This is a genomic window from Enterobacter cloacae complex sp. P43RS (genome assembly GCF_014930585.1).
Taxonomy (GTDB): domain Bacteria; phylum Pseudomonadota; class Gammaproteobacteria; order Enterobacterales; family Enterobacteriaceae; genus Enterobacter; species Enterobacter bugandensis.
In genome coordinates, this window is record NZ_JADBRJ010000001.1 from 570,865 (window position 1) to 685,379 (window position 114,515).

Sequence of the window (114,515 nt, forward strand, 5' to 3'; positions counted from 1 at the left end):
TTGAACGACTGTCCAGCTTTTTGTTACACTCGTTTCGGTCTTATTGAGAGTAGAGAAAAAATGCGCTATTTGAGCAAGGAAGAGCGGCGGGAAGCGATCTTACAGGCCGCGATGCGCGTGGCGCTGGCCGAGGGGCTGGCAGCCATGACGGTACGGCGCATTGCCGCAGAAGCGGGCGTCGCGACCGGGCAGGTCCACCACCACTTTGCCTCCGGCGGCGAGTTAAAATCGCTGGCGTTTGTGCGCGTGATCCGCGAGCTGCTGGATGCCGACGTGGTGGGTGAAAACGCCGGCTGGCGGGAACGGTTGCACAGCATGCTCGGCAGTGACGACGGTGGGCTTGAACCTTACATTCGCCTTTGGCGGGAAGCCCAAATTCTCGCCAGCCGTGATCCCGAGATCAAAGCGGCTTATGTCCTGACCATGGAGATGTGGCATCAGGAAACCGTGGCGATTATCCGCGCCGGGGCTGATGCCAACGCGTTCACGCTTACCGATCGGGCGGAAAATATCGCCTGGCGTTTAATAGGGCTGGTTTGTGGCCTGGATGGGATCACCGTATTAAATATGCCTGAAATGGACGATGCGGCATTTAATAAACATCTCGACAAACTTATCACGCTGGAATTGTTTTAATACTCCTTCCGGAGTATAAATTACGGAAAATGTTACAATTAGTAACACATTAAGCGAGCCCTTATTTTCATTCTAATCTCGGGGGTTCGCTTTTTTATCTATCCTTTCAGATGTATCCCAAAGCATCCCAAAAAACCAATTACACTTCTTTAATCATCTTTTTGTTTTTACTTCATTTTTCTCTCAAACATGGTAAGCAAGAGGGCGATATGTCGCAACAAAGTGATAAAAGTAATCCCCATCTGTTGAGTAACTGGAAACCTGAAAACGCGCAATTTTGGGAGAATAAAGGAAAACATATCGCACGAAGAAACCTATGGATTTCTGTAGCTTGCCTGCTATTAGCGTTTTGCGTGTGGATGTTATTTAGCGCCGTTGCGGTCAATCTGAATAAAGTCGGATTTAATTTCACCACCGATCAGCTTTTTATGCTAACGGCATTACCTTCACTCTCTGGCGCGATATTGCGCGTCCCCTACTCGTTTATGGTGCCAATATTTGGCGGACGCTACTGGACGGTATTGAGCACCGTTATCCTGATTATCCCCTGCGTCTGGCTGGGGATAGCCATTCAGGACACCGCGACACCTTACTGGGTCTTTATCGTGATTGCCCTGCTCTGCGGTTTTGCCGGGGCCAACTTTGCCTCCAGCATGGGTAACATCAGCTTCTTCTTCCCGAAGGCCAGACAGGGCAGCGCGCTGGGCATCAACGGCGGGTTGGGAAATCTTGGCGTCAGCGTGATGCAGCTGTTTGCTCCGCTGGTGATTTTCCTGCCAATGTTTACCTTCCTCGGCGTGCACGGCGTACCGCAGGAGGACGGCTCAACGATGTGGCTGGCCAATGCGGCCTGGGTCTGGGCGCCGCTGCTGCTGCTGGCAACCCTTGCGGCGTTTTTTGGCATGAACGATATCGCCAGCTCTAAAGCCTCTATCGCCAGCCAGCTGCCGGTACTGAAGCGCTTTCACCTCTGGCTGCTGAGCCTGCTTTATCTTGCTACCTTCGGCTCGTTTATCGGCTTCTCGGCGGGCTTTGCCATGCTGTCGAAAACCCAGTTCCCGGACGTGAACATCCTTCACCTCGCTTTCTTTGGCCCCCTGATCGGCGCACTGGCGCGTTCGGCGGGCGGGATGGTCTCTGACAGGCTGGGCGGCGTGCGCGTCACGCTGATTAACTTCGTCTTTATGGCTATCTTCAGCGCCCTGATCTTCCTGACGCTCCCCGGCTCTGGCTCCGGCAGCTTTATCGCCTTCTACCTGGTCTTTATGGGCCTGTTCCTCACCGCCGGGCTGGGCAGCGGTTCGACCTTCCAGATGATCGCGATTATCTTTCGCCAAATCACCCTCGACCGCGTCAAAAAGCAGGGCGGCACGGAGGAGCAGGCGCAGCATGAAGCGGTGACGGAGACCGCCGCCGCGCTGGGCTTTATCTCCGCCATCGGTGCCGTTGGCGGGTTCTTTATCCCTAAGGCGTTCGGCACATCGCTGGCAATGACCGGTTCGCCGGTTGGGGCCATGAAGGTCTTCCTCGTGTTTTACATCGTCTGCGTGTTCGTCACCTGGCTGGTGTATGGCCGTAAATCCTCAAAAAAATAAAAACTACATCTTCGCCGGAGCGTGATGCATCGCACTCCGGCCATGCTATCGAAGCAGGAGAAATGTCATGAGCAAACTGCTGGACCGCTTCCGTTACTTCAAAACAAAAGGCGACAGTTTCGCCGATGGGCACGGGCAGGTGTATCACACCAACCGCGACTGGGAGGACAGCTACCGCCAGCGCTGGCAGTTCGACAAGATTGTGCGATCCACCCACGGGGTAAACTGTACCGGCTCCTGTAGCTGGAAGATTTATGTCAAAAACGGCCTGGTGACCTGGGAAACCCAGCAGACCGACTACCCCCGCACCCGCCCTGACCTGCCCAATCACGAGCCGCGCGGCTGCCCGCGAGGCGCAAGCTACTCCTGGTACCTCTACAGCGCCAACCGCCTTAAGTACCCGCTGGTGCGCCGCAGGCTGATTGAGCTCTGGCGCGAGGCGCTGGCGCAGCATACCGATCCGGTGCTGGCCTGGGATGCCATCCAGAACGATCCGCAAAAGGCGCAAAGCTACAGGAAGGCGCGGGGTAAAGGCGGGTTTATCCGCTCAAACTGGAAAGAGCTGAACCAGCTGATCGCCGCCGCTAACGTCTGGACCATCAAAAACTACGGCCCGGACCGCGTGGCCGGTTTTTCGCCTATTCCGGCGATGTCGATGGTCTCCTACGCCGCCGGAACGCGCTATCTTTCCCTGCTGGGCGGCACCTGCCTGAGCTTCTACGACTGGTACTGCGACCTGCCGCCGGCGTCGCCGATGACCTGGGGCGAGCAGACCGACGTGCCTGAGTCCGCCGACTGGTACAACTCCAGCTATATCATTGCCTGGGGCTCGAACGTGCCGCAGACGCGTACTCCGGACGCCCACTTCTTTACCGAGGTGCGCTACAAAGGCACCAAGACCGTTGCGATTACGCCGGACTTTTCGGAGGTCGCCAAGCTCAGCGACCAGTGGCTGGCCCCCAAACAGGGCACCGACAGCGCCCTCGCCATGGCGATGGGCCACGTCATCCTCAAAGAGTTCCACCTCGATAACCCGAGCGATTACTTCCTTAACTACTGCCGCCGCTACACCGACATGCCGATGCTCGTGCTGCTGGACGAGCAGGCTGACGGTCGCGTGGTGCCTGGGCGTATGCTGCGCGCCTCGGACCTTGTCGACGGGCTGGGGGAAGCCAATAACCCAGAGTGGAAGACCGTCGCCTTCGATATCGCCGGTAACCTGGTGGTGCCAAACGGCTCGATCGGCTTCCGCTGGGGGGAAAAAGGCAAATGGAACCTGGAGCCTCAGGCTGCGGGCCATGAAACAGAACTCACACTCTCCCTGCTGATTACCCACGACAGCGTGGCGGACGTCGCGTTCCCCTACTTTGGCGGCAACGAAAACCCGCATTTTCGCAGCGTGAAGCAGGAGCCGGTGCTTACGCGCCGCGTGCCGAGCAAAACCCTGACGCTCGCCGACGGCAGCCAGAAACGAGTGGTCAGCGTTTACGATCTGGTGCTGGCTAACTACGGTCTCGATCGCGGCCTGGAAGACAGTAACGCCGCAGACAGCTATGACCAGATCAAAGCCTACACGCCCGCCTGGGGCGAGCAGATCACCGGCGTGCCCGCATACCTGATCGAAAAAATTGCCCGCGAGTTCGCCGACACGGCGCACAAAACGCACGGTCGCTCGATGATCATTCTGGGTGCCGGGGTGAACCACTGGTACCACATGGACATGAACTACCGCGGGATGATCAATATGCTGGTCTTCTGCGGCTGCGTCGGGCAGAGCGGCGGCGGCTGGTCCCACTATGTCGGCCAGGAGAAGCTGCGCCCGCAAACCGGCTGGCTGCCGCTGGCCTTCGCACTGGACTGGAACCGCCCGCCGCGCCAGATGAACAGCACCTCGTTCTTCTACAACCACGCCAGCCAGTGGCGCTACGAGAAGCTCACCGCGCAGGAGCTGCTCTCCCCGCTGGCGGACGCGTCGAAGTTCACCGGACATCTGATCGACTTTAACGTTCGCGCCGAGCGCATGGGCTGGCTGCCGTCGGCCCCGCAACTCAACCTCAACCCGCTGCATGTCAAGGCGCGTGCGGACGCGGCGGGCATGACGCCGCAGGAGTACACCGTTCAGGCGTTGAAATCGGGCGATATCCGCTTCGCCTGCGAACAGCCGGACAACGGCAAGAACCACCCGCGCAACCTGTTCGTCTGGCGCTCTAACCTGCTCGGCTCGTCCGGGAAAGGCCACGAGTACATGCTGAAATACCTGCTCGGCACCGAGAGCGGCATTCAGGGTGAAGATTTAGGCTCAACGGACGACGTGAAGCCTGAAGAGGTGGAGTGGCAAACCGCCGCCATCGAGGGCAAACTCGACCTGCTGGTGACGCTCGATTTCCGCATGTCCAGCACCTGCCTCTTCTCCGATATCGTCCTGCCGACCGCCACCTGGTATGAAAAGGACGACATGAATACCTCGGACATGCACCCGTTTATTCATCCGCTTTCCGCCGCCGTTGACCCGGCGTGGGAATCGCGCAGCGACTGGGAGATCTACAAAGGCATCGCCAAAGTCTTCTCCGAGGTGTGCGTTGGCCATCTGGGCACAGAAACCGACGTGGTGCTCCAGCCGCTGCAGCATGACTCCCCGGCGGAGCTGTCGCAGCCGTTTGATATTCAGGACTGGCGCAAAGGGGAATGTGACCTGATCCCCGGCAAAACGGCGCCGAACATTGCCGTGGTCGAGCGTAACTACCCGGAAACTTACGAACGCTTCACCGCCCTCGGCCCGCTGATGGACAAGCTCGGCAACGGCGGGAAAGGCATTTCGTGGAACACGCAGAACGAGGTCGATTTCCTCGGCAAGCTGAACTACGTCAAGCTCGACGGCCCGGCGAAAGGCCGCCCGCGCATTGAAACCGCCATTGACGCCTCGGAGGTGATCCTCGCCCTCGCCCCGGAAACTAACGGACAGGTGGCGGTGAAGGCCTGGGAAGCGCTCGGGGAACTGACCGGGCGCGACCACACCCATCTGGCGCTGAACAAGGAAGACGAGAAAATCCGCTTCCGCGACATTCAGGCGCAGCCGCGCAAAATCATCTCCAGCCCGACGTGGTCCGGCCTTGAGAGCGAGCACGTCTCCTATAACGCGGGCTATACCAACGTCCACGAGCTGATCCCGTGGCGCACCCTTTCGGGCCGCCAGCAGCTGTATCAGGATCATCCGTGGATGCGCGCCTTCGGGGAGAGCCTGGTGGCCTATCGCCCACCGATTGATACCCGCAGCGTGACCCACATGCGCGAGATCCCGCCGAACGGCTTCCCGGAAAAAGCGCTGAACTTCCTGACGCCGCACCAGAAATGGGGCATCCACTCCACCTACAGCGAAAACCTGCTGATGCAGACCCTGTCGCGCGGGGGGCCCATCGTCTGGATCAGCGAAACCGACGCCCGCGAGCTGGGCATAGAGGACAACGACTGGATCGAAGCCTTCAACGCCAACGGCGCCCTCACCGCCCGCGCGGTGGTCAGCCAGCGCGTGCCGCCGGGCATGACCATGATGTACCACGCCCAGGAGCGCATCCTGAACATTCCGGGGTCAGAAGTGACCGGACGGCGCGGCGGGATCCACAACTCGGTCACCCGCGTCTGCCCAAAACCGACGCACATGATCGGCGGCTATGCCCAGCTGGCGTACAGCTTCAACTATTACGGCACGGTCGGCTCGAACCGCGACGAGTTCATCATGATCCGCAAAATGAAAAACATTAACTGGCTGGATGGCGAAGGTCGGGATCAGGTACAGGAGGCGAAAAAATGAAAATACGCTCACAGGTTGGCATGGTTCTGAATCTCGATAAATGCATCGGCTGCCACACCTGCTCGGTCACCTGCAAGAACGTCTGGACCGGGCGCGAAGGGATGGAGTATGCGTGGTTTAACAACGTGGAGACCAAACCGGGGATTGGCTACCCGAAAAACTGGGAAGATCAGGAGGAGTGGCAAGGCGGCTGGATCCGCGGCATACATGGCAAGCTGACGCCGCGCCTCGGCGGCAAAATGGGCGTGCTGTCGAAGATTTTCGCCAACCCCGTCCTGCCACAGATTGACGATTATTACGAACCCTTCACCTTTGACTATCAGGATCTGCACCGCGCGCCGGAGGGGGATCACCTCCCTACCGCCCGCCCCCGCTCGCTGATCGACGGTAAGCGGATGGACAAAATCGTCTGGGGGCCAAACTGGGAGGAACTGCTGGGCGGCGAGTTCGAAAAGCGCGCCCGCGACCGCAACTTCCAGAAGATCCAGAAGGAGATGTACGGCCAGTTTGAAAACACCTTCATGATGTATCTGCCGCGCCTGTGCGAGCACTGCCTCAACCCGAGCTGCGTGGCCACCTGCCCGAGCGGCGCGATCTACAAGCGCGAAGAGGACGGCATTGTGCTAATCGACCAGGATAAATGTCGCGGCTGGCGTCTGTGCATCAGCGGCTGCCCGTACAAGAAAATTTACTTCAACTGGAAAAGCGGCAAGTCAGAAAAATGCATCTTCTGCTACCCGCGCATTGAGTCCGGCCAGCCGACTGTCTGCTCGGAAACCTGCGTCGGACGCATCCGTTATCTCGGCGTGCTGCTGTACGACGCGGACCGTATTGAAGAGGCCGCCAGCACCGAGCATGAAACCGATCTGTACGAGCGCCAGTGCGACGTGTTCCTCAACCCGAACGATCCGGCGGTGATTGAGGAAGCGCTGAAACAGGGCATTCCACAGAACGTGATTGATGCCGCCCAGCGTTCGCCGGTCTACAAGATGGCGATGGACTGGAAGCTGGCCCTGCCGCTGCATCCGGAATACCGCACCCTGCCGATGGTCTGGTACGTGCCGCCGCTGTCGCCGATTCAGTCCTACGCGGATGCGGGCGGCCTGCCGCAGAGTGACGGCGTCCTGCCTGCCGTGGAAAGCCTGCGCATTCCAGTGCAGTACCTGGCAAACATGCTCAGCGCGGGCGATACCGGCCCGGTGCTGCGCGCCCTGAAGCGCATGATGGCGATGCGTCACTATAAACGCTCCCAGACCGTGGAAGGCGTGACCGATACCCGCGCCATTGAGGAAGTGGGCCTGACCGAAGCGCAGGTTGAGGAGATGTACCGCTATCTCGCCATCGCTAACTACGAAGACCGCTTCGTGATCCCGACCAGCCATCGCGAAATGGCGCGCGACGCCTTCCCGGAGAAAAACGGCTGCGGCTTCACCTTTGGCGACGGCTGCCACGGCTCCGACACCAAATTCAACCTCTTCAACAGCAGCCGCATCGACGCGATTAACATCACCGAGGTGCGCGAACACGGGGAGGGAGAATAATGCAGATCCTTAAAATCATCGCGCTGCTGATTGAATATCCCGATGAGCTGCTGTGGGAAAATCGCGATGAGGCGCTTTCCCTGGTTGAGCAGGACGCGCCCATGCTGCTGCCGTTTGCGCAGCAGCACCTGAGCGCCCCGCTGCTGGATAAGCAGGCCGAATGGTGCGAGGTGTTTGAGCGTGGTCGCGCGACGTCGCTGCTGCTGTTCGAGCACGTTCACGCCGAGTCCCGCGATCGTGGTCAGGCGATGGTCGATCTGATGAGCCAGTATGAGAAAGCCGGGCTGCAGCTGGACTGCCGCGAGCTGCCCGACTATCTGCCGCTCTACCTGGAATACCTCAGCCTCGTCACCGACGACGAGGCGCGTGAAGGATTGCAAAATGTCGCGCCGATCCTGGCGCTGATTGGTGGTCGCCTCAAGCAGCGCGGCGTCGCGCATTACCAGCTGTTTGACGCCCTGCTGACGATGGCCGGTACACGGCTTTCCAGCGACAGCGTGGCGAAGCAGGTGTCCGGTGAAAAACGGGATGATACCCGTCAGGCACTGGACGCCGTGTGGGAAGAGGAACAGGTGAAGTTTATCGAAGACAACGCCACATCGTGCGACAGTTCGCCGATGCAGCAATATCAACGACGCTTTAGCCAGGACGTCGCGCCGCAGTACGTGGGCGTCAGCGCCGGAGGCCCAAAATGACGCATTACCTGAACGTGTTTTTCTATGACATTTATCCCTACATCTGCGCCACCGTCTTTTTCCTCGGCAGCTGGCTGCGCTACGACTACGGGCAATACACCTGGCGGGCCTCATCGAGCCAGATGCTCAGCAAGCGCGGGATGAACTGGGCCTCTAACCTGTTTCATATCGGGATTCTGGGGATCTTCTTCGGGCACCTGTTCGGCATGTTAACCCCGCACTGGATGTACGCCTGGTTTTTACCCGTCGCGGTTAAACAGCAGCTGGCCATGATTGCGGGAGGCATTTGCGGCGTACTGACGCTGATTGGTGGGTCAATGCTGCTGATCCGCCGCCTCTTCAACCAGCGGGTACGCGCCACGTCCACCACGCCGGATATTATCATCATGAGTATCCTGCTGCTTCAGTGCATCCTCGGGCTGTCGACCATTCCTTTCTCCGCGCAATATCCTGACGGAAGCGAGATGATGAAACTGGTCGGCTGGGCGCAGGGGATCGTAACGTTTAAGGGGGGCTCGTCGGAGATGTTGAGCGGCGTCGCGCCGATCTTCCGCGTGCATCTGGTGCTGGGGATGACGATCTTCCTCATCTTCCCGTTCACCCGTCTGGTACACGTGTGGAGCGCGCCGTTTGAGTATTTTACCCGTCGGTATCAGGTGGTGAGATCGCGCCGTTGATTTTGTCGGGTGGCGGCTTCGCCTTACCCGACCTACGTTCACACTCCCGTAGGCCCGGTAAGGCGTAGCCGCCACCGGGCTATTTCCCTGCCTGCGGATGCGTATCAAACCCCGCCATCACTGCCGTCAGCTCGGCCAGTGTAAAGCCGTGCTTCGGATCATCAACGCCAAGGCCAAACCGCTCCTGCATCAGCTTATACAGCGCCTCCGCATCCGGCAAATGGATCTGCTCCTCCACGTGACCGTTCTGCCAGTGGGTAAAGTTGAAGTTAGTCAGCGTCAGCTTGCCGCCGTCCGGCAGGTGGCGACACATCAGCAGATGATGACGAAAATGGGACTGCGGCCAGTGCGCCGACCAGAAGTTCCCCATCACGTAATCGCTGAAATACTGCGTCGTCAGGTCAAAGTGGTACATCGACTGCCAGTGCTCGTGGTGACGGAACTGTAGCACCCAGTCGTTGCCCTCGCTCAGCAGTCGGTACATACCGTGCGGCGTCCCCTGCTCCTCGTTGGCGAGCAGGCGAATCGGCGCCGTCAGCGTCTGTCCACCAAACCCCACGTCGGCAATCCAGCGCTCGCCGTTCAGCTCAACCAGCAGCAGGCGGTGCGTGCGCGGCGGCATTTGCGGCGGGCTCGCTAATACCACGCGTCCCAGCACGCTGCGCACGTTAAACCCGACTTCACGCAACACGCGCTCGAAAAGGCCGTTTTGCTCAAAGCAATATCCTCCGCGTCTCGCCGTCACCAGCTTGTCGACCAGACATTGATCGTCAAGATGGATTTCGCGCGGCAGGACGACATCAATATTTTCGAACGGGATCGCACAGTTGTGGTGTAAATGCAGCGCGCGCAGGGTGTCTATATCAACCCGTGTCGGTTGCGCCCACCCAATGCGGGCAAAATAGTCAGTCAGAAAGGGGGACATACATCATTTTCCTTTGATTGTGATGTTCTGTTTATAAACTAATTTGACGCACTCACTTTGATTTACGTGCTTTTTCGTCATACTCATCGTTACAGATGAGGAGATCCTATGAGCCACTTTCGCCCTGTTGAATTACGTCATGCCAGCCGCCTGTTGAACCACGGCCCTACCGTGCTTATTACCAGTCGGGATGAAAACCTCGACAGACGCAACGTGATGGCCGCCGCGTGGTCCATGCCCGTTGAGTTTGAACCGCCGCGCATCGCGATTGTGGTGGACAAAAGTACCTGGTCACGTGAGCTGATTGAGCATAGCGGGAAGTTTGGCATCGTCATCCCCGGCGTGGCGGCAGCTAACTGGACATACGCTGTCGGCAGCGTCAGCGGGCGCGACGAGGACAAATTCAACTGCTACGGGATCCCGGTAGTGAACGGCCCTGAGCTCGGGCTGCCGGTGATTGAAGAAAAATGTCTGGCGTGGATGGAGTGCCGATTACTTCCCGTCACCTCTGCGGCAGAGAAATACGACACGCTGTTTGGAGAAGTGGTTTCAGCGGCAGCCGATGAGCGCGCGTTTGTCGCCGGGCGCTGGCAGTTTGACGGGGATAAACTGAATACACTGCATCATCTCGGCGCGGGGACATTTGTGGCGAGCGGGAAGATGGTGAAGGCTCTGGATTGATTTCCTAAATTATATCCTCCTGAATTATAGTGAATTTCTATGGCATTTTATGTTTACTATTGCGTTCTAAAACGGAGGATATTTCCTGAGTTGCAGCATTAGCACTCTCGCGTTAAGGAAATATCAATGACATGGAATAAAGATGGCGCAATCTCATATGCTAAATCACACGCCCAACCGAAGAGCACGGGGTATTGTGCTCACTACGTCACCGAAGCGATCAGAACGGGTGGAAGATTAAAAATCCCCAATACGCGTCTGGCAAAAGACATGGGGCGGACATTGGTTAACGCTGGATTCCGCCTTGTATACGATCAACCCCATGCAGGCGACGTCGCAGTTATTCAAAATATTGTTGGTCATGATAGCGGGCACGTTTGCATATACGATGGTCAGCAGTGGATCAGCGATTTTGTTCAACGCACCATGTACCCAGGGCAGGCTTACCGCAACATACAACCACATTACGAACTGTTCAGGCATGACTAATGAAAACACTTTGGTTTTTTCTTTTTGCCCTTTCTCCTCTCGCGGCCGCAGAAAATGTTTATGCACCGGGCCAGGCGGCGCTTAAATTCAATCAATGGTATATCGCCCAGTTAGACCAGCACAAACCGCCCGTACTTAACCCAGATATTATGAATGATTACGTTGCCTCGGAGACAATTGCAGCAATAAAAGAGTTGTATTCAGGTGACAGTAACGAAAAAGATATGCCCGATACGGATATGTTTATCAAATCACAGGATTGGGATGAGGACTGGAATCAGATAACCATCCTGCACTCTGATTTTGACGCCGTTTGCACAAACGTTTATATCGCGTTTGGTAAGAAGCAAGATCACGTTGTTGCAGATTGTCTTATTGAAGAACAAGGGAAATGGAAAGTCCGCTCGGCAACGCTAATTAAGTAACATGGATAATCTCCGTGTCGTAAAAAAAGCACATGGTAGCCCACCGACTACCATGTGCAATTAATTAACTACTTCGCACGCCGCGCAATAATCTCATCCGCAACATTCCGCGGTGCCTCCGCAAAATGATGGAACTCCATCGTATACGTCGCGCGTCCCTGGGACATCGAGCGCAGCGTGGTGGCGTAACCAAACATCTCGGCCAGCGGCACATCGGCGCGGATAATCTGGCTTCCGTACTGCTCCGCCATTCCCTGCACCATGCCGCGGCGGGAAGAGAGATCGCCCATGATGTTCCCGGCGTACTCTTCCGGCGTTTCCACTTCCACGTGCATGATCGGCTCAAGGATCACCGGATCCGCCCTGCGAGCGCCCTCCTTGAAGCCGAGGATCGCCGCCATGCGGAACGCCATCTCCGAGGAGTCGACGTCGTGATACGAGCCAAACGTCAGCGTCGCCTTAACATCGACGACCGGATAGCCCGCCAGCACGCCGCTGTTCATCGCTTCCCGCAGCCCTTTCTCCACGGACGGGATATACTCGCGCGGTACCACGCCGCCCTTGGTAGCATCTTCAAATACAAAACCACTTCCGGGCTCCAGCGGCTCCAGGCTCAGCACCACATGACCGTACTGCCCTTTCCCGCCGGACTGTCGGACAAATTTCCCTTCAATATCCTTCACCGCCTTGCGCAGGGTTTCCCGGTAGGTTACCTGCGGACGACCAATGTTCGCCTCGACGCCAAACTCACGCTTCATGCGGTCGACGATAATCTCGAGGTGTAGCTCACCCATCCCGGAGATAATCGTCTGACCGGACTCCTCGTCAGTATGCAGGCGGAAAGACGGGTCTTCCGCCGCCAGACGCTGTAGCGCAATGCCCATTTTCTCCTGATCGCCTTTGGTTTTCGGCTCAATCGCCAGCGAGATCACCGGATCCGGGAACTCCATGCGCTCAAGCGTAATGACGGCGTTCGGATCGGTGAGCGTGTCACCGGTGGTCACGTCTTTTAACCCGACACAGGCCGCGATATCCCCGGCGCGCAGTTCATCCACCTCATGGCGATCGTTGGCATGCATCAGCACGATGCGCCCGATGCGCTCTTTCTTCTCTTTCACCGGGTTATAGACCGCGTCGCCTTTGCGCAGCACGCCAGAGTAGACCCGGATAAAGGTCAGCTGCCCGACGTACGGGTCGCTCATCAGCTTGAACGCCAGCGCCGAGAACGGCTCATCATCACTCGGATGACGCTCCGCGTGCTGCCCTTTTTCATCCACGCCGTCAATGGCCGGCACGTCAAGCGGCGACGGCATCAGCTCAATCACCGCATCCAGCATGCGCTGCACGCCTTTGTTTTTAAAGGCGCTGCCGCACAGCATCGGCTGGATTTCGCCCGAGATGGTGCGAATGCGCAGCCCCTGGATAATTTCCGCCTCCGTCAGGTCGCCCGTTTCCAGGTATTTGTCCATCAGTTCATCGCTGGCTTCCGCCGCCGCGGAGACCATTTTTTCCCGCCACTCCTGGGCGGTACTGACTAAATCGTCCGGCACGGGGGCATAGGTAAACACCATACCCTGCGTCGCATCGTCCCACAGAATGGTGCGCATCTTGATGAGATCCACCACGCCGGTGAAATGATCTTCGGCACCCACCGGGATGACAATCGGCACCGGATTGGCCTTCAGGCGCTCCTGCATCATCCGCACGACGCGGAAGAAATCGGCACCCGGACGGTCCATTTTGTTGACGAAGGCCAGACGCGGTACGTGATATTTATTGGCCTGACGCCAGACGGTTTCCGACTGCGGCTGCACGCCACCCACGGAGTCATACACCATCACCGCGCCGTCGAGCACGCGCATGGAACGCTCCACCTCAATGGTGAAGTCCACGTGCCCCGGGGTATCGATGATGTTGATCCGGTGCGGCTCAAAGCCTCTGTCCATGCCTGGCCAGAAGCAGCTGACCGCCGCGGACGTAATGGTGATCCCGCGCTCTTGCTCCTGCGCCATCCAGTCGGTGGTTGCCGCGCCATCGTGTACTTCACCCAGCTTGTGGCTCATCCCGGTATAAAACAGGATGCGCTCAGTGGTGGTGGTTTTACCGGCATCGATATGCGCGGAGATACCGATGTTGCGATAACGTTCGAGAGGAATGGGTCGGGGCATGATATTTCCTTAGTCACTATGACGTGTTTGTGACGACCGGGATGGTCGCGCATTGGTTCGTTTGCTATAATAGTCCTATTGTACGAGTATTATCGAACTATTTTTTAAGGGTTGACCTATTGTTGATATAGCTCAATCTGACATCACGCGCAGGAAAACGATGATCCCTAACCACCCTGAAACTGAACAAATACTGCTGGAAAATGTGCTGTTTGCCCTCGGCAACCCGCTCCGGCTATCGATTATTCGCCGGCTCGCCGACGGCAGCGAACTCAGCTGTAACGCGCTGCGCCCGGAGGACGTGGTGAAATCCACGATGACCCACCACTGGCGCGTGTTGCGCGACAGTGGGGTCATCTGGCAGCGTCCGCAGGGACGAGAAAATATGATTTCACTGCGTCGGGAGGATCTGGATGCCCGTTTTCCCGGGCTGATGGAAATACTGCTAAAGGCCAAAAGCGCTGCCGGAAACTAGCTCCAGCAGCCTTTTGCGTGGCGTTTTAGTGCTGCATGCCCGACTGCTGCGAGAATTCATCGTCGGTTAAGCCAGCCCGAGGGGGCGCGGAGATTTTTTTACGGGCATATCTGTCCGGCACGCCCTCAGGACGCGTCTTGAAGCGACGGTGCAGCCACATATACTGCTCCGGCGCCATCAGCACCGCGCGCTCGATCGCCCGGTTCATCTGGGTTGCGACAGACTCTTTATCCGCACCCTGCAATGACGCGCTGATATCTTCAAGAATAATCAGCTCGTACCCTGTACCGTCCTCTCTGCGGCGCGGCACAAACGGAATAACGGCAGGCTTAGCGCTTTTGACCAGCATATAGCTGCCCGCCGTCGTGGCGGCATCCGGGACGGCGAAGAATGGCGCAAACACGCTGTTGGCTTTGCCATAGTCATGATCCGGCGCGTACCAGAGAATTTCATTCTGCTTCAGGGCACGGATCATGCCTTTTAAATCATGACGATCCAGCATGGTTTTATTCGAACGCAGACGACCGCGCGTTTGTAGCCAGTCCAGGAGCGCATTATTGTTGGGACGATAAACCCCAATACCGGGGTTAAGCATGCCAAATATCCGCGCGCCCAACTCAAGCGTCAGAAAATGCATGCCAACCAGCACCACGCCCTTCCCCTGCGCCCTGGCCTGCTCCATATGTTCGTAACCGCGCACGGTAAAGCATTTACGCACCCGCCATTCAGGCCAGAACCACGCCATGCCGGTTTCGATTACCCCCATTCCCACGGATTCAAAATTTCGCTGCAGCAAAGATTCACGCGCTTCTGCTTCCATCTGCGGGAAGCACAGTTCCAGATTACGGCGGGCAATCTCGACACGGCGCGGTAGAAGGCGCATGGCTAACCGGCCCAGAACGTGTCCGAGTCTGAACAACAGCGGGTAAGGCAGCAGCATGATAAGCCACAGGGCGGCGATGCCTGTCCAGCTTAGCCAGTATCGCGGGTGGAAAAAAGCAGGTGAAAACCGGGGTAATTTTGTCATGAGAAAATTATCCTTTAATGTGACTGTCCTTAATTGATTCTGTTGTCGATCTTTCCTAAGGATTGATGAAATGTCGGTCGTGAACGTTAAGTGTAACGGATCAGATAAAACTTATTTTTATCGTTTTTTGCGAAAAGAAGGCGTAAGCGGCAGGAGAAACCGGGTAAGACGATGACCTCACCCGGCGAAAGATTACATTGAATACCCGGGCTTTTTAATCAACTCGTCCAGCTTCGGTCCGATTTCGGTATCCCAGACCTGTGCCTTCCAGTCTTCCGGGTTTACCTGGTTCAACGCCACCGATACTGAACCGTCTTTGCTGTTGAAATGGCGAATTATCACCTCGGCGATATCTGCCGCCAGCGCGTTTTTTTGCTCGTCGTTAAGATCGCGGGGAAAACATTTGATATCTACGTGTGGCATATGCAGGCTTCCTGTTATGTGTGAGCATTCCACGTTATCAGATAATGTTGTTTGCCTTTAACACCTTGTGCAGTTCCGGCAGCTGACACACGGTATCCGCAATCGCCGTAAGCTTCGGCGTATTTGTCGCAAACCACTCATGGCGAGGCCCCCAGGTGCGCGCCACCGCAATATACACATCCAGCAGCGTCAGCCGTTCACCCAGCGCAAACGGCGCGGCCTTAAGCTGATTTTCAAACCACAGATAGAGGGATTTCCGGTACTCAATGCAGTTTTTCTGCAGCTGTTCCGGCGCATCAGGCACCCAGCGTTCGGGATAATCGGCATAGGTAAAGGTGGGATAGACGTTCGCCACGAACCAGATAAGCAGACGCTGAAACTGCTGACGCTCGGCCTGCCCCACGGGAGGGGCGAGATCGGGACAACGGTCGAGCACCATCAGAGCAATCGCCGCCGTTTCGGTCATGATGGCGCCATTTTCCAGCGCCAGCGTGGGCACCTGGCACAGCGGGTTGAGTTTTTGCAGCAGTTCACGCTGCGGGCCGGGCTGGTCAAACCCGTCAACGTTCACAAATTGATAAGGGATATCGGCCAGGGTCAGCATCACTTCACTGATTGCCGAGCCCCAGCCGGGTACGCCATAGAGTTTCATCATGTTGCCCCCTCAGGAGTGAAAATCCTAAGTGTAGAGCACCATTAGTAGGTTATCCCAGGCGGGTTGACCTCCGATTGCGCCACCGCTTCGCCCTGTTCGCCCCAGCGCGCCAGCACTTTCTGGTACTCTCCGCGCTTAATCGCCCCGTCCAGCGCCGCCTGCAACGCGTACACCAGCTCATTGCCTTTTTTGGTCGTGGTCGCGACATAAGCTTTTTTCGGACCTAAACCGACCACGCGGGTTTTGCCGGTGAGCGCCGCTTTGTAAGCTGAAACCGACTGAGGGCCAAAGAACACGTCCGCCCTGCCGGACTGGATATAGAGATTGCCCGAGGCATCGTCGTGGAGATAGACCGGCAGCGCAGGCGCTCGCCCCGCCTTTTTATTCTCTTCGTTCCAGCCCAGCAGGATGCGCTCCTGATTGGTGCCCGAGCCGACAATCACCTTTTTCCCGGCCAGATCTTCCGCGCTTTTGATTGATTGAATCTCGCTGGTGGACTTCACCGAAAACGCCAGCGAATCGACGCGGTAGGTCGCAAAATCAAACTTCTCTTTACGCTGTTCGGTCACCGCAATGTTCACCAGCGCCACGTCGTAGCGCCCGGAAGCGATGCCCAGCGGCCAGTCTTCCCACGCCGTTGGCACCAGCTTTAGCTTCAGCCCCAGGCTGCCCGCCAGCAGGCGGGCGATATCCGGGTCGCTGCCAATCCGCGTGCGGTTATCGCTGGCCAGCAGCGCCAGCGGCGGGGAGTTCAGCATCGAGACGGCGACCGTCAGCGTACCCGGCTCAACGAATTTATAACCGGCGGGGATCTTCGCCACGGCCTGCCGATCAACCGTCACCGGCAGCGGCTGCTCGTTGGCTTTCAGATCGATGCTGGCGTGGCTTGCCGTTGTGAAGACCAGCCCCGCCAGAAGTCCGTATTTCATCTGCGCTCCTTACAGCACTTTTGACAGGAACTGGCGCGTTCGCGCGTGCGACGGACGGTTCAATACCGCGTCGCTGCTGCCCTGCTCCACGATTTTCCCGTCGACCATAAACACCACCTGATCCGCCACCTCGCGGGCAAAACCGATCTCGTGGGTGACCACCACCAGCGTAGTGCCGGACCGGGCCAGTTTTTTGATCACGTCCAGCACCTCTCCCACCAGCTCCGGATCCAGCGCCGAGGTAGGCTCATCAAATAGCATCACGCGGGGGCGTAGCGCCAGCGCGCGGGCAATCGCAATGCGCTGCTGCTGCCCGCCGGAGAGATGGCGAGACCAGGCGTCGGCCTTATCCCGCAGCCCGACCACATCCAGCAGGCTGTATGCCCTTTCCACCGCCTCTTTTTTGCTGAGCTTCTTATGCGCGATGGGCGCCTCGATCAGGTTTTCCAGCACCGTGAGGTGAGGAAAGAGATTGAAGTTCTGAAACACATAGCCCACGTTGACGCGCTGCCTGAGGATCTCTTTCTCCTTCAGCTCATAGAGCTTGTCGCCCTGACGACGGTAGCCAATGTAGTCCCCGTCGATCTGAATAAAGCCTTCGTCGACGCGCTCCAGATGGTTAATGGTGCGCAGCAGCGTCGATTTACCCGAGCCTGAGGGCCCGAGAATGACCGTCACGGAACCGGGCGGGATCTCAAGCGAAACGTTGTCGAGCGCCTTATGGCGACCAAAAAACTTGCTGACACCGGTAATCGAGATATGTCCTTCAGGAGAGGCTTGCATGGATAGGCTCCTGTGCTGGCGTGGTGGTGACGGAACGGGTGCGACGGGCGGCACGGTTCTGATTAACCGCAGAGCGGCGTTCGCTGCGGGCGAGTGCGCGTTCAACACCGTACTGGATAGCGGACAAGACGGTGGTAATCACCAGATACCAGGCGGCACCGACCATCAGCAACGGGATCACCTCCTGGGTACGGTTGTAGATCATCTGGATGGTATAGAACAGCTCCGGCATTGCCAGGACGTAGACCATCGCCGTTCCCTTGGCGAGGCTGATAATTTCATTGAACCCGGACGGCAGAATGGTGCGCAACGCCTGAGGCAGGATTATACGCACCGTACGTCGCCAGGCCGGCAGGCCAAGCGCGGCGGCCGCTTCATACTGGCCGTGATCCACCCCGAGGAACCCCCCGCGAATAATCTCTGCGGTGTAGGCGCTCTGCACCAGCGTCAGCCCCACCACGGCGGTGGAGAACTGTCCGAGCACGTTAATGGTCTCAAAGCTGCCCCAGCTAATGCTGGTGAACGGCACGCCGAGGGAGAGCGTGTCGTAGAGATAGGAAAAGTTGTAGAGAATGATCAGCACCACGATCAGCGGCAGCGAGCGAAACAGCCAGATATAGCCCCACGCCAGGCTGCTCAGCAGCCATGACGAGGAGAGTCTCGCCAGCGCCAGCATGCCGCCCAACACCACGCTCAGCGCGGTACCGATCAGGGTAAGCAGCAGAGTCTGCCCTACGCCTTCGAGAATAACCGGGTCGAAGAACCAGCGGGCAAACACCGCCCACTCCCAGCGCGGGTTGAAAGCGACGGACTGGATCACGATCGCCAGGACAAACAGCGCCACCGCGGCGCCGACGGTCCGCAGCGGATAACGCGCCGGGACCACCTTAATGGTTTCAACGTTGCTCATCGTCGTTCCTCATGCGGTTTTACTGAACGCTTCGCGTACCAGCGTTTTAGTGAAGCGCAGCCGACCATCAAACGGCGGCTGGCTGTACTCTTCCGGATCCCGGTTCAGATCAAACTGTGGCTGGTAGCCCTGGCTGAGATAGAGCCTGACCGCTTCCGGCTGGCGAAAACCGGTTGTCAGGTAGATCTGGCTGTAACCTGCCAGCACCGCCCTGCGCTCCAGCTCCTGCACTACGCGTCCGGCAAGCCCCTGCTGACGCAGGGTTTTGTCCGTCCAGATGCGCTTGATTTCCGCGGTGCGTTCGTCGAAGGGTTTGTACGCACCGGTGGCGATGATTTTTCCGTCACGCTCCAGGACGATAAACAGCCCCTGCGGCGCTAAATACCACTCGGTGAGTTCCACTTCCGCGTCTTTAGAGAAGTAGTCACCGTAGCGGGCTGCATATTCACCGAACAGCCCCTCGATAATGGGCTGAAGTTCGGCATCTTCCGGTGAAACGTCACGAAATTGTTCACGCATAGCGCCTCCTTAATCACCCAGGCCATCAGGATTCACTTCTGACTGCGGAATACGCTCAACGCCCTCCCCCCAGCGGTTCAGCACTTTGTCGTAATCGCCGTTTTTGATGACGCCGTTCAGCGCGGTTTGCACCGGCTCAACCAGCCCGCTGCCTTTCTTCAGCGTCACCGCAATGTGCGCCGCCTTCGGCCAGCCGCCGTCGACGCTGCCCACCAGTTTGGTTTTCCCGTTCAGCGCCGCCTTCCATGCGCCAATCACGTTCGGGCCAAAGTAGGCATCCGCGCGCCCGGACTGGAGCGCCAGCGTTTGCGCCGCATCGTCTTTGGTGTAGATCGGCGTAAATGGTTTCAGCCCCTTCTTCAGGTTTTCAGCATTCCATGCCAGCAGGATGGCCTCCTGGTTGGTGCCGGAGCCGACGATAATCCGCAGCCCGGCGATGTCCTCAGCCTTCTGAAGCGATTCGATCGGGCTGGTCGATTTCACGTAGAAGCCGAGGGAGTCCTTACGGTAGGTGGCGAAATCAAACTTCTCTTTGCGCGCTTTGGTAACGGTAATGTTGCTGATGGCGGCATCGTATTTTCCGGACGCCACGCCCAGCGGCCAGTCTTCCCACGACGTTGGCACCACGTTCAACTCAAGGCCGAGGCTGTCGGCCACCAGACGAGCGACGTCAACTTCACTCCCGAGCAGCGTTTTGTTGTCGTCGGAAAATACCGTCAGCGGCGGTTGATTGAGGCCCGCCACCGCCACGGTAAATTTCCCCGGCACGGCGAAGCGATAATCTTTCGGCAACTGCGCCACTGCATCGCTGTTTCTGGCGGTATTGATCGGCGTTTTATTGGCCTCGACGCTCACGCCGGTGCCGTTAATGTTCACATTCTCTGCCCAGACGGCAGGGGTAAAGGCCAGCGCGAGCGCAAGAATAAGCGATGTTTTTTGCATAGCGGAGTTCTCTTTTATTGTTGTGTGAACTGGTTTTTCGGTTGGTCTAAGCCAAGGCTTTCGCGCAGCGTGGTTCCCGGGTAGTCGGTGCGGAACAGGCCGCGGGCCTGTAAAACGGGCACCACCTGGTCAACAAAGCGCGGAAAGGTATCCGGCGTACCGCCCTGGATGATGAAGCCGTCTGCGGCATAGCCTTCAAACCAGGCCTGCAGACCGTCGGCGACCTCCTCCGGCGTGCCGGAAAAGCGCGGGCGCGGCGATGCGGCCTCAAGCGCCACCTGGCGCAGGGTTAAGTTGCGCTCGCGGGCATTTCGCTTAATTTCATCGGTGGTGCTGCGGAAGCTGTTTTTGCCTAAGTCACCGATATCCGGGAACGGCTCGTCGAGCGGATACTGGCTGAAATCGTGATGTTCAAAATAACGTCCGAGGTAATTGAGGGCATCGGTAACCGACACCAGCGCCGCCGTGGTTTGATACTGGTTTTCCACGTCATCGGCGTCTTTACCCACAATCACGCTGACGCCCTGGAAGATATGTAAATCTGACGCGCGGCGGCCGTTTGTTTCCAGCTGCTGCTTCACGTCGCGGTAAAACGCTTTTGCCTCGTCGAGCGTTTCGTGATGAGTGAAAATGGCGTCGGCATGTTTTGCCGCCAGCTTTTTCCCGTCGTCCGACGCGCCCGCCTGAAAAACAATCGGACGCCCTTGCGGGGTGCGACCAATATTCAGCGGACCGGCGACCTGGAAGAAGTCACCGTGGTGATCGAGGGTATGCAGCCTGGCCGGGTCAAAAAACTGACCGCTCTCTTTGTTGCGGATAAACGCGTCGCCTTCCCAGGAGTCCCACAGCCCTTTCACCACGTCGAGATACTCATCCGCAATGCGATAGCGCAGCGCATGCTCGGGGTGTTTTTCGCGCGAGAAGTTCTTTGCCGACCCTTCCAGCGGCGAAGTCACCACGTTCCAGCCCGCACGTCCGTTGCTCAGATGATCGAGGCTGGCGAACTGGCGCGCCGTGGTAAAGGGTTCGCTGTAGGAGGTGGATAACGTTCCCACCAGCCCCAGCCGCGTAGTGATGCTTGCCAGCGCGGATAATACCGTTAACGGCTCAAAGCGGTTTAAAAAATGCGGAATGGATTTCTCATTTATATAAAGACCGTCGGCAACGAATAAAAAATCGAGTTTGCCCTCCTCCGCTTTTAACGCCGTCTCTTTTACAAATTCAAAATTAATGCTGGCATCCGCGACCGCCGCCGGATGACGCCAGGCGGACATATTGCCCGATGCACCATGCAAAATGGTCCCAAGCCGCAGTTGACGATGTGCAGACATATTTACCTCTCCAGAATTAAACGTGTTGCAGGGCTTTTTCCGCCAGCTGTGCAAAATAGCGGGCTGCGGGCTCAATCAGGGCTTCGTCAGGATTAAACGCCGGGTGATGTAAACCATACGGGCTGTTGCTGCCGATGCTGACAAACGCGCCGGGAACAGACTGCAGGTAGACCGCAAAATCTTCCCCGCCCATATGCAGCTCCGCGTGCCGGGTTTCATAACCGACCTCACGCGCGACCGAGGTGGCGAAGTCGGCCCAGCGCTCGTCGTTCACCAGCGCGGTGGGCCCGGCATACCAGGTGATGTCGATCTGCGCGCTGAAGGCGCTGGCAAACCCGGCGGCGATTTCGCCCACGCGGGCCTTCACTTTCTGCTGAACCTCCGTGCGGTGGGTGCGAAGCGTGCCCTCCAGCTCGACGCTTTCCGGCAGCACGTTCCAGGTGTTGCCGCCTGCGATGCGGGTGACGCTCAGCACCACCGAATCCAGCGTGTTGACGTTGCGGCTGGCGACGCTTTGCAGCGCCGTCACCAGCTGGCTCGCCAGCACAATGGCGTCGTTGCCTTCGTGCGGGCGGGCCGCATGTGCGCCCTTACCGGTAATGCGAATCACGAAGCGATCGACGTTGGCATAAAACGGTCCGCCGCGGGTGGCGAACTCACCGACCGGCAGGCCGGGCTCGTTATGCATGCCGAAGATGGCGCTGACGTCACGCAGGGCACCGGCACGCACCATGCTCTTCGCACCGCCAAAGTTCTCTTCGGCAGGTTGAAACAGGATACGCACCCGGCCGTTAAGTGAGGCTTCCCGCTCTTTGAGCTTTAACGCGGCGCCGAGGATCACGCTGGTGTGGATATCGTGTCCGCAGGCGTGCATCACGCCTGCATGCTGCGAGCTAAACGGCACGCCGCTGCGCTCCTCAATTGGCAGGGCATCAATGTCTGCCCGCAGCGCAATCAACTTGCTACCGGTTCCGATTTCCGCCACCAGACCGGTCGGCAGATCGTAAGGCTGTGGGGGAATACCGGCATTCGTCAGCCACTGGCGCAGGCGCGCGGTGGTCTCCACTTCCTGGCCGGACAGCTCCGGGTTCCGGTGCAGCTCACGACGCCAGGCTATCAGTTGTTCGCCGAAGCTCATACGGTGACCTCCCTGTTAAGACGCGCCTCAGCCAGCAGACGCAGAGACGCGACGCGCGTTGCCCCCTCCGCAACCGGCGTGTCGATGATAAATTCGTCAATGCCCCACTGTTCGTGCAGCGCGTTAAGCTGTTCCAGCACCGACTCAGCTGTGCCCGCCAGCAGCGACTGGGCCCGACGGGCAATGCGCACCGGCTCGCTCCCCGCCTGACGGGCAAAGGCGTAGGCCTGCTCCTCGCTGGCAACGGTTACGCGCTGGCCGTTTGCCAGCTCAACGCCCCACACTTCAACCTTCTGCGCCAGCGCGTCCGCTTCGGCCTGGGTCGGCGCGACAATCGCCTGCACCGCCACAATCACCTCCCGCGCGCTGTTCTTCCGCCAGATCGATACCACCTCGCGCAGCAGCTCCGGATCGCCGTTCAGGTGCGCGGCAAAGACGAAGTGCCAGTCGAGCGATGCGGCGAGCAGCGCGCTTTCGGGGCTGGCCCCCAGCAGGAAACCTTGTGCAGGGACCGGCGGCAACGGCGTGGCGCGAACGGCCTCTTCCGCCGACTGGTTTTCAGGACGGATCCAGCGGTCGAGCTGGGCCAGCTGTTCGGCAAAGCTGCCCTTTTCCTCTTGATTGAGGCCCTGCTGCAGCGCGCGGGTTGAGAGCGGTAGCCCACCGGGGGCTTTCCCGACGCCCAGATCCACGCGACCCGGCGCCAGCGCGGCCAGAACGTTAAAGTTTTCAGCGACTTTATAGGGGCTGTAGTGTTGAAGCATGACGCCGCCAGAGCCCACACGGATGCGTTTCGTTTGCCCGAGGATCCAGGCAATCAGCAGTTCCGGCGAGGGGCTGGCGAGCTGTGGTGTGTTGTGGTGTTCGGCAATCCAGAAGCGATGATAGCCTAGATTTTCCGCCTGTTGCGCCAGCGCTAACGTCCGCGCCAGCGCATCGGCAGCCGTTTCATTTTCAGCGATGGGGCTTTTATCCAGAATGCTGATTCGCCATGACATGTTGCGTTCTCGTTTGACTTAACATGTCGACATTATTAAAGGCGTATTTCACCACTGAGAAACAATTAATTTACATTTGGTTTGCCGGAAATCAGATATATAAAACCCTACTAAGAATAAGATTTTAAGGCGGCAATCAGCGTTTCCGCGTGCCCGCGGCGGGTAATATGGACGAAGCGGATATGCCCATATTGCGGGTTTTGCAGATCGGCTTCATAACGCGTGCGGTTGTTACGCCACGTTTTCATCGTCCAGATGAGAATCGACTCTTTACTGAAGAACGCGCGCCGGAAACTCTCTTTGTTCCCGGTTCCGGGCCAAAGCTCGTGTTTATGCCAGGCCCGTTTGATTGCCCTGTTGACGGCCTGCCAGAGGGTGCGGACAAACCCATAATCCACCCACACGACAACGTCTACATTACGCCATTTAACGGGCCGCGTGCGGTTATAGTTGCCGTCGAGTACCCAGTCTGGCGACGCCTGTAGCACCTGCTCAAGCTTTTCCTGAAACTCATCGTCCGGCGTTCCCTGCCATTCGGGTCGCCAGTAGAGTCTGTCCATCTCGATATAGGGAATAGCCAGTTCGGTCGCAATCTGCTTCGCCAGCGTGCTTTTTCCACTTCCGCTGGTTCCGATGACGTTAATTTTCACCTCAGCCTCCCTGTATTTACGAAAATGAGACCGAATCATAACGTTTTCATTCTGTTAACGAAATGCTTCCTGGTATTACCGCGGCGGTGTTACTCTCCTGTCTGGCAGTCTATTTATTCCCTGAGAAACGTCTGCAACTGGCCAGTCTGGTGCTGCTGTTTGATCAACCGCGCCTGCAGCAGGCGATTGCCGTTTTTGGCGGTTAGCCGTTCGGGTACTGTTCGTCGGTCACTTTTTCCAGCCACGTTACCGGGCTGCCGTTTACCGCTTCGGCGATGGCGATATGCGTCATCGCCGTTTGCGCACTTGCGCCGTGCCAGTGCTTCACGCCGGGTGGGATCCAGGCTATATCGCCCTGATTCAGGATTTCCGCCTCTTCGCCCCACGCCTGTAACCAGCCGCGCCCCTGCGTCACAATCAGCGTTTGTCCCAGGGGATGCGTATGCCAGGCCGTGCGCGCCCCCGGCTCAAAGGTCACGGTTGCCCCGCCGACGCTGGCAGGTTCGCTCGCCTGAAAGGGCGCGTCAATGCGAACAGCGCCGGTAAACCAGGCCTCCGGGCCTGTTGCTGAAGGTAATGAACCGCTGCGGATAATTTTCATCTTTTGCTCCTTGTTGACTGTTGCGTTAACAGTAGCGCAAAGCATTCTGGAGCATTAGGGTACATAATGAGATAGAACACATGACTGAAATTCATAAATAGAACCGCAATGCTAAAAGATAATTTCAACGACCTGCTCTCCTTTATGGTAGTGGCCCGCGAGCGCAGCTTTACGCGCGCAGCGGCGCAGCTGGGCGTCTCGCAATCGGCACTGAGTCATGCGATGCGCAAGCTTGAAGCGCGATTAGACGTTCGCCTGTTAACCCGCACAACCCGCAGCGTGGTTCCGACACCCGCGGGTGAGCAGCTCTTTTCGCGCCTCAGCCCGCATCTGCAGGAGATCGAACAGGAACTCACGGCGCTTTGCAGCACCCGCGACAAACCCGCAGGCGCTATCCGCATCGTCGCCGGCGAGCACGCGATGGACGCCGTGCTCTGGCCGGCACTGAAGGCTTTTATGCTGCAGTATCCTGAAATCAACGTCGAAGTGACGGTCGACAACGGCCTGACAGATATCGTCGATGGCCGCTTCGACGCGGGGGTACGCCTGGGTGAACAGGTGGCAAAAGATATGATTGCGGTGCGGATAGCGCCGGACATGCGCATGGCGGTCGTCGGCTCCCCGGATTACCTGGCTCGTTTTGGCGTGCCGCTCGTGCCGGAGCAGCTGGGTGAACACCGCTGTATCAATCTCCGCCTGCCCACCCGAGGGGCAGTGTATGACTGGGAGTTTGAGCGCGACGGGCGCGAGCTTCGGGTGCGGGTTGAAGGACAGCTTACACTGAGTAATCTGTCGCAGCGCATCGACGCGGCGGAGAGTGGCCTCGGATTAGCCTACGTGCCCGAGTCCTCGGTCCTGGACGCCCTTCAGTACGGACGGCTCGTCAGGGTCCTTGAGTCCTGGTGCCCCACGTTTGAAGGATATCACCTCTATTATCCAAGCCGTCGACAGCACACAACCGCGTTCAGGTTGCTTCTCGATGCCCTGCGGCAGTAAAAATTTATACCATCTGGTAATAATTAAGGGAATCTGATGATTAAATAAACAACGTCGCGATTGTTTTGACTAAAAACTCACCACGATTCAGCGCGTTGTAAACCTTGTCTGCTCTGACCACACGATTTCCTTCGACGTGCATCACTTTCGGCACGGTTATATTTTGCGTCGCTTATCAATTGCAGGTAGGATGCCTCGCCATGTTTCGCCTTATCCATACGCAGAATGACTGGGAAGGCGGCATGTGTTTGCGCAGAAGCAATCGTTTGTATTGCGCTCTGCCAGGCAGGACTATCACGATAATGGTTCAGACAGGCAAACAGGTAACTCAATGAAAACAAGCAATAAAAGCGCAGCCGATCATCACGCTGCGAAACGTCGCTGGTTGAACTCCCACGAAGAGGGCTACCACAAAGCGATGGGCAACCGTCAGGTTCAAATGATCGCCATCGGCGGCGCTATCGGAACGGGTCTGTTTTTAGGTGCTGGCGCGCGTCTGCAGATGGCGGGCCCGGCTCTCGCCCTGGTCTATCTGGTGTGCGGGATCTTCTCTTTCTTCATTCTTCGCGCGCTGGGTGAACTGGTACTGCATCGCCCTTCCAGCGGAAGCTTCGTCTCTTACGCCCGAGAATTCCTCGGTGAAAAAGCCGCCTACGTGGCAGGCTGGATGTACTTCGTCAACTGGGCGATGACCGGTATCGTCGATATCACCGCCGTTGCGCTGTATATGCACTACTGGGGCGCGTTCGGTGATGTGCCGCAGTGGGTCTTTGCCCTTGGCGCGCTGGCGATCGTCGGCACCATGAACATGATCGGCGTGAAGTGGTTCGCCGAGATGGAGTTCTGGTTTGCGCTGGTCAAAGTGCTCGCCATTGTGATTTTCCTGGTGGTCGGTACCGTCTTCCTCGGCAGCGGCAAGCCGCTGGATGGCAATGCTACCGGCTTCCACCTGATAACCGATAACGGCGGTTTCTTCCCGCACGGTCTGCTGCCTGCGCTGGTGCTGGTTCAGGGCGTGGTGTTTGCCTTTGCCTCTATTGAGCTGGTCGGTACCGCTGCGGGCGAATGTAAAGACCCACAAACGATGGTGCCAAAAGCCATTAACAGCGTGATCTGGCGTATCGGTCTGTTCTACGTCGGCTCCGTGGTGCTGCTGGTTCTGCTGCTGCCGTGGAACGCCTATCAGGCCGGCCAGAGCCCGTTCGTCACCTTCTTCTCGAAGCTCGGCGTGCCTTACGTGGGCAGTATCATGAACATCGTGGTGCTGACGGCGGCGCTCTCCAGCCTGAACTCCGGTCTTTACTCTACCGGGCGTATCCTGCGCTCCATGTCGATGGGCGGTTCAGCGCCGAAGTTCATGTCGAAGATGAGCAAGCAGCACGTGCCTTACGCGGGCATTCTGGCCACGCTGGTGGTGTACGTCTTCGGCGTTTTCCTGAACTATCTGGTGCCGTCTCAGGTTTTCGAAATCGTTCTGAACGTGGCCGCACTCGGCATTATCGCTTCCTGGGCCTTTATCGTGGTCTGCCAGATGCGTCTGCGTAAAGCCATTAAAGAAGGCAAAGCCGCAGATATCAGCTTCAAGCTGCCGGGCGCGCCGGTGACCTCCTGGCTCACCCTGCTCTTCCTGTTCAGCGTGCTGGTGCTGATGGCGTTCGACTACCCGAACGGCACCTATACCATCGCCACCATCCCGCTGCTGGCCGTGCTGCTGATCGCTGGCTGGTTCGGCGTGCGTAAGCGCGTTCACGAAATTCACAGCACCGCGCCGGTTCATCCAGACGATGAAAAACACGACGCGCCGCTGGTGGAAGAGACCTCGCGTTAAGCATCAAACAGGCATTAAAAAGGGAAGGCATATGCCTTCCCTTTTTTTATATTACAGCGCGATACGAATCACATCGTCAGGCTGGGTCGCTTCCTGCTGGCGGGTAGATTTTTGCTTCACCGTCACGTAAAGCGTTTTGCCATCCGCAGAGAGCGCCAGGCTGTTCGGGTAGACCGGCGTATCGAACGTTTTCGTCACTTTGTAGGTCTTCGCGTCAATCACGCTCACCTTGCCGGCCTCACGGTGCGTCACGTAGGCTTCATTGCGAGCCGGGTTAAACAGAACGGCCAGGGATTCAGGCGCGGCGATTTTCTCGATCACGCTGCCGTCTTTCAGGCTCACCGCCAGCACTTCCGGCTGTTTTGAATCGGTCAGGAACGCGCGCTGACCGGCGGTGTCCAGGCTCAGATTCAGATAGAAGTGCTCTTTTCCGTCGTCCTGCACTTTTTTGCGGCTCAGGATTTTGTTGGTGGCGGTATCAATGGTGACCAGTTCACCGTCTGCATTGGTGGTGTACAGGCGTTTCGCCTTTGCATCCAGCGCCAGACCGGTACTGTATGTGCCGGTGTTGGCAATGGTCTCTTTCAGCTTCAGCGTTGCGCCATCCACGACCCAAATCACGCTCTCTTTGCCGACACCGGTGATGTAAATCGTGTTGCTCGCGTCATCCGTCACCAGCTGGCGCGGCTGCAGCGGCTTGACGGTTTCACTGCGCTGGCGGCTATCAAGCACCAGTCGCCCTTTCACGTCGCCCGTTTTCGCATCAATGGCCGTCACCGCGCCGTTGATCGTATTACCCAGCCACAGGGTTTGCGTCGCGCCGTCGAGGGTGGCGCCAAACGGTTTGAGATCGCTATGAATGGCCTGCGTCACCTCCAGCGTAGCAGGATCGAGGCGATAGATAACGCCACCCTTGTCGAGTTTACGGCTTTGCGACGTCGCAACCCACAGCGCGTTCTCCTGCTGGCTGACCGCCATTTCATAGGCACCTTTACCCACCGCTTTACGCAGCATCTCTTCGGCGGCATGCGCCTGGAAGGTTCCGGCAAACAGTAAAGCGGCAGACAGCAGAGACGTACTCAGGCGTGGCGAGCACAGATGGCGTAAAGACATAACAATTCCTTTTTTGAAAATTGGGGGTACTGCTGACATCGCTTCCGGCTGGCAACGTCATGGCATTGCCGTTTTGATAATGAGAATAGTAATCATTAATAAGTTAAAAGTGGAGTTTTTCTTTTCCCTATTGCCTTTCATTAACGCAATGTGCGGTTATAGTTTTCAAAACATTTACAAAACCTTTAACATATATGGACATGTTCCATTTGGTTCGTTTATACATCACAACCGGTTTTACTCATGAAAATCATATCTGCCCGTAAGGCATCTCTCCCGCTGCTGCTGGTTCCCGTTGTTTTTGCGCCTCTAAGCGCGATGAGCGCAGAGGAACAGACCATGATCGTCAGCGCCACGCCGCAAACCGTATCAGAGCTTGATACTCCGGCGGCGGTCAGCGTCGTGAATGGCGAGGATATGCGCCACGCTGCGCCGCGCATTAATCTCTCCGAATCGCTTGGCAGCGTTCCGGGACTACAGATTCAGAACCGTCAGAACTATGCTCAGGATCTCCAGCTTTCGATGCGCGGGTTTGGTGCTCGCTCAACGTTTGGCGTGCGCGGCATTCGCATGTACGTCGACGGTATTCCAGCCACCATGCCGGACGGACAGGGCCAGACCTCCAACATCGATCTCTCCAGCATTGACAGCGTTGAGGTGCTGCGCGGTCCCTTCTCCGCCCTGTATGGCAACGCCTCTGGCGGCGTGATTAACATCAATACGCAAACCGGGCAGCAGCCGCCGACCATCGAGGCAAGCAGCTATTACGGCAGTTACGGGACATGGCGCTACGGCATGAAAGCCACCGGCGCAATGGGCGATGGCACCCATTCCGGGGACGTGGATTACACCGTATCCACCACCCGCTTCACCACTAAAGGCTACCGCGACCACAGCGGCGCGCGGAAGAATCTCGCTAATGCCAAACTGGGCGTACGCATTGACGATGCCAGCAAGCTGACGCTGATTTTTAACAGCGTGGATATGAAAGCCAACGATCCGGGCGGGCTGAGCTATCAGGAGTGGCAGGATAACCCGCGTCAGTCCCCGCGCGGCGATCAGTACAACACGCGCAAGACCATCAAGCAGACTCAGGCGGGGCTGCGCTACGACCGCCAGCTTAGCGCTCAGGACGATCTCAGCGTGATGATGTACGCCGGCGAGCGTGAAATGACCCAGTACCAGTCGATTCCCTACCAGCCGCAGCTGAGGCCTTCTCACTCCGGCGGCGTGATCGATATGCAGCGTCATTATCAGGGGGTTGATACCCGCTGGACGCACCGCGGCGAGCTGCTGGTGCCGGTCACCTTCACCACCGGTCTGAACTATGAAAACATGAGTGAAGATCGTCGCGGGTACGAGAACTTTGTGATGAATAACGGCGTGCCGGATTACGGCGTGAAGGGTGATAAACGCCGGAACGAACGTAACCTGATGTGGAACGTCGACCCTTACCTGCAGACCAGCTGGCAGCTGACGCAGAAACTGTCCGTTGATGCGGGCGTGCGTTATAGCTCGGTCTGGTTTGATTCTAACGACCATTACGTTACGCCGGGCAACGGCGACGACAGCGGTGACGCGAGCTATCACAAGTGGCTCCCGGCGGGCTCCGTGAAGTATGCGGTGACGGACGCGTGGAACCTCTACGCTGCCGCAGGGCGTGGGTTCGAAACGCCAACCATCAACGAGCTTTCGTATCGCGCCGATAACCAGGGCGGCCTGAATATCGGCCTGCAGCCTTCCACGAACAACACGTATGAGGTGGGCAGCAAAACCCGCATTGGCAATGGCCTGCTGACGGCAGCGCTGTTCCGCACCGATACGGATGACGAGATCGTGGTGGATGCCAGCTCTGGTGGCCGCACAAGCTATAAAAATGCCGGAAAGACCCGCCGTCAGGGAGTTGAAGTGTCTCTCGATCAGCAGTTTGCCGAGAACTGGAAGCTGAAAATGGCGTGGACCTACCTTGATGCCACCTACCGAACCAACGTCTGCGGCGACGCGGACTGTAACGGCAATCGTATGCCTGGCATTGCCCGCAATATGGGCTATGCGTCGTTTGGCTGGCAGCCTGAAGAAGGCTGGTACGCGGGCTCGGACGTGCGCTACATGAGCGATATCATGGCCGACGACGAGAACACGGCGAAAGCGCCATCGTACACGGTGGTCGGGCTGAATACCGGGTATAAATTCAACTACGGCAACTGGGGAATGGACGTCTTTGGCCGCGTAGATAACCTGTTCGACAAAGAGTACGTTGGCTCGGTTATTGTCAACGAATCCAACGGGCGTTATTACGAGCCAGCGCCTGGCCGTAACTACGGTGTGGGTCTGTCGGTGTCTTATCGATTCGAGTAACAAATAAGTAAAGTTTATTTTATACCGAAAATAACGATCCTGATGGCAAAATGCCATCAGGAGTTATTCACCAGATAAATAAATAGACGCGGTATATAGTCGCTCTGTTAAATTATCTCTCAGTTAAAATATTGTCGCTGTAAAAGCGTATTCGCTTCATCAATCGATTTTTCAATCGCCTTCTGGCTGGCGTCGACATCCCGGCGTTCCAGGGCTGAAAGCAGTTCGTCATAGTGATACGTCGCTTCCTTAATGTCATTAAGCTCCTGGTGCAGATAGTTAATGCAAGGCCCGATGCGCACCCAAAGCTGTTCAATTAATGCATTCAGCGTGGGCATTTCCGCGTACTGATAAAGCGTAAAGCGGAAGATGCGATTTGCCTGCAATGCCTGCTGAACGTTCCCGTTGCGCATGGCCTCATGAAACGCTTCCGACAATTTGCGCAACGTCTCGATCTTTTGGTCAGACATATTCTGACAGGCTGCGGCAACCGCCATGGGTTCAAGCTGCTTGCGAATAGCGTTGATTTCGTTATAACGGTCCAGCGTCACCTCCGGCACCAGAAATGCCTGTGCCGGCGTGGCATGTAATGCCCCTGCTGACACCAGACGCAGTAGCGCCTCGCGCACTGGGGTAATGCTGGTTCCTAATTTATCGGCGATCTCTTTCGTAATCAGTCGTGCACCCGGTTTAAGGGAGCCTGTAATTAACGCTCCTTTCAAACTGAGTTCAACTTGCATGGTAAGACTGATCCTTTGGGCTTTTTCTAAGTGATCCAAATCAAGCATGTTCAATTCCTGTAGCTAAAACTTAATGCTATTTTTAAACGCCAGTTTTAATAAAACGACGCTGGTCCGATATATCCTGTATCGTCATGCCTGGTGGTGGGAAGTACGTAAAACAGCAAAAAATGCAAAATGTGTTTTTTTTATCGGTTTCGGGCTCATCCGGGATGATGGCGCGAAAAGCCATGTCCGTTAATTAAAGACAATATATCGTATCTTCACAAATAAATATGGCGGGAAACCCCGCCATAGTGCCTTTTATTTATTGTCACCCGCGACGCGAATCACGACTTTACCGAAGTTTTTTCCTTCCAGCAGGCCAATCAGCGCTTCAGGCGCGTTTTCCAGCCCGTCCGTCACCTGTTCACGATAGTGAATTTTACCCTCCTGCACCCAGCGCCCCATCTCTTCCTGAAACTCATGAATGCGGTGGCCGTAGTCCTGGGCAATGATAAAGCCCTGCATCCGGATGCGTTTCTTCAGAATAGTGCCCATCAGAAGCGGCAAACGGTCTGGCCCCTCAGGCAAGCCCGTAGCATTGTAGCCGCTCACCAGGCCACACACCGGCACGCGCGCGGAGGTATTCAGCAGCGGCAGCACGGCGTCAAATACTTTCCCGCCGACGTTTTCAAAGTAGACATCAATGCCTTTCGGGCAGGCGCGTTTCAGCTGCTCAGCGAAATCCGCCGCGTGGTGATCGAGACACACGTCAAATCCAAGAACCTCAACGGCGTGGCGGCATTTTTCTGCCCCACCGGCTACCCCGACCACGCGGCAGCCTTTAATTTTACCGATCTGCCCGACGGTCGCCCCAACCGGGCCCGTCGCGGCGGCGACCACCAGCGTTTCACCCGCTTGCGGTTGTCCGATATCCAGCAACCCCATATAGGCGGTAAAGCCCGGCATCCCAAGAATGCCCAGCGCCCAGGAGGGATGGGTGGGATTATCGCCCAGCTTGACCAGGCCGCTGCCGTCCGAAAGCGCGTACTCCTGCCAGCCGCTGTAGCTCAGCACCCATTCACCCGCTTTAAAGTCGGGGTGGTTTGACTGCTCAACGCGGCTAACTGTTCCCCCTACCATCACCGCACCAATCTCAACCGGCGGAGAATAGGATGGCGCATCGCTCATGCGGCCCCGCATGTAAGGGTCCAGCGACAGCCATACGGTGCGAAGCAGCAGTTGCCCCGCCTGAGGTGCAGGAACGGGCTGCTCTTCCAGACGAAAATTCTCCGCCACCGGCGCGCCCTGTGGGCGAGAGGCCAGCACCCAGCGGCGGTTTTGCGAAACAGATTGATTCATCGGATTCTCCTTCTGGTACAAATGTCATTACAGCCTGGCTCACGATCGGCATTATCGCCTTAACATTACGAGGCAGACTGGTTAAGCCGGACCACAAGATAGATGCAGGTTTCGTTCGTCTCGTTGATAAAACGGCAGTCGTTTGGCGGCCCCAGCTCCAGACAGTCTCCGGCCTTCATCTCGTGGCGAGTATCGCCCTCCTGAAATACCAGCTCGCCGGACTGCAGCCAGATCAGCTGCCGCGCGAGCGCGTAGGAGGACGCCGGCATCGGGACGTCGCTCCCCGCGGGCAGCTCAATCTGAACGAGGTCGATAGGCAGATCGGTACGGGGAGAAACGTGGCGACGAAGGTAGTGGGTTTGCGGATCGCGCCAGACGGGCTGGTTCGCCAGGCGCAGGAGTTTTCCCTCCTGCATCTCGGCTCTGGCTATCAGGGTCGACATGCTGATCCCAAACGCGCCTGACAGACGGGCAAGCAAGGTTGCCGTCGGGCTGCTGTCGCCGCGCTCTATCTTGTGGATCATGGCGCGAGATACGCCTGCCCGCTCGGCCAGCTCGCTAAGAGACCAGCCGCGTGATTCACGTTCGAGGCGAATTCTGGCGCTAATACGCTGATTCATTGTGTCTGTTATTGTGTTCATAACATCATACTAAAGCGTATAAACGCCGTTTCAATGGGGCTCATAATCATTCTCACGTAGCGCTCTGACGATACAGTTGTGTAATATCATATCTATAGCGTAATACTATAGTAAACAACATACAGAGGTTTAATCATGATCGTTCGTCACGCCTGTAAAGAAGACTGCGCTGCGATAGGAGAGATCTATAACCATGCGGTGCTGCATACTGCCGCGATCTGGAACGATAAAACCGTTGATACCGATAACCGAATCGCCTGGTTCGAGGCCCGCACGCTTGCGGGTTACCCGGTTCTGGTGGCTGAGGAAAATGGTGTGGTTACCGGGTACGCCTCTTTCGGCGACTGGCGCGCCTTCGACGGCTTTCGTCACACGGTTGAGCATTCGGTGTATGTCCATCCGGAGCATCAGGGTAAAGGCATTGGCCGCACGTTAATGAAAGCGCTGATCAATGAGGCCCGCGCCATCGGCAAACACGTGATGGTGGCCGGCATTGAAGCGCAAAATAAGGCCTCGATTCACCTCCACGAAACGCTCGGTTTTGTGACCACGGGGCAGATGCCGCAGGTGGGAACCAAGTTTGGCCGCTGGCTGGACTTAACCTTTATGCAGCTGCAGCTGGACGAGCGCAGCGACCCGGACGCAATCCCATGAATCAGTCGCTGACGCTGGCGTTCCTGGTGGCGGCGGGGATCGGTCTGGTGGTGCAAAACACCTTAATGGTGCGTATCACCCAGTCCTCCTCCACCATTCTTATCGCAATGCTGCTGAACTCCCTGGTCGGCATTGTGCTGTTTGTCAGCATTCTGCTGCTGAAGCAGGGCTTCGCCGGGTTCAGTGAGCTGGCCGCAACGGTGCGCTGGTGGACGCTGATCCCGGGGCTCCTGGGGTCGTTTTTTGTGTTTGCCAGCATCAGCGGCTACCAGAACGTGGGCGCGGCAACGACCATCGCGGTGCTGGTCGCAAGCCAGTTGATTGGCGGGCTGGTCCTTGACGTGCTGAGAAGCCACGGCATTCCCCTGCGCGCGCTGATCGGCCCGGTATGCGGCGCGGTGATGCTGGTCGTCGGGGCCTGGCTGGTAGCGCGACGCCAGTTTTGATTACAGTATGGTGCCGCCCTTGGTCAGCTGTTCCTGGCGTGCGTCCATCTCCTCTTTGTGCTGCTTACCGTGGTGCGAAATCGCGGTACGCAGACGCTGCTGTTGGGCGTAACGGTCTTCACGGCTGAGATCGGCATCATCGCTCAATGCAATCAGCAGTTCGTTCATGTGGGCGATGACGCTCTCTTCGATGGCGGCATCCACGCGGGCGGTAACTTCGTTTAAATGTGACATTGTCACTCCTTGTTTTTGCCGGGTGGCGGCTTACGCCTTACCCGGCAATAAATGCTTAGTTCAGCTTCGCTTTAGAGAAATCGCTGCCCATCAGGCTCACGCTGTATCCGGTCACGTTGCTGCGGGTTGCAAAGAACGTTTTGCCGTTTGCCAGCGCGATCCACGGTGCCTGCTGGTAGAAAATCTCCTGCGCCTGGCCGTACAGTTTCGCACGCTCGGCCGGATCGCTGGTCAGCTTCGCTTTTTGCACCAGGGCATCATAACCCTTATCGCACCAGCGCGCGGCGTTTGATCCGGTTTTAATGCTGTTGCAGCCCAGCAGCACATCGGCGAAGTTGTCCGGGTCGCCGTTATCGGACATCCAGCCGAACAGCGCGGAGTCGTGCTCTCCTTTGCGCATCCCGGAGAGGTATTCGCCCCACTCGTAAGAGACGATTTTGGCCTTCACGCCGACTTTCGCCCAGTCGCTCTGGATCATCTCCGCGATACGACGCGAGTTAGGGTTATACGGACGCTGAACCGGCATTGACCACAGCGTGACCTCTGCGCCCTTCTCCAGCCCGGCCTGCTTCAGCAGCGCTTTTGCTTTATCAGGATCGTAGCTGTAGTCCTGCAGATCTTTATTAAAGCCCAGCATATTTGGCGGGATCGGCGATTTAGCCACCGTACCGGAGCCCATAAAGACCGCATTAACGATAGCCTTCTTGTCGGTCGCGTAGTTCAGCGCCTGACGCACCAGCACGTTATCGAACGGCTTTTTCTCGGTGTTAAACGCCAGATAGCCGACGTTCAGCGCATCGACAGAGTGCAGCGTCAGGTCTTTGTTCTTTTTAATCACGTCAAACTGAACCGGAGACGGCGCAGGAATAATCTGACACTCGTTGGTCTGCAATTTCGCCAGGCGGGTTTCCACGTTTGGCGTGATGGAGAAGATAAGATGTTTGGTCGGCACCTCGCCATCCCAGTAGTTCGGATTAGCGACGTAGCGGATCAGCGAGTCCACCTTGTACTGCTGGAGCACATAGGGCCCGGTGCCGATAGGCCAGGTGTCTACGTTCTCAGGCGTGCCTTTTTTCAGCATCACATCGGCGTATTCGGCGGAAAGGATCGACGCGAAATCCATTCCCCAGTCGGCCAGGAACGCGGCGTTGGGTTCACTCAGGGTGAACTGAACGTGATAATCGTCGACCTTTTTAACGTCCTGAATCAGCTTATCGAGCCCGACATCGTTGAAGTATTCGTAGTTGCCCTGGGACACATTATGGTACGGGTGCTTAGGGTCTTTCTGACGCATCACCGAGAAAATAACGTCATCGGCGTTAAAGTCGCGCGTCGGCTTGAAGTATTTGTTGCTGTTGAACTTCACCCCTTTGCGCAGGGCAAAGGTATAGGTCTTGCCGTCCGGTGAAATCGTCCAGGATTCCGCCAGTGACGGGACCGGGGTATTTTTCACCGGGTCGAAATTGATCAGGCGGTTGTACAGAACCTGAGAGCTGGCCACGAACGACGGGCCAGAGCTGGCGATTTGCGGGTTGAACGACTCTGGCGATGCCTCGGAGCAGTAAATAAGGGTGTCGTTATTTGCCGCACATGCGGCACCGGCTGGTAAAAGAGCGCTCAGCGCAAGGGCGAGCAGCGTTTTCCCTGTAGACATAGTTATAACCCTGACAGTTTTATTATATAGGTCAGTAATAACAGCACAGCCCTTATCACCTGGCAAATAACGAAACACTATCAGGTTATTCTAAAGCCGCGTTTTTTGCCGGTTTTGCCGCCAGTGCAGAAAAAGGTGATTTGCCTTAAGTGACTTTATTCGTCAAGCACAACCGTCACGATCTATGCCGCAAGAAATCGGCGCTTTTAGCGTCTCTTCCTCCGTTTGTTTGCTTCCTCGTTTCGTTAAAGTAACGGTGTGAAGAAGTATATGGGATCAAATCGTGGCAAAAACTCTTTTACGCAGCGGTAATCTGGATGATTTTCAGGCCGTTGGCGGCGGCGGACAGGCCGTTTTTGAATCAGCGTTACAAATCCGGGAAGCGCTTCGATTGCGCAAACAGCAGGCCATAGTGGACTGTCTGGCTATTCCTCAGGTCAACGACAGCGGCGACCGCGTGGACTGGTATTCCCCCGTTGAGGGAAGCGTCACCAGCTGGAAGGCGGCCAGTGAAGACGACCGCTACCGCGCCCTGCGCTATCTGGAAAACACGCTTGCCAGCGTTGAGTCGTTAAGCAAGAAATGCCTCCAGTCGCCCAAAACCGCGCAGCAGCTTTTCGGCTCGCTGCTGTCGAAAGCGTTTCAGTTTCCCGGCGAGAATTTTGTTTTCCTGGTCGCAGGAAAGCCGATTATTTGCTTCTGGGGTTTTGTAAACCTGAACGAAAATGCGCGTGACGATGTCCTCGACTGCCTGCGTGAAGCGTTGATCCCCGAGCCTGCCCCCGTTGTGATTGAAGAGCCCGAGCCAGAACCCGCGCCCGAACCGGCCATCACCTTTAAAAAAGCAGACGAGCCGCTGATTGCGCCCGTCACCGCCGTGCGTATTACGCCGGAAGAACTGTATGAGCCGGAACCCGCGCAGGTTGTTGCGCAACCCGCTCAGGAACCTGCGCCTGTTGCCGTCACGAAAAAACGTCGCGTTCCCCTGTGGACCCTGCCGGTTGCCGCCGTGATTGTGGCAGCCGTTGCCGCGCCGCTGCTGTGGCCAAAACAGGCCCCTTCGGCAGAGCCCGCTCCGGCACCGGCTCCTGAGCCCGTGGCTATTGCACCGCAGCCGATCAAAGCGGTAGAGCCGCTGGCTATGAATCTCCCCCTGCATCAGGCTGAGGTCGTCGCCAGTAAAGAAAAAGAACCCGCTCCTGCACCTGAAGCCGCACCGGTGGTAATTGTTCCGATCCCGAAAGATGCCATGGTGATGGAAGCCGGTCAGGTGAAAGCCGGGTCGACGCGCTTCCTGAACGGTACCTGGCGCGCGGTTCTCGACGTGAAAGATCCGGTCACCGGCAAGCCGCCCTCAATGCGCTATCAAATCCAGAACAATAAAGGTTTCGCCCGCGTCGTGCACGGCGACAACATTGTCTGCCGCGCGGAGATTTTCTCCGGGCTGCACAGCAATGGCGAGCTGATGATTAAAAGTCGCGGCAATGCCCGCTGCACCGACGGTTCCCGCTATCCGATGCCGGAAGTCGCCTGTAAAGCCGGGGCCAGCGATATCGCAGAATGTCGCGCTCGCTACGATGCCAACACCGTCGTCCCACTGACGTTCAAGAAAGCAGGTGCCTGATCCTATGCTGGTAAATCTTTGCGACTATAAACAAAGCGTCACGCTTATTGCCAACAGCGGCGTGCAGTTCCTGGATTTCGGCCTGACGCCGCAGGACACCGCCAGCAACGGACGCTTCGTACGTAAAACCGCGAACGGCCCCCTTTTGCGACTCGATTTCGACCTGGTGAACGGGCGCTATACCCTGCCGGGGACGAACGGCGGTCAGCCTGAAGTGGTTAAACCGGAAACCACCATTCCGCTGCATCAGTCCCTTGCCGTGCTGGACGGCGTCTGGCTTCCCGTGCCGTTCCTGCGCTTCAATCCACCGCGAACCTTTGTGGAAGGACCGGATAACTGGGCGCGCGTTCAGGTGCGCAAGCTCGAGAAGCCCGACACGGCAGGCAACTCGCACCGCGTCACCCTCGCGCTCGACAGCCAGATCGCGGAGCATGCCACTTCCGCCCTGTCGCCGGTTGAAAACGATATTCTGAATGGAACCCGCTTTGCGCTGGCGTGGCGCGACAGTGAGGTAGAAAGCTTCCTCGACCAGACCTGGATTGACGGCTGGCTGCGCGAGGCATTTACTCAGTATGCCGACGGCGTTGAAAACCGCTCTGAACGCGACCTGCAGCAGGCGATGCGCAGCTTCGAATACCAGGCCCACTGGCTCAACCTGCTGACCATGCTCGGTGAACAGCTCACCGTGCCGGAAGTGAAATTTGTCACCCATACGCTCAGCACGCCTGCCATTCCTGTCGACCTGATCCTCGACGTGGGCAACACCCACACCTGCGGCATCATTATCGAAGACCACGGTGATGCAAACGACGGGCTCCGGCAGACCGCCGAGCTGCAGGTTCGTTCGTTAAGCGAGCCGCAGTTCCTGAACGAGCCTCTCTTTACCAGCCGTCTTGAATTCTCCGAAGCGCGTTTTGGCAAACAGCACTTCTCGGTGGAAAGCGGTCGCGAAGATGCGTTTGTCTGGCCGTCGATTGTTCGCGTGGGCGATGAAGCCCGCAAGCTGGCGATGCAGCGCCTGGGAACCGAAGGTAACAGCGGCATCTCCAGCCCGCGCCGCTACCTGTGGGATGAAACGCCTGTCGTGCAGGACTGGCGCTTTAGCCAGATGAACGGCAAAACCCAGCGTGAACCGCTCGCCACGGCGTTTCCGCTGATGAACCTGATGAACGATGACGGTGAGCCGCTGTTTACGCTGCCGCAGGACGAGCGGCTGCCGGTCTTTTCGCCGCAGTACAGCCGCAGCACGCTGATGACGCACATGCTGTGCGAGCTGCTGGCGCAGGCGCTGGGCCAGATCAACAGCGTCGCCACCCGCCTGCGCCTGGGCTTCCCGGCCTCGCCGCGCCAGCTGCGCACCCTGATCCTGACCCTGCCCTCGGCCATGCCGAAGCAGGAGCGCGAGATTTTCCGTCGCCGCATGTTTGAAGCCATTGCCATCGTCTGGAAAGCGATGGGCTGGCACCCGCAGGATGAAGATTTTGCCACCCGCAAGCAGCAGGAAAAAAGCGTGGTGCCGGTCCCTGAGATTCAGATGGAGTGGGATGAAGCCAGCTGCGGTCAGTTGGTCTGGCTGTATAACGAAGCGATTTCCCGTTTTGGCGGCCAGACGGAAGCCTTTTTCGCCTCCCTCGCCCGCACGGATCGTGAACCTGAGCCAGGCGTGCAGCCGGGCCGCGCATTACGCGTCGCGTCTATCGACATCGGCGGTGGCACCACGGATATGGCAATAACCCACTACCAGCTTGATGACGGCTCCGGTAATAACGTCAAAATCACCCCGCAACTGCTGTTCCGCGAAGGGTTCAAGGTGGCGGGCGACGATACCCTGCTGGACGTGATTCAGCGCTATGTCCTGCCCGCCCTGCAAACGCAGCTGCAGAAATCCGGCATTGCGGACGCCTCACTGCTGATGGCGTCGCTGTTCGGCGACTCCGGGCGTATTGATACCCAGGCGGTACTGCGCCAGCAAACGGCGCTTCAGCTCTTTATGCCGATTGGCCACGCCATTCTTTCCGCGTGGGAAGCCAGCGATATTAACGATCCGCTGGCGGGCCTGCATGCCACCTTTGGCGAGCTCCTTGCGCAGAAACCAACCCGCAACGTGATGAACTATCTTCAGCAGGCAATCGATCATGCCCTGCCGGCGGGCTCAGAGGCGTTCGACCTGTTCGCCGTGCCGCTGCACGTGAACTTCCGCGAAATGCAGGATGCAATGCTGGCCGGTCAATTTACGCTGACCTCACCGCTCCACGCGGTGTGTGAAGCGATTTCCCATTACAGCTGCGATATTCTGCTGATCACCGGGCGCCCGGGCTGCCTGCCTGGCGTTCAGGCGCTGATTCGGCATCTACAGCCGGTGCCGGTCAACCGCATCGTCTGGCTGGATAAATATCAAGTTCACGAGTGGTATCCCTTCAGCCAGCAGGGGCGCATAGGCAACCCGAAATCGACCGCCGCGGTGGGGGCCATGCTCTGCAGCCTGGCGCTCGATCTGCGTCTGCCGCGCTTTAACTTTAAGGCCGCGGACATTGGCGCCTATTCCACCGTGCGCTATCTGGGCGTGCTGGATAACACCGTCAATACCCTGCGCGAGGAAAACGTCTGGTATCAGGATATCGATCTCGATAAACCCGGCGCGAAGCTTGACGCCCGTCTGCAATTCCCGCTGCGCGGTAACGTCACCCTCGGCTTCCGCCAGCTGGCGAACGCGCGCTGGCCCGCCACGCCGCTTTATACGCTCAGCATCAACTCGGCTGAACTGGCAAAAGCGATTGCCGGCGACGGCGTGCTGAACGTGCGGCTTAAGCTCTGCGGCGGCAGCAAATTAGAGGGCCCTGAGTCCTTCGAGCTCAGCGATGCCTGGCTGCAGGACGGCACGCCGGTTGCACCTGACGCGTTAACCTTCAAACTGAATACCCTGGCCGATCGCCGACACAGCGGTAGCCACTACTGGATCGACAGCGGGAGCGTATACCTGAAATGACAGCGACCACGACCACCACTCAGGCCTTAATCGGGTGGATTAATGAGACGCGCCTGACCGCCCCTGTGCTGGATAACGATGCTGATGCCCTGCTTGCTCGCATCAACGCGGCGCTGGCGCGGGAGCATGCCATTGAACGCGCCCTGACCCGCCGGAGCAGCATTGGGCTTTACGGCCATTCTCAAAGCGCCAAAGCGCACCTGCTACTGTCGCTGTGCGGCAGCGGTAACGGGCGCCTGAACGTGATGCCGGGCCAGCGCACCTTTGACTATTTTTCGCATATTAACCCAGGGCATGCCCTGACCAACATGGCCGTGCGCTTCACACGAGACACCCCGGAGGTAGCGGATGAGGCGTTTCCGCTGCGTCTGAGCCTGGTGACAGAGGCCGAACTGGTACAGCTGTTTATTGCCCGCACGACGCTGCACCCGCAGATGCGCGCGGTGGATAAGGCTGTCATTGAGACGCGTCTGGAGAAATGGCGTGGCCTTCGCCAGCCGCAGAGCGTGCCCGGCATCACGGCGCAGGATGTGGGTGCGATTTCGCGTTTCTGGCAAAGCACGGTACCCGCCGCGAGACAGCAAATTGATGACGCCCTGTGGCATGAGTTTGCCCAGCTGGTGCCATCGCTCGATCTCAGCACCCGCGCCAGCGTCTGGTCGCTGCTGTGGGGCGAGCAACAGGAGTTAACCCAGCAGTGGCTGAAGCTTGCCCACGTGCTGCATCAGACCAGCCATGCGAGCGAGCTGGCTGCGCCGCTGAGCCTGCTGGTGGACAGCTTTGGTCTGCCTGGTGAAGGGTTCCTGACGCACGGTACCTTAACCCAGCAGGAAACTCAGGAGACGCTGCTTCATCCGCTGAACAACGGTGAAATGCTCAACGCTATCAGCATCCCGGTCGACGTGCTTGCCTTCCTTACCCGCGAGCTGGTCTTGCCGGTTGAGAATGGCGCGCTGGATAACGTTGATATCATTGATATTCCGGTCTTTGAAGACGGCAGTGCCGATCCTTTAGTACAGGCTAAATGCCAGTGGCTGCTTGAACATTACCGCCAGCAGCTCCAGCCGGATGTGCTGGTTATCTGCAACGCGACAGCGCGGCACGAGCAGACGGCCCAAAAAGCAAAAGTGTTAATTAACTGGATTAAAGAGACCCAGCCTGCCGAGGAGTCTGCCCTGCCGGGGCTGGTGTGGGCGATCACACCGCATGACGCTCGTTTCACTACCCGACAGAATCTCGATGAAGCCGTACAGCATCTGCTGGGCAAGCCAGGCCTGCGCTGGGGAACTCTGCAGGCGCTGGACAGCCACAGCATGCAGCGCGTCATTGAGTGGTTGTCTCAGGCGACGCTCCCGGCACAGCGGCAGAAGCGTCTCGGCACGCTGAAAAACCTGCTGCGGCAGGAGATCGCGTCGCTGATGCAAAGCTATCTGGCGCCGCTGGTTGAGGAACCGGGTACACGACGTGCTCAGGCCGAAAACATGGTGCGCACGCTGCAAAGCAGCGCCGCCCGTCACGGCGAGCTGCTTGAGGGCCTGCTGCCGCCGCTGAAAGCCTTTGAAACGCTGCTCGCCGTTCAGCAGCCGCGCGAGGAGCAGGTGAACGGGCTGTTCACGGACACCATCGATCTGTTCGCCGATAACGCCCAGGAAAGCGCAGGACGATTCCAGACAAAAGACAAAGCGCGCCTGGAGCACAGAGTATGGATAAATCATCTGCGCCAGTGGAGCCGCAATGAAGCTACCGCCGCCCGTCTTGGTCTGGAGCCCGCGGTGCTGCAGCAAATCGCGGATGTGCTGGTGGTAACCAGCTACCGGCTTAATCTGCCGCAACAGCTTCAGCGCATTGTCGACGCGGATAAAAGCAGCGCGGCGCAGCTGCATGCGGTGATAGGGAATTTCGTTGGCTGGCTGGGTTACGACCAGACCCCGTCAGCAGAACGCCCCGCAAGCCGCATTCGCAAAGGTCAGGCAATCTTTGTTACGCCCGTCGTCAGCAGTGCCGCACCGCGCCTGACGCGTCTGGGGGAGCAGCCTGTTCATGCGGCCACCGCGTACGTTTATGACTGGCTGGTTGCCCTCTATAGCCGGGCAATCGAAAACATTGATTATCAGCACCCGCATGATGTTCAGCCTGACGCACGTCGGGCACTGCAGGCTTTAATCCTGTAGCGGCCTTTCTTGCCGGGTAGCGCTGCGCTTACCCGGCCTGTATTCCGCAACGATAATCACGCCGCCATACACTCCGCTAACGCCTGCGCCAGTGCCGACGGGTTTTCCCACGACATGGAGTGCCCCGCCGCAGGGATGATTTTGACCTCAACGCCCTTCAGCTTCAGATTATCCACATCGTCATCCGGCAGTGAGAGCTCACCAAAAATCAACGTCACCGGGCAAGGCAGCGACAGAAATTGCGCTTCCCAGTCCGGCTCAACACCGGCGACCAGGCTTGATGCGCCGCGCCAGACGGCATAGGGTGCATTGCTTTGCAGGCACCCGGCCCAGGCGGTGGTCTCTTTACGGAGCATGGCATTATAGCCCTGCGCCACAAACTGGTGTTCGGTTTGCGCCGCAATAGCGCGGCTAAACATCCCCCCACCGGCGTGAAAATTGGGCTCCGACACTATCAGTCCCTTCACGCGCGGTGCCAGCAGCCCCGCCGTTTCTATAGCAATGCTGCCGCCCATGCTGTGACCGTATAACCAGAAGGCATCCAGCTGAAGATGGTCAATCAACTCCGCCACGACGCGCGCCTGTTCAGTCGTTTTATAGCTGTAATGTTCAGGCTTATCGCTGTAACCGCTGCCGGGTAAATCGATGAGAATAGCTCTGCGCCCGCCAAACTGAGGGTCTCGGACGACGCGAGGATATTCATAGGAAGAGGCGCAGCCCAATCCGTGGATAAAGACTACGGGATCGCCTGAGCCGGGCAAATCATGCCAGCGCACGGTGCAACCCGCATGCTGCGAGTAAAAACTGTTCATAAGCACTCCTTTTACGATGCACTGTGTATTTATACAGCTATCGTAACTGGAATGCTATGTTCATCTTTCGAAATGGGAAGGATGCTTCAGAAAAGAGAAATCAGCAGCGCAACGGGGAAACTCATCGGCCAGGTCGACCCGACCAGAAACGCGCTAAGCAGGCGGATGCGCTTGCGGTCTTTAGAAAGGAACCAGGTAATCAATGCACAGATGGAAGCCATCACTGCGTAAAAAACCAACATCTTTTGATACAACGTCATTCTGTATACCAGAGCCGAAAAAATAACCGCACGCAATATGCGTCATATGTTGATACAGATCAAGTTTTTTCATTACATAATAACCACTTAAATATTAAGGCTAATAACAACTGAGTATTTTGTATTACAAACAGGGGGAGCCACCCATTATCTTTATTGATAACATGCATGTTAAATGCACTTTTTGATAAATCCTCTCTTCCGCATAGGCGTCTAATAAAGGCAGACATACATGGGAGGCAATATGCTACGCATTCCGCAAAGCTGTATTCATACCCGCTCTACCCCTTTCTGGAATAAAGAAATCGCCCCCGCCGGGATCTTTCAGCGTCATCTCGACACGGGTACCCGTCCGGGCGTTTATCCCCGCCTGTCCGTTATGCAGGGTGCCGTCCGCTATCTGGGTTATGCTGATGAACATGCCCCTGAGCCTGACAGCACACTGATTATCAGGGCCGGCCACTTCGGTGTTTTTCCCCCTGAGAAATGGCATCACATCGAGGTGATGAGCGACGACACGCTGTTCAATATTGAATTTTTCGTCGAACCAGAGGTGTTGAAGTCGCTTTAAGCGGCTTTTATTTACGAGGTAACCTTTATGCTACGTATCCCTGAGAATTTTGTTCATACCCGCTCTACGCCATTCTGGAACAAAGACACCGCGCCAAAAGCCCTTTTCACCCACCATAATACGAAAGCCAGCGTATATGGCCGTTTGTCGGTGATGCAGGGTGCGGTGCACTATTTCGGTTTCCCGAACGCTGACGCGACCGAACCGGATCTGGAGCTGGTGATTGAAGCCGGATCGTTTGGCATCTCGCCGCCAGAGAAATGGCACCGCATCGAGCTATTGACCGACGATACCTATTTCAATATCGACTTTTTTGCCGATCCTGACGTTACGCTTCAGGGTGCGGGCATCGGCAAAGTAGTCAATACACATAAGGAGTAACCGCGTGGGTAAAGCAACGTACACAGTGACCGTGACCAACAACAGCAACGGCGTCTCGGTGGATTATGAAACAGAGGCCCCCATGGAGTTGCTCATCCCCGACGTCGCCGCAGATGTGGTAAAAGATCTGGTGAATACCGTCCGCGCTTACGACACGGAAAATGAGCACGAGGTGTGTGGCTGGTAAAGCAAACGCCCGGCGATGCAGACCGCCGGGCATGATTTTCTAATGTTTTATCATCACATGCCGGACAACCGTATAATCCTCAAGCCCGTACACCGACATATCCTTTCCATAGCCAGACAATTTCATGCCGCCGTGCGGCATTTCGCTCACCAGCATAAAGTGGGTATTGACCCAGGTGCAGCCGTACTGCAGACGAGCGCTCAGGCGATGGGCGCGTCCCACGTCTTTCGTCCAGACCGACGACGCCAGGCCGTACTGCGAATCGTTCGCCCAGGCCAGGACCTGCGCTTCATCGTCGAATTCGGTGACGCTCACCACCGGTCCAAACACTTCTCGCTGAACGATGGCATCGTCCTGTTTCGCCCCGGCCAGCAACGTTGGCTGGAAGTAGTAGCCCGCCCCCTCTTTTTTGCTCCCGCCCGTCACCACGCGGATATGGCCAAGGGCTTTCGCCTCGTCAACCGCCTGACAGACGCGTGAAAGATGGGCAGCCGAGCTGAGCGGACCGAGTTCAGTAGACTCATCCTCCGGGGCACCCATTTTGAGGCTGGCGACCGCGGCACCGAGCTTTTCCACAAGTTGGGCATAGATCCCCTTCTGGGCATAGATACGGCAGGCCGCCGTACAGTCCTGCCCGGCATTGTAGAAACCAAACGTCCGCACGCCTTCTACAACCGCATCCAGGTCGGCGTCATCGAACACGATAACCGGCGCTTTACCGCCCAGCTCCATGTGGGTGCGCTTAATGGAGGACGCCGTGTGCCCGATGATATGCTCCCCGGTGGCAATCGAACCGGTCAGCGACACCATGCGCACTTTTTCATGTCCGGTGAGTGGGTCGCCCACCGTTTTCCCGCGGCCAAACAGCACGTTGAGAACGCCAGCCGGGAAGATATCTTTCGCCAGCTCCGCCAGCTTTAACGCCGTTAGCGGCGTGATTTCAGACGGCTTGATGACCACACAGTTACCGGCCGCCAGCGCAGGCGCCAGCTTCCATGCCGCCATCATCAGCGGGTAGTTCCACGGCGCGATAGAGGCAACCACGCCCACCGGGTCGCGGCGGATCATCGACGTGTGGCCGTCAAGATACTCACCCGCGGCCAGCCCGTTCAGGCAGCGGGCCGCCCCGGCGAAGAAACGGAAAACGTCGACCACTGCCGGAATTTCATCGCCCAGCGCACAGTGCAGCGGCTTGCCGCAGTTGAGGGATTCAAGCCGGGCAAACTCTTCGCCATGCGCTTCAATCGCATCCGCGAGCTTCAGCAGGCACTCGGCGCGGGTTTTCGGCGTCGTTTGTCCCCACTCAGCAAAAGCCCGGTCGGCGGCCTGAACCGCTGCGTCGACCTGTGCCGCTGACGCTTCAGCAATCTCCAGCAGCACCTCTCCGGTGGCCGGGTTATAGACCGACTGTTTCTCTCCCTCTCCGGCAACCAGTTCACCCTTTATCAGCAGATGTGTTTGCATAGCATTGTCCTGTTCAAATCAATGTTATTTCCCGCCGCCGGCGATGTTCTCGCCGTCGCGGGTTAGCCACCAGGCTCCCAGAATGGGGATGGTTGTTACCAGCATCACCAGCAGTGCAACGACGTTGGTGACCGGCACGTCGCGCGGACGGCCTAGCTGATTGAGCAACCACAGCGGTAACGTGCGTTCGTGTCCCGCCGTAAAGGTTGTGACGATAATTTCGTCAAACGACAGGGCAAACGCCAGCATTCCCCCGGCCAGCAGCGCGGAGCCCAGGTTGGGCAGCACCACATAGCGGAAGGTTTGCCATCCGTCGGCCCCGAGATCCATCGACGCTTCCACCAGACTCCAGGAGGTGCGTCTGAACCGGGCAATCACGTTATTGAAGACCACCACCACGCAAAACGTGGCGTGCCCAACCACGATGGTGAAAAACCCCGGCTCAAGGTTGATTGTTTTGAACGCTGTCAGCAGCGCCAGGCCGGTGATGATCCCCGGCAACGCAATCGGCAGCAGCAGCAATAGCGAGATCGCGTTCTTGCCAAAAAACTCGCTTCGCCAGAGCGCCGCTGCAGCAAGCGTGCCAAGCACCAGGGCTATCGCGGTGGATAGCGCGGCAACCTGAAGTGACAACGTCACCGATTCGATGATATCGCCGCGCCCCGCCGCCGCCGTAAACCACTTCAGCGTCAGCCCCTGAGGCGGAAAGCTGTAGGCAGCATCTTCGGTATTAAAGGCATAGACTGCGATAATCAGCAGCGGGAAGTGCAGGAAGATGACACCTCCCCACGCTGCCACTTTCAGGAACAGCGGTGCGCGTTCAGAGTGCATCGAATGCTCCCAGACGCTTCACAAACGCCAGATAAAGTGAAATCAGCACGATGGGAACCAGCGTGAACGCGGCGGCCATGGGCATATTGCCGATCGCCCCCTGCTGGGAGTAGACCATGTTACCGATGAAAAACCCCGGCGGCCCGACCAGCTGCGGTACGATGAAATCCCCCAGCGTCAGGGAAAAGGTGAAGATTGAGCCCGCGGCAATGCCCGGGATAGCCAGCGGCAGAACGACATAGCGGAAGGTCTGGCGCGGGCGGGCGCCGAGATCGGCAGAGGCCTGCAGCAGCGAAGCCGGCAGCCGTTCCAGCGCCGCCTGAACGGGCAGGATCATAAACGGCAGCCAGATATAGACGAAGACCAGAAACCGTCCCAGCCCGGAGGTGGATAAGGTGTTGCCACCTACCGCGGGGAGCGTAAGGATCGAGGTCAGGAGCGGCTCCAGCCCCAGGTGGTTGAGGAACCATTGTGCCACGCCGTCCTTCGCCAGCAGCAGCGTCCAGGCGTAGGCTTTGACGATGTAGCTCGCCCACATTGGCAGCATCACGGCGATATAGAAAAACGCTTTCCACTTGCCGCGGGTGTATCGCGCCATGTACCAGGCCATCGGGAACGCCAGAATTGCGCTGGCAATCGTCACCGCAATCGCCATCGTTAACGTGCGCAGGATGATGTCGTAGTTTGCCGGATTGAAGAGCGCCAGTATGTTCGCCAGGGTCAGATCCGGCGTGACCGCCATGGTGAAATCGTCAAAGGTGTAAAAACCCTGCCACAAAAGGGTCAGCAGCGATCCTAAATAGACAATGCCAAACCACATCAGCGGTGCAAGCAGAAGCAGGAACAGTCCGAGCGACGGTTTACGCCAGAACAGTGACGTAATGCGGCTTATGCGGCCGCGCGGGGCGGGAGGGTGCGCGACACTCATAGCCATTTCACCTCTCCTCCTGCAGGCGAATCATCGCCTCGCGCGACCACGACGCCGTGACGGCCTGCCCCGGCGCAATGCCGCTTAGCGGCGAGAAATCGCTGAGACTGGCCTGGCTCACCAGCAGTTTGGCACCGTCGGCGAGCCTGAGCTCAAGGCGCGTGGCAGCCCCCTGATACTGAACGGCCTGGACGATGCCCTGCACCTGAACCTCACCCCCCTCATTCAGGCGGATATGTTCCGGACGCAGGGAATAGCTGCCCTCCATGCCGCAGACTTTATGCGCCAGGCCTGCATCGAAGACGTTCGAGGTGCCGACAAAACCGGCGACAAACGGCGTGCGCGGGCGCATGTAGAGATCGCGCGGGGTATCGACCTGCTCGATGCGTCCATTATTGAACACCGCCACCCGGTCCGACATGGAGAGGGCTTCACCCTGATCGTGGGTGACGAAAATAAAGGTGATGCCGAGTTCCTGCTGAAGCTTCTTCAGCTCGAACTGCATCTGCTCCCGCAGCTTGAGATCGAGCGCGCCTAACGGCTCGTCGAGCAGCAGGACGCGCGGTTCATTCACCAGCGCCCGCGCGATGGCCACACGCTGGCGCTGCCCTCCGGAAAGCTCCGAAGGCTTGCGGGCGACGGCAAAGCTTAAGCCCACTTTTTCCAGCGCGTCGCGAGCCTGCGCGTGGCGTTTTTTCTTGTCGACGCCTTTCACCATCAGCCCGTAGGCGACGTTATCGAGGATCGACATATGCGGGAACAGCGCGTAATCCTGGAATACGGTGTTCACGTCCCGCTCCCACGGCGGCAGCGCGCTCGCCTCTTTGCCAAAGATAGATATCGTGCCGCCTGACAGCTGCTCAAAACCGGCAATCAGACGCAGGCAGGTGGTTTTGCCGGAACCCGAAGGCCCCAGCATGGAGAAGAATTCTCCGTCACGAACGGCAATGGTGACCCCATCCACCGCCCGCACGTCGCCGTACAGACGGGAAACGTCATTAAACTCTACCGCGTACGTCATGTTCTGCTCCCGGATGATTAACGGCCACCCATGATGGCGATGTAATCCTGCGTCCAGCGGCTGTAAGGCACATATTTTCCGCCTTCTGCGATGGGGGTTTTCCAGAACATGATTTTGTCAAAATAGTTATAGCCGTTGGTTTCACAGCCCTTGTCACCCAGCAGCGTGCTGGCCTTACACCCTTCAGGCACGACGGGCAGCGAGCCAAACCATGCCGCCAGATCGCCCTGCACTTTCGGCGTGAGCGACCAGTTCATCCACTTGTAGGCGCACATCGGGTGTTTTGCCTGCGCATGCAGCATGGTGGTATCCGCCCAGCCGGTCACCCCCTCTTTCGGGAAGACGGTGGCAACGGGCTGGTTCTCGCCCTTCAGGGCATTCGCCTGATACGGCCAGGCGCTGGAGGCCACGACGCCTTCATTTTTGAAGTCGCTCATCTGGACGGTGGTGTCATGCCAGTAGCGGTGGATCAGGGCATGCTGGTCGCGAAGTACTTTGAGCACGGCGGCATACTGTTCTTCAGTGAGCTGATACGGGTCGCTAATACCCAGCTGCGGCTGAGTGGCTTTGACGAACAGCGCCGCATCGGCGATATAAATCGGGCCGTCGTATGCCTGCACGCGTCCCTGATTGGTTTTACCGTCCGGCAGATCCTGCTTCGTAAAGACCACGCTCCAGCTGTCCGGCGGCGTAGGGAAGGTTTTGGTGTTGTACATCAACAGATTGGGCCCCCACTGATACGGCGTGCCGTAGACCTTGCCGCCCACGTTAAACCACTCGCCCTTCACGATGCGCGGGTCAAGGGTTTTCCAGTTGGGGATCAATTGCGGGTTAATCGGCTGAACGCGTTTTCCCATAATCAGGCGGAGCGAGGCATCACCTGACGCGGTGACAAGGTCGTAACCTCCCTTCGCCATCAGGCTGACCATTTCATCGGACGTGGCCGCCGTTTTAACGTTGACCGCGCAACCGGTCTCTTTTTCAAACTGGGTAACCCAGTCATAATTTTTATCCGTCTGTCCGCGTTCGATGTACCCCGGCCAGGCGATAATATCCAGTCGGCCTTCCCCGTCGCCAATGGCCTTTGGTGGTTCTGCGGCTTGCACGGTCATGATAGTCATGCCGAGCGCGCACAGGCTGCTGCGGGCAAATTTTTTGCTCATAAGAGTTACTCCTGTCGCAATGAAATTTAGCGGCAGCCGTGCCGTAAAAATATCTCCCTTATTAAACGTAGACCGCGCAAATGCGCCGCACCGTTCGGCTTAAGGAAATTTCATCAAGGTGTGACCGAGGACGCATTCCCCGTTAACTGGATTATAGACAAGGAGTTAGCCGCGAAAGCCGGTATGCAGATTTCATATGATACGGCACCGCAAAATATTTGCCGTGCCGTCGTCAGGATAAGAAATGATTATTTAAATAAAGGGGAAAAGTTATTCCATCATTGTGCTAATTAATTTACCTAACTGAATGACCGCCTGCTCTTCCCGCTCGCCCCACGCCCAGGACGTATTAAACCGGAAGAACGGCGTCCACGCGTCAGAGGTGGAAAACATCTTTCCGGGCGCAATGCTGATATGGTGCGTTAAGGCCTTTTCGCTCAGCAGCCCCGCGTCCAGCCGCGCAGGTAGCTCCAGCCATAAAAAGTAGCCGCTGTCGTTGTGGTGGATTTTGACACCGGCGGGCATATGGCGCAGAAGCGACTGCCACGCCTGTTGTTTTCGCTCGGCGAGGGTTCGTCGCAGGCGGCGCAGATGGGCGTCGTAGCGTTTTGTCGCCAGGTAGTCCACCAGCGCCAGCTGCATGGGGGAACTCGTTGAAAGCGTGCTCATCAGCTGCAGCTGCTGAATGCGGCGCGCGTGTTTTCCTGCCGCCACCCAGCCGATGCGAAACCCCGCCACCAGGCATTTTGAAAAGGAGGAGCAGTGAAGCGTCATATCTACCCGGTCCCAGGCTTTGGCCGGAAGCGGTTTTTCGCGACCAAAATAGAGCTCGCTGTAGACATCGTCCTCGATCAAAGTGACGTTGTGTTCCGTCAGGAGCGCGACCAGACGCGCTTTTTTTTCCGCACTCAGCGTAAAGCCAAGCGGGTTTTGGCCGTTGGTCATGAGCCAGCAGGCTTTTACGGGGTAGTCGTTCAGCGCCTGCTCCAGCGCATTCAGATCGATACCCTCCCGGACGTCTGTGGCGACCGACAGCGCTTTTAGCTTCAGACGCTCCAGCGCCTGCAGCGCGCCGTAAAAACACGGGTTTTCAACAATCACCCAGTCTCCTGGCTCCGTCACCGCCTGCAAACTCAGGTTGAGGGCCTCAAGGGCGCCTGCGGTAATGACGATCTCGTCTGGCGAGATGTTCATCCCCTGCTGCGCATAACGGCGCGCAATGGCGTGACGGAGTTCAGCGTTGCCGGGCGGCAGGTTCTCAATCACGCTCATTGCGGTAGCGGTTTTACTGACGTTTGCCAGCGAGCGGTTGAGCTGCTGAAGCGGGAAAAGCCGGGGGTCGGGAAACGCGGAGGCGAAAGGAACAACGGACGGATCGCGGCTGGCCTGTAAGACCTCGAAGATATAGGTGTTGATATCTACCGCTTCATCACGCATCACCTGGGCAGGCGGCGCAGGCTGTTGTGCGGTCGGGCGCGAGGCAACGTAATAGCCCGACTGCGGCCTGGCGACAATGCGCCCCTGACTTTCCAGCATCTGATACGCGTGGCCAACGGTCATAAAGCTCATGCCGCTGCTTGCCACCTGCTCTCGCAGGGAAGGCAGCTTATCGCCCGGCAGCCAAACGCCAAGCTCAATCTGCGAGATAATTTGTTGCGCCAGACGCTGGTATTTTTTCATCAGATTCTCCTTATTGCCGACAGTGTATATCAGCAGGAGAAAAAGAGAAGATTTTGCTAACTGTTATAGTTTAAGAAAAAATTACTTACGGTACTCGGTAACGTGGCTTTGCGCCTGACGCGCAGCGGCCAGGTGATCGAGCGTAATCATTGACGATTTGCAAAAGATGCATTTCGCACCGAGCGGGTTTTTTTCAGATACATCAAAGACTGAGGTACGGTACTGCGAGCCATGACAGCATGGGCAGCGGAAATGGATATAAGAAGTCATAGGATTCTCCTGTGAACGTAAAAACGTAAATTACTCATGAGCCGATCAGGCAATAATGGTTTTAAACAAAACTAATCGGAATGTAGATAAAGACCCAAGAGAGGCTGCGGAGAGGCACAACGTGATGAGAACTGCTTTATGAAACTACGTCAGATATTTTTTTGGACTCAAAACCAGAAAACCATTAACGCACGGCGATGACGACAAAGCAAGCGGTTTAATGCGGAAAATTCATAAAAAGAATGTTTTTATTCCTCGTTGGCGAGGTATATCTGATAGCTAAAGCATGCGTTTTATGCCAACTGTTATGGTTAAAAATCACTTTTCTGCGTCTGAAAGTCCGAACGTTGCCCCTATAGCATAACAGTACACCGTTTGACATTGAGGCTGTGCATGTTTGGTTTAGATGCTTTTCACCTTGCGCGGATACAGTTTGCCTTTACCGTATCCTTTCACATTATTTTCCCGGCCATCACCATCGGCCTGGCCAGCTATCTTGCCGTGCTCGAAGGGCTGTGGCTGAAAACAAAAAATCCGGTCTGGCGCTCGCTGTACCATTTCTGGTCGAAGATTTTCGCCGTCAATTTTGGCATGGGCGTGGTCTCCGGGCTGGTGATGGCCTACCAGTTTGGCACCAACTGGAGCGGCTTTTCGCAGTTTGCAGGCAGCATTACCGGCCCGCTGCTGACCTATGAAGTGCTTACCGCCTTCTTCCTCGAAGCCGGGTTCCTCGGCGTGATGCTGTTCGGCTGGAATAAAGTGGGGCCAGGGCTGCACTTCTTCTCTACCTGCATGGTGGCGCTGGGCACCATTATCTCAACCTTCTGGATCCTCTCCTCGAACAGCTGGATGCAGACCCCGCAAGGCTACGAGATCGTCAACGGACAGGTGGTACCGGTGGACTGGTTCGCCGTGGTATTTAACCCCTCCTTCCCCTACCGCCTGCTGCATATGTCGATTGCGGCATTCCTGAGTAGCGCCCTGTTTGTCGGTGCATCTGCGGCATGGCATCTGTTGCGCGGGAATAATACCCCTGCCATTCGGGCGATGTTTTCGATGGCGCTGTGGATGACGCTGATTGTTGCACCCATCCAGGCCCTGGTTGGCGATATGCACGGGTTGAACACCTTAAAGCATCAGCCCGCCAAGATTGCCGCTATTGAAGGCCATTGGGAAAACCCGCCGGGCGAGCCTACCCCGCTGCTGCTGTTTGGCTGGCCTGATATGGAGCAGGAGCGCACCCGCTTTGGACTGGCGATCCCGGCGCTGGGTAGCCTCATCCTGACGCACAGCCTGGATAAACAGGTCCCTGCGCTAAAAGAGTTTCCAAAAGAAGACCGTCCTAATTCCACCATCGTCTTCTGGTCGTTCCGCATTATGGCGGGTTTAGGGATGCTGATGCTGCTGCTTGGAGTAGTGGCGCTTTGGCTGCGTTATAAAAAGCGGGTTTATTCTTCGCGTCCGTTCCTGTGGTTTGCCCTGCTGATGGGGCCATCCGGGCTGATTGCCATTCTGGCCGGATGGGTCACCACCGAAGTCGGCCGCCAGCCGTGGGTGGTCTACGGACTCCAGCGAACAAAGGATGCGGTTTCAGCCCATGGTGACCTGCATATGAGCGTGAGCCTGCTGGCCTTCTTCGTCGTCTATACCTCGGTATTCGGCGTGGGCTACAGCTATATGGTGCGCCTCATCCGAAAAGGCCCGCAGCCGCATGAATCGTTCGCCACCGAGTCCGATGGACGCCCGGCGCGCCCGCTTTCTGCCGTCACAGCTGAACATAAGGAGCAGCCATAATGGGTATCGATCTTTCCATTATCTGGTTTGTCATCATCGTCTTTGCCACGCTGATGTATATCGTCATGGACGGGTTTGATCTGGGAATCGGTATTCTGTTCCCGGCAACACAAAACGCCGACGATCGCGACGTGATGGTCAACAGCGTCGCACCGGTCTGGGACGGCAATGAGACCTGGTTGGTGCTAGGTGGTGCCGCCCTGTTCGGTGCATTCCCACTGGCCTATGCGGTGATTGTTGATGCTCTGACCATTCCGCTGACGTTAATGCTGATTGGACTTATATTCCGCGGCGTGGCGTTTGAATTTCGCTTTAAAGCCACGCCGGCCCACCGTCCTTTCTGGGATAAGGCGTTTATTGGCGGTTCCGTTCTGGCAACCTTTACCCAGGGCGTGACGGTAGGTGCCGTCATTAACGGCTTTAGCGTCACTGGCAGAACGTATACCGGCGGACCGTTTGACTGGTTTACCGCGTTTAACCTGTTCTGCGGCGCGGGTCTGGTGGTGGCCTACGCGCTGTTAGGCTCAACCTGGCTGGTGATGAAAAGCGAAAATGCGCTGCAGCAGCGGATGCGTGAGGTGTCGAAAACGCTGTTAATCGTGCTGCTGGCGTTTATCGCAGCGATCAGCCTCTGGACGCCGCTGGCGCACCCGGCCATCGCGGCGCGCTGGTTTACGCTGCCGAATCTGTTTTATCTGCTGCCAGTCCCTGCCCTGGTCGTCATGTTTAGCTTCTACCAGTGGCGCTGCCTGAGTAATCCTGACAGCCATGCTCGGCCGTTTATTCTGACGCTGGGGCTAATATTTCTCGGCTTTAGCGGGCTTGGGATCAGCATCTGGCCGCATATCATACCGCCGTCGATCACCCTGTGGCAGGCCGCCGCGCCGACGCAAAGCCAGGGCTTTATGCTGGTGGGCGCACTGTTGATCATTCCCGTTATTCTGGTCTACACCTTCTGGAGCTACTACGTATTTCGCGGCAAAGTTCAGCCTGGGGAGGGTTATCACTGATGCAACAACCTGTCTGGAAAAGATTGCTGTGGCTGGCCATTATCTGGGGCGGCAGCGTTCTTGCGCTGGCAGCAGTCAGCATGCTCTTTCGCATGCTGATGACGGCTGCCGGGTTTAAATCGCATTAAACTTCATTCCGGGCAGCCCTGCGCTGCCCGGCACCACCCCGCACTTTCAGATAAACCCCATTAACGCACCGCAGAGTATCGTTACACTGGTAAAAGATTCACAGAATTTATTATTTGAGAAGAAAAATGAAAAAGCTCATCGCGTTAAGTGTTATCAGCCTTGTCCTCAGCGGCTGCGTTAATCCGGGCAAAGCATCCGTTCAGCCGGATCAGCTGAAGAGCCACCGTTTTGTTCTGGAAAACGTGGACGGCAAATCCGTGAAGGGCATGACAACGCAGCCTGAGATCGCTTTTAACGCGCTTCCCGACATTAGCCTCATTGATAACATTAGCGTTTCGGGCCAGATGTGTAACCGCTTCAACGGGCAGGGAAAGCTGTCCGAAGGTGAGCTGAAAGTGAAAACGCTGGCGATGACCCGCAAACTTTGTACCGAACCACAGCTTAACGAGCTGGATCAGGCCATCGGCGACATGCTGCGCAAAGGGGCGCAGGTCGACCTGACTGAAGACCAGCTGACGCTGGCGACGGCCGATAAGACGCTGATGTTTAAGCGAGCAGAATAATCAGTAGCTACCGCAGCTTCCAACGGCAAGCGACTGTTCACTGCAGCGTTTGCCGTTTGGCAAGGCGCACATCCCAATAGCCGAACCGTCAAGCTGGCGGGCAACAGACAGCGAGCCGCCAATCATGGCGCAGTTGGCCTGGCCTGAACTGGACATTGCCGCTTTCATTCCTGGCGCCACGTGGGCCGCCGTGGCCTGCTGCACAGGTTCACTGCTACATGCCGACAACAACAACGCGGCACACCCTACCCAAAATGCTGAACGCATGCTCTCTTCCCCGTAATTAGTGCGAAACCTAAGCATAATAGGCATCACATCCCGTGTCGTCGAGAGCGGAAGTGCGTATTTATGCGCCGCTGAAACAATTTCTCGCAATTTTTTCGCCCTAAGTTTGATCTAACCATTGATGGTGGGAATACCGAGGACACAAAAGCGAAAATCGTAAAACCCCCTGTTTGCTAGACTACACAGATAATATTCAGGGTTTGTCGCCTTATGACAGCCCCCTATTTTTTGCGCAATGTAAGGGTGTCGTCCTATGCAAACTATTGACGGTAATGGTGCAGTTGCCTCAGTCGCGTTTCGCACCAGTGAAGTTATCGCCATCTATCCGATCACGCCAAGTTCAACTATGGCCGAGCAGGCGGATGCCTGGGCGGGAAACGGGTTAAAAAACGTCTGGGGCGATGTCCCGAGAGTGGTTGAAATGCAGTCTGAAGCGGGTGCGATTGCTACGGTCCACGGTGCGCTGCAGACTGGCGCGCTTTCCACGTCGTTCACCTCCTCTCAGGGATTGCTGTTGATGATCCCAACGCTGTACAAACTCGCGGGTCAACTGACCCCCTTCGTCCTGCACGTCGCGGCGCGTACCGTGGCCACCCACGCACTTTCAATTTTTGGCGATCACTCAGACGTGATGGCCGTGCGCCAGACCGGGTGCGCGATGCTGTGCGCCAGCAGCGTTCAGGAAGCGCAGGACTTTGCCTTAATTTCGCATATCGCCACGCTTAAAAGTCGCGTTCCGTTTATTCACTTCTTTGATGGTTTCCGTACCTCTCACGAAATCAACAAAATCGTCCCGCTGGCGGACGAGACTATCCTTGAGCTTCTGCCGCAGGCGGAAATCGACGCGCATCGCGCCCGCGCCCTTAACCCGGAACATCCGGTAATTCGCGGGACATCGGCAAACCCGGATACTTATTTCCAGTCACGCGAGGCCACAAACCCGTGGTACAACGCGGTTTATGACCACGTCGAGCAGGCAATGAATGACTTTGCCGCCGCAACCGGACGCGAGTACAAGCCGTTCGAATACTACGGCCATCCGCAGGCCGAGCGCGTGATTGTGCTGATGGGATCTGCTATCGGCACCTGTGAAGAAGTCGTTGACGAGCTGCTGACCCGCGGCGAAAAGGTCGGCGTGCTTAAAGTGCGTCTTTACCGCCCGTTCTCGGCTAAACATCTGCTCTCTGCCCTGCCGGAAAGCACGCGTACCGTGGCGGTGCTCGATCGAACCAAAGAGCCGGGCGCACACGCGGAACCGCTGTATCTTGACGTGATGACCGCCCTCGCTGAAGCCTTTAATAACGGCGAACGTGAAACGCTACCGCGCGTTATCGGCGGTCGCTATGGCCTGTCTTCCAAAGAGTTTGGCCCGGACTGCGTGCTGGCCGTGTTTAACGAGCTAAGGGAAGCGAAACCTAAGCCGCGTTTCACGGTCGGCATTTATGATGACGTAACGAATCTTTCCCTGCCTTTACCGGAAAATACCCTGCCTGCGACGGCCAAACTTGAAGCGCTGTTCTACGGCCTGGGCAGCGACGGCAGCGTCTCGGCCACCAAAAACAACATCAAGATCATCGGCAATTCAACCCCGTGGTACGCGCAGGGTTACTTCGTCTACGACTCCAAGAAAGCCGGCGGTCTGACCGTTTCTCACCTGCGCGTCAGCGAGCAGCCCATCCGCTCGGCCTACCTTATTTCTCAGGCCGACTTTGTTGGCTGCCATCAGCTGCAGTTTATCGACAAGTACCAGATGGCTGAGCGCCTGAAGCCCGGCGGTATTTTCCTCCTCAATACGCCATACAATGCGGATGAGGTCTGGGCGCGCCTGCCGCAGGAAGTACAGACGGTGCTGAATCAGAAAAAAGCCCGATTCTATGTGGTTAACGCGGCGAAAATTGCTCGCGAATGTGGCCTGGCCGCGCGTATTAATACCGTCATGCAAATGGCCTTCTTCCATCTGACCAATATCCTGCCGGGCGACAGCGCGCTGGTGGAACTTCAGGGCGCCATCGCCAAAAGCTACAGCAGCAAGGGGCAGGAGCTGGTAGAGCGAAACTGGCAGGCGCTGGCGCTGGCGCGCGAGTCGCTGTTCGAGGTGCCGCTGCAGCCGGTCAATGACGCCAGCCCGAATCGCCCTCCGGTGGTCTCGGATTCCGCACCTGATTTCGTGAAGACCGTCACGGCCGCCATGCTGGCCGGGCTGGGTGACGCCCTGCCCGTCTCTGCGCTGCCGCCGGACGGAACCTGGCCGATGGGCACCACCCGCTGGGAAAAACGCAACATCGCCGAAGCGATCCCCATCTGGAAAGAAGAACTCTGTACCCAGTGTAACCACTGCGTCGCGGCCTGCCCGCACTCGGCCATTCGCGCCAAAGTGGTGTCACCGGAAGCAATGGAAGATGCCCCGGCCAGCCTGCACTCTCTGGATGTAAAATCCCGCGACATGCGCGGCCAGAAATACGTTCTGCAGGTCGCACCGGAAGACTGCACCGGGTGTAACCTGTGCGTTGAGGTCTGCCCGGCAAAAGATCGCCAGAACCCGGACATCAAAGCCATCAATATGATGTCGCGCCTTGAACACGTTGAAGAAGAAAAAGTGAATTATGACTTCTTCCTGAACCTGCCGGAAATCGATCGCAGCAAGCTGGAACGCATTGATATTCGTACCTCGCAGCTGATCACGCCGCTGTTCGAGTACTCCGGCGCCTGCTCCGGCTGCGGTGAAACGCCGTACATTAAGCTGCTTACCCAGTTGTACGGTGTCAGGATGCTGATTGCCAACGCCACCGGCTGCTCGTCTATTTATGGCGGTAACCTGCCCTCCACGCCGTACACCACCGATGCGAATGGGCGCGGTCCGGCATGGGCAAACTCGTTATTCGAGGATAACGCCGAATTTGGTCTGGGCTTCCGACTCACCGTTGACCAGCACCGCGCGCGTGTGATGCGCCTGCTTGAACAATTTGCCGATAAGATCCCGGCTGAACTTAACGCGGCGCTACACGCAGAAGCCACGCCAGAGGTTCGTCGCGAGCAGGTAGCTGCACTTCGCAACGCACTGAAGGGAATTGACGGCGCAGAACAGCTGATGACCGACGCTGACGCCCTGGTCGAAAAATCGATCTGGCTGATTGGCGGTGACGGCTGGGCCTACGACATCGGCTTTGGCGGGCTGGATCATGTGTTAAGCCTGACCGAAAACGTCAACATTCTGGTTCTGGATACGCAGTGTTATTCCAATACCGGTGGGCAGGCATCGAAAGCCACGCCGCTGGGCGCCGTCACGAAATTTGGTGAACACGGTAAACGCAAGGCACGTAAGGATCTCGGCGTGAGCATGATGATGTACGGCCACGTTTACGTCGCGCAAATCTCCCTGGGGGCGCAGCTTAACCAGACGGTGAAAGCCATTCAGGAGGCTGAAGCGTATCCGGGGCCGTCGCTGATCATTGCCTACAGCCCGTGCGAAGAGCATGGCTACGACCTGGCCCTCAGCCACGATCAGATGCGTCAGCTGACGGCCACCGGCTTCTGGCCGCTCTACCGGTTCGATCCGCGCCGTGCGGACGAGGGCAAATTACCGCTGGCGCTGGATTCACGTCCGCCGTCAGATGCCCTGGCAGAGACGCTGATGCAGGAACAGCGCTTCCGCCGTCTGAATGCGCAACAGCCTGAGGTGGCAGAACAGCTCTGGAAAGACGCCGCCGAAGATCTGCAAAAACGGTATGACTTCCTGGCACAAATGGCGGGTAAAGCCGAAAAATCAACCAGCGATTAACCCCACTGCCCGGCTTGTCCGGGCATTTTTTTGCCATAAAAAAAGCCCGATGTCTTCACATCGGGCTAATCCAGATAATTAATGAATCTCTCTTTAGTTTCCCAAATGACATTCACGATAATTATGGATAAATAATCTTAAAGGCATATAACGCCGCAGAGATTACCTGATTCAACCGCTGATTAATAATTTTTATTTAATATGAATCATTTTCAATCATTCACCACAACAATGATCATTTCCGCGGATTTATTCATTTGAGATTTTACTCAATTAGTAACAATTATATTTTATTACTCTTTCGCAGGAGTGATTTAGCATGGGACAACTTTCGGTTTCAGAAAGTTCAACAGGTAATCAAATAAAAACAACTGCAAAGGAATATCACGATGCAAAGAAAAGTACTGGCTCTGATGATTCCAGCTCTGTTAATGGCTGGCGCCGCACATGCGGCAGAAATTTATAATAAAGACGGCAACAAATTAGATCTGTACGGAAAAGTAGATGGTCTGCACTATTTCTCCGATGATGCCTCAAAAGACGGCGATCAAACCTACATGCGTCTGGGTTTCAAAGGTGAAACGCAGATTAACGACATGATGACCGGCTACGCGCAGTGGGAATATAACATTCAGGCGAATAACACCGAAGGGTCTGATAATCAGTCCTGGACGCGTCTGGCCTTCGCGGGTGTTAAAGTGGGTGACTACGGTTCCTTCGATTATGGTCGTAACTATGGCGTGCTGTACGACGTGGAAGGCTGGACCGATATGCTGCCTGAGTTCGGTGGCGACTCTTACACCTATGCGGATAACTTTATGACCGGCCGCGCCAACGGCGTGGCAACCTACCGCAACACTGATTTCTATGGTCTGGTGCAGGGTCTGAACTTCGCGCTGCAGTATCAGGGCAACAATGAAGATGCCAGCAACAATCAGGAAGGCACCAACAACGGCCGCGACATGCGTTATGAGAATGGCGACGGCTTCGGTATTTCAACCACCTATGATTTCGGCATGGGGTTCAGTGCCGGTGCCGCCTACGCCTCATCTGACCGTACAAATGACCAGGTAAGCGCAGGTACTGGCGCTGCGTCTCAATATGCGGGTGGTGATAAAGCGGATGCCTGGACTGCAGGCCTCAAATATGACGCAAATAATATCTACCTGGCGGCGATGTATTCTGAAACCCGTAATATGACGCCGTACGGTTCAGGTGATAGCAAATCAGGCGGTGGTATTGCCAACAAAACTCAGAACTTCGAAGTGACCGCACAGTACCAGTTCGATTTCGGTCTGCGTCCGGCCATTTCTTACCTGCAGTCTAAAGGGAAAGACCTGGGCAACGGTCAGGGCGATCAGGACCTGGTTAAATATGCGGACGTAGGCGCGACCTACTATTTCAACAAGAACATGTCCACCTATGTTGATTATAAAATCAACCTGCTGGATGAAGATGACAGCTTCTACAAAAACAACGGTATCAGCACCGACGATGTCGTTGCATTAGGCCTGGTTTACCAGTTCTGATGGTCAGAGCCCGCAGCGTCATGCGGGCTCTCCTTTTTTTGATGTTTGTCTCACAACAGCGCTTTATCGCGATATTGTTGAGGATAAGTTGAAAGAAAGCGGGTTAGACTGCGCCGATATCCCCCTCTTCATTAAGGATACCTGCGTTGTTTGGTCGTATATCCGTTACCATTCTGACACTTTTAGCATGCTTGTGGATGGCGTTAATCTTTGATTTTCGAGATATTGTCGGGCATCTCGGCACGCTGCTAAACCATCTGGATCACCATTAACAGTGATTCCCAGAAAAAAGCCACCAGCAGTGCCGGTGGCGGTCATACGCATTTCGAGCGTTATTTTTTCACGGGTTGAGGTTTTTTATCCCCTGATTCCGGGGCCTCACGCGGATCGTCTTTTTCTACACAGAGCATAATTTCTCCTGTTTTAGAAACCCACTTCCCACTATAGCCAGGCTGATAAAAAAAAGGCCAGGCGGTAATTAATCTTGATTGGTCTCTTTTTTGCGAAACGAGAGATAGCCAAAAACGCCGCTTTCGCCGTCGCTCGGATGGTTTACGCCATCCATCACCGTCACTTCTGGGAAATCAAACGGCGACACATTTTTAAAACAGGCCACATTGACGCCGTATTCATTTGGGTTAGAGCGACGCTGATGGAATGTGTAAATCCCGCAGACCGAGCAGAAGAAATGCCGCGCCGTCCCCGTGTTGAACCGGTACTCCGTCAGCTTATCCTCACCTCTGGTCACGGTGATACCCGACAGCGGTGCAGAGACCACAACCGCGCCCCGCATACGGCAAAAAGAGCAGCTGCAGCGCCGCGCGGTATTCAAGCCGTCAGTCAGTTCGACGGTAAAAGCCACCGCACCACAGTGGCACTGTGCATGACGAATGTCAGCCATTGGCTATACCCCTTTTCTTACCAGTTCGGCAGCTTTGAGAAAAACCTCATCTTCTACACCATCGCCTTTCTGCCTGCCCAGCCTGACAAGTTCGTTGACAATGCTGTCACGATCGATCGTTTTTTGCGATGAAACCAGCCCTATAACGGCGGCCCCAATCGCCAGCCCCACTAATCCTGTTTGTTCGTCTTTGTTCTTCATACTCATGCTCCTGATACAACAAACAAGCGTAGCAGGATTTTTCAGACCGTTTTCAGGCGTTTTACTATTTCGCCTGGATCGCTGTTATTCCGACACGCTGGCCGTATGAGAGCTCTAAGGTATTACCGTCAGGATCGGCAAAAAATACATAATAGCCGACGGGGTCACCCAGATCTTCCGGCGCTTTCCTCAACACCCCTTCTTTAGCGGCCATCGCAGTTTTTCTGTCAATTTCTTCGCGCGTGGCGCAGGCAATCCCAAGGTGGCCAAAATGCCCCAGCGGCGTATCGGTCACGGTGTCCGCCTGCACCAGAACCAGCGCAAAAGGACGCGTATGGTCAGTTAGCCACGCCACTTTACGGGCAGTTGGAAGATCGGGCTCACGCGAATGGATGACGTCCATCCCGGCATATCGGCGATAAAAAGCAAGGCTCTTCTCCAGATCCCTGACCATAAACGCAACATGAGTGAATCCTACATCAATGTCTTTCATTTTAAGATGTTACTCCTGTATCAACATGTCGTAGCCATCTTAAAAGCTCAAGTTAACTTGAGGTCAACGGTGAATTTGTGCGGTCCTGATGATGTTCAAAAAAGAATAAAGGGACAGAAATGATAAAGCGCCGCCGTGGCTGAAATATTCACGACGATGCTCAGCAAAAACCAGGTTTTGAAGGGTTGCTTCTGTGTTTTATGGCGAAAGAGCTGTTGGCCCAATATGGCGCCTGGCCACCCTCCCACAGTACCAAACGTCAGTAAAGTGACTTCCGGTATCCTGCGCATCGCTTTTCGTGCCGCCGTTTTGTCGACACCATAAATCGCTATCGTCAGCATATTAATCAGCAGAAACCACATGGCAAAAGGATACAAGGAAAAAAAGCTGCCGATCGCAGCGAAGATCAGCAGAACAAAACAAAAGCGATTCAATGTCATAGGGTCAGTCACGGAATATGTAAGGGTATGTCGGGAAAGCATTATACGCTATCTTACGCATGTATCCGGTCAGGTTCTATCAGCCCGCTTTTGCATGCGGGCCTCAAAATGAATGACCTCTTCGACGCACCGAATTGCATTTTGTGAAGCTTCGCATACGCGCCATCATGAGCAAGCAGTACCTTATGGCTTCCGCGTTCAACGATAACGCCAGTTTGTTTTGGTCCCCCCCGCCCGGATGGCGAACATAAAGCCGACTACGCTTTATTAGCTATTGCGCAGAGTGTAAAACGTGCTGGCATTCGCCGCCGGAATCCGTACCATACGCGGCATACTTTTGCCTGCTGGCTATTATCTGCCGGCGCTAACCCGTCTTTCGCCGCTACTGGCTCCGAAGGTAGTAATAAATGCAAGAAAATCAACCAAATACAAAGAAAGAGCAATACAACCTGAATAAACTGCAAAAGCGCCTGCGCCGTAACGTGGGCGAGGCCATTGCGGACTTCAACATGATTGAAGAAGGCGACCGCATCATGGTTTGCCTGTCAGGGGGTAAAGACAGCTACACCATGCTGGAGATCCTGCGTAATCTTCAGCAAAGCGCGCCAGTGAATTTTTCCCTGGTGGCGGTCAACCTTGACCAGAAACAGCCGGGTTTCCCGGAGCACATTCTGCCGGAATATCTGGAGCAGCTGGGCGTTGAGTACAAAATCGTCGAAGAAAACACCTACGGCATCGTGAAAGAGAAGATCCCGGAAGGGAAAACCACCTGCTCGCTTTGCTCCCGTCTGCGCCGCGGCATTCTCTATCGCACCGCAACGGAACTGGGCGCGACCAAAATTGCGCTGGGCCATCACCGCGACGATATTCTGCAAACGCTGTTCCTGAACATGTTCTACGGCGGCAAGATGAAAGGCATGCCGCCTAAGCTGATGAGCGATGACGGCAAGCATATTGTGATCCGCCCTCTTGCCTACTGCCGAGAAAAAGACATTGAGCGTTTTTCTCAGGCGAAAGGGTTCCCGATCATTCCATGCAATCTGTGCGGCTCACAGCCGAACCTGCAGCGTCAGGTGATTGGCGACATGCTGCGCGACTGGGACAAACGTTATCCGGGCCGTATTGAGACCATGTTCAGCGCGATGCAGAACGTGGTTCCTTCCCACCTCGCGGACGTAGAGCTGTTCGACTTCAAAGGTATCAACCACGGCTCGGAGGTGGTGAATGGTGGCGATTTGGCGTTTGACCGGGAAGAGATCCCAATGCAGCCTGCGGGCTGGCAGCCGGAAGACGAGGACAATCAGTTCGAAGAGTTGCGTCTGAACGTGCTTGAAGTGAAATAAGCGATGGGCGTCTCAGAAAGACCTTCTGAGACGCTTTATGCCTTATTTCAGCAGATGTACGCGGCAGGTTTTGCCTTTAATCTTGCCGTTTTGCAGCTGCTTCCACGCCTTATGCGCAACCGCCTGGCGAACCGCCACGTACACGTGTGCAGGATGAACCGCAATTTTCCCGATATCCACCCCTTCCAGCCCCACATCTCCGGTCAGTGCGCCCAGCACATCCCCCGGTCGCATCTTGGCCTTTTTGCCGCCATCAATGCACAGCGTCGCCATTTCGGCCTCCAGCGGCACGAGTTTGATGCTGCCCGGCGCGTTCACCCAGTTCAGTTTGATCTGCAACATTTCTGAGAGAATATTGGCGCGCTGCGCTTCTTCCGGCGCGCAGAAGCTGATGGCCAGCCCGCTGTTTCCGGCGCGAGCAGTGCGACCAATACGGTGGACGTGCACTTCGGGATCCCATGCCAGCTCATAGTTGACCACCAGTTCAAGGGATTTGATATCCAGGCCGCGTGCGGCCACGTCGGTCGCCACCAGCACGCGCGCGCTGCCGTTAGCAAAGCGCACCAGCGTCCGATCGCGATCGCGCTGTTCAAGGTCGCCGTGCAGCGACAGCGCGCTCTGCCCCGCCGCATTCAGGGCATCACAAACCGCCTGGCAGTCTTTTTTGGTATTACAGAACACCACGCATGACGCAGGCTGATGCTGGCTCAGCAGTTTCTGCAGGAGAGGGATTTTCCCCTGCTGCGAGGTTTCAAAGAACTGCTGTTCGATGGCCGGCAGCGCATCTACGCTGTCGATCTCAATGGTGAGCGGATTATTCTGCACGCGACCACTGATCGCGGCGATGGCTTCAGGCCAGGTCGCAGAGAACAGCAGCGTCTGCCTCCCGGCCGGCGCGAAGCGGATCACTTCATCAATGGCATCGCTGAAGCCCATATCCAGCATCCTGTCCGCCTCGTCCATCACCAGCGTGCTTAAGGCATCGAGCGAAACGGTGCCTTTTTGCAGGTGATCAAGCAGGCGGCCGGGCGTGGCGACAATAATGTGCGGCGCGTGCTGGAGCGAATCACGCTGTGCGCCAAACGGCTGCCCACCGCAGAGGGTTAAGATCTTGGTATTGGGCAGGAAGCGCGCCAGGCGACGCAGTTCACCCGCGACCTGGTCTGCCAGCTCGCGGGTCGGGCACAGCACCAGTGACTGGGTCTGAAACAGCGACGCGTCAATATGCTGCAGCAGACCAAGACCGAAAGCGGCCGTTTTCCCACTGCCCGTTTTCGCCTGCACGCGCACGTCCCGGCCTTCAAGGATAGCGGGCAGCGCGGCCGCCTGAACAGGCGTCATCGTGAGGTATCCCAACTCGTTGAGGTTGTCGAGTTGGGCGGCAGGCAGAACATTCAGAGTAGAAAAAGCGGTCACAATAATCTCTCGTGGTCATCTTTACGGTCAGATGGCGCGTATCCTCGCAGATCTCGGGGTTCGATGCGACAATTTAATCGGTTCTTCGTCCGGCGGCGGGTCTGGCATCGGCTGCGGACGCGGAATGGGATCGGGCATCGGCACGGGATCGGTGGGGACAGGATCGGACTGACGCGCATGTTGCAGTAGCAGAGCGAGTGAAATGCTCATCTTTCCCTCCAGGATTTGCTGTCATCCCTTTTAGGGTAGACGCTGAGAAACAGGAGGCAAAAAAAAGCCGACTACAAAGTCGGCGTCGTACGAATCAATTGTGCTATGCAGTAATTCAAAAAAGGAAGTAAGACAATATGGAGCGCAACGCCCATCGCTTGACGTTGCATTCACCTGCGGGAGTAATATTGCACCTTACGGGGGTGATGTTTATTGACTTCGCTCAATTAAAAGAGCGTTTTAATCCTCGAAAAAGGTGAAAAAACGTAAATTTACAGCCATTTACTACGATGCAACCACCATGCAACACCACCAATCAAAACAACTAACATGACGCAAAACGCGGTGAAGCCGTACCGATATTCGCCGCCGGGTATACCGCCCAGATTGACGCCAAAAAGCCCTGTCAGAAATGTGCTGGGTAAAAAGACCATCGCCATCAGGGACATCGTGTAGGTTCTTCTCGCCAGCGACTCCTGCATCACCTGCGCGATTTCATCCGCCATCACCGCCGTTCGGGCAATACAAGAATCGATCTCATCCAGACCGCGGCCCAGCCTGTCAGCAATGTCCTGCATCCGGCGGCGCTGATCGTCATTCATCCAGTTGAGTCTTTCACTGGCCAGACGGGCATACACATCCCGTTGTGGCGTCATATACCGACGCATCACGATCAGCTGCTTGCGCAATAGCGCCAGAAAGCCGCGCGGCGGGATCTGCTGATCGAGCAGATTATCTTCCAGGTCGATGATTTTATCGTGCAGCTCTTCAATAAATTCGCTCGCATGATCGGTCAGGGCGTCACAGACGTCCACCAGCCAGCTGCCGCAGTCAACCGGTCCGGTCCCCTCTTTGAGGTCGTTCACAATGTCATCCAGCGCCAGAACCTTACGCTGACGAGTGGAAACAATCAGCCCATCGTCCATATAAACGCGCATCGCAACCAGCTGATCGGGACGTTCATCCGTGCTGCCGTTTATACAGCGCAGGGTGATAAGCGTCCCGTCACCCATCCTGCTTACGCGAGGCCGCAGGCTTTCCCCCGCCAGCGCATCACGTACGTTGTTAGGCAGCAGCGGAGTCGAGGCCAGCCAGTCAGCACTGTCCGGGTGGGTATAGTTCAGATGTAGCCAGCAGGGATGCTCTTTATCAATGACATCATCATCTTCCAGCGGTCGGGCACCGCCGCGACCGTCCAGCACCCACGCAAAAACTGCGTCAGGAACGTTAAGTTCGGATCCTTTAATGCTCTCCACAGCGCCTCCCCTGTTTGGCTCTTTCGATGTCAGTCTAGCTTCCATCAGGGGTTAAGCAACAACTATGTTTCGCATCGCCCTGAAATCGCTCAGGAATTGTACACGCTATATTTTGAGAATAAAAAAGCCTGGCATGCCAGGCTTCGGGAAGCTGTCAATGAGAGTGCTCGGGGCGCGGATGAAACGAGACAGGGCTGGCTACGGGTGACGGGGGGTGCCCCTGGTCCAGCCTGAAATTTCGGGTCCGCGTCTGCAGTTCGATCACCTGATTACGCAGCACATCAGAGGAACCGTTGAGCTCCTCCGCCATCGCCACGTTGCTTTGCGTGACCCGCTCCAGTTCGGACAGCGCCAGCGTGATCTGGGAAATGCCCTTCTCCTGCTCTGCGGTTGAGGTAGAAATTTCGTCCATTAACCGGCTGACGTTGCCGGAGCCGGTCACGATGTCACGCATATTCTTCTCCGCTTCCGACACAACGCTGGCACCCTGGGTGACATTACTGCTGGTAACGTCAATCAGCGTTTTGATGTTTTTCGCCGCCTCAGCGCTGCGGTGAGCCAGGTTTCGGACTTCCTCTGCGACCACGGAGAACCCTTTCCCGTGATCGCCCGCCCGCGCGGCCTCGACGGCCGCGTTAAGCGCCAGAATATTCGTCTGGAATGCAATCCCGTCGATCAGGGAGATAATTTCCGTCATCTGCTGCGCGCACTCGGTAATGGATTGCATATTGCTGGCAACCTGTTCCATCAGATCTCCGCCCTTGCGCGCCTGCAACGTCGCGGCATTCGCCTGCTCGCTCGCCAGCCGGGTATTATCGGCATTGTTTCGGGTACTTGCCGCCATCTGCTCCATGCTTGCCGCAGTTTGCACCAGAGACGCAGACTGCTGCTCTGTTTTCACCGAGAGCTGGGCACTGCGGGAAGAGAGCTGATCCGACAAGGCCATGGCGTTTTGTGATGATGCCCTGATCTCACGCACCAGCGTAGCGATGTTGCTGGAAAGAGTATTAATCCCGGGAATTAATCGCCCCGCGCAGTTATTGCCAAACTCGGGGATAGAGACGCCTAAGTTGCCTGCGGTCACTTCTTCAATACTTTTTTTCACAGTATTGATCGGCGTCACAAGAAACTTCGTCATATAACTCCAGAGCAAAAATAATCCAACGAAATTGACCAGATTAATCGAAACGAAAAGAGGAAGATTGCTGGAAAATAGAACAACGATGCCTGCATTCACTAAAAACAGGCACAGCAGGAACCAGGCAATGAAGGTCCTGACACTAATATTTCTTAGCATGATTTTACCCACAACTTATATTTTGGTCGGCATTTAGATTTATAGCATTCACTTTTGCGTTTGTCCTCACATAATACGCTGGTTTCTCGTTTCGCCGTTACCCACCCTGTATTTAACTTAAGTCAGATAAAAAAGGTGTTTTAGTAGAAATGTCATACCCCATATGCTGTATTGCTGGTCCAAAGCCTCCTGAAGCGATACCATTATCTGCGGTAAAACGGTCCATATGCACACATATTTAAGACGCTTTGCTACAATCTATCGACTATGTTTAGCAGTACTCAATGCATTAACATAAAGAATATATTTTATATTTCGGGTAAGTTTGACCTTTTATATAAGTGGCTATTTTCCACGATAAATAACTAATATGGTTTGAATGCGCATGTTCGTTGCCAGATAAAGACGTGCCGGCCGGCAAAATCGGTAACCCTCTCAGGCGTGGGATTGCATAATGCTCAATATATCGTGGGACCCTGTGTTGATCGCTGTCTCTTATCTGGTGGCGTTTATCGCCTCCTTTGTGGCCCTGGACAGCGCCGGGAAAATTCCCCTTTCCAGCCGTAAAGCGGCTCTGTTCTGGCGCATTGCCGGCGGGATCACGCTGGGCATCGGGATCTGGTCAATGCACTTCATCGGTATGCTGTCGATGCAAATGCCGATGATGATGAGCTATGACCTATGGCTAACCCTTGCGTCTCTCGGCGTGGCTATCGTTGCCTCCACGATAGCAATAAATATTGCCGTTACGGGCAAACACCTCTCTCCCTTTCGGCTGTTCTTCGCCACGGTTATCCTCAGCGCTGGCGTGGTCGCTATGCACTATATCGGCATGGCCGCGTTGATGCTGGAAGGAAGCATCCTCTGGGATCGGCGAATTGTGGGTGTGTCCGTGATGATTGCCGTGGTCGCCTCCGGTGTGGCGCTGTGGCTGGCTTTTCGCCTTAGAGATAAGCACAAAGGGGTCTTTGTGACTCGCATTCTCGCCGCGTTAGTCATGGGCGCCGCCATTTGCGCGATGCACTATACGGGCATGAGCGCCGCGCATTTCCATGAGATGGCGCATACGCTCCCCGGCGGGGTCAGCGAGCTGGGGTTATCCATCTGGGTTTCCGTCACCACGCTCGCCCTGCTCGGCATGATGTTAATTATTTCGCTTATCGATTCGCACTGGCGGACCAGCCGGCTGACGGATAATTTGCGCCAACTCAACCGTCAGCTTGAGCTACAGGTTCGCTTTGACGCTCTCACCGGCCTCGCAAACCGCCAGCAGATGGATATCCGAATGCAGGATTGTCTGCACAGCGCCTTGTTGAGTAACAAACAATTTGCCGTGATTTTTCTGAATGTCGATCGCTTCAGACGCGTGAATGATACCTGGGGTCACAGCGTCGGTGATGAGTTATTAATTACCATTGCCCAGCGCATCACCGCCCTACTTACCCGTGAGATGACGCTGGCCAGGCTGGGTGGGGATGCCTTTATCCTGCTGGTTCCCGAATACGACGAAGAAAAGCTCACTACCCTGCTCACGACGCTGCTCGCGGATATGCGCCGTCCGCTATCCCTTTGCGGACATACGCTGAGTACCACCCTCAGCGCGGGTGTAAGCCTTTATCCTCAGGATGGCGAAACGCTGCATGAACTGAAGTTTAAGGCGGATGCCGCCTTACACCACGTTAAGCAAGAAGGTCGTAACGGCTGGGCGTTTTACCGCCCTGAGATGTCAACGGCGGTTCCGGCGCAGCCGGGTTTTCTGCAGGAACTTTATCAGGCGCTGGAAAGCGATCGGTTTGAACTGTGGTATCAGCCAACCTGGCATGCTAAAGATAAGACGATCCACGGTTTTGAGGCTCTTCTGCGCTGGCGGCATCCGGAGCAAGGCGTTTTGCTGCCAGGTCTGTTTTTACCCACTCTGGAACAAACGGGTTTGATTATTCCGGTTGGCAACTGGGCTATTGAAGCCGCGTGTCGGCAGCTTCATTTCTGGACTGAACAAGGTTTCAGCCAGTGGACGTTATCGCTCAATTTATCCCCTATTCAGTTCGAACAGCCGGATATCTTTCACATCGTGTCGTCCATGCTGGATAAATATAATCTGTCGCCCTCAAGGCTGATCCTGGAGGTCACGGAGAGTACCGCGCTAAAAAACCTCGACCGCAGCATCGAGCTGCTCAACGCCTTTAATCATGCGGGGATCACCGTCTCTATTGATGATTTTGGCACGGGCTATTCCAACCTGCTGATGCTGAGCGTTCTTCCGGCAAAAGAGCTTAAAATCGACAAGAGCTTTGTGTCCTCTATGCTGGGAAATGAAAAAAGCCGCAAGCTGGTGGAAACCATTATTAATATTGCCCGCACCATGGAGATGACTGTCGTTGCCGAGGGGATTGAAACGGACGAACAGCAGGCAATACTGACCAGCCTCGGCTGTGACTATCTCCAGGGCTACCTTTTCTCCCGCCCCTTGCCCGCTGAACAGGTTCCGTGGCTGCTGCTACAAAAAAACTCAGACAAACAAATTATACCCATAAGTAAAATTCAAACGGACCCCGAATTTATTTCACAAAAAAATCATGCCTGACGGGATTGAGTAGAGTATGTTTCAAGGGAGTACATGCGGGTCAGTTCTGCCATGATTACCAGCGTATCGTGCCGATGAACAGGAAAATACTATGTCGCAAAATAGTTTTGATGCGCTTAATGCAATTAAAACGCCCGTGTGGCTCATTTCTCCAGTTTCGGAACAGATTATTTTTGCAAATGTGGCCGCAATACAGCTAACGGGTAATAAAACGCTGAATGACCTGCGTAAAGGTTCCTGTTCTGCAAGTGCGCAAACCGTACTGTCGATGTATGTTCCCGAACTGAAGAACGATCACGATATTGTCGAGATCTGGACAGTTAGCCGGGGCGGGCAGGACGTACCGATAAGCTGTCGCCTCTCCCTCACCCACGTCACGCCGGATGGTGATGTTATCGTTTTCGAAGGAATCTCTTCGCACACCCCCTCAGGCCTGAAAGCCAGCCGTTCCGCAACCTATCAACGCAAAAAACAGGGGTTTTACGCCCGCTTTTTCCTGACCAACAGCGCACCAATGTTGCTAATCGATCCTGCCCGTGACGGGCAAATTGTCGATGCAAACCTGGCCGCGCTCAGCTTTTACGGTTATTCACATGATGAGATGTGCCGGAAGCACACCTGGGAAATTAACACGCTTGGCAGAGGCGTCATGCCCATCATGACGGAGATCGCTGCGCTGCCCGGCGGACATAAGCCGCTTAATTTTATTCATCGCCTTGCCGATGGCACCACCCGCCACGTCCAGACCTACGCGGGGCCCATTGAGATCTACGGCGACAAACTGATGCTGTGCATAATCCATGATATTACTGAGCAAAAGAGGCTTGAGCAGGAGTTGGAAAATGCTGCATTACGTGACTCGATGACGGGGTTACTCAACCGACGTCAGTTTTATAACGTTATCGACCAAACCAACCTGAGCCACCTCTCCGCCCAGCAGCAATTTAGCCTGCTGCTGGTGGATACCGATCATTTTAAAAACATCAATGACCTCTTTGGTCACCTGAAGGGTGATGAGGTGCTCATCGCCCTCTCCCGAACGCTGGAAGCCTGCAGCAGACAAGATGACCTGGTGTTCCGCTGGGGCGGTGAAGAGTTTGTCATCCTGTTGCCGCGTACGTCTCTCGAAACGGCGCTGAAGATTGCCGAATCCGTCCGTGCGGCGGTCGCCCATATTACCCTCCCAGGCTTACCACGCTTTACCGTCAGTATTGGCGTGGCTCGGCATGACCCGGAAGAGAGTATTGACGCGCTGTTTAAACGTGTCGACGATGCGCTCTATCGCGCCAAAAACGATGGGCGTAATAAAGTCCTTGCGGCATGAAACTGGAGTATCGTGAAAAGCCCCGCTACAATGCCCAGCTTAAGTAAATTAACGACGGGTGGGTTGTGGCAACAATGGGAAAGACAGAAATAATACTCACCTTAATTATTTTATTGCTTATTATATTTGGCTTATGGTTTATTTTCAGCGGTGAGATTTGGTTTTTCGTTGAATATCTGGAAAACAGTCTCTACCCCACTTTTGACGCACTGTAGTGCACGTTTAATTTATTGTTTCACCTACCGAATTTGTCAGGTATCTGCATTGCCCTCAGCCACGTAAGATACGCGGCGTTATCCTCCAACAATGTTGATAACGAATCACTAAATCATTTGCTTATTTCGCCCGTTCTCTGACGGGCTTTTTTTATTTCCGACTATTAAGCAAAATCAGGGTTTTCGCCCGTCAGTCACCATGTTGGTGTAGCACCGCTCTGCTCCAGTCATAAAAGGCGCGTACCGAAGGCGGGAGAAAGCGGTTTTGTGGATAGACAAGCGAAAGCGGTAAATCGAAAGAGACGTCCTCCATACAGCGAACCAACGCCCCGCTCTTCAGATACGGCTCAGCCAGATAGCTGGCCACGCGAATTAATCCGAGCCCTTGAATTCCGGCCTGGATATAGGCGTCGGTGTCATCGACGATCAGCGTCTCTTTCATGCGGATTGCACAATCGCCGTCATCACGCGTAAAAAACCAGTCAATGGTACGCCCGGTGCGGTGGTTCAGGTAGCCGACTGCGTAATGCTTTTCCAGTTGGTCGAGATTTTCCGGTTTACCACAGGCGGCTATATAGCCCGGAGAAGCCAAAACAACCCATCTGAAGTTCGCCAGAGGGCGCGCGACCAGCGTCGTTGAATCTTCTATCCTCCCGGTGCGGATCACGCAATCATACCCTTCCTGAATAATGTCCTCCACGTTATCGCTGGAACAGAGTATCAGCTCCAGCTCGGGATACTGGCGGAGAAATTCCGGGAGACTGGGAAGAATGCAATGTCGGGCGAGAGACTGCGGCATCCCGACTTTAAAACGGCCTCTTGGCTGCGCGGATCTGCCGGGAAAGGAAGACTCCATTGTCGCAATATCCGTCAGCAGCCGTTTGCTCTCGTCATAGTAACGTCGGCCTTCTGCGGTCACGCTGAGTTTCCGGGTGGTGCGTTGTAAAAGCTGAATGCCCAGATATGTTTCCAGCTCCTTAACGACCCGCGATACGGTAGAGCGCGGTAGCCCCAACACTTCTGCCGCCCTGGCGAAGCTATGGGTCTCGACCACACAAACGTATACCCGCATTGATTCCAGTTTATCCATATTCCCACCGCGCCTGAAAAGATCGATTATCCCATTTTTACGAACAGTCTAACTTATGCTTGTCGTCTTATCGAATGCAGCCATCTGACATAACCTTGCTCAAGTTGAATTAATCAAGCGATTTAACAAAGAGAGGCTCAGTATGAAAGAACGTGATATCACGACAGGCGAAAAAGTATTAGTGCTTGGTGCAGGACAATTGGGCGCTGCCGTGCTGGAGTATCTGGTTCCGGCAGTCACGCAGCGCGACGGCGCTGTCTCCGTTATCGTATCGCCCGGCTCCAGGGACAGCCGGGGTAAGCTTCTGTCCGAAACGCATCAAAAACTGGCTGATACAGGGGCCAAATTTATCTCTGTCGATGTCGCTGCCAGCACGATTGACGCGTTAAAAAACCACTTCGCGGATTTTGATACTGTTATCAACTGCATGGGGTTTGTCGCTGGCGCGGGAACACAGATAAAGATTACTCGCGCGGTACTGGAGGCTGGCGTTAAACGCTATTTTCCCTGGCAGTTTGGCGTGAATTACGATGTGGTAGGCAAAGGGAGCGGTCAGCCCGTCTGGGACGAGCAGTATGATGTCAGGACGCTACTGCGGGAACAGAACGCGACGGAATGGGTGATTGTTTCAACCGGCATGTTTACCAGTTTTCTCTTCGAACCGGCATTTGATGTGGTGAATTTATCCGAAAAAACCATCCATGCGCTCGGAGGATGGGACACACAGGTCACCGTGACATCACCTGCGGATATTGGCCGACTCACCACCGAAATTTATTTGCATCAGCCGCGGATCGTAAATGAAGTGATATTTGTCGCAGGTGAAACAACCTCATACGGAAAACTGGCAGAAACCGTTGAACGTGTGACCGGCCAAACGTTCACAAAAGACGTATTACCCCTCTCTGCGTTACTGGGTGAGCTGCGTTTGAAACCGGATGATACGATGACAGGCTATCGCACGGCCTTCGCCAGGGGAGACGGTGTATGGTGGCCGATGAAAGATACCTGGAATGTACAGAATAACCTGCCGACCCAGGATATAGCGTCATGGCTAAAAACCGTCATTTGAGGACATCTCTTTTCAGGACGCTAATGAAAACTGGCGCTGTCGGCCGCGCCAGCTCTGGTTTAGCTGTGCTGACCTGACATTCAGCCCGTTCATGCCCGGTTATGTACTCGTACTGTAACACCATGTCTGATAATGGTTTTTTCTTATCTGCAAAATATCTTTTTCGCCTGGCACAAAGCCGGGAGCGCCACCCGCTCGCTAACACTGAATGCATCTCGTTCACTGGCGCACCTTGTGGATGGTAAGCTGTTTCTGGTGTCACCGGACATTTTTAAGCAGTACCACAAAGAAACCCGCGGCGATGCGGGCGAAAAAGGGCACAGACGCAAAAAGACTTTCAGAAACTCAAACTTCTCCTGCGCGGCGTGGACGGTTCAATATCTGGAACTGAACTATCAAAAGTTCGGGAAGCACGAGAATTCTCCAGGGCTACCTGTTGAGCAACACCGCAACAGCTGAAATAACGGGATCTGCGCGGATCGCGGATAACCCCATTCTTCATCTTGATCTTGAAAATGCTTCCACTCAGAAGACACCAGGGCTGTGACCTGGCAAAAAAATCATATCTATCATCCCAAATTAATTCCCTACAGGCGTTCCCGTCCGGAATATTCAGGCCAAACTGTCAACTGCCCGGAAAAAATGATCTTCCGTCATGACGGCATTCTCTTTTGCACCCTGGTGCTCACGCCGGATAAACCATCCCTCTTCCGGCGCCATGCTCAGGTAAAACGCCTGGCTGATGCCGGGCGCAGCAACCCGCATTGTCACACAGCCCGTCTCCGGCCCACGGCAGAGTTGCTCCGGCATGATACTGACGCTGCGGTCTCCCTTCACCAGACGGATGGTGGTGATGTCATACCGGCATATGCCACTGCTGAGGCTGTAACCAATGGTGCTCAGGTCGTGGATGTGCTTTGTCGCGGTGATGACTTCAATCCCGCTCCCTTCAAACCACCCACAAATCTGCTGCGCCAGCACATCCATCCGCTGGCAAAAGGCCGTATTTCCGCCTCCGCTGATTTGTGACTGGGCGGCGGGGTACTGTCGCTGTTCTGCTGCACTTTCCTGAAAAAACGTTCTCTGGCTGACACGCTGTCGTCCCTGTTAGTTTTCACTCTCTGTTAAAACCAGATTCAGCGCGACATGCGCTGACCTGCTATTTTCTTTTTTTTCAACCGCTCCCGCGCTTTTTTTACTGACAAACGGCTCCGGTGCGGGAACAGTTTCAGCAGGTCCGGAAACAACAGATGGTCATTTCTGGCAAGGAGCACCCGCTCTTCCTCACTCCATATCCGCTGCCCGGCACTTTCGCCCCCCTGGTAACGGATACCCATATCGCAGGCCTTTAATTTCACCGCATCAGCAGTGCGCCCCGGCAGACGCTCTGCCACCGCAACCCCCTCCTCCGGATACCCGCTCAGCAAGGGCTTTGATCACCTCTTCCCGCTGAGACTGGCTGACTGAGCTCATGCTGTACAACCCGCGGAACCCCAGTGCTATTACCCGGTGGTAACAGGTCAGAACGGCCATATTCGGCGCAGGCTGACGTAATACTTCAGCGATACGATCCCAGAGAGCTTCGCCTGCATACAGGGATCCGAAATGACGCGCCTGCAATGGCGCTTTTCGCCAGGCAGCCTGACCAGCCTCAACGTCTGAGCTTTCACCGGGCTTTCTGCTCATTACCACTTCATCAAGCAACGCACACTGCGCGTAGGAAATATGCCCGATGCTGGCCTCGTCGTACCCCGCGCGATCCAGCGCCTCGCGTACGCTTTCCACGTGCTTACCGATATCTTTAATCGCAGCAACCTCTTCCATAGAGTCTTTCAGGAAGAACGCCGGGCCAACGGAGCCGATAAACGGCATATGCGCGGCGGCGGACACTTTCGAGATATTGCGCAGCAGCGCCACGTCCTGCGGGCTGGCGTCAAATTCGTAAGAAGAAATCACCGAGCCAATCGGCTCGCCGCCCGGGGTGTCGTATTCGGCGGTATAGGTGTGCCAGTAGAGGCCGCTCTGGATAAGTTCCGGTGCATCCTCAAAGTCCTGGCGCAGGTCGTCTTTGGAGACATCCAGAATTTCGGTTTTCACGTTCTGGCGGTAGTCGGTGCTGTCCACCAGCTGCTTCAGGCCACGCCAGAGAGATTCAACTTTCTGGAACGCTTCGTGGTGCATTACCGCATCCAGCTGACGGCTAATCTGGAAATCCAGCTCCGCGATATGGTGGTCAATCAGCGTCTTGTCGAGCTTCTCCACGGGCTCGCCGGATTTGCGGATGCAGTCCATAAACACCTGCATCGCTGCCGTCAGGCGCTCGCCTGCCGGGGCATCAGAGAGCGCCGCATCATCCAGAAACGCGTTAATATCACCCAGACTGGAGGCCGGGGTCAGGTTGATTTTTTCAAACAGGGAGGCGTAAACGCCCTCTTTTTCCAGTACGGTGGTCTGCCCCTGAGTGGAGGCGGTTTCGGTATTTACAGACATCAGCATATTCCCGGTTAATCCATTAAATAACGCACGCCGCTTATTTCGGGGCCAGTGCATTCATTTCGTCGCGTAATTCCCGGGACAGCGCCGGGTCTTTAAGAATTTTCTCAAGTTCTTTTCTGAAAGTGGCGTTATCAAGGAGATTAGATTTGAGATCGCGTAATAAATTACGCATCGCCAGCATGGCGCGGAGCTGAGGGATCTGGCGGGCAACCTGCTCAGGTTCGAAGTCTTTAATATCGGAGAAGCTCAGTTTCACATTTTCTTCGGAACCATCTCCCGCGAGGGTATTCTCAACATTCAGATTTACTTCCGGGTTAAATTCCGAAAGTACACTGTTGAAGTTGTTTTTATTGACGTTAATTTTTTTTCTTTCAGATAATGGGCGGGTCTCTTTGCCATTACTGAAATCACCGACGGTGAGGAGTTTAAGCGGCAGTTCGACTTTTTTCTGCGAGCCTCCTGTATGCAGGCTTAATTTAAGGTTTATGCGTGCCTTAGGCACCTCGTTCTGGAACGTATCGGCCATAGCGGTCCCTTCCCTTGAGGAGTGTTTGCTGGAAATAACGGCGTTTCTTTACAAAGCCGATGGTAGAACAAAACACCACTTAAGATCAATAAATTAGTGCAAATATCCTATATCGGATTTTTTTAAGCATTTTTCACCAAAACAAAACAACAAACGACACTACACACCAACCAATAACACGACACACTAACTATTTATTTACAAAAATGCGGAATAAATATCTACCGCTGCTGAAAACAGCAGTTTTATATCTGAATGCATTCATTTTATTGATATATATTAATACGTGACCACAGGGGTAGAAAGTCTTACATTAATATCTTTACCATTCATGTCATGAATTTGCTCATCAGACGCAGGCTAATCCGAATAATCATCGCACATCAAGGACCCCGTGAGTAATAGCTCACCCAGAGTCAAAGTTTTCGGAACAGGGATACAGGCTTGCACAATTAATGTACTGAGCTATTGCCTTCTTTTACTGGTGGGTTCCCTGCACCATTTTTCCTCAAGCCGACAACCAGCGTCAGTTCATTTATATCTATATCCATCAGATTACTACCTTTGTGTTCCATCAATATCGCTATCGAAAAAGCTAACGCTAGCATGTATTCATCTTCGGTAAGCCCAACATCCTCAGCGATTTTTTCTATTGTATTGACCATACCCTCAACAACATGAGTTCTCATTTTTTATACCTTGAATAATTATTTAATCTAATGGAAATAAGTTCGTAATCCCTGCTAAAGGTATCGTAACAAAGAGACCCGCGATACATCAAGCTGATCGACACTGACAGTACTAGTTTTTAGGATTTATTCATGAAAATTATTTTTTCACACTATAATAAATTTCCGTTGTATATATAAGATTATTTGTGCAATCGTGAATAAGCTTTGTTTTCATTTGAGACACTGTTGTGAAGATAAACTATCCAGTTAGATAGTCGACAGAAAAAGGATAGTAAGTTCTCCCGAACTTACTTGCTGGATACCATTCATCAGTTTCCTGCAGGTTCGCTTACGGGGTATTGGTACTATGATCGGCATCGCTCAGTCCGGTTGGTGATTTGTGATGTTTGGCGATTGATCAGAACGCAAAAATCGGACTGAGTTACCTTTAAAGTGATCTACTATTCGACGCAGCTATTTAGTGCAACTTCGCACCACTGTGGCCGCACTTTTCAATCAATGAGCTATCTCATCCGACTCATCTTAACCCAACATGTAAAAACATTCACACATCACCAACAATGCCAATATTTGCTCATAAAGCAAACGGGATAGAGCGCCAGTTTTGTTCCTTCCGTGCTAACATTTCGTATCGTCTTATCTAATTAATAGGCTGATCCGTCAGGCGTAAACATCACTGCATGTTGATTTAAACAGTACGTTTTGCTGCAAACTTTTGCCTGTGTATCTCCCATGTTTTTTCCAGACCTTTCATCATACCCTCATCACGCGCAATTAAGTCGGGGTGCTGCTGACGCGCGTCCAGCCAGGCTTCCACCTCATCCCGGTTCCAGGCTACAACCCGTGGCGTCAGTGAGAAACGTTTAGGGAAATCGCCGTCTTTTTCCAGCTTATCAATGGCATAAAAAGACAGAGGCACTAACTTTATCAATTTTTCTTTTCTGAGTGCTGCACGCATGATTATCTCCAGAAGTTGGTTATCTGTTGCCAAATTCTGTTAAATCAGGCTCACTGTTTTAAGCAACAATAAGCTTTTACCGGCTGCCGGATTCCTGACTCATTTAAATTTCTCAATTCACCTGTCGACCATATCCGCCCAGTCCTGCAACATTGATGCTCGTTGTTCTGCGTATTCCGCCTTGTTATACACCGCCCGAACGCCTCGCTGCTCATGCGCCAGACATTTTTCGATCCAGTCAGAGTTATACCCTGCTTCGTGCAAAAGCGTGCTGGCTGTCCGGCGCAAGTCATGGACAGAGAAGGACTCAAACTCCACGCCTTCTTCCGCTTATTGCTTTAACCCCGAACGAATAGCGGCATTAAGCGCAGCGTCGGAAAGTGGGAGTTTTGGACTAAAACGGCCTGGATGAAGGTACTCAGAATGCGCATACACACTATTCAGCGCAACCAGAATGTCCTTTGCCTGCCGGGAGAGATAAACCCGATGTGGTCGCGACATTTTCATGACAGAGGGCGGGAGCGTAAGCGTCTGCTCCTCCCAGTCCCCCAACTCCAAACGAGCCAGACGAAACTCCCGCTTTCGCAGTAACGTCAAAAGGACAAATTTAACTGACATCTGAATCGTCTGCGCAACTCCGGTACGGGCCAGCGCGTTAAAGAACACGCCGATCTCCCGTTCGCTTAATGCCCGTTCCTTTGGTTTAAACGTGGCAATCGACTTTGCCTTTACCGTCGATAAAACACCTGGCTGACGGTATTATGCGGAATTTACCGCAACCGTTTTTCGTTGAATACGTCAGCAATACCGTCAGAAAAGTCATGCTTTCTGCTGTGGCGGGAGAAGGTCAGAAGGATAAACTGGCGCGGTAAGCCGCGCCAGCTCGGGGTTTAGCGAGGGTTGCCTGACGTTAGCAGGAGCTCAGTACGCATCAGTGCTTTTCAATATATATCGTCCGGCTATATGCCACGTCTTCCGGGTTATTGATGGGGTAGCCCTTCACCCAGGGCTTAATCAGGCGACCGTTAGTGTACTGATAAATTGGCGCGATGGGCGCCTTCTCCATAAGGATTTTCTCCGCCATGTTGTAGTCCGCATTGCGCGCCTTCGCGGTGGTTTCCAGCGTCGCCTGCTGGACGATCTTATCGTAGGCAGGGTCATTAAAGCGGGAGATATTGCCGCTGTGAGTGGAGGTCAGCAATGACAGGAACGTTGATGGCTCGTTGTAATCGCCCACCCATGAGGCGCGGATCACATCAAAGTTGCCGGTGTTACGGCTATCAATGTAGGTTTTCCACTCTTGGTTTTGCAGTTTGACATCCACACCGAGATTTTTCTTCCACATGGAGGCCACCGCAATCGCGATTTTCTGATGGTTTTCCGAAGTGTTATACAGCAGGTTCAGCTTCAGCGGGCGCTGAGGACCGTATCCTGCAGCCTGCAGCAAGGTTTTGGCCTGGGCGTTGAGCTCCTGCTGCGACATCTGCTCAAACGGCGAGGCGTCCGGAGTGAACCCTGCCGTCACGTCTGGGGTGAAGTGCCAGGCGGGCTTCTCCCCCGTCCCTAACACCTTTTCTGCCATGATACGACGGTCGATGCTCATACTCAGCGCCAGACGAACCCGTGCATCCGCCGTCGGGCCTTTTTGGGTGTTAAAGGCATAGTAATACGTTCCCAACTGAGGCGGCGTATAAACCTGCCCCGGAATGTCCTTCATGAGCTTCTGATACATGTTTTTTGGGAACGATTCGGTAATATCAATATCCCCTGCCAGGTAGCGTTTGGTCGCCGACGATTCCTGATTAATCGGCACGAAGGTCACCTTCTGCAGTACCGTTTTGGCATTGTCCCAGTAGTGCGTATTGGGCACCACAACCAGTTTTTCATTCACCACGCGGTCCTTCAGAACGTAAGCCCCGTTCCCCACCAGTGCGCCCGGTCGCGTCCACTCTTTACCGCTTTCGACGTTAGCTTTTTGTACTGGATAAAAAGCAAAGTTCGCCGTCAGGTTGCTGAACCACGGCAGCGGTTTGTCCAGCTGAACGCGTAACGTTCTGGCGTCCACCGCCGTCACACCCAGCGTATCGGGCGCGGCTTTGCCGTCAATAATGGCCTGCGCGTTATTAATTCCCGCCAGCGCGGCAAACCAGGCAAACGGAGAGGTGGTTTTCGGGTCAACCAGACGCTGCCAGCTGTAGACAAAATCCTGGGCGGTGACAGGGGAGCCGTCGGACCATTTCGCGTCATCGCGTAAGGTAAACATCCAGACACGGTTATCGTTGCTCTGCCAGCGTGTCGCCACGCCCGGCGTCAGCTCCCCTTTCTCATTCTGATTAACCAGGCCTTCAAAGAGATCGCGAATCACCTGAATCTCTGGCAACCCCACGGCTTTCGCCGGGTCCAGCGAAGCCGGCTCGTCTTTAATATGCCTGACCAGCTCCTGTTTTTGCGCCAGCGCAGTGCCCTGCGGCACGTCAGCTGCGAAAGAAAGTGAAGAGAGCCCGCACAGGCACAGTGCGGCAAAAAGACGCGAAACAGGATGCTTCATAAGATCCCCTTTGATGAATTCAGGTATTAAGCAGATGCGTAATTATTTGTTTCGACAAAGAGAAATGCAAATAACTTACGCCTGAATAGTGATTTAAGGCAATTCTTAGCCATTACGGAAACTATTTGATTAACAGCGGGTTTTGCACAACACTGCCAGTAGTGACTTCTTTATCAGGATTTCGTATGGCAACCACCCGACCGAGAGCGGAACGCGGCGCCTTTCCGCCGGGCGCTGAGCAATATGGCCGCTCCTTTTTAGGCGCATCGCTGATCTGGTTCCCCGCCCCCGACGCAGACCGCGAAAGCGGCTTGATTCTTGCCGGCACGCACGGGGATGAAAACTCCTCCATCGTGACACTTTCCTGCGCGTTGCGGACGCTGACGCCTTCATTGCGACGTCATCACGTGATTCTGGCGGTTAACCCGGACGGCTGCCAGCTGGGTCTTCGCGCCAATGCGCGAGGCGTTGACTTAAACCGTAATTTTCCATCAGCAAACTGGCGCGCCGGGGAAACGGTGTATCGCTGGAACAGCTCCGCCGAGGAGCGTGATGTGGTTCTGCTAACGGGAGATAAGCCGGGCTCAGAACCGGAAACCCAGGCGCTGTGCCAGCTTATCCATAAGATCCACCCCGCGTGGGTGGTCTCCTTCCACGATCCGCTGGCCTGTATTGAAGATCCGCGTCACTCCGAGCTTGGCGCGTGGCTGGCAGACGCTTTCGCCCTGCCGCTCGTGACCAGCGTGGGCTATGAAACGCCAGGCTCGTTCGGTAGCTGGTGCGCCGATTTGAGCCTGCCCTGCATAACCGCTGAATTCCCGCCGATCTCCTCCGACGAGGCCAGCGAAAAATACTTAAAAGCCATGGTGGATCTTTTACGCTGGCAGCCTCAGAGATGAAGCACGCCGCTGGTAAAATGGAGCGCGGGAGAGACGTCAACCGCCAGCCACGTCGGGCCGTCCAGATCGGCGAAACGGACCTGATTGACAAGCGGTAGCGCCGCGCCGATTGCCCGGGATGTACAGAGCATGCAGCCCAGCATCAGTGAAAAACCTTGCGCCCGGGCTTCCGCCGCCAGGGCCAGCGCCTCTGTCAGCCCGCCGGTCTTGTCGAGCTTAATATTAATCATCTCGTAGCGGCCCTGCAGCTCGCTCAAGCTCGCGCGGGTGTGACAGCTTTCATCCGCACAAACGGGCAACGGATGGATAAAGTTCTTCAGCGCCGCGTCATCTTTTGCTGGCAGAGGCTGCTCCAGCATGGCCACCCCCAGGTCGGCCAGCAGCTGACAGCGGGCGGCCAGCCCTTCTGGATGCCATGATTCATTGGCATCAACAATCAGCGTGGCTGAGGGTACCGCCGCGCGAATGGCGACCATCCGCTCGCTAATCAGACGATCGTCGAGCTTCACCTTCAGCAGCCGGGCCCCGGCGTCATAAAGCGCTTTGGCGCTGGCGGCCATCTGTTCCGGCTCGCCAATCACTACCGTTTGCGCGGTAGCCACCGATTCCGGCAGCGCCACGCCCAGTAATGCTGTCAGGGTTTGCTGCTGTTTCGCCGCCTCGAGACTCCAGAGCGCACTATCAATGGCGTTACGTGCGGCCCCGGCGGGCAAACGATGCTGTAATGCCTCGCGCGTGAGCCCGGTTTGCAGGTCTGGCACCAGCGTCATGATATGCGCCATCACTGACGCGAGGCTTTCACCATAGCGCGGGTAAGGCGTACACTCGCCTACGCCTTTAAAACCGTCCTCTTCGATTTCAACGACCACCACGCTGGCTTCGCTTCGGCTGCCGCGGGAGATCACAAACGGGGTATGCAATGGCCAGGCTTCTTCATAGACCTTAACGCTTCTCATCACTGACTCCTTGCAGCCCGGAAAGGCGAAAAAATTTGGTTTGCCGTGTTATCCGCGGATGGCATACACTAGCCCCGACGTTAACTATATGTAAACAGGAAGATATCTATGTCACAACTCGTTCATTTCCAGGGCAACCCGGTTGCTGTTGCAGGTTCCATTCCGCAGGCTGGCAGCAAAGCGCAGGCTTTTACTCTGGTGGCTAAAGATCTGTCTGACGTCACACTGGCTCAGTTTGCGGGCAAACGCAAAGTGCTGAACATTTTCCCGAGCATTGATACCGGTGTTTGCGCCGCATCCGTGCGTAAGTTCAACCAGCTGGCAACTGAAATGGACAACACCGTTGTGCTGTGCATTTCTGCTGACCTGCCGTTCGCCCAGTCTCGCTTCTGTGGTGCTGAAGGCCTGAGCAACGTTATCACCCTCTCCACCCTACGTAGCCCGGATTTCCTCGAAAACTACGGCGTCAGCATCGCCGAAGGCCCTCTGAAAGGCCTGGCAGCACGCGCGGTACTGGTTCTTGATGAAAACGACACTGTCGTCTTCAGCGAACTGGTTAATGAAATCACTACCGAGCCGGATTACACCGCCGCGCTGGAAAAGCTGAAAGCATAATCATTACTTAGCATTCTATACCGCTTTTTCAAAACCTCGCTATGGCGGGGTTTTTTATTAACTACTCGCTGAATCGTTAAAGCAATAATGAGCTTGCGTCACAAAATTAACGCAATTCAGTTTCAAGAATTCACCAAAATAGCGATCAGATCCGCATATTGATCGTTAAACAACCCTGAATTTACCCTCAGTGAGGCGCATCACATTTCCCTTATCGCCAAAACATTAGATTTGCTTACGAAGTTAAATAATCGTTTCAGCAAAAAGGGATAAATATGAAAATAAAACTGGCTTTAACGCTCCTTTCGGTACTGGTTTCGGGCCATGCCGCAGCAAAAACCTGGGTGCTGACAAGCGCTGAAAGCAGCGTGGAAAAAGGAAACTGGAAGATTTCCAGCGATGAGCTGAAAATTAACGATCGAACGTTCAGCATTGAGCAAAAAGTGTTGCACGGCGGCAAGCAGGAAGGTAGTAAAGTGATCGTTATTAGCAGTAAAAACGGCCTGACCATCACCTTAAGCCCGACGCGCGGGATGAACCTTCTGCATGTGGAGGGCTTTGGCACCAGGCTGGGCTGGAACTCCCCCGTTAAAGAGGTCGTTAATCCGGCGTATATCAATCTGGAAAGCCGAAACGGACTTGGCTGGCTGGAAGGTTTCAACGAGATGATGGTCCGCTGTGGCTACGAATGGACGGGGCACCCGGTCACCGCTGATGGCCAGATTTACACCCTGCATGGCAAGGCGGGGAATACACCGGCATCCCAGGTGGAGGTAGAAATTGCGGATGCTGCCCCGCATGAAATTCGTATTCGCGGTCTCATCAAAGAAAGCACCTTTAAAAAAGCGGATCTGCAAACCATGACCGAACTGCGTTACGTTCCAGGAACCAACCAGTTCAGCCTGCATGACGTTCTGACGAACCATGCCGATTACCCTCATGACTATCAGATCATCTACCACAGCAACTTCGGGGCGCCTGTCCTCGAAGAAGGCGCGCGCTTCCTTGCCCCGGCGGCAAGCGTGAGCCCGTTCAATGATTACGCGAAAGCGGGCGTTAACGACTGGCAAACCTACGCCGGGCCGACAAAAGGCTTTGATGAGATGGTCTTTAACATCAAACCGCTTGCGGACAGCAACCATGAAACCCTCGCGGCGGTGGTGAATAAAGCCGGTGACAAAGGCGCGTCAATTCAGTTTGATACCCGCCAGCTGTCCGTGCTGACCCTGTGGAAAAATACCGATACGCCAAAACAGGGCTATGTCACGGGGATTGAGCCAGGCACCAGCTATGCCTACCCCGTCACCATTGAACGCGAGCAGAAGCGGGTTAAGCAGTTGCAACCAGGCGCCAGCGCTCAATTTGACCTGACCTATACCCTGCTACACAGCGCGCAGCAGGTGAAGGACGTCGAAAGCAGGATTGCGTCGATTCAGGGCGAGACAAAAACAGAGATCGTGACCACGCCGCTGGCGAAGGAATAAGCATTAAAAAAGCCTCTTTACAGAGGCTTTTTGTTATTCGTCACCTTTCTTATGATTCAATCCATACTCACGTAGCTTATTCGCAATCGCGGTATGCGAGACGCCAAGCCGTTTTGCCAGTTTGCGGGTGCTGGGGTAGCTGCGGTACAGCTGCGTCAGCACGGAGCGCTCGAAGCGGCTGGTGATATCATCCAGCGAGCCTTCCATCGCTTCTTCGCCTACCGATACCGTCCCGGCGTCGTAATCCGGCAACAGAATGTCCTGAGGGCGCAGTTCATACCCTTCCAGCTGGGTCAGCGCGCGATAAACGGCGTTTTTAAGCTGACGAATGTTGCCCGGCCAGCCGTAGCGCATTAACACCGTGCCGAGATCTGCAGACAGTTTCGGACGTGGAACGCCCTGCTCGTCGGCAAAGCGGGCCACAAACAGCTCCGTTAGCGGCATGATGTCCTGCGGACAATCGCGCAGCGGTGGAATGTTCAGCGTCAGGACGTTGAGGCGGTAATAGAGATCTTCGCGGAAAATCCCCTTTTGCACCAGTTCTACCAAGTTCTTCTGGGTGGCACAAATGACGCGCACGTCCACATGCACTTCGTGATCCTCACCGACGCGGCGGAAGGTGCCGTCGTTCAGGAAACGCAGCAGTTTAGCCTGCATACGCGGCGACATTTCGCCGATCTCGTCCAGCAGCACGGAGCCGCCGTTGGCCTGCTCGAAGAACCCTTTCTTGCCTTCCGGCGCGTGTCCAAACAGCTCGCTTTCGACGGCATCTTCTGGAATTGAAGCGCAGTTAAGCGCCAGATACGGTTTTGCCGCACGCGGGCTTGCCAGGTGCACGGCGTGCGCCAGCAGATCTTTCCCGGTACCGGTATCGCCGGTAATCAGCAGCGGCGCGGTCAGGCTGGCAAGCTTGCGCGCCTGGTCAACCACGTGGCGCATTTTCGGGCTGACGGCAATAATCTGGCTGAATGCGCCAACGTCCTGGCTGGAGAGGTTTTGCAGCTGGCGCCCCATGCGTAGCGTCGAGCGCAGCATGATCACCGCCCCGGTCAATACGCGACTATTTCCTTCTCCTTTCAGATAGACCGGTGTGATCTCCATCAGGAAATTCTGCCCGTTAATCACCACATGCTCGCTGTGCGTATTCTGCGGGTTGCTGTCCAGCCAGCGCTGGAAGTTAAAACCGGGGATCAGCTGCGCGGCGTGGTGGCTGCTGAGCTTCTCCTGGCTCTGCGCGAAAAGCTGGCAGCTCGCATGGTTAACGCGCTCGACTTTACTTTTCAGATCCAAAGAGAGGAACGGTTCGGGCATCGCTTCAAGCAGCGCGCTCAGGGCGAGGTGCTCACGTTCGGAGGGCATCCAGGGGATGGTGCGTACATCCGTAACGCCAGCGATACGGCGGATTTCCGCCATCAGGCTGCTGAAGGTGTTAAATTCAATTTCGGCAAAATTGAGGTAAATTCGCCCGACAGGATCGATCTCAATGCCACGTAAATCAATGCTACGTAAAACAAGAAGATCGAGTAATTCGCGGGTAAGACCGAGACGGTCTTCACAGAAGACTTCAAGACGCATGGGAAATTCACCGTTTTAAGCCAATAACGTTAAAATGATATGTCAGAACTCGGTGAACCGGAAGATGGCTGTCAACAAATATTGACAGCCAGCACGATTAGTGAACAACGCCTTAAGGAGACGGTTTTTTATTGAGCGTTTCTTTCAGCTGACCGATCAGTTCACGCCTGAAATCCCCCAGCCGCGGCTTATCGCCATCAATCCACGGCAGCGGACGGCACACCTCCATCGCTTTGATACCCAAACGCGCCGTCAGCAAGCCCGCGCCAATGCCCTGGGCTGCACGGGCTGAAAGACGCGCCGCCAGATCCTGCGACATCCAGTCCATTCCTACTTCGCGCACCAGCTCGCTCGCGCCCGCAAACGCGATATTGAGCAGGACCAGTTTGAACAGCCTGAGCCGACTGTAATAACCCAGCTCTATGCCGTAAAGGTTCGCGATACGGTTGATGAGGCGCAGGTTACGCCAGGCGATAAAGGCCATATCCACCAGCGCCAGCGGGCTGACGGCAATCATCAGCGTGGATTCCGCCGCCGAGCGGCTAATCTCACGCCGCGCCTGGGCATCCAGCACCGGCTGAACCATATGGGAATAGAGCGTGACCACCTCCCGGTCGTTCTGGGTTTCATGGATGGCGGCGTACCAGCGCTGGAGCGCCGGATGCGACTGATCGATACCGGCCTGGCTGGCCAGTTTTTCACAGAAGGCGCGGCCTTTGCCGGCGCCGTGGCTGTGGAGGAGATCCCGCGCTTCATCGCGCTCGTGCGCGCGCTGTCGCAAACGCCAGAGGCGGCGCCACTCGGTGGCAACCGACCCGACGCCCGCCCCCACGATGAGCGCGCCCGCGGCACATCCTCCCAGCGCAACCCAGTCCTGGGTTTGCCAGGCGTTCATCGCCCACTGGACGCCCTGCCCGACCACGCTGACGCCAAACAGCGCCAGACCAGCGGTGACCATCTTGCGCCACAGGCTGCGTTTAGGACGCAGAGCGGCTTCCACGACCGCCTCCGCCGGACCGTCTTCGACGGTGGGATCGTCCGGCAGCGCCGGGGCGAAGTTCTCCGCCTGCGCGCCGCTGAACGTCTGCGCCGTTTTAAAGGCGTCCTGACGCTCGGGCTCAAGCGTTCCGGTAAAGTCTATGCGCGGTTTTAAGGGTTCCGTCATCGCAGTTTATCTCCAATCAAAAACTCCAGCGCCGCATCCAGACGGATGTGCGGTAACGGCCGATCGACGCTCATGGTCTGAGGGCGGAAGGCTTCAAACTGGAAGCCCTGGCTCTGCCAGAAGGCCTGGCCCGGCAGCCGCGCGGGCACTTCGCCGGGATAGACGGTAAGCGGCTCGCCGTCACTGAGTCGATTCCCGCGTAATGCTGGTATTTTCTCGCCGTTAAGGTCAATCAGGCCGCTTTGGGTCGCCTGCACCGATGCGAGCCCAAGACAATCCATACTGATGCCTTCAAACGCGGCGTTTTGCCAGGCGTCCTGCACCAGCTGCTGCAGCAGAGAAACCATGTTGGCGTGCTGATCGACCGTAACGTGATCGGCTTTCGTGGCCGCAAACAGCAGCTTGTCGATCACCGGTGAGAACAGACGACGAAACAGCGTCCGCTGCCCGTAGTGGAAACTCTGCATCAGCTGCGTCAGCGCGAGGCGCATATCGTTAAATGCCTGCGGCCCGCTGTTGAGCGGCTGCAGGCAATCCACCAGCACAATCTGGCGGTCGAAACGTAAAAAGTGGTTTTTATAAAAACCTTTGACCACCTTTTCGCAGTAGTAATTGTAACGCTCGCGCAGCATGCCGGCATTCGTGTGTTTGTCGGTCTGTGCCAGCTTCGACTCGCCTGCGCCGTCCACATCCGGCCACGGGAAGAACTGCAGCGCGGGCGCGCCTGCTAAATCACCCGGCAAGACAAAACGGCCCGGCTGGATGAAGTGCAGCCCTTCCTGTTTGCACTGATGCAGATAGTCCGTCCAGGCTTCAGCAATGGTCGCCAGACGGTTTTCGTCCGCAGGCGCCAGCGGATCAAGGCCCTCGCACAGCTGTCGCCATTTCGTTGACCACTCTGAGCGTTGCCCTTGCAACAAGCCCGTCATCTGGCGGGACCAGCTGAGGTAGTCCTGCGCCAGCATCGGCAGGTCGAGCAGCCATTCGCCGGGATAATCGACGATTTCCAGATACAGGGTTGAGGTATCCTTAAAGTGACGTATCAGCGATTCATTAGAACGAAAGCGCAGCGCAAGGCGAATTTCACTGACGCCTCGCGTTGGCGTCGGCCACGCGGGCGGATCGCCGTAAAGCTGCGTCAGCCCTTCGTCGTAGGTAAAACGCGGTATGCCAAAATCACGCTGAGGGACGCGCTTAACGCCCAGCAGACGCTCTTCGCGCACGGCGCTGAGCAACGGCAGTCGCGCGCCGGCGTGCAGATTCAGCAACTGGTTTACCATCGCGGTGATGAACGCCGTCTTACCGCTGCGGCTCAGGCCGGTAACGGCCAGACGCAGATGTCGATCAACGCCGCGGTTCACCAGTGAATTGAGTTCGTTCTTAAATCGCTTCATCGCCATCCTTCATTGCCCGGAAGCCAGGAATGTATGGCTTCAGAATACAATAAATGGGGGCAGATCGTTGATTATCAATTCTTATTTATTGCTATTGCCGTTTTCTCTCCAGTAAGATGAACGACATTGCTGTCAGTCCGGAGTGAGTAAGGTGTATGTCACCCACCATCTATGATATCGCACGGGTTGCGGGCGTATCGAAATCAACCGTTTCCCGCGTTCTGAATAAACAAACGAATATTTCCCCTGAAGCGCGAGACAAAGTGCTTAAGGCGATAGACGAATTAAATTATCAGCCCAACAAACTGGCCCGCGCCCTGACCTCTTCTGGCTTTGATGCCATTATGGTTATTTCGACCCGCTCGACCAAAACTACTGCCGGTAACCCTTTTTTCTCCGATGTTCTTCACGCCATTACGGCAAAAGCGGAAGAGGAAGGGTTTGACGTTATTTTACAAACCTCGAAAAGCAGTGAGGACGATCTACAGAAGTGCGTGGGAAAAATAAAGCAGAAGATGATCAAAGGGATCATCATGCTGAGTTCACCCGCAAACGAATCTTTTTTCACCACGCTGGACGAATACGGTGTGCCCGTGGTGGTTATTGGAAAAGTAGAAGGAAAGTTCCAGAATATTTATTCTGTTGATACGGACAATTTTCACGACAGCGCTATTCTGGTCGATTCGTTTATTAAACATGGGCGAACAAAAATTGCCTGTCTGCATGCCCCGCTCGATTATCACGTTTCTATCGATCGCCTTGCGGGTTATAAATCCAGCCTTGAGAAGCAGGGTATCGCCATAAACCCGGACTGGGTCATTGATGGCGGATATACCCATGAAAGCGCGCTCCAGGCAGCCTGCAAATTACTCTCGTCTGACAACCCGCCCAATGCCGTTTTTGCTACTGACAGTATGAAATTGTTGGGTCTTTATCGTGCAGCGGATGAGTTAAATCTGGTGGTTCCCGAGCAGGTTGCAATGGCAGGCTACAGCGATCCGATGCTGTCTCTCGTTTTAACCCCTGCGCCAGGCGGGTTTGATATTCCGACGAGAAAGCTCGGCGAAGAGAGCTGCAACGTGTTGTTTAAGCGTATTGCGGGTAAACCTGCGCCGCATAAGATTTTGGTTGATACGCATTTTTCGGATGCGGCGTCCTTGCGCTAATAACCAGGGGCAATCGCCCCTGGTAAATCATGATCAGAACGCGTAGTTCACGCCGACACCCGCGTAGTGGAAGCGATCGCCCTCACCTTCGTCATGGTTTTCCCATTCATAGGCATATTCCAGCGTCATGGATAAACCGTTGTTAAAATCATAGGCGTACAGCATACCCAGACGGTTGAAATCATGTCCTTCACGCGTCGGATCGTCCTGCCAGTCCCAGTTTGACCAGCGATCGAGCCCCAGACGGGTATAAGGCGTTAACGTCGTCTGGCCTAACGAAATCGGCAGGTAGGCACGAATTTCCTGGGTAGAAAACTCGCCGTTATTACGTGAGCTGTCCATATTGAAGCCGCGCTCTAAATAATAATTTACTTTCGCAGAGAACGTTTCGTTGATGGTCCAGGTAAAACCGGTTTCGGTCTCGACGCGACTGTCAGAATAACCGGTTTTATCGAGATCGTTGGCAAACTGATACATGGCAAACCAGCCGCCAAAGCGCCAGTCGTCGGTTAATTTAATATCCCAGTCAGGCTGAACTTTATAGCGCTGCATATTAGCGCTGCCGTCTTTGGCACCGTGTTCATCTTTAAAGTGATAACCATAATTGCGGAAGCCACCGGTCAGACCGAACGTAAAATCATCGGTGCCGATAAAGCGATAGCGCAATTCAAATTCCGGGCGATCGAAATAGGTGCCACGCGTCATGCTGCTATAATCAACCGGCCCTTCCTGATACATTGCCAGAGAGATTGTCCAGGCATCCCATGTTGCATTAAACCATACGGAGGGTTCATATAATCCATCTTTATCGTCGCTCTGTCCTTCGACGTTTTCAATTTCATACATGGCACCGATATTAAACGCCCACTGCTTTGCGGATTCTGTTGCTTGCGCGCAGCTAACCCCTGCGCACAGAACGAGCGCAGCACTTCTTAGTAGAGTACTCATAAAATATTCCCTTTATAATTAACAAACAAAAAAAACCGGAAATTTGCATTTCCGGCAAACACCTTTCTTATCTAATAGCCGCTTCGGTATCGGCGTCGAAGAAATGGCACTTATTCATATCGAACTGAATGCCGATAGTATCTCCGGCTACGTAGTCATTGGCCGCGCCTGCGCGGACAACCAGTTCATGTCCGCCCACGGTGGCATAAAGCATAAATTCGGCACCGGTAAGTTCAGCGACGCTGACTTTCGCCGCGATATCTTCTCCGCTGCTCTGCAGGGTAAGAATGTCTTCCGGACGGATCCCGAAGACGACCGCTTTACGCTGGTAACCTTGCGCATTCAACTCGACTAGCTTGTCCTCAGGGATCTCCAGACGCAGCGTTTCCGTTACGAAATAGCGATCGTCGATAGCGCCACGAATGAAGTTCATTGCCGGAGAGCCAATGAACCCTGCGACAAACATATTGGCCGGCTCGTTGTATACCTGCTTCGGCGCACCCACCTGCTGAATGATGCCGTCTTTCAGGATCACGATGCGAGTCGCCATCGTCATGGCTTCCGTCTGGTCGTGCGTAACATAGATCATGGTGGTGTTAAGCTTCTGGTGCAGCTTGCTGATTTCGGCACGCATCTGCACGCGAAGCTTGGCATCGAGGTTGGATAACGGCTCATCCATCAGGAAGACGCCCGCCTCGCGCACGATCGCCCTGCCCAGCGCCACGCGCTGGCGCTGACCACCCGATAAAGCGCCAGGTTTACGCTTCAGGTATTCGCGTAACCCTAAAATCTGCGCCGCCCAGTTCACGCGTTCTTCAATCACCGCGGGCGCTATTTTTTGCATTTTCAGGCCAAACGCCATGTTGTCGTAGACCGTCATATGCGGATAAAGCGCATAGTTCTGGAATACCATCGCGATATCACGCGATTTGGCAGGCACGTCATTCATGCATACGCCGTCGATAATCAGTTCACCCGCGCTGATCTCCTCAAGACCGGCAATCATTCGCAGCGTCGTGGATTTACCGCAGCCCGACGGACCGACGAAAACAATAAACTCTTTGTCTTCAATTTCGAGGTTGAAATCCTTAACCACGTGGACCTGGTTATCATAGATTTTCTGAATATGTTTCAGAGAAAGGTGAGCCATAATTTATTCCTTATCAATACGCCCGGGAAGCCCAGAATTCTGTCAGGCATTTCCAGGTCAGTTCCCGCGTTGAATGAAGTTGTAACCCCGCATGGTTAAGGCCAGGCCCAATCCCGACCGACAGCATTCCTGCGGCGTTGATTGCTTCAACACCCGCAGCGGCATCTTCAATGCCAATCGCCTCTGCAGGACGCACGTTCAGCCCCGCACAGGCCGCAAGGAAGATCTCCGGGTCCGGCTTTGAACGGCAAATGCGGGAAGCATCAGCGCAAAAATCGAAGGCCTGATGAATGCCCAGCGCGTGCAAAATCCCTGGGGCATTGAGCGATACGGATGCCAGCCCAATCTTGACCTTCGCGGCACGGATCTCCGCCAGCACGTCGCGGATCCCCGGTAGCAGAGAATCCTGCGTCAGTGATGCCAGCGACTGGACGTAAAGCGCATTTTTTTTCGTCGCAAGCGCCAGGCACTGCTCCTCGCTAAACATCCCCTCTTTTCCGCCGTGCTTCAGAATGCGCTGGAGGGAATCCATGCGGCTTATTCCCTTGAGCTGTTCGTTAAACACTTCGTCGAAGGTAATGCCAATTTCCTCCGCCACGGCACGCCAGGCCAGAAAGTGAAGATGCGCGGTATCGGTGATCACACCGTCCAAATCGAATACAACAGCCTTAAGCGTCATGTTGCCCCTCCGTGGTAGCGGTCCCATTCACGGACGCAAGAAAATCCTTATACGCGAACACTTCTCGCTCCGGGATATGGAGCGTTTTGCCCCACAGCGTCAGCGTGGCAGGCGCCGTGGTTTCAATGGTTAACACCTCGTTCTCATACGTGAAGTGCATTGCTGCGTTCCGCCACCGCAGCGGGAAAGCGAGTTTCTGCCAGTGAGCAGGCAGTTTTGGCGCGAGATGCAGTTCCCCTTCAATGATTTGCAGGCCAGCAAATCCCTGAATTGCGCCAGACCAGATCGCACCGGTTGCCGCAGCATGAATGCCCTCATCGCTGCTGTGCGGATCCTCGCCCAAATCAATGGCGATGCCATCGCGCCAGAAGGCATAGGCCCCCTGCGTGTCACCGCAGCGCGCGAGCACAATCCCGTGAATGGCCTTGCTCAGGGACGAATCATGGATCGTGCGTGGCTCATAGAACGCCAGATTGGCGGCGCATTGCCGTGGCGTAAACCGTTCTGGCAGCAGGTAGTTAAGCATCACCACATCTGCCTGCTTCAGGATCTGCATCTCGTTCACTTCCGCGCGGGAATAATCGAGCAGAATCGTCTGCTTACCCGCTTTGGCTTTGTAGCGGCTCAGATCGATGGCAGGTTTTGCCATGAAGGAATCATCCTGCGGGATCACACCGTCTGCATCGGCCTCCGGTAGCCATAAGCGCGCCAGGAACTGCGCGGCATTCTCCGTAAAACGCTCATCCTCACGCCCAAACATCGCCATAAACTGGCGCGCGCAGGCAACGTTGTGCCAGGCCAGATAGTTGGTGTAAGCGTTGTTGTTCACGTGCTCGGTGTATTCGTCCGGTCCGATCACATTATGGATTTCCAGACGACCATTGACGTCCGTTGCGCGCCCCATCCAGAACAAAGCTGTTTCCATCAGCAGCGTCAGGCCTTCGTTACGCATAAAGGCGTCATCATGCGTCGCCTGCCAGTACGCAACGACGGCCCAGGCAATATCAGCCACGATGTGATGCTCAGCAAGTGCGGAAGCCACCTTCTGGCGTACCCCGGTGCGGATGTTGATTGCCGCGAACTCCGGCGTCTCTTCCTCTCCGCTTGCGGCGCTTTCCCATGGGAACAACGCGCCCGGCCAGCCGTTACGACGGGCTTTTTCCCGTGCGCCAGCCAGATTAAGCCAGCGATAGCGCAGCAGGCTGCGGGCAACCTGCGGGCGGGTAAACAGATGGAAAGGCAGCAGGAAAATTTCGGTATCCCAGAAGACGTGGCCTTTATACCCCTCTCCCGTCAGCCCCTTCGCAGCGATACTGCTTCGCTCATCATGGGCAGGCGTCATCGTGGTCAGGTGCCAGACCGCATAATCCAGCGCCATCTGATCCTGTTGCTCTGCGGAAGTCACTTCCACCCGGGCATCACGCCAGACCTCTTTCCAGGCATACGCTGAGCTTTCAAGCAATGCGTCGTAACCTCTTGCGGCAGAAACTTTGAGATCGGCCAGCGCGTTGCGCGCAAAAGACTCCTGTGACAGCGCTTTATCGCTGCGATGTGTCACCCAGACGATCTTTTCAAGCGTGACAGTGTCACCCTGAGCAATGGTCAGTGAATGATGTACGCTGAGACGCCGATTTTTGGCGGTGAAGCAGCTGTCGCTCTTCGCGGAGAGCTGACAAAACGCCGAAACAACAACCTCCGACGCCCGATCCTGCGTTTCATACACCCCCTGCATATAGTGTTGATCAAAGACCCTGACCGAGAGTTCATCCAGATGCTGTCTGCCGCTGTTCGTTTGCGTCGCATCGATGCCGGTTTTCAGCACGGCATGCGTGGCGGCATCAAGAGGCGTGATCGCGAGCTGCATAGCCACTAAAGGCAGCTGGTCCAGCGATACAAAACGACGACTCTCCAGCCGATAGCGCTTGCCGTCGGGCGAACGCCAGACAACGTTACGATGCAGTTCGCCGTTAGCGAAGGCCAGCTCGCGCTGCCACTCAAGAATTTCCCCGGCCAGGAGCGTGAAATTGACGCCGTCCAGCTCTACATCAATACCGGTGATATCCGGCAGATTGACCAGCTCGGTGGTCTCGTTGCGCCCCGCGCGATGATACAGCCCAGCGAGATACATGCCTCTGGTCTGCTGGGTGTACTCTTCTTCATGCGCGGCGCGAATGCCCATGTAGCCATTGCCGCATGCCATGATGGAGGCGTATTTATTCAGGCTGTGCGGACAAAAGCCCGGATCGGTTAATACAGAGACGTTCAGCATAGTGTTACGCTTTCCCCTGTTTCTGCGGATTCATAAAGCGCGCCAACAAGCTGCTGAATTACCAGTCCCTGTTCTGCATCGGCAATCATCACGGGCTCTCCCAGCACGTGACGTACGAAGGCATCCATGCTGCGCAGATGGCGCTGATCGTCCGCCTCTTCGCGCTGGGTAAGGGTTTCTAAAACACCGGCTTCGTCGTTGTAGATGTGCGCCGGGAACAGCGTTGCACCCGCCTTTTCACCGCAGAAAGCGACGTTCATGATCGACTGCTCGCGAATGTTAAGCGCAAAGGAGGTGTCCAGACGCAAAATGCCGCCGTTGCAGAATTCAATCGTGCCAAACAGCGCATCTTCCACGGTAAATTGCGCAGGATCCCACTCGCCAAACTGACCGGTGCTTTTACGGTTTCCCAGCCTCTGGAAGCTGTGCGCAGTCACCCGTTTTACCGCCGGGAAACCCAGGACATACATTGCGGCGTCGAGCATATGAATGCCGATATCAATCAGCGGTCCACCGCCCTGTAGCGATTTGTTGGTAAAAACGCCCCACCCCGGCACACCGCAGCGACGCAGCGCCTGCGCTGAGGTAAAGTAAACCTCACCGAGCGTTCCGTTCATTACCGCATCGCGCAGGAGTTGGGTATCCAGGGCAAAGCGATGGTGAAAATCATAGGCCAGAACTTTTCCTGCCTTGCGCGCCGCGATGCGCATCTCATCAGCCTGCTGCGGCGTCATCGCCGGGGGCTTTTCACACATCACATGGCAACCCGCCTCGAGCGCCGCCATCACGTGTTCAAAATGGAACCGGTTAGGCGAACAGACGCTCACCACATCCGGTTTTACTGCCTGCAACATCTCGTGAGCGTCCTGCCATGCCGATGGAATAGCATAACGTTCCGCGAACGCCTGTGCCTGCTCAAGGCGGCTGTCCATGACAGCCACCATTTGAACATCACTGCGCGTGGCGTAATACGAGGCATGCACTTTGTCCGCGACCTGCCCGGCGCCAATAATGGCGACGCGCAGAGGCGAAGGTGTAGAAGCACTCATCACGCTCGTCATCCTTAGCATTCACGCAAATAAGTGAGAGAGTCCTGATAAGCCTTAGCCGGATCCTCGGCGCGAACACGGCATTCATACACCACGTATCCCTGATAGTTATCGGTACGCAGCTGATCGAACAGGCTGGCGAAATCGAGGCTGCCGCTGCCCGGCTGATAGCGGTGGTTATCTGCAATGTGAACATGACCCAGCAGATCGCGGTTCTGATGCAGCGCGTCCGTCAGCGAGTCTTCTTCAATGTTCATGTGATAGAAATCACCGATGATCTGCACGTGCTTCAGGCCGTTCTCTTCGATATAACGACGCGCGTCTGCCAGGGTGTTGATCATATGATCCTGGTAGCGGTTCAGCGGCTCCAGGTAGACGGTGGTGCCGGTGCGCGCGGCCACCTCATCCAGCCAGCGCAGCGAGGCGCTTACGGCTTTGCGGTCACCGTCCAGGCTGCGTGGAGAGGTCATTGGCGGCAGACGGAAGGTAAACATGCCCCAGGCAGCAGGCACGATAATGCCCTTTCCGCCGACTTCCGCCAGCGCTTCCAGAATGCGTTCGATCTGCTGTAATCCGTTCAGACGGCGTTCTTCGATGAAATCACCGATCCAGCCATCGTACCCGCCACATGCAGTCGTCACCGGCAGGCCCGTGGCTTTGATAGCGGCTTTCACTTCGTCGAGATTTTCCACCAGCAGACGGCCGTCAATTTCGTAGCCATCAAAACCCATCGCTTTGATGTACTCGAATTTTTCCATGATGTTGGTCGGGAAAAAGGCCTGGTTTTGTGTTGCGATCTTCATGATTTGCTGTCCTTAGCTTAAAAAGTGACGCCCATTTTGATACTGAGTTCCGGATGCTGATCGACATACTTCATATAGCTTTCCGGGCTGGTGGTGAAGGTGACGACCGGGTCGATCAGATCTTCACAGTTCAGATAACCGTTCATCAGCAATTCCCAGCAGGTCTCTTCGATACGCTTGCGGCTCCAGCGCGGATAGTCCGGGTTCGGTTCACTGCAGGCGCGGGAGAAGACAATCTTCGCGTTGTTAAAGTGCGCTTCGCGGCCCAGGTTGAAGCCTGCCGCAAACGGTTTGGCGAAGGCCACGTAGGAGATGGTGCCGCCGTAGGCGAGCCCGCGCAGCGCGGACTGCAATGCATCTGCAAAGCCGCTGGTTTCTATGATCACGTCCGCGCCCTGCTTGCCGGTCAGCTTTTTAATTTCCAGACCGACATCGGTACCGATTGGATTCAGGCAGTGGTCCGCGCCGTGACGGCGAGCGATCTCACAGCGGTGTTCAATCGGATCAACGCCGATAACCACTGACGCACCGGCTTTTTTCGCCAGCTGAATCGCAATCTGTCCGATGGCTCCCAGACCGACTACGACAACAAAGTCACCCACACGGACGTTGGCATCACGCACGCCGCTCATGGCGAACTGCGCCGGATCGTAGCAAACGGCATTCTTCCAGGACGCGCCCTGCGGCATTTTACGCAGCTTATAGTTGTTCACTGCGTTAACGATGACCGTCTCCTGCAGAGGGCCGTAGCAGCAGACGCTGTCGCCGATCTGGTATTCCGTTACGTCTGCACCGCATTCAATAATGTCGCCAACGATCATGTTGCCCAACTGGAACTTACCGAATTCGATACCGCGCGCAGCGCCCTCTTCACGCGGCGTGAACATCTGCCACTCTGCGTTGAACTCTTCATCAATAAACGGGCTTGCCGCGCGGAAATCCACGACTTCCGTTCCGTGCTTCGGGGCGCCAAAGCGGGCGCGAATTTTCACTTCATGTGCTTCCACAGCACGGTCTTCATACTCCACCAGCGCCGCCACGCGTGGCGCTGTCGCAACTAACTTCTTCATAACTTGCTCCTGATAAAAAATTGGCCGCCTTAGCCCTTGACGCCACCGGCGGTCAAACCACTTTTAATAAAACGTTCAGAGAGTGCGTACATGATGACCACCGGAAGCGCCGTCACCAGCGATGCCGCCATCATGCGACCCCAGATATAATCTGGCGTACTAAAGAGCGTGTTCAGCCCGACCGGCAGGGTAAAGTTGCTGGCACTGGACAGGAAAATGGAGGCAAACAGGTAGTCGTTCCATGCCACCATGAAGCAGTAAACAAACACCGACACGAGACCGGAAATGGCCAGCGGCACGGTAATGCGGAAGATGATTTGCAGGCGGTTCAGACCATCCATCATCGCGGCCTCTTCTATTTCGTCCGGAATGGTGTCGAAATAGCTGCGCAGCATGAATACCGCCGTAGGCAACGTCTGGGTCACCATGGTGATGATCAGCGCCAGTTCAGTGTCGTAAATGCCGAGCGCGGTGATGATTTTGAACAGCGGCACCACCAGCAAAATCCCGGAGAACATATAGACGGTGTAGAAGCTCGCGTTGATCGTCGCGCGTCCTTTAAAACGCAGCTTGGACAAGGCGTAAGCGCCCAGCGTGCCGAGAAACACCGCAATTACCGATGACGTCAGCGACACCACCATGCTGTTGCGGAAATAATCCACGAACGGGAAAATTAGCGGGTTAAAGATGTCAACGTAATGCTGAAGCGTCCACGCCTGCGGCAAAATAGTCGGATTCAGCGATATGGCCTCTTTCGCGCTCTTGAATGACGTCATCAGCATCACGAAGAACGGGAACAGCGTGATAATCAGAAATACCGCCAGCCCCAGATAGAAACCAATACGGCCCAGTATGCGTTTATTTGTTGCCATTGAGGTTTACCCTTTTTCTGGTCAGCAGAATGACGGCGAAGATGATCACAAACAGCACAACAGAAATGGCGGCTGCTTTGCCCAGATCGTTGAATGCAAAGGCAGTTTTATAGAGATACACGCCCAGAATATCGACCTTCGTGGTCAGCAGATAAACATCCGCAAACATGTAGAACATCCAGATGGTTCGTAGCGTCACCACCGTTGCCAGTACAGGCATGATGGCGGGCAACGTGACGATACGGAAACGCTGCCAGGCGTTGGCTCCGTCCATCTCTGCCGCTTCATACAGCGATTTATCAATGGTCTGCAAAATTGCCAGGAATGAGATAAAGGCATACGGGAAGTAGCGCCAGATGGCGAACAGCACCACCAGCACGAAGCTGCTGCCAGGGTTGTCGAACCAGAGCGGCGCCTGGTCATACAGATGCAGCAGATCGACGCCCAGATAGTTCACAATGCCGTAGCCGTTGTTGAACATGTATTTCCAGGCAAATACCAGGGAAATAGAGGGTGTCACGTAGGATAAAATCACCAGCGAACGCGCCGTCTTCCGGAGACGAAACTCACGGTTAAAGAAGATGGCGACGGCAAGACCCAGCCCGGTGCTGCCGAGCACGACCAGCGCCGTATACCAGAACGTCATCCACAGCGAGTGCCAGAACGCAGCATCCCCCAGAATACGGATATAGTTATCCAGGCCAACAAACACCGCATCAATACGCGGGTTAAGCGGCAGGCGTAAGAAACTGATTTCAATATTGGAAATCATTGGCCAGGCCACCAGGCCCCCCAGCAAAATCAGGCTGGGGGCCAACAGCAGCATGGCGAAAGGCATATCTGAACGACCAGAAAACAACGTCTTCATAATTTCCTTCCGCAGAGCGCTCCTATCGTTGTGAAATCAGGTCAGTCAGTCGCGTCTGGCTCTTGCTAAGCGTTGCGCTGAGATCTTGTTTACCCACGGTGACGTTATGCACCATGGAGCTGATAATGCCGGACCCTGTCACATCGCCCATGCGCGTGAAGTTTTTGTCGCCGACAGCACCAAACACCTGAACGTTCGGGAATTGGGCGATCAGTTCATAAGGCAGTTGCCCAAACGCTTTAATCACCTCGTTGTTTTTCCAGGTATCCGTTCCTACGACCAGCGTGTTCACCGGCAGTGCCGCGCCCGGCGACATCATGACCCAGTCAGTTGCGTTTTGAGCCTGCTCCATCCACGTCACAAACTTTTCAGCCGCTTGCGTTTCTTCTTCGGTTTGTCCGCTGGTGATCGTCAACGAGGTGACCATGCCATAAACGGCAGAGGACTTTTCTGTCGGGACAACGAAGCCAAGGTTGGCAGGGTTACCATCCTGGAATACCGCCGGCAGGATGTAGGTGGAATATACGGCCATCGGTGCAGAACCGTTCATGAAGGCATCTTTGATCTCCATGACGTCGTTCGAGCCCGGCATGGTGGTCGCGGCCAGCGCTTTATAGAACGCCAGCGCTTTCGCCATTTCAGGGGTGTCAATTTCAACGTTTCCGTTGGCATCAAAAACGTTCGCGCCGCCGGAAAGCGCAAACTGGGAGAACGCCTGCTCGGTCATGACGCTTTCCGCGGTGGGCAGCGCAATACCGTAATGTTTGTTGGCCGGGTCGTTAAGCTTCTGGCTGGCATTCAGCAGCTGTTCCCAGTTATGCGGTTCCTGAATACCCGCAGCGGCAAGCACATCTTTGTGATACCAGACGCCGGACAGCCAGGCGCTCATCGGCACCCCTGTCCAGGCTGTGCCGTCTTCAGTACGCACAACGCGCAGGATCCCGTCATAGAAGGTCTTTTCGCCTACCGCTTCAATGGCTTCACCGATAGCCTTGCGATCCAGCAGTTGTTCCTTATCCATGACTTTCGCGTAATCATGGCTGACTTCAATCACTTCAGGCAGCGCGCCCGTTCTGGCGAGCGTAATCACTTTGGTGTTGTAGGCATCTTCTTCCACCGGCACCTGCTTCACCGTAATGCCGGGGTTTTCTTTCTCGAATTTTTCGATCAGTTTCGTAATAACCGCCTGGCGCTCCTGCTCTACTGACGAGTGCATGAACTCAATGGTCACAGCAGACGCTTTATCATCTTTACAGCCTGATAACAGGGCGCACGAAACCAGTGCTGATAACAGCACAATTTTGGGCATTTTCATTTTAGGGTCCTTTTTAGTTTTCTTTAATCCACATAACCTGCCATGGATTGAGGGTCAGCTCTTTACCGCTAACAGCTTGTCCTGATAGTAATTCCATACCAGTAAGCGTGTCCCCATAAACGGTATGAACGTTATTACTAAAATTAAACAGGGCTGTAATTCTCTCACCGTTTTCAGCCACGCGAACAATTTTAAGAATTTGTTCATCCAGTGATTCAAAAAATGCCTGGGCATCAGGGTGAAACGCACTTTCCCCACGACGAATCGCAATAAACTCGCTTAAACGGGAATAAATTTTATGACGAATGCTATTTTTATTATTAAGTTCGAGATCAACCTGACCGGCGGTATATTTCTTGCGGTTTATTGCGCGGTTATAGCCGAGGCGCTCGACCCCTTCATAATCGTTACGGGAGCCAAGAATACTTTGAATATACACGGCAGGTACACCCGGGAAACTTAACAGCACCGCATGCGCCAGAATAAAGCGCGCAATGCGTTCATCATCTGAACTGTTTTGCGCGCTTAACGCGTCAAGATAGGTCACATTAATTTCGTAAGGACTGCGCGTACCGTCAGGATTATTTTTCCAGTTGACCAGCGCCCCTTCCTGCTGAAGTTTCTCAACCAGTGCGAGGATTTCTGATTCCGGCAGAATGCCGCGCAGTGGGTTCAGACCGATACCGTCATGAGACGCCAGGAAATTGAACCAGGTCGTTTTTGTTGAAGGCAGCGCCAGCGATCCCGCCCACTGACAGAGAGCGTTAACATCCTGACGGTGCACTGCATGCAGCACCAGCGGCGGCAAGGAGAACTGGTAGACCATCTGAGCTTCATTTTCACCGTCACCGAAATAAGAGATATTGTCCTTATGCGGAACGTTCGTCTCAGTAATGATTACGGTACCCGGCGCCACGGCCTCGGTAATAGCACGGAAAAGCTGGATAAGGCAGTGAGTCTGTTCCAGATGGATACAGCTTGTTCCAGGGATCTTCCACATAAATCCGACGGCGTCCAGACGGATATAACGCGCCCCTTCCGCCAGGTAATGGAGCAGCACATCAACCATCGCAATCAGCACCTGAGGCGAGGCGAAGTTGAGATCGATCTGGTCATCGCTGAAGGTGGTCCAAAGATGACGCACGCTGCCATCATGCAGCGTAAACGGCGTCAGCAACGGTAATGCGCGAGGACGCGTCACCGCAGATAAATCAGTTTCAGGATCGACAGCAATAAAGAAATCTTCGTAGCCAGGTTTCTGCGCAAGATAATTAGCAAACCATTCACTTTTTGCTGACATATGGTTGCAGACGAAATCAAACATTAAGCTGGCAGACTGTTTTAAATCAGCAACGTCTTGCCAGGTCCCGGTTTCAGGCGCAACGTTATGGTAATCAATAACGGAAAATCCGTCATCAGAGGACCACGGATAAAAAGGTAAAAGGTGGACATGGGAAAACGTGCGAGCAAGCCACTCATTATAAAAGCGGGTAAATACCGGCAACGCTTTCTCCCCTTTCGCGGAGAACTGATCGGCGTAGGTGATCAGAACAACGTCTTTTTCATCCCAGCCTGATTTACGCTTTTCTGTAATATCAACAGCAGCTTGTTCAAGCTTTGTTAATAACACTTTAAAATGTGCTTCAGAAAATGATTCACCGTAAATATGATTGATAAGTTTTTTAATTTTTGCGTTCACATTATTCTCCATGGTAGCGGTCCCACGAAAGGCAATCTACTCCCCTGAAAAATATCTGTCAACGAACCGGGAGGCTGAAAAACGCAATTACAAAGCTGCTCTGTGCAGTAATGTGAGCTGCCGCAAAGAAAGTGAGGGAAAGGGATGAAATGTCGTTAGCCCTTCCGGGGAGAGAAAGGGCTAACGCGAGCGTGAATTATCGGGATAAGTAACGGCGTGACAGCCGCTTTGCCGCTTTTTGCAACAGAGGTTCAAGCGCCACGGCCAGCAACATTCTGACCGGCTTGCGGGCAACAGATTTGATCGCCCAGCCCGCCACACCTGCAGGGCCGTAACGTAACGCCGTCATCAGAACCAGTTTACCTGCGATTTTCAGGCCGGGTTTTACCTTCTGACCGGCCTGTTGCCAGTTTTTCTTCATGTATATTCTCTCTTAAAGCTGACGAAAACGACTTCTCAGCGTAAAGGTATCGGATGTGACATAGCGTTCCATTTCACGTAACCGCTTCTCCCCTTCAGCCAGCCGATCGTCAACCGCATTGAGAAGATCGTTACTGGTAGGCGCGCCTTCCGCAGCCAGTTCGCCTTCCGGCATCGGGTCAAGTACAAACGACAGCACGATGTAGGCCACGAAAGTGATAAACGCCAGGCCGAAAAATATCGACAGCACCGTGACCACACGAACCAGCTTTACCGGAACGTCGAGATAATGGGCCAGCCCGGCGCAAACGCCGCGCACCATGCCCTGCTGTGGAATTCGCCACAATTTTTTGTTCAGATTCAGTCCTGACATTAACGGTCCCTCCAGTTAGGATGTTCTGCATCCAGGATTGCTTCCAGCGCCTGAATGCGATCGCGCATCTTGTTAGCCTGGTCGGTAAGCTGCGCAAGACGTTGTTGTTCACTCTGGGATAAATCGTTCCCTGAAGAACGGTTGCTGTAGTGCAGCCATAGCCAAATCGGCAAAACAAACAGCACGAAAATCGTCAGGGGAATGGCCAGGAAAAGCGCGCTCATGTGTACTCCTTGTCGTTGGATGCTTAGCGGCACGCTCAGGTGCCGCAACATTATTATTGGTTATCTTGCTTCATTTTGGCTTTCAATGCCGCCAGCTGCTCGCTGATTTCATCGTCCGCTTTCAGATCGGCAAACTGTTGATCCAGCGACTTTTGCTTACCGATGCCGTGGCTCTCTGCTTCCGCTTCCATCTGGTCGATACGACGCTCGAATGACTCAAAACGCGCCATGGCCTCATCCAGCTTGCCGCTGTCCAGCTGACGACGCACGTCGCGGGAAGAGCTTGCCGCCTGATGACGCAGGGTCAGCGCCTGCTGACGCGCGCGGGTTTCGCTCAGTTTATTTTCGAGCTCACCAATCTCTTTTTTCATGCGGGTGAGCGTGTCTTCCACCAGCGTGACTTCATGCTCCAGCGTAGCGATCATGTCCGCCAGCTTCTGCTTTTCAATTAACGCTGCGCGAGCAAGATCTTCTTTATCTTTGCGCAGGGCGAGTTCCGCCTTTTCCTGCCATTCATTGAGCTGAGCGGTGGCCTGCTCAATACGGCGCGTTAACTGCTTTTTCTCAGCCAGCGCACGGGCGGAGGTAGAACGCACTTCAACCAGCGTGTCTTCCATCTCCTGAATCATCAGGCGCACCAGCTTCTGCGGATCTTCTGCTTTCTCCAGCAGTGAGTTGATGTTGGCGTTCACGATGTCGGCAAAACGAGAAAAAATACCCATAATCAAATCCTCATAGTTCTGTTATCGGGCTATGCCCTGCTGTACTGATAATACAATTCCCGTGCCAGTTTTTTATCTTATTGATTTTACACGATGTGATTGATTTTTATTCATCACAGAACTATGCTGACCTGGTGAATATCGCTAAGGAGTGGTTAATTTCATCATGGCTCAATACAAAGATAACTTACTCGGCGAAGCCAACAGCTTTCTTGAGGTACTGGAACAGGTTTCTCGCCTTGCGCCGCTCAACAAACCGGTGCTGATTATCGGCGAGCGCGGCACGGGTAAGGAACTGATTGCCAACCGTCTGCACTATTTATCCGGACGCTGGGACGGCCCCTTCATTTCTCTAAACTGTGCGGCGCTGAATGAAAACCTGCTCGACACCGAGCTGTTCGGCCACGAGGCGGGCGCGTTTACCGGCGCTCAAAAGCGCCATCCGGGACGTTTTGAGCGCGCCGACGGCGGCACCCTGTTCCTTGATGAACTCGCCACCGCGCCGATGCTGGTGCAGGAAAAGCTGCTGCGCGTGATTGAGTATGGTGAACTGGAGCGCGTCGGCGGCAACCAGCCGCTGCAGGTTAACGTGCGCCTGGTCTGCGCCACCAACGCCAATCTGCCGGATATGGTCGCGGAGGAGAAATTCCGTGCCGATCTGCTTGACCGCCTGGCCTTTGACGTCGTTCAGCTTCCGCCCCTGCGCGACAGGAGAAGCGACATCATGCTGCTTGCTCAACAATTTGCGATTCAGATGTGCCGCGAGCTCGGTCTCCCTCTTTTCCCCGGCTTCAGCGATCATGCGCGGGAGACGCTTCTGGCCTACCGTTGGCCGGGAAATATCCGCGAACTGAAGAACGTTGTGGAGCGTTCTGTTTACCGCCACGGCAGCAGCGAGACGGAGCTGGACAATATCATTATCGATCCTTTTCAGCGCAATGCGCCGCCGGTTTCCTCCCCGTCATCATCAGGCGATACTCCCGCGCTGCCCCTTGATTTGCGCCAGTTCCAGCACAAGCAGGAGCAACAGCTGCTGGAGCAAAGCCTGAAGGCGGCGAAATATAACCAGAAACGCGCGGCCGAACTCCTGGGCCTGACCTACCATCAGTTACGGGCATTGCTTAAAAAACATCAAATGCGCTGACAATATCGGCACTTACCCGCAGACATTTTTACGAAGCAGGCGTAAGTGCGATACACTTTGCAGATCGAACCTAAAAACCTTAAAAATTATGCGTCTGGTTTTATCGTCCTTTTTTGCACTCGGTCTGTTCAGCGGCCTGGCGTTTGCTGCGCCCGGGCAGTCAACGCAGCCTGACATTCGTGACAGCGGCTTCGTCTATTGCGTAAGTGGCCAGGTGGACACCTTCAACCCGCAAAAAGCGGGCAGCGGCCTGATTGTGGATACGCTCGCCGCGCAGCTTTACGACCGTCTGCTTGATGTCGACCCGTACACCTATCGCCTGGTGCCTGAACTTGCGGAAAGCTGGGAAGTCCTGGATAACGGTGCAACCTACCGTTTTCGCCTGCGCGATGATGTCGCGTTTCAGCGTACGCCGTGGTTTACCCCTACGCGCAAGCTGAACGCGGATGACGTGGTCTTCACCTTCCAGCGTATCTTTAACCGTAACCACCCGTGGCATAACGTTAACGGGGATAATTTCCCCTATTTCGACAGCCTGCAGTTTGCCGACACCGTTAAAAGCGTGCGCAAGCTGGACAGCCGGACGGTTGAATTTACGCTGACGCGCCCGGATGCCTCCTTCCTCTGGCACCTGGCGACCCACTATGCTTCCGTTATGTCCGCCGAATACGCGGCGAAGCTGACGAAAAAAGATCGTCAGGAGCTGCTCGACCGCCAGCCGGTCGGTACCGGTCCATTCCAGTTGGCCGAATACCGCGCGGGGCAATATATTCGCCTGCAGCGCCACGAACATTTCTGGCGCGGTACGCCGCTGATGCCGCAGGTGGTGGTCGATCTCGGGTCTGGCGGAACGGGACGGCTCTCGAAACTGCTCACCGGGGAATGCGACGTGCTCGCCTGGCCCGCTGCCAGCCAGCTCACCATTCTGCGCGACGATCCGCGTCTGCGTCTGACGTTACGCCCGGGGATGAACATCGCTTATCTGGCCTTTAACACCGATAAGCCGCCGCTGAACAACCCTGCCGTACGTCACGCTCTGGCGCTGGCGATCAACAACCAGCGTCTAATGCAGTCGATCTACTACGGCACGGCGGAAACCGCCGCCTCAATTTTACCGCGCGCCTCGTGGGCCTACGACGGTGAGGCTAAAATTACGGAATACAATCCGGCAAAAGCGCGTGAACAACTGAAAGCGCTGGGCGCGGAAAACCTGACGCTCCAGCTTTGGGTGCCCACCAGCTCCCAGGCGTGGAACCCGAGCCCGCTGAAAACCGCTGAACTGCTGCAGGCGGATATGGCGCAGGTGGGCGTCAAGGTGATCATCGTACCGGTTGAGGGCCGTTTCCAGGAGGCGCGCCTGATGGATATGAATCACGACCTCACCCTGACAGGCTGGGCTACCGACAGTAACGATCCGGACAGCTTCTTCCGGCCGCTGCTGAGCTGTGCTGCGATAAATTCGCAGACCAACTACGCCCACTGGTGTAACCGGGAGTTCGACGCCGTGCTGCAAAAAGCGCTCTCTTCCCAACAGCTGGCCTCGCGCATTGACGCTTATGATGAAGCGCAAAAGATACTCGCTCAGGAACTGCCCGTGCTGCCGCTGGCCTCTTCCCTGCGCCTTCAGGCCTACCGCTATGATATTAAAGGCCTGGTGCTGAGTCCGTTCGGCAACGCCTCGTTCGCCGGCGTATCGCGTGAAAAAGAACAAGAGGTGAAAAAACCATGATTATTTTTACCTTGCGTCGGCTCCTTTTACTGCTGGTGACGCTCTTTTTCCTGAACTTTGTCGGCTTCAGCCTGAGCTATTTCACGCCGCATGCTCCGCTACAGGGCTCATCGCTGTGGGATGCCTGGCTGTTCTGGTTTAACGGTCTGCTGCACTGGGATTTCGGCGTGTCGAGCATCAACGGGCAGCTTATCTCCGAGCAGCTGAAAGAGGTGTTCCCGGCCACGATGGAGCTGTGCATTCTGGCCTTCGGCTTTGCCCTGATGGTAGGTATTCCCGTGGGCATGCTGGCCGGGATCTACCGCAACAAATGGCAGGATAAGTTTATCAGCGCCCTTGCCCTGCTCGGCTTCTCTATCCCGGTATTCTGGCTGGCGCTGCTGCTGACGCTGTTCTTCTCGCTGACGATGGGTTGGCTACCGGTCTCTGGCCGTTTTGACCTGCTCTATACGGTTAAAACGGTAACGGGTTTTGCCATCATTGACGCCTGGCTGTCCGATTCCGTCTGGCGCCATGAGATGATCGTCAGCGCCCTGCGTCATATGGTACTGCCGGTGCTGACGCTGGCGGTTGCGCCGACAACCGAGGTGATCCGCCTGATGCGCCTGAGCACCATCGAGGTGTTTGAGCAGAACTATGTCAAAGCTGCCGCCACGCGCGGATTGTCGCGCCTGACCATATTGCGCCGCAACGTCCTGCACAACGCTCTGCCGCCGGTAATTCCGCGCCTGGGGCTGCAGTTTTCCACCATGCTTACGCTGGCCATGATCACCGAGATGGTCTTTAGCTGGCCCGGGCTGGGACGCTGGCTGATTAACGCCATCCGTCAGCAGGATTATGCTGCTATCTCAGCGGGTGTGATGGTGATTGGTTCGCTGGTCATTATTGTTAACGTGTTATCCGATATTTTGGGTGCGATGGCTAACCCATTGAAGCATAAGGAATGGTATGCCTTACGATAACGTTTACAGTGAAAAGCGCACGCCCGGTGCGCTGCGTACCGTGTGGCGTAAGTTCTATGGTGACACCACGGCAATGATCGGCCTTTATGGTTGCGCCGGTCTGGTATTGCTTTGCCTCTTTGGTTCGTGGTTTGCGCCTTATGGCATTGATCAGCAGTTCCTTGGCTATCAGCTGCTACCGCCTTCCTGGTCACGCTACGGCGAAGTCTCATTCTTCCTCGGCACTGACGATCTCGGACGCGACGTATTGAGCCGTCTGTTAAGCGGGGCTGCCCCGACGGTGGGCGGCGCGTTTGTCGTGACGCTCGCGGCGACGCTCTGTGGACTGGCTCTCGGTATTTTCGCGGGCTCCACGCATGGCCTGCGCTCGGCGGTGCTGAACCACATTCTGGACACGCTGCTGTCGATTCCGTCTCTGCTGCTGGCAATCATTGTGGTTGCCTTTGCCGGTCCGCATCTGTCGCATGCCATGTTCGCCGTCTGGCTGGCTATCCTCCCCCGCATCGTGCGCTCGGTTTACAGCATGGTGCATGACGAGCTGGAAAAAGAGTATGTCGTTGCGGCCCGTCTGGACGGCGCGACGACCTTCAATATTTTGTGGTTTGCCGTTCTGCCAAACATCGCCGCCGGGCTGGTCACCGAGATCACCCGTGCGCTGTCGATGGCGATCCTGGACATCGCTGCGCTCGGGTTCCTCGACCTCGGCGCGCAGCTGCCGTCCCCTGAATGGGGTGCGATGCTCGGTGACGCGCTGGAATTGATCTACGTGGCGCCGTGGACGGTTATGCTGCCGGGGGCGGCGATTATGGTAAGCGTGTTGCTGATCAACCTGCTGGGCGATGGTATTCGCCGTGCAATTAACGCGGGGGTGCAATAATGCCGCTTCTTGATATTCGCAACCTCACCATTGAATTCAAAACCGGTGAAGGCTGGGTTAAAGCCGTCGATCGCATCAGCATTACTCTCGCCGAGGGCGAGATTCGCGGGCTGGTGGGTGAATCTGGTTCGGGAAAAAGCCTGATCGCCAAAGCTATCTGCGGCGTGGCGAAAGACAACTGGCGCGTGACCGCCGACCGCATGCGGTTCGACGATATAGACCTGCTGCGCCTCTCTCCGCGCGAGCGTCGCAAGCTGGTCGGCCATAACGTCTCGATGATTTTCCAGGAGCCACAGTCCTGCCTCGATCCGTCCGAGCGCGTAGGCAAACAGCTGATGCAGAACATTCCCGGCTGGACCTATAAAGGCCGCTGGTGGCAGCGTTTCGGCTGGCGCAAGCGCCGCGCCATTGAGCTATTACACCGCGTCGGGATCAAAGACCATAAAGACGCGATGCGCAGCTTCCCGTATGAGCTGACCGACGGTGAATGCCAGAAGGTGATGATTGCCATCGCCCTGGCTAATCAGCCGCGTTTGCTGATTGCGGATGAACCCACCAACGCGATGGAGCCGACCACCCAGGCACAAATTTTCCGCCTGCTGTCGCGCCTGAACCAGAACAATAACACCACCATTTTGCTGATCAGCCATGACCTGCAAATGCTCAGCAAATGGGCGGATAAAATTGACGTGATGTACTGCGGGCAAACGGTCGAAACTGCCCCGAGTGAGGAGCTGATCGCCGCGCCGCACCATCCATATACGCAGGCGCTTATCCGCGCCATTCCTGATTTTGGCAGCGCCATGCCGCACAAGAGCCGTCTGAATACCCTGCCCGGAGCGATTCCGCTGCTGGAATCGTTGCCGATAGGCTGTCGTCTGGGGCCGCGTTGTCCGTATGCTCAGCGTAAATGTATCGAAACGCCGCGCCTGACCGGCGCCAAAAATCATCTTTACGCCTGTCATTTCCCGCTGAACATGGAGAGAGAGTGAAATGGTCGAAACCTTGCTGGAAGTCCGCAATCTGAGTAAGACCTTTCGCTATCGCACGGGGCTGTTTCATCGTCAGACTGTCGAAGCGGTTAAGCCGCTGAGTTTTACCCTGCGTGAAAAACAGACGCTGGCGATCATCGGCGAAAACGGCTCCGGTAAATCCACGCTGGCGAAAATGCTTGCCGGCATGGTCGAGCCCACTGCTGGAGAAGTGTTGATTGACGATCATCCTCTGCAGTTTGGCGATTACTCTTTCCGCAGCCAGCGCATCCGCATGATCTTCCAGGATCCGTCTACCTCACTTAATCCACGCCAGCGCATTTCGCAGATCCTTGATTTCCCTCTGCGTCTGAATACCGAACTGGAGCCAGAGGCGCGCCGCAAGCGTATCTTCGAAACGCTGCGTATGGTTGGGCTGTTACCGGATCACGAAAGCTACTACCCGCATATGCTGGCCCCCGGTCAGAAACAGCGTCTGGGTCTGGCCCGCGCGTTGATTCTGCGCCCGAAAGTGATCGTTGCAGACGAAGCGCTTGCCTCGCTGGATATGTCGATGCGTTCGCAGCTGATTAACCTGATGCTCGAATTACAGGAAAAGCAGGGTATCTCCTACATCTACGTCACCCAGCATCTGGGGATGATGAAGCACATCAGCGATCAGGTAATGGTCATGCACCAGGGGGAAGTCGTCGAGCGCGGCAGCACGGCGGATGTGATGGCCTCCCCGCTTCATGAGCTGACGAAAAGGCTGATTGCCGGGCATTTCGGTGAAGCATTGACCGCCGATGCGTGGAGAAAAGACCGTTAAGCGCGGCGGTAAACACGGATTGCTCCGCTCAAATAAGGATTAAATAGCCTGCGTGCGCTATTTAATCCTTTTATTTTTTGTCTCCATCCCTGCTCCATATTTTAAGCAATATCAATCAATAGTTCTTCTCCAGAATACCGGGACATTACGGAGGAGAAGAAATGAACACCACCACATATGTTCTAAAATATACGGAGTATCTCATCAGAAAATGCCGTTCATATTTCATGACGGACCTCAATTTTCATACTGCAAAACTCAAAAAGACATCAGGCATAACCCCTGACATTAAATCACCCACTACGTTGAGTGAAAAAATATGTCATCGCCTGGTCTATGACCATAATAATCTCTACACAATGCTTGCCGATAAACTCGCCGTCCGCGAATACGTTGCGTCCAGAACAACGCGAGTAAAGGTGGTGCCTTTGATTGGTGTATACCGCAGGTTTTCGCATATCGATTTTTCAATACTGCCCGATCAATTCGTCCTTAAGTGCAATCATGACAGTGGAAGCACAATAATCTGTACAAACAAAAACCAGTTCAATTACCGACAGGCCCGTAAAAAGCTCACTCTCGCATTAAAGAAGAATTTGTATTACACCACGCGCGAGTGGCAGTACAAAAATATTACACCCGTTATACTGTGTGAGCCCTATGTCGATCTTTTCAATAATGCGGACAGGAACAGCACGCCGGAAATGCTGAGAATTCACTGTTTTCACGGGGTCGCACACTATGTTGAGGCCGATTTTAC

110 protein-coding genes and 4 pseudogenes (1 of these 114 running past the window's edge) are annotated in these 114,515 nt (G+C 55.5%); 46 read left to right on the top strand and 68 right to left on the bottom strand.

The features are described 5' to 3' along the window. Nucleotides 1–60: 60 nt before the first annotated feature. The 6 genes from IM294_RS02730 (at nt 61) to narI (ending at nt 8,952) form a co-directional block, all read left to right on the top strand. Nucleotides 61–636 (top strand): TetR family transcriptional regulator, encoded by a 576-nt coding sequence (locus IM294_RS02730; RefSeq protein WP_028013266.1) that lies wholly within the window; start codon nt 61–63, stop codon nt 634–636. 209 nt (nt 637–845) lie between these two features. Next, nucleotides 846–2,231 carry a NarK family nitrate/nitrite MFS transporter gene (locus IM294_RS02735; RefSeq protein ID WP_088205492.1) on the top strand — a complete coding sequence of 462 codons (1,386 nt, stop codon included), beginning with the start codon at nt 846–848 and terminating at the stop codon, nt 2,229–2,231. A gap of 67 nt (nt 2,232–2,298) precedes the next feature. Continuing rightward, nucleotides 2,299–6,039, top strand: coding sequence for a nitrate reductase subunit alpha (locus IM294_RS02740; protein WP_041909819.1), 3,741 nt, complete (start codon nt 2,299–2,301; stop codon nt 6,037–6,039). After that, a complete protein-coding gene (gene narH, locus IM294_RS02745) occupies nt 6,036–7,580 on the top strand; it encodes a nitrate reductase subunit beta (protein WP_008501747.1) in 1,545 nt (514 codons plus the stop codon). Before IM294_RS02740 ends, narH begins: the two co-directional genes overlap by 4 nt. Further along, nucleotides 7,580–8,275 (top strand): nitrate reductase molybdenum cofactor assembly chaperone, encoded by a 696-nt coding sequence (gene narW, locus IM294_RS02750; RefSeq protein WP_126818122.1) that lies wholly within the window; start codon nt 7,580–7,582, stop codon nt 8,273–8,275. The genes narH and narW overlap by 1 nt, the downstream gene beginning before the upstream one ends. Further along, the gene (gene narI / locus IM294_RS02755; RefSeq protein WP_022648214.1) at nt 8,272–8,952 is read left to right on the top strand and encodes a respiratory nitrate reductase subunit gamma; all 681 of its coding nucleotides are present in this window, start codon (nt 8,272–8,274) and stop codon (nt 8,950–8,952) included. The genes narW and narI overlap by 4 nt, the downstream gene beginning before the upstream one ends. A 79-nt stretch (nt 8,953–9,031) precedes the next feature. Here the strand turns inward: narI and nhoA are convergent, their stop codons facing one another. Then, entirely contained in the window at nt 9,032–9,877 is an 846-nt protein-coding gene (gene nhoA, locus IM294_RS02760; protein WP_126818123.1) for an N-hydroxyarylamine O-acetyltransferase, read from the bottom strand. A gap of 108 nt (nt 9,878–9,985) precedes the next feature. Between nhoA and IM294_RS02765 the strand changes: the two genes are divergently transcribed. The 3 genes from IM294_RS02765 (at nt 9,986) to IM294_RS02775 (ending at nt 11,472) form a co-directional block, all read left to right on the top strand. Beyond that, a complete protein-coding gene (locus IM294_RS02765; protein ID WP_063942408.1) occupies nt 9,986–10,558 on the top strand; it encodes a flavin reductase family protein in 573 nt (190 codons plus the stop codon). A 126-nt stretch (nt 10,559–10,684) separates the two neighbouring features. Beyond that, a complete protein-coding gene (locus IM294_RS02770; protein ID WP_047368629.1) occupies nt 10,685–11,047 on the top strand; it encodes a hypothetical protein in 363 nt (120 codons plus the stop codon). Next, nucleotides 11,047–11,472, top strand: a complete 426-nt coding sequence (locus IM294_RS02775; RefSeq protein ID WP_126818124.1) for a DUF3828 domain-containing protein — start codon at nt 11,047–11,049, stop codon at nt 11,470–11,472. Before IM294_RS02770 ends, IM294_RS02775 begins: the two co-directional genes overlap by 1 nt. Before the next feature lie 68 nt (nt 11,473–11,540). On the opposite strand, the gene fusA is transcribed toward IM294_RS02775, so the two are convergent. After that, nucleotides 11,541–13,640, bottom strand: a complete 2,100-nt coding sequence (gene fusA / locus IM294_RS02780) for an elongation factor G (protein WP_088205496.1) — start codon at nt 13,638–13,640, stop codon at nt 11,541–11,543. Nucleotides 13,641–13,800: 160 nt separating this feature from the next. On the opposite strand from fusA, the gene IM294_RS02785 reads away from it, so the two are divergent. Then, nucleotides 13,801–14,115: a helix-turn-helix transcriptional regulator gene (locus IM294_RS02785; RefSeq protein ID WP_041909805.1), complete on the top strand. Its 315-nt coding sequence runs from the start codon at nt 13,801–13,803 to the stop codon at nt 14,113–14,115. 25 nt (nt 14,116–14,140) lie between these two features. Here the strand turns inward: IM294_RS02785 and IM294_RS02790 are convergent, their stop codons facing one another. From IM294_RS02790 to IM294_RS02845, 11 genes and pseudogenes are all read right to left on the bottom strand, one after another. Beyond that, the gene (locus IM294_RS02790; RefSeq protein WP_028013274.1) at nt 14,141–15,142 is read right to left on the bottom strand and encodes a Kdo(2)-lipid IV(A) acyltransferase; all 1,002 of its coding nucleotides are present in this window, start codon (nt 15,140–15,142) and stop codon (nt 14,141–14,143) included. 192 nt (nt 15,143–15,334) lie between these two features. Further along, nucleotides 15,335–15,565: a tautomerase PptA gene (gene pptA / locus IM294_RS02795; RefSeq protein ID WP_045630478.1), complete on the bottom strand. Its 231-nt coding sequence runs from the start codon at nt 15,563–15,565 to the stop codon at nt 15,335–15,337. Nucleotides 15,566–15,602: 37 nt separating this feature from the next. Next, nucleotides 15,603–16,220 (bottom strand): glutathione S-transferase family protein, encoded by a 618-nt coding sequence (locus IM294_RS02800; protein ID WP_126818125.1) that lies wholly within the window; start codon nt 16,218–16,220, stop codon nt 15,603–15,605. A gap of 41 nt (nt 16,221–16,261) precedes the next feature. Next, nucleotides 16,262–17,149, bottom strand: a complete 888-nt coding sequence (locus IM294_RS02805) for an ABC transporter substrate-binding protein (RefSeq protein WP_126818126.1) — start codon at nt 17,147–17,149, stop codon at nt 16,262–16,264. A 9-nt stretch (nt 17,150–17,158) separates the two neighbouring features. Continuing rightward, nucleotides 17,159–17,932: an amino acid ABC transporter ATP-binding protein gene (locus IM294_RS02810; RefSeq protein ID WP_059357617.1), complete on the bottom strand. Its 774-nt coding sequence runs from the start codon at nt 17,930–17,932 to the stop codon at nt 17,159–17,161. Then, the gene (locus tag IM294_RS02815; RefSeq protein ID WP_047368635.1) at nt 17,916–18,842 is read right to left on the bottom strand and encodes an amino acid ABC transporter permease; all 927 of its coding nucleotides are present in this window, start codon (nt 18,840–18,842) and stop codon (nt 17,916–17,918) included. Before IM294_RS02815 ends, IM294_RS02810 begins: the two co-directional genes overlap by 17 nt. A 9-nt stretch (nt 18,843–18,851) precedes the next feature. Next, nucleotides 18,852–19,361, bottom strand: a complete 510-nt coding sequence (locus IM294_RS02820; protein WP_028013279.1) for a GNAT family N-acetyltransferase — start codon at nt 19,359–19,361, stop codon at nt 18,852–18,854. A 9-nt stretch (nt 19,362–19,370) separates the two neighbouring features. After that, nucleotides 19,371–21,634: pseudogene (locus IM294_RS22020) on the bottom strand (NtaA/DmoA family FMN-dependent monooxygenase). 16 nt (nt 21,635–21,650) lie between these two features. Then, nucleotides 21,651–22,772 carry an amidohydrolase gene (locus IM294_RS02835; protein WP_126818128.1) on the bottom strand — a complete coding sequence of 374 codons (1,122 nt, stop codon included), beginning with the start codon at nt 22,770–22,772 and terminating at the stop codon, nt 21,651–21,653. Continuing rightward, nucleotides 22,769–23,770, bottom strand: a complete 1,002-nt coding sequence (locus IM294_RS02840) for an LLM class flavin-dependent oxidoreductase (RefSeq protein ID WP_126818129.1) — start codon at nt 23,768–23,770, stop codon at nt 22,769–22,771. The genes IM294_RS02835 and IM294_RS02840 overlap by 4 nt, the downstream gene beginning before the upstream one ends. A gap of 110 nt (nt 23,771–23,880) precedes the next feature. After that, complete coding sequence (locus IM294_RS02845) at nt 23,881–24,420, bottom strand: AAA family ATPase (RefSeq protein WP_126818130.1); 540 nt, start codon at nt 24,418–24,420, stop codon at nt 23,881–23,883. A 62-nt stretch (nt 24,421–24,482) separates the two neighbouring features. Here IM294_RS02845 and IM294_RS02850 point away from each other — a divergent pair, with 62 nt between their 5' ends. Then, entirely contained in the window at nt 24,483–24,626 is a 144-nt protein-coding gene (locus IM294_RS02850; RefSeq protein WP_154818592.1) for a hypothetical protein, read from the top strand. Here the strand turns inward: IM294_RS02850 and IM294_RS02855 are convergent. Then, nucleotides 24,623–25,021: a cupin domain-containing protein gene (locus IM294_RS02855; protein WP_045260619.1), complete on the bottom strand. Its 399-nt coding sequence runs from the start codon at nt 25,019–25,021 to the stop codon at nt 24,623–24,625. The two genes, IM294_RS02850 and IM294_RS02855, sit on opposite strands and share 4 nt — an antisense overlap. A 108-nt stretch (nt 25,022–25,129) precedes the next feature. Between IM294_RS02855 and IM294_RS02860 the strand changes: the two genes are divergently transcribed. Both IM294_RS02860 and ansP read left to right on the top strand, forming a co-directional pair. After that, the gene (locus IM294_RS02860; protein WP_045260620.1) at nt 25,130–26,017 is read left to right on the top strand and encodes a LysR family transcriptional regulator; all 888 of its coding nucleotides are present in this window, start codon (nt 25,130–25,132) and stop codon (nt 26,015–26,017) included. 331 nt (nt 26,018–26,348) lie between these two features. Further along, a complete protein-coding gene (gene ansP / locus IM294_RS02865) occupies nt 26,349–27,845 on the top strand; it encodes an L-asparagine permease (protein ID WP_028013287.1) in 1,497 nt (498 codons plus the stop codon). A gap of 51 nt (nt 27,846–27,896) precedes the next feature. On the opposite strand, the gene IM294_RS02870 is transcribed toward ansP, so the two are convergent. Continuing rightward, nucleotides 27,897–28,958 carry a YncE family protein gene (locus IM294_RS02870; protein WP_126818131.1) on the bottom strand — a complete coding sequence of 354 codons (1,062 nt, stop codon included), beginning with the start codon at nt 28,956–28,958 and terminating at the stop codon, nt 27,897–27,899. Between the two features lie 243 nt (nt 28,959–29,201). On the opposite strand from IM294_RS02870, the gene pqqU reads away from it, so the two are divergent. Further along, nucleotides 29,202–31,316, top strand: a complete 2,115-nt coding sequence (gene pqqU, locus IM294_RS02875; RefSeq protein WP_126818132.1) for a TonB-dependent receptor PqqU — start codon at nt 29,202–29,204, stop codon at nt 31,314–31,316. Between the two features lie 119 nt (nt 31,317–31,435). Here the strand turns inward: pqqU and IM294_RS02880 are convergent, their stop codons facing one another. The 3 genes from IM294_RS02880 to IM294_RS02890 form a co-directional block, all read right to left on the bottom strand. Continuing rightward, nucleotides 31,436–32,104, bottom strand: coding sequence for a GntR family transcriptional regulator (locus IM294_RS02880; RefSeq protein ID WP_028013290.1), 669 nt, complete (start codon nt 32,102–32,104; stop codon nt 31,436–31,438). Nucleotides 32,105–32,359: 255 nt separating this feature from the next. Beyond that, nucleotides 32,360–33,400 carry an NADP-dependent oxidoreductase gene (locus IM294_RS02885; RefSeq protein ID WP_049136469.1) on the bottom strand — a complete coding sequence of 347 codons (1,041 nt, stop codon included), beginning with the start codon at nt 33,398–33,400 and terminating at the stop codon, nt 32,360–32,362. A 65-nt stretch (nt 33,401–33,465) separates the two neighbouring features. Further along, nucleotides 33,466–34,041 (bottom strand): XRE family transcriptional regulator, encoded by a 576-nt coding sequence (locus IM294_RS02890; protein WP_028013292.1) that lies wholly within the window; start codon nt 34,039–34,041, stop codon nt 33,466–33,468. Between the two features lie 135 nt (nt 34,042–34,176). Here IM294_RS02890 and IM294_RS02895 point away from each other — a divergent pair, with 135 nt between their 5' ends. Both IM294_RS02895 and IM294_RS02900 read left to right on the top strand, forming a co-directional pair. Next, nucleotides 34,177–34,695 (top strand): GNAT family N-acetyltransferase, encoded by a 519-nt coding sequence (locus IM294_RS02895; RefSeq protein ID WP_045260624.1) that lies wholly within the window; start codon nt 34,177–34,179, stop codon nt 34,693–34,695. Further along, nucleotides 34,692–35,141 carry a DMT family transporter gene (locus IM294_RS02900; RefSeq protein ID WP_028013294.1) on the top strand — a complete coding sequence of 150 codons (450 nt, stop codon included), beginning with the start codon at nt 34,692–34,694 and terminating at the stop codon, nt 35,139–35,141. The genes IM294_RS02895 and IM294_RS02900 overlap by 4 nt, the downstream gene beginning before the upstream one ends. Here the strand turns inward: IM294_RS02900 and IM294_RS02905 are convergent, their stop codons facing one another. Both IM294_RS02905 and IM294_RS02910 read right to left on the bottom strand, forming a co-directional pair. Continuing rightward, nucleotides 35,142–35,375 carry a YdcY family protein gene (locus tag IM294_RS02905; RefSeq protein WP_049136473.1) on the bottom strand — a complete coding sequence of 78 codons (234 nt, stop codon included), beginning with the start codon at nt 35,373–35,375 and terminating at the stop codon, nt 35,142–35,144. A gap of 55 nt (nt 35,376–35,430) precedes the next feature. After that, nucleotides 35,431–37,029: an ABC transporter substrate-binding protein gene (locus IM294_RS02910; RefSeq protein ID WP_126818133.1), complete on the bottom strand. Its 1,599-nt coding sequence runs from the start codon at nt 37,027–37,029 to the stop codon at nt 35,431–35,433. A 283-nt stretch (nt 37,030–37,312) separates the two neighbouring features. On the opposite strand from IM294_RS02910, the gene IM294_RS02915 reads away from it, so the two are divergent. From IM294_RS02915 to IM294_RS02925, 3 genes are read left to right on the top strand one after another with little or no spacing between them, the layout of a single operon-like run. Continuing rightward, nucleotides 37,313–38,653, top strand: a complete 1,341-nt coding sequence (locus tag IM294_RS02915) for an SrfA family protein (RefSeq protein WP_126818134.1) — start codon at nt 37,313–37,315, stop codon at nt 38,651–38,653. Nucleotides 38,654–38,657: 4 nt separating this feature from the next. Then, nucleotides 38,658–41,639, top strand: a complete 2,982-nt coding sequence (locus IM294_RS02920; RefSeq protein ID WP_193360299.1) for a virulence factor SrfB — start codon at nt 38,658–38,660, stop codon at nt 41,637–41,639. Then, a complete protein-coding gene (locus IM294_RS02925) occupies nt 41,636–43,810 on the top strand; it encodes a virulence factor SrfC family protein (protein WP_126818136.1) in 2,175 nt (724 codons plus the stop codon). The genes IM294_RS02920 and IM294_RS02925 overlap by 4 nt, the downstream gene beginning before the upstream one ends. 56 nt (nt 43,811–43,866) lie before the next feature. On the opposite strand, the gene IM294_RS02930 is transcribed toward IM294_RS02925, so the two are convergent. After that, nucleotides 43,867–44,622 (bottom strand): alpha/beta fold hydrolase, encoded by a 756-nt coding sequence (locus IM294_RS02930; protein WP_048959044.1) that lies wholly within the window; start codon nt 44,620–44,622, stop codon nt 43,867–43,869. A gap of 86 nt (nt 44,623–44,708) precedes the next feature. After that, nucleotides 44,709–44,882, bottom strand: coding sequence for a GhoT/OrtT family toxin (locus IM294_RS02935; RefSeq protein ID WP_014883956.1), 174 nt, complete (start codon nt 44,880–44,882; stop codon nt 44,709–44,711). Between the two features lie 244 nt (nt 44,883–45,126). On the opposite strand from IM294_RS02935, the gene IM294_RS02940 reads away from it, so the two are divergent. From IM294_RS02940 to IM294_RS02950, 3 genes are read left to right on the top strand one after another with little or no spacing between them, the layout of a single operon-like run. After that, nucleotides 45,127–45,453, top strand: a complete 327-nt coding sequence (locus IM294_RS02940; protein ID WP_126818137.1) for a DUF1971 domain-containing protein — start codon at nt 45,127–45,129, stop codon at nt 45,451–45,453. Nucleotides 45,454–45,480: 27 nt separating this feature from the next. Then, complete coding sequence (locus tag IM294_RS02945) at nt 45,481–45,834, top strand: DUF1971 domain-containing protein (protein ID WP_126818138.1); 354 nt, start codon at nt 45,481–45,483, stop codon at nt 45,832–45,834. Nucleotides 45,835–45,838: 4 nt separating this feature from the next. Continuing rightward, the gene (locus IM294_RS02950; RefSeq protein ID WP_003856955.1) at nt 45,839–46,021 is read left to right on the top strand and encodes a DUF1869 domain-containing protein; all 183 of its coding nucleotides are present in this window, start codon (nt 45,839–45,841) and stop codon (nt 46,019–46,021) included. Nucleotides 46,022–46,060: 39 nt separating this feature from the next. Here IM294_RS02950 and patD read toward each other — a convergent pair whose 3' ends face one another. The 7 genes from patD to IM294_RS02985 all read right to left on the bottom strand — a co-directional run bounded on the left by patD (nt 46,061) and on the right by IM294_RS02985 (nt 53,378). Then, complete coding sequence (patD, locus tag IM294_RS02955) at nt 46,061–47,485, bottom strand: aminobutyraldehyde dehydrogenase (RefSeq protein WP_126818139.1); 1,425 nt, start codon at nt 47,483–47,485, stop codon at nt 46,061–46,063. 24 nt (nt 47,486–47,509) lie between these two features. Beyond that, nucleotides 47,510–48,316, bottom strand: coding sequence for an ABC transporter permease (locus IM294_RS02960; RefSeq protein ID WP_041909768.1), 807 nt, complete (start codon nt 48,314–48,316; stop codon nt 47,510–47,512). Continuing rightward, entirely contained in the window at nt 48,306–49,250 is a 945-nt protein-coding gene (locus IM294_RS02965) for an ABC transporter permease (RefSeq protein ID WP_041909766.1), read from the bottom strand. The genes IM294_RS02960 and IM294_RS02965 overlap by 11 nt, the downstream gene beginning before the upstream one ends. A gap of 1 nt (nt 49,251) precedes the next feature. Beyond that, a complete protein-coding gene (locus IM294_RS02970; protein WP_126818140.1) occupies nt 49,252–50,265 on the bottom strand; it encodes an ABC transporter ATP-binding protein in 1,014 nt (337 codons plus the stop codon). Between the two features lie 17 nt (nt 50,266–50,282). Further along, complete coding sequence (gene ydcS, locus IM294_RS02975) at nt 50,283–51,428, bottom strand: putative ABC transporter substrate-binding protein YdcS (RefSeq protein WP_126818141.1); 1,146 nt, start codon at nt 51,426–51,428, stop codon at nt 50,283–50,285. A 270-nt stretch (nt 51,429–51,698) separates the two neighbouring features. Beyond that, entirely contained in the window at nt 51,699–53,108 is a 1,410-nt protein-coding gene (locus IM294_RS02980) for a PLP-dependent aminotransferase family protein (RefSeq protein ID WP_049136489.1), read from the bottom strand. Nucleotides 53,109–53,189: 81 nt separating this feature from the next. Further along, on the bottom strand, nt 53,190–53,378 hold the full coding sequence (locus tag IM294_RS02985) for a hypothetical protein (RefSeq protein ID WP_028013309.1): 189 nt from the start codon (nt 53,376–53,378) through the stop codon (nt 53,190–53,192). Between the two features lie 393 nt (nt 53,379–53,771). On the opposite strand from IM294_RS02985, the gene IM294_RS02990 reads away from it, so the two are divergent. The 4 genes from IM294_RS02990 (at nt 53,772) to hslJ (ending at nt 56,874) form a co-directional block, all read left to right on the top strand. Then, a complete protein-coding gene (locus IM294_RS02990) occupies nt 53,772–55,172 on the top strand; it encodes a cytochrome ubiquinol oxidase subunit I (RefSeq protein WP_063154243.1) in 1,401 nt (466 codons plus the stop codon). After that, nucleotides 55,172–56,182 (top strand): cytochrome d ubiquinol oxidase subunit II, encoded by a 1,011-nt coding sequence (gene cydB, locus IM294_RS02995; RefSeq protein WP_045630504.1) that lies wholly within the window; start codon nt 55,172–55,174, stop codon nt 56,180–56,182. The genes IM294_RS02990 and cydB overlap by 1 nt, the downstream gene beginning before the upstream one ends. Beyond that, nucleotides 56,182–56,310, top strand: a complete 129-nt coding sequence (locus tag IM294_RS03000; RefSeq protein ID WP_008501283.1) for a DUF2474 domain-containing protein — start codon at nt 56,182–56,184, stop codon at nt 56,308–56,310. Before cydB ends, IM294_RS03000 begins: the two co-directional genes overlap by 1 nt. 126 nt (nt 56,311–56,436) lie before the next feature. Next, complete coding sequence (hslJ, locus tag IM294_RS03005; RefSeq protein ID WP_028013312.1) at nt 56,437–56,874, top strand: heat shock protein HslJ; 438 nt, start codon at nt 56,437–56,439, stop codon at nt 56,872–56,874. On the opposite strand, the gene IM294_RS03010 is transcribed toward hslJ, so the two are convergent. Next, nucleotides 56,875–57,141: a DUF333 domain-containing protein gene (locus IM294_RS03010; RefSeq protein ID WP_028013313.1), complete on the bottom strand. Its 267-nt coding sequence runs from the start codon at nt 57,139–57,141 to the stop codon at nt 56,875–56,877. Between the two features lie 271 nt (nt 57,142–57,412). Between IM294_RS03010 and nifJ the strand changes: the two genes are divergently transcribed. Further along, a complete protein-coding gene (gene nifJ / locus IM294_RS03015; protein WP_126818142.1) occupies nt 57,413–60,937 on the top strand; it encodes a pyruvate:ferredoxin (flavodoxin) oxidoreductase in 3,525 nt (1,174 codons plus the stop codon). 389 nt (nt 60,938–61,326) lie between these two features. Then, nucleotides 61,327–62,466, top strand: a complete 1,140-nt coding sequence (gene ompC / locus IM294_RS03020) for a porin OmpC (RefSeq protein ID WP_028013315.1) — start codon at nt 61,327–61,329, stop codon at nt 62,464–62,466. A 332-nt stretch (nt 62,467–62,798) separates the two neighbouring features. Here ompC and IM294_RS22025 read toward each other — a convergent pair whose 3' ends face one another. The 6 genes and pseudogenes from IM294_RS22025 to IM294_RS22030 all read right to left on the bottom strand — a co-directional run. Continuing rightward, nucleotides 62,799–62,876 carry a hypothetical protein gene (locus IM294_RS22025; RefSeq protein WP_223239581.1) on the bottom strand — a complete coding sequence of 26 codons (78 nt, stop codon included), beginning with the start codon at nt 62,874–62,876 and terminating at the stop codon, nt 62,799–62,801. Between the two features lie 68 nt (nt 62,877–62,944). Further along, nucleotides 62,945–63,367 carry a GFA family protein gene (locus IM294_RS03025; RefSeq protein WP_041909734.1) on the bottom strand — a complete coding sequence of 141 codons (423 nt, stop codon included), beginning with the start codon at nt 63,365–63,367 and terminating at the stop codon, nt 62,945–62,947. 3 nt (nt 63,368–63,370) lie between these two features. Further along, nucleotides 63,371–63,568 carry a hypothetical protein gene (locus IM294_RS03030; protein ID WP_028013317.1) on the bottom strand — a complete coding sequence of 66 codons (198 nt, stop codon included), beginning with the start codon at nt 63,566–63,568 and terminating at the stop codon, nt 63,371–63,373. 64 nt (nt 63,569–63,632) lie between these two features. Beyond that, entirely contained in the window at nt 63,633–64,061 is a 429-nt protein-coding gene (locus IM294_RS03035) for a VOC family protein (RefSeq protein ID WP_028013318.1), read from the bottom strand. A 95-nt stretch (nt 64,062–64,156) separates the two neighbouring features. Beyond that, nucleotides 64,157–64,501: a DUF1294 domain-containing protein gene (locus tag IM294_RS03040; protein WP_126818143.1), complete on the bottom strand. Its 345-nt coding sequence runs from the start codon at nt 64,499–64,501 to the stop codon at nt 64,157–64,159. A 128-nt stretch (nt 64,502–64,629) separates the two neighbouring features. Then, nucleotides 64,630–64,719, bottom strand: a pseudogene (locus tag IM294_RS22030) (ABC transporter); the annotation flags it as partial. Nucleotides 64,720–64,783: 64 nt separating this feature from the next. On the opposite strand from IM294_RS22030, the pseudogene IM294_RS03045 reads away from it, so the two are divergent. After that, nucleotides 64,784–64,888 (top strand): annotated as a pseudogene (locus IM294_RS03045) (site-specific integrase); the annotation flags it as partial. A 20-nt stretch (nt 64,889–64,908) separates the two neighbouring features. After that, a complete protein-coding gene (gene ttcA / locus IM294_RS03050) occupies nt 64,909–65,844 on the top strand; it encodes a tRNA 2-thiocytidine(32) synthetase TtcA (protein ID WP_126818144.1) in 936 nt (311 codons plus the stop codon). Nucleotides 65,845–65,886: 42 nt separating this feature from the next. Here the strand turns inward: ttcA and dbpA are convergent, their stop codons facing one another. From dbpA to IM294_RS03065, 4 genes are all read right to left on the bottom strand, one after another. Beyond that, entirely contained in the window at nt 65,887–67,260 is a 1,374-nt protein-coding gene (dbpA, locus tag IM294_RS03055) for an ATP-dependent RNA helicase DbpA (RefSeq protein ID WP_126818145.1), read from the bottom strand. Between the two features lie 27 nt (nt 67,261–67,287). Further along, nucleotides 67,288–67,452, bottom strand: a complete 165-nt coding sequence (locus tag IM294_RS22035; protein WP_305143948.1) for a hypothetical protein — start codon at nt 67,450–67,452, stop codon at nt 67,288–67,290. Nucleotides 67,453–67,742: 290 nt separating this feature from the next. Further along, the gene (gene zntB / locus IM294_RS03060) at nt 67,743–68,726 is read right to left on the bottom strand and encodes a zinc transporter ZntB (protein ID WP_028013350.1); all 984 of its coding nucleotides are present in this window, start codon (nt 68,724–68,726) and stop codon (nt 67,743–67,745) included. 154 nt (nt 68,727–68,880) lie between these two features. Continuing rightward, nucleotides 68,881–70,023, bottom strand: coding sequence for a methyl-accepting chemotaxis protein (locus tag IM294_RS03065; RefSeq protein ID WP_126818146.1), 1,143 nt, complete (start codon nt 70,021–70,023; stop codon nt 68,881–68,883). A gap of 454 nt (nt 70,024–70,477) precedes the next feature. Between IM294_RS03065 and IM294_RS03070 the strand changes: the two genes are divergently transcribed. From IM294_RS03070 to IM294_RS03080, 3 genes are all read left to right on the top strand, one after another. Continuing rightward, nucleotides 70,478–72,607 (top strand): bifunctional diguanylate cyclase/phosphodiesterase, encoded by a 2,130-nt coding sequence (locus IM294_RS03070; protein ID WP_126818147.1) that lies wholly within the window; start codon nt 70,478–70,480, stop codon nt 72,605–72,607. Nucleotides 72,608–72,698: 91 nt separating this feature from the next. After that, on the top strand, nt 72,699–73,931 hold the full coding sequence (locus IM294_RS03075; protein WP_126818148.1) for a sensor domain-containing diguanylate cyclase: 1,233 nt from the start codon (nt 72,699–72,701) through the stop codon (nt 73,929–73,931). A 74-nt stretch (nt 73,932–74,005) separates the two neighbouring features. Continuing rightward, the gene (locus tag IM294_RS03080) at nt 74,006–74,146 is read left to right on the top strand and encodes an Ecr family regulatory small membrane protein (RefSeq protein WP_032644880.1); all 141 of its coding nucleotides are present in this window, start codon (nt 74,006–74,008) and stop codon (nt 74,144–74,146) included. Between the two features lie 190 nt (nt 74,147–74,336). On the opposite strand, the gene IM294_RS03085 is transcribed toward IM294_RS03080, so the two are convergent. Continuing rightward, nucleotides 74,337–75,236 carry a LysR family transcriptional regulator gene (locus IM294_RS03085; protein WP_126818149.1) on the bottom strand — a complete coding sequence of 300 codons (900 nt, stop codon included), beginning with the start codon at nt 75,234–75,236 and terminating at the stop codon, nt 74,337–74,339. 142 nt (nt 75,237–75,378) lie between these two features. Here IM294_RS03085 and IM294_RS03090 point away from each other — a divergent pair, with 142 nt between their 5' ends. Beyond that, nucleotides 75,379–76,308, top strand: coding sequence for an aromatic alcohol reductase (locus IM294_RS03090; protein WP_126818150.1), 930 nt, complete (start codon nt 75,379–75,381; stop codon nt 76,306–76,308). Nucleotides 76,309–76,440: 132 nt separating this feature from the next. Continuing rightward, the gene (locus IM294_RS03095; protein ID WP_126818151.1) at nt 76,441–76,767 is read left to right on the top strand and encodes a conjugal transfer nickase/helicase domain-containing protein; all 327 of its coding nucleotides are present in this window, start codon (nt 76,441–76,443) and stop codon (nt 76,765–76,767) included. A gap of 153 nt (nt 76,768–76,920) precedes the next feature. On the opposite strand, the pseudogene IM294_RS03100 reads toward IM294_RS03095, so the two are convergent. From IM294_RS03100 to IM294_RS03135, 8 genes and pseudogenes are all read right to left on the bottom strand, one after another. Then, nucleotides 76,921–77,402, bottom strand: a pseudogene (locus IM294_RS03100) (hypothetical protein). 42 nt (nt 77,403–77,444) lie between these two features. Next, a complete protein-coding gene (locus IM294_RS03105) occupies nt 77,445–77,702 on the bottom strand; it encodes a hypothetical protein (RefSeq protein WP_193360300.1) in 258 nt (85 codons plus the stop codon). Continuing rightward, nucleotides 77,671–78,804 (bottom strand): DotU/TssL family secretion system protein, encoded by a 1,134-nt coding sequence (locus IM294_RS22210; RefSeq protein ID WP_227015494.1) that lies wholly within the window; start codon nt 78,802–78,804, stop codon nt 77,671–77,673. Before IM294_RS22210 ends, IM294_RS03105 begins: the two co-directional genes overlap by 32 nt. A gap of 34 nt (nt 78,805–78,838) precedes the next feature. Then, nucleotides 78,839–79,330: a type VI secretion system contractile sheath small subunit gene (tssB, locus tag IM294_RS03115; RefSeq protein WP_126818510.1), complete on the bottom strand. Its 492-nt coding sequence runs from the start codon at nt 79,328–79,330 to the stop codon at nt 78,839–78,841. 452 nt (nt 79,331–79,782) lie between these two features. Next, a complete protein-coding gene (locus IM294_RS03120) occupies nt 79,783–80,019 on the bottom strand; it encodes a hypothetical protein (protein WP_126818511.1) in 237 nt (78 codons plus the stop codon). Between the two features lie 691 nt (nt 80,020–80,710). Then, nucleotides 80,711–80,980 carry an AlpA family transcriptional regulator gene (locus tag IM294_RS03125; RefSeq protein ID WP_126818512.1) on the bottom strand — a complete coding sequence of 90 codons (270 nt, stop codon included), beginning with the start codon at nt 80,978–80,980 and terminating at the stop codon, nt 80,711–80,713. A gap of 117 nt (nt 80,981–81,097) precedes the next feature. Then, complete coding sequence (locus IM294_RS22040) at nt 81,098–81,298, bottom strand: hypothetical protein (RefSeq protein ID WP_227015495.1); 201 nt, start codon at nt 81,296–81,298, stop codon at nt 81,098–81,100. A 613-nt stretch (nt 81,299–81,911) separates the two neighbouring features. Next, nucleotides 81,912–83,528, bottom strand: coding sequence for an ABC transporter substrate-binding protein (locus IM294_RS03135; protein ID WP_047368679.1), 1,617 nt, complete (start codon nt 83,526–83,528; stop codon nt 81,912–81,914). Between the two features lie 185 nt (nt 83,529–83,713). On the opposite strand from IM294_RS03135, the gene mpaA reads away from it, so the two are divergent. Then, complete coding sequence (gene mpaA, locus IM294_RS03140; RefSeq protein ID WP_028013357.1) at nt 83,714–84,427, top strand: murein tripeptide amidase MpaA; 714 nt, start codon at nt 83,714–83,716, stop codon at nt 84,425–84,427. Here mpaA and ycjG read toward each other — a convergent pair. Next, nucleotides 84,418–85,383, bottom strand: coding sequence for an L-Ala-D/L-Glu epimerase (gene ycjG / locus IM294_RS03145; RefSeq protein ID WP_063154339.1), 966 nt, complete (start codon nt 85,381–85,383; stop codon nt 84,418–84,420). The genes mpaA and ycjG overlap by 10 nt on opposite strands. Nucleotides 85,384–85,491: 108 nt before the next feature. On the opposite strand from ycjG, the gene tpx reads away from it, so the two are divergent. Both tpx and IM294_RS03155 read left to right on the top strand, forming a co-directional pair. Beyond that, nucleotides 85,492–85,998, top strand: coding sequence for a thiol peroxidase (gene tpx, locus IM294_RS03150; protein ID WP_041909703.1), 507 nt, complete (start codon nt 85,492–85,494; stop codon nt 85,996–85,998). Between the two features lie 275 nt (nt 85,999–86,273). Beyond that, nucleotides 86,274–87,482: an aldose 1-epimerase family protein gene (locus IM294_RS03155; protein WP_126818514.1), complete on the top strand. Its 1,209-nt coding sequence runs from the start codon at nt 86,274–86,276 to the stop codon at nt 87,480–87,482. 33 nt (nt 87,483–87,515) lie between these two features. Here the strand turns inward: IM294_RS03155 and tyrR are convergent, their stop codons facing one another. The 3 genes from tyrR to IM294_RS03170 all read right to left on the bottom strand — a co-directional run bounded on the left by tyrR (nt 87,516) and on the right by IM294_RS03170 (nt 91,616). Next, nucleotides 87,516–89,057, bottom strand: coding sequence for a transcriptional regulator TyrR (gene tyrR / locus IM294_RS03160; RefSeq protein ID WP_028013361.1), 1,542 nt, complete (start codon nt 89,055–89,057; stop codon nt 87,516–87,518). 112 nt (nt 89,058–89,169) lie between these two features. Continuing rightward, nucleotides 89,170–90,222: a YcjF family protein gene (locus tag IM294_RS03165; protein ID WP_126818515.1), complete on the bottom strand. Its 1,053-nt coding sequence runs from the start codon at nt 90,220–90,222 to the stop codon at nt 89,170–89,172. Further along, complete coding sequence (locus tag IM294_RS03170; protein ID WP_126818516.1) at nt 90,219–91,616, bottom strand: YcjX family protein; 1,398 nt, start codon at nt 91,614–91,616, stop codon at nt 90,219–90,221. The genes IM294_RS03165 and IM294_RS03170 overlap by 4 nt, the downstream gene beginning before the upstream one ends. Nucleotides 91,617–91,771: 155 nt before the next feature. On the opposite strand from IM294_RS03170, the gene IM294_RS03175 reads away from it, so the two are divergent. Further along, nucleotides 91,772–92,782: a LacI family DNA-binding transcriptional regulator gene (locus IM294_RS03175; protein WP_126818517.1), complete on the top strand. Its 1,011-nt coding sequence runs from the start codon at nt 91,772–91,774 to the stop codon at nt 92,780–92,782. A 33-nt stretch (nt 92,783–92,815) separates the two neighbouring features. On the opposite strand, the gene IM294_RS03180 is transcribed toward IM294_RS03175, so the two are convergent. The 15 genes from IM294_RS03180 to pspA form a co-directional block, all read right to left on the bottom strand. Continuing rightward, nucleotides 92,816–93,730 (bottom strand): OmpG family monomeric porin, encoded by a 915-nt coding sequence (locus IM294_RS03180; RefSeq protein ID WP_126818518.1) that lies wholly within the window; start codon nt 93,728–93,730, stop codon nt 92,816–92,818. 67 nt (nt 93,731–93,797) lie between these two features. After that, on the bottom strand, nt 93,798–94,880 hold the full coding sequence (locus tag IM294_RS03185; RefSeq protein ID WP_126818519.1) for an ABC transporter ATP-binding protein: 1,083 nt from the start codon (nt 94,878–94,880) through the stop codon (nt 93,798–93,800). A gap of 13 nt (nt 94,881–94,893) precedes the next feature. Continuing rightward, a complete protein-coding gene (gene pgmB, locus IM294_RS03190) occupies nt 94,894–95,559 on the bottom strand; it encodes a beta-phosphoglucomutase (RefSeq protein WP_045260648.1) in 666 nt (221 codons plus the stop codon). Further along, complete coding sequence (locus tag IM294_RS03195) at nt 95,549–97,828, bottom strand: glycoside hydrolase family 65 protein (protein ID WP_126818520.1); 2,280 nt, start codon at nt 97,826–97,828, stop codon at nt 95,549–95,551. Before IM294_RS03195 ends, pgmB begins: the two co-directional genes overlap by 11 nt. Beyond that, the gene (locus IM294_RS03200; RefSeq protein ID WP_126818521.1) at nt 97,822–98,880 is read right to left on the bottom strand and encodes a Gfo/Idh/MocA family protein; all 1,059 of its coding nucleotides are present in this window, start codon (nt 98,878–98,880) and stop codon (nt 97,822–97,824) included. Before IM294_RS03200 ends, IM294_RS03195 begins: the two co-directional genes overlap by 7 nt. Nucleotides 98,881–98,891: 11 nt before the next feature. Next, nucleotides 98,892–99,680 (bottom strand): sugar phosphate isomerase/epimerase, encoded by a 789-nt coding sequence (locus IM294_RS03205; protein ID WP_063437894.1) that lies wholly within the window; start codon nt 99,678–99,680, stop codon nt 98,892–98,894. A gap of 17 nt (nt 99,681–99,697) precedes the next feature. After that, nucleotides 99,698–100,750: a zinc-binding alcohol dehydrogenase gene (locus IM294_RS03210; protein ID WP_041909681.1), complete on the bottom strand. Its 1,053-nt coding sequence runs from the start codon at nt 100,748–100,750 to the stop codon at nt 99,698–99,700. Nucleotides 100,751–100,779: 29 nt separating this feature from the next. Continuing rightward, nucleotides 100,780–101,622 carry a carbohydrate ABC transporter permease gene (locus IM294_RS03215; protein WP_028013372.1) on the bottom strand — a complete coding sequence of 281 codons (843 nt, stop codon included), beginning with the start codon at nt 101,620–101,622 and terminating at the stop codon, nt 100,780–100,782. Beyond that, complete coding sequence (locus IM294_RS03220; protein ID WP_028013373.1) at nt 101,609–102,490, bottom strand: carbohydrate ABC transporter permease; 882 nt, start codon at nt 102,488–102,490, stop codon at nt 101,609–101,611. The genes IM294_RS03215 and IM294_RS03220 overlap by 14 nt, the downstream gene beginning before the upstream one ends. Before the next feature lie 22 nt (nt 102,491–102,512). After that, on the bottom strand, nt 102,513–103,805 hold the full coding sequence (locus IM294_RS03225; RefSeq protein WP_126818522.1) for an ABC transporter substrate-binding protein: 1,293 nt from the start codon (nt 103,803–103,805) through the stop codon (nt 102,513–102,515). Between the two features lie 13 nt (nt 103,806–103,818). Next, on the bottom strand, nt 103,819–105,516 hold the full coding sequence (locus tag IM294_RS03230; RefSeq protein ID WP_028013375.1) for a sugar phosphorylase: 1,698 nt from the start codon (nt 105,514–105,516) through the stop codon (nt 103,819–103,821). A 184-nt stretch (nt 105,517–105,700) separates the two neighbouring features. Then, a complete protein-coding gene (pspD, locus tag IM294_RS03235) occupies nt 105,701–105,925 on the bottom strand; it encodes a phage shock protein PspD (protein WP_028013376.1) in 225 nt (74 codons plus the stop codon). Nucleotides 105,926–105,937: 12 nt separating this feature from the next. Next, entirely contained in the window at nt 105,938–106,297 is a 360-nt protein-coding gene (gene pspC, locus IM294_RS03240) for an envelope stress response membrane protein PspC (RefSeq protein ID WP_028013377.1), read from the bottom strand. Next, nucleotides 106,297–106,521, bottom strand: a complete 225-nt coding sequence (pspB, locus tag IM294_RS03245) for an envelope stress response membrane protein PspB (RefSeq protein ID WP_028013378.1) — start codon at nt 106,519–106,521, stop codon at nt 106,297–106,299. Before pspB ends, pspC begins: the two co-directional genes overlap by 1 nt. Before the next feature lie 53 nt (nt 106,522–106,574). Next, nucleotides 106,575–107,243, bottom strand: a complete 669-nt coding sequence (gene pspA / locus IM294_RS03250; RefSeq protein ID WP_028013379.1) for a phage shock protein PspA — start codon at nt 107,241–107,243, stop codon at nt 106,575–106,577. A gap of 151 nt (nt 107,244–107,394) precedes the next feature. Between pspA and pspF the strand changes: the two genes are divergently transcribed. The 7 genes from pspF to IM294_RS03285 form a co-directional block, all read left to right on the top strand. After that, nucleotides 107,395–108,387, top strand: coding sequence for a phage shock protein operon transcriptional activator (gene pspF, locus IM294_RS03255; RefSeq protein ID WP_185860365.1), 993 nt, complete (start codon nt 107,395–107,397; stop codon nt 108,385–108,387). A gap of 88 nt (nt 108,388–108,475) precedes the next feature. Further along, on the top strand, nt 108,476–110,116 hold the full coding sequence (gene sapA, locus IM294_RS03260; protein ID WP_028013381.1) for an ABC transporter substrate-binding protein SapA: 1,641 nt from the start codon (nt 108,476–108,478) through the stop codon (nt 110,114–110,116). Further along, complete coding sequence (gene sapB, locus IM294_RS03265) at nt 110,113–111,078, top strand: putrescine export ABC transporter permease SapB (RefSeq protein ID WP_041909670.1); 966 nt, start codon at nt 110,113–110,115, stop codon at nt 111,076–111,078. The genes sapA and sapB overlap by 4 nt, the downstream gene beginning before the upstream one ends. After that, on the top strand, nt 111,065–111,955 hold the full coding sequence (gene sapC, locus IM294_RS03270; protein WP_028013383.1) for a putrescine export ABC transporter permease SapC: 891 nt from the start codon (nt 111,065–111,067) through the stop codon (nt 111,953–111,955). Before sapB ends, sapC begins: the two co-directional genes overlap by 14 nt. Further along, the gene (gene sapD, locus IM294_RS03275; protein ID WP_028013384.1) at nt 111,955–112,947 is read left to right on the top strand and encodes a putrescine export ABC transporter ATP-binding protein SapD; all 993 of its coding nucleotides are present in this window, start codon (nt 111,955–111,957) and stop codon (nt 112,945–112,947) included. The genes sapC and sapD overlap by 1 nt, the downstream gene beginning before the upstream one ends. A gap of 1 nt (nt 112,948) precedes the next feature. Continuing rightward, complete coding sequence (sapF, locus tag IM294_RS03280) at nt 112,949–113,755, top strand: putrescine export ABC transporter ATP-binding protein SapF (protein WP_028013385.1); 807 nt, start codon at nt 112,949–112,951, stop codon at nt 113,753–113,755. Nucleotides 113,756–113,916: 161 nt separating this feature from the next. Further along, nucleotides 113,917–114,515 carry the 5' portion of an ATP-grasp fold amidoligase family protein gene (locus tag IM294_RS03285; RefSeq protein WP_126818523.1) on the top strand. The gene runs 316 nt beyond the window's last position, so 599 of the gene's 915 nt are visible here — the first part of the coding sequence; the start codon lies at nt 113,917–113,919; its stop codon lies beyond the right edge, outside the window.

Bases quoted from the DNA above. Each gene is read 5' to 3' on its own strand.
- IM294_RS03030 (WP_028013317.1), bottom strand. From the start codon at position 63,568: ATGAAGAACAAAGACGAACAAACAGGATTAGTGGGGCTGGCGATTGGG.
- IM294_RS02900 (WP_028013294.1), top strand. From the start codon at position 34,692: ATGAATCAGTCGCTGACGCTGGCGTTCCTGGTGGCGGCGGGGATCGGT.
- IM294_RS03065 (WP_126818146.1), bottom strand. From the start codon at position 70,023: ATGCTAAGAAATATTAGTGTCAGGACCTTCATTGCCTGGTTCCTGCTG.
- IM294_RS03175 (WP_126818517.1), top strand. From the start codon at position 91,772: ATGTCACCCACCATCTATGATATCGCACGGGTTGCGGGCGTATCGAAA.
- tssB (WP_126818510.1), bottom strand. From the start codon at position 79,330: ATGGCCGATACGTTCCAGAACGAGGTGCCTAAGGCACGCATAAACCTT.
- pptA (WP_045630478.1), bottom strand. From the start codon at position 15,565: ATGCCACACGTAGATATCAAATGTTTTCCCCGCGATCTTAACGACGAG.
- IM294_RS02805 (WP_126818126.1), bottom strand. From the start codon at position 17,149: ATGAAATACGGACTTCTGGCGGGGCTGGTCTTCACAACGGCAAGCCAC.
- tpx (WP_041909703.1), top strand. From the start codon at position 85,492: ATGTCACAACTCGTTCATTTCCAGGGCAACCCGGTTGCTGTTGCAGGT.
- IM294_RS02905 (WP_049136473.1), bottom strand. From the start codon at position 35,375: ATGTCACATTTAAACGAAGTTACCGCCCGCGTGGATGCCGCCATCGAA.
- sapF (WP_028013385.1), top strand. From the start codon at position 112,949: ATGGTCGAAACCTTGCTGGAAGTCCGCAATCTGAGTAAGACCTTTCGC.
- IM294_RS02935 (WP_014883956.1), bottom strand. From the start codon at position 44,882: ATGACGTTGTATCAAAAGATGTTGGTTTTTTACGCAGTGATGGCTTCC.
- IM294_RS02970 (WP_126818140.1), bottom strand. From the start codon at position 50,265: ATGACGTACGCGGTAGAGTTTAATGACGTTTCCCGTCTGTACGGCGAC.
- IM294_RS03095 (WP_126818151.1), top strand. From the start codon at position 76,441: ATGGTTTTTTCTTATCTGCAAAATATCTTTTTCGCCTGGCACAAAGCC.
- IM294_RS03120 (WP_126818511.1), bottom strand. From the start codon at position 80,019: ATGAGAACTCATGTTGTTGAGGGTATGGTCAATACAATAGAAAAAATC.
- IM294_RS02985 (WP_028013309.1), bottom strand. From the start codon at position 53,378: ATGACTTCTTATATCCATTTCCGCTGCCCATGCTGTCATGGCTCGCAG.
- IM294_RS03080 (WP_032644880.1), top strand. From the start codon at position 74,006: ATGGGAAAGACAGAAATAATACTCACCTTAATTATTTTATTGCTTATT.
- IM294_RS02820 (WP_028013279.1), bottom strand. From the start codon at position 19,361: ATGCGTGAACAATTTCGTGACGTTTCACCGGAAGATGCCGAACTTCAG.
- IM294_RS02815 (WP_047368635.1), bottom strand. From the start codon at position 18,842: ATGAGCAACGTTGAAACCATTAAGGTGGTCCCGGCGCGTTATCCGCTG.
- IM294_RS03210 (WP_041909681.1), bottom strand. From the start codon at position 100,750: ATGAAGAAGTTAGTTGCGACAGCGCCACGCGTGGCGGCGCTGGTGGAG.
- pspD (WP_028013376.1), bottom strand. From the start codon at position 105,925: ATGAAGAAAAACTGGCAACAGGCCGGTCAGAAGGTAAAACCCGGCCTG.
- IM294_RS02790 (WP_028013274.1), bottom strand. From the start codon at position 15,142: ATGACAAAATTACCCCGGTTTTCACCTGCTTTTTTCCACCCGCGATAC.
- IM294_RS02775 (WP_126818124.1), top strand. From the start codon at position 11,047: ATGAAAACACTTTGGTTTTTTCTTTTTGCCCTTTCTCCTCTCGCGGCC.
- IM294_RS02860 (WP_045260620.1), top strand. From the start codon at position 25,130: ATGCTAAAAGATAATTTCAACGACCTGCTCTCCTTTATGGTAGTGGCC.
- IM294_RS03040 (WP_126818143.1), bottom strand. From the start codon at position 64,501: ATGACATTGAATCGCTTTTGTTTTGTTCTGCTGATCTTCGCTGCGATC.
- IM294_RS03025 (WP_041909734.1), bottom strand. From the start codon at position 63,367: ATGGCTGACATTCGTCATGCACAGTGCCACTGTGGTGCGGTGGCTTTT.
- IM294_RS02770 (WP_047368629.1), top strand. From the start codon at position 10,685: ATGACATGGAATAAAGATGGCGCAATCTCATATGCTAAATCACACGCC.
- IM294_RS03225 (WP_126818522.1), bottom strand. From the start codon at position 103,805: ATGAAAATGCCCAAAATTGTGCTGTTATCAGCACTGGTTTCGTGCGCC.
- nhoA (WP_126818123.1), bottom strand. From the start codon at position 9,877: ATGTCCCCCTTTCTGACTGACTATTTTGCCCGCATTGGGTGGGCGCAA.
- IM294_RS03000 (WP_008501283.1), top strand. From the start codon at position 56,182: ATGCAACAACCTGTCTGGAAAAGATTGCTGTGGCTGGCCATTATCTGG.
- IM294_RS03165 (WP_126818515.1), bottom strand. From the start codon at position 90,222: ATGACGGAACCCTTAAAACCGCGCATAGACTTTACCGGAACGCTTGAG.
- ansP (WP_028013287.1), top strand. From the start codon at position 26,349: ATGAAAACAAGCAATAAAAGCGCAGCCGATCATCACGCTGCGAAACGT.
- IM294_RS03010 (WP_028013313.1), bottom strand. From the start codon at position 57,141: ATGCGTTCAGCATTTTGGGTAGGGTGTGCCGCGTTGTTGTTGTCGGCA.
- tyrR (WP_028013361.1), bottom strand. From the start codon at position 89,057: ATGCGTCTTGAAGTCTTCTGTGAAGACCGTCTCGGTCTTACCCGCGAA.
- IM294_RS22210 (WP_227015494.1), bottom strand. From the start codon at position 78,804: ATGCTGATGTCTGTAAATACCGAAACCGCCTCCACTCAGGGGCAGACC.
- IM294_RS03155 (WP_126818514.1), top strand. From the start codon at position 86,274: ATGAAAATAAAACTGGCTTTAACGCTCCTTTCGGTACTGGTTTCGGGC.
- fusA (WP_088205496.1), bottom strand. From the start codon at position 13,640: ATGCCCCGACCCATTCCTCTCGAACGTTATCGCAACATCGGTATCTCC.
- mpaA (WP_028013357.1), top strand. From the start codon at position 83,714: ATGGCAACCACCCGACCGAGAGCGGAACGCGGCGCCTTTCCGCCGGGC.
- patD (WP_126818139.1), bottom strand. From the start codon at position 47,485: ATGCAAACACATCTGCTGATAAAGGGTGAACTGGTTGCCGGAGAGGGA.
- IM294_RS02840 (WP_126818129.1), bottom strand. From the start codon at position 23,770: ATGTCATGGCGAATCAGCATTCTGGATAAAAGCCCCATCGCTGAAAAT.
- pqqU (WP_126818132.1), top strand. From the start codon at position 29,202: ATGAAAATCATATCTGCCCGTAAGGCATCTCTCCCGCTGCTGCTGGTT.
- IM294_RS02925 (WP_126818136.1), top strand. From the start codon at position 41,636: ATGACAGCGACCACGACCACCACTCAGGCCTTAATCGGGTGGATTAAT.
- IM294_RS02930 (WP_048959044.1), bottom strand. From the start codon at position 44,622: ATGAACAGTTTTTACTCGCAGCATGCGGGTTGCACCGTGCGCTGGCAT.
- IM294_RS02835 (WP_126818128.1), bottom strand. From the start codon at position 22,772: ATGAGCTTCGGCGAACAACTGATAGCCTGGCGTCGTGAGCTGCACCGG.
- IM294_RS03180 (WP_126818518.1), bottom strand. From the start codon at position 93,730: ATGAGTACTCTACTAAGAAGTGCTGCGCTCGTTCTGTGCGCAGGGGTT.
- IM294_RS02920 (WP_193360299.1), top strand. From the start codon at position 38,658: ATGCTGGTAAATCTTTGCGACTATAAACAAAGCGTCACGCTTATTGCC.
- IM294_RS02730 (WP_028013266.1), top strand. From the start codon at position 61: ATGCGCTATTTGAGCAAGGAAGAGCGGCGGGAAGCGATCTTACAGGCC.
- hslJ (WP_028013312.1), top strand. From the start codon at position 56,437: ATGAAAAAGCTCATCGCGTTAAGTGTTATCAGCCTTGTCCTCAGCGGC.
- IM294_RS02945 (WP_126818138.1), top strand. From the start codon at position 45,481: ATGCTACGTATCCCTGAGAATTTTGTTCATACCCGCTCTACGCCATTC.
- IM294_RS02895 (WP_045260624.1), top strand. From the start codon at position 34,177: ATGATCGTTCGTCACGCCTGTAAAGAAGACTGCGCTGCGATAGGAGAG.
- IM294_RS03035 (WP_028013318.1), bottom strand. From the start codon at position 64,061: ATGAAAGACATTGATGTAGGATTCACTCATGTTGCGTTTATGGTCAGG.
- IM294_RS03170 (WP_126818516.1), bottom strand. From the start codon at position 91,616: ATGAAGCGATTTAAGAACGAACTCAATTCACTGGTGAACCGCGGCGTT.
- IM294_RS03215 (WP_028013372.1), bottom strand. From the start codon at position 101,622: ATGGCAACAAATAAACGCATACTGGGCCGTATTGGTTTCTATCTGGGG.
- sapC (WP_028013383.1), top strand. From the start codon at position 111,065: ATGCCTTACGATAACGTTTACAGTGAAAAGCGCACGCCCGGTGCGCTG.
- IM294_RS03075 (WP_126818148.1), top strand. From the start codon at position 72,699: ATGTCGCAAAATAGTTTTGATGCGCTTAATGCAATTAAAACGCCCGTG.
- ompC (WP_028013315.1), top strand. From the start codon at position 61,327: ATGCAAAGAAAAGTACTGGCTCTGATGATTCCAGCTCTGTTAATGGCT.
- sapA (WP_028013381.1), top strand. From the start codon at position 108,476: ATGCGTCTGGTTTTATCGTCCTTTTTTGCACTCGGTCTGTTCAGCGGC.
- narH (WP_008501747.1), top strand. From the start codon at position 6,036: ATGAAAATACGCTCACAGGTTGGCATGGTTCTGAATCTCGATAAATGC.
- IM294_RS03195 (WP_126818520.1), bottom strand. From the start codon at position 97,828: ATGCTGAACGTCTCTGTATTAACCGATCCGGGCTTTTGTCCGCACAGC.
- IM294_RS03070 (WP_126818147.1), top strand. From the start codon at position 70,478: ATGCTCAATATATCGTGGGACCCTGTGTTGATCGCTGTCTCTTATCTG.
- IM294_RS02990 (WP_063154243.1), top strand. From the start codon at position 53,772: ATGTTTGGTTTAGATGCTTTTCACCTTGCGCGGATACAGTTTGCCTTT.
- IM294_RS03090 (WP_126818150.1), top strand. From the start codon at position 75,379: ATGAAAGAACGTGATATCACGACAGGCGAAAAAGTATTAGTGCTTGGT.
- nifJ (WP_126818142.1), top strand. From the start codon at position 57,413: ATGCAAACTATTGACGGTAATGGTGCAGTTGCCTCAGTCGCGTTTCGC.
- IM294_RS02870 (WP_126818131.1), bottom strand. From the start codon at position 28,958: ATGTCTTTACGCCATCTGTGCTCGCCACGCCTGAGTACGTCTCTGCTG.
- IM294_RS02765 (WP_063942408.1), top strand. From the start codon at position 9,986: ATGAGCCACTTTCGCCCTGTTGAATTACGTCATGCCAGCCGCCTGTTG.
- IM294_RS02885 (WP_049136469.1), bottom strand. From the start codon at position 33,400: ATGAATCAATCTGTTTCGCAAAACCGCCGCTGGGTGCTGGCCTCTCGC.
- IM294_RS02980 (WP_049136489.1), bottom strand. From the start codon at position 53,108: ATGAAAAAATACCAGCGTCTGGCGCAACAAATTATCTCGCAGATTGAG.
- narW (WP_126818122.1), top strand. From the start codon at position 7,580: ATGCAGATCCTTAAAATCATCGCGCTGCTGATTGAATATCCCGATGAG.
- IM294_RS02735 (WP_088205492.1), top strand. From the start codon at position 846: ATGTCGCAACAAAGTGATAAAAGTAATCCCCATCTGTTGAGTAACTGG.
- IM294_RS02740 (WP_041909819.1), top strand. From the start codon at position 2,299: ATGAGCAAACTGCTGGACCGCTTCCGTTACTTCAAAACAAAAGGCGAC.
- IM294_RS03135 (WP_047368679.1), bottom strand. From the start codon at position 83,528: ATGAAGCATCCTGTTTCGCGTCTTTTTGCCGCACTGTGCCTGTGCGGG.
- IM294_RS22025 (WP_223239581.1), bottom strand. From the start codon at position 62,876: ATGCTCTGTGTAGAAAAAGACGATCCGCGTGAGGCCCCGGAATCAGGG.
- IM294_RS02960 (WP_041909768.1), bottom strand. From the start codon at position 48,316: ATGCACTCTGAACGCGCACCGCTGTTCCTGAAAGTGGCAGCGTGGGGA.
- pspA (WP_028013379.1), bottom strand. From the start codon at position 107,243: ATGGGTATTTTTTCTCGTTTTGCCGACATCGTGAACGCCAACATCAAC.
- IM294_RS02880 (WP_028013290.1), bottom strand. From the start codon at position 32,104: ATGCTTGATTTGGATCACTTAGAAAAAGCCCAAAGGATCAGTCTTACC.
- IM294_RS02785 (WP_041909805.1), top strand. From the start codon at position 13,801: ATGATCCCTAACCACCCTGAAACTGAACAAATACTGCTGGAAAATGTG.
- pgmB (WP_045260648.1), bottom strand. From the start codon at position 95,559: ATGACGCTTAAGGCTGTTGTATTCGATTTGGACGGTGTGATCACCGAT.
- IM294_RS03085 (WP_126818149.1), bottom strand. From the start codon at position 75,236: ATGGATAAACTGGAATCAATGCGGGTATACGTTTGTGTGGTCGAGACC.
- IM294_RS03220 (WP_028013373.1), bottom strand. From the start codon at position 102,490: ATGAAGACGTTGTTTTCTGGTCGTTCAGATATGCCTTTCGCCATGCTG.
- IM294_RS03230 (WP_028013375.1), bottom strand. From the start codon at position 105,516: ATGGAGAATAATGTGAACGCAAAAATTAAAAAACTTATCAATCATATT.
- IM294_RS02855 (WP_045260619.1), bottom strand. From the start codon at position 25,021: ATGAAAATTATCCGCAGCGGTTCATTACCTTCAGCAACAGGCCCGGAG.
- IM294_RS03185 (WP_126818519.1), bottom strand. From the start codon at position 94,880: ATGGCTCACCTTTCTCTGAAACATATTCAGAAAATCTATGATAACCAG.
- sapD (WP_028013384.1), top strand. From the start codon at position 111,955: ATGCCGCTTCTTGATATTCGCAACCTCACCATTGAATTCAAAACCGGT.
- pspB (WP_028013378.1), bottom strand. From the start codon at position 106,521: ATGAGCGCGCTTTTCCTGGCCATTCCCCTGACGATTTTCGTGCTGTTT.
- IM294_RS03205 (WP_063437894.1), bottom strand. From the start codon at position 99,680: ATGAAGATCGCAACACAAAACCAGGCCTTTTTCCCGACCAACATCATG.
- IM294_RS02910 (WP_126818133.1), bottom strand. From the start codon at position 37,029: ATGTCTACAGGGAAAACGCTGCTCGCCCTTGCGCTGAGCGCTCTTTTA.
- IM294_RS02940 (WP_126818137.1), top strand. From the start codon at position 45,127: ATGCTACGCATTCCGCAAAGCTGTATTCATACCCGCTCTACCCCTTTC.
- ttcA (WP_126818144.1), top strand. From the start codon at position 64,909: ATGCAAGAAAATCAACCAAATACAAAGAAAGAGCAATACAACCTGAAT.
- narI (WP_022648214.1), top strand. From the start codon at position 8,272: ATGACGCATTACCTGAACGTGTTTTTCTATGACATTTATCCCTACATC.
- IM294_RS02810 (WP_059357617.1), bottom strand. From the start codon at position 17,932: ATGCAAGCCTCTCCTGAAGGACATATCTCGATTACCGGTGTCAGCAAG.
- cydB (WP_045630504.1), top strand. From the start codon at position 55,172: ATGGGTATCGATCTTTCCATTATCTGGTTTGTCATCATCGTCTTTGCC.
- ycjG (WP_063154339.1), bottom strand. From the start codon at position 85,383: ATGAGAAGCGTTAAGGTCTATGAAGAAGCCTGGCCATTGCATACCCCG.
- IM294_RS02965 (WP_041909766.1), bottom strand. From the start codon at position 49,250: ATGGCTATGAGTGTCGCGCACCCTCCCGCCCCGCGCGGCCGCATAAGC.
- pspC (WP_028013377.1), bottom strand. From the start codon at position 106,297: ATGTCAGGACTGAATCTGAACAAAAAATTGTGGCGAATTCCACAGCAG.
- IM294_RS02800 (WP_126818125.1), bottom strand. From the start codon at position 16,220: ATGATGAAACTCTATGGCGTACCCGGCTGGGGCTCGGCAATCAGTGAA.
- IM294_RS03125 (WP_126818512.1), bottom strand. From the start codon at position 80,980: ATGCGTGCAGCACTCAGAAAAGAAAAATTGATAAAGTTAGTGCCTCTG.
- IM294_RS02850 (WP_154818592.1), top strand. From the start codon at position 24,483: ATGCTTCCTGGTATTACCGCGGCGGTGTTACTCTCCTGTCTGGCAGTC.
- sapB (WP_041909670.1), top strand. From the start codon at position 110,113: ATGATTATTTTTACCTTGCGTCGGCTCCTTTTACTGCTGGTGACGCTC.
- ydcS (WP_126818141.1), bottom strand. From the start codon at position 51,428: ATGAGCAAAAAATTTGCCCGCAGCAGCCTGTGCGCGCTCGGCATGACT.
- IM294_RS02890 (WP_028013292.1), bottom strand. From the start codon at position 34,041: ATGAACACAATAACAGACACAATGAATCAGCGTATTAGCGCCAGAATT.